General features: G+C 54.7%; 102 protein-coding genes, 8 tRNA genes and 1 other RNA gene (1 of these 111 running past the window's edge). 19 read left to right on the plus strand and 92 right to left on the minus strand.

Annotated features, from left to right (window positions below; all coding sequences use genetic code 11):
• Positions 1–208, plus strand: partial view of a Bro-N domain-containing protein gene (locus tag RRY12_00450; GenBank protein MEG2183139.1) — the 3' portion only. The gene continues 635 nt to the left of window position 1, outside the view; the window shows 208 of its 843 coding nt (coding positions 636–843); its start codon lies beyond the left edge, outside the window; it ends in the stop codon at positions 206–208.
• An 87-nt stretch (positions 209–295) separates the two neighbouring features.
• Here the strand turns inward: RRY12_00450 and RRY12_00455 are convergent.
• The 39 genes from RRY12_00455 to groES all read right to left on the minus strand — a co-directional run bounded on the left by RRY12_00455 (position 296) and on the right by groES (position 39,005).
• Positions 296–392 (minus strand) — tRNA-Sec (locus RRY12_00455).
• Positions 393–466: 74 nt separating this feature from the next.
• Positions 467–1,774, minus strand: a complete 1,308-nt coding sequence (locus tag RRY12_00460) for a thymidine phosphorylase (GenBank protein ID MEG2183140.1) — start codon at positions 1,772–1,774, stop codon at positions 467–469.
• Positions 1,771–2,595: a purine-nucleoside phosphorylase gene (locus tag RRY12_00465; protein ID MEG2183141.1), complete on the minus strand. Its 825-nt coding sequence runs from the start codon at positions 2,593–2,595 to the stop codon at positions 1,771–1,773. The genes RRY12_00460 and RRY12_00465 overlap by 4 nt, the downstream gene beginning before the upstream one ends.
• 12 nt (positions 2,596–2,607) lie before the next feature.
• Entirely contained in the window at positions 2,608–3,513 is a 906-nt protein-coding gene (locus tag RRY12_00470; GenBank protein MEG2183142.1) for a tyrosine-type recombinase/integrase, read from the minus strand.
• A complete protein-coding gene (locus RRY12_00475; GenBank protein ID MEG2183143.1) occupies positions 3,510–4,055 on the minus strand; it encodes an NUDIX hydrolase in 546 nt (181 codons plus the stop codon). Before RRY12_00475 ends, RRY12_00470 begins: the two co-directional genes overlap by 4 nt.
• A 12-nt stretch (positions 4,056–4,067) precedes the next feature.
• Positions 4,068–5,003, minus strand: coding sequence for a methionyl-tRNA formyltransferase (gene fmt / locus RRY12_00480; GenBank protein MEG2183144.1), 936 nt, complete (start codon positions 5,001–5,003; stop codon positions 4,068–4,070).
• Entirely contained in the window at positions 5,003–5,494 is a 492-nt protein-coding gene (def, locus tag RRY12_00485) for a peptide deformylase (GenBank protein ID MEG2183145.1), read from the minus strand. The genes fmt and def overlap by 1 nt, the downstream gene beginning before the upstream one ends.
• Before the next feature lie 120 nt (positions 5,495–5,614).
• Positions 5,615–7,240 carry a S1 RNA-binding domain-containing protein gene (locus RRY12_00490; protein ID MEG2183146.1) on the minus strand — a complete coding sequence of 542 codons (1,626 nt, stop codon included), beginning with the start codon at positions 7,238–7,240 and terminating at the stop codon, positions 5,615–5,617.
• A gap of 17 nt (positions 7,241–7,257) precedes the next feature.
• Positions 7,258–8,091, minus strand: a complete 834-nt coding sequence (gene ispH, locus RRY12_00495; protein MEG2183147.1) for a 4-hydroxy-3-methylbut-2-enyl diphosphate reductase — start codon at positions 8,089–8,091, stop codon at positions 7,258–7,260.
• The gene (gene miaA, locus RRY12_00500) at positions 8,088–9,056 is read right to left on the minus strand and encodes a tRNA (adenosine(37)-N6)-dimethylallyltransferase MiaA (GenBank protein ID MEG2183148.1); all 969 of its coding nucleotides are present in this window, start codon (positions 9,054–9,056) and stop codon (positions 8,088–8,090) included. The genes ispH and miaA overlap by 4 nt, the downstream gene beginning before the upstream one ends.
• Positions 9,057–10,826 carry a DNA mismatch repair endonuclease MutL gene (mutL, locus tag RRY12_00505; protein ID MEG2183149.1) on the minus strand — a complete coding sequence of 590 codons (1,770 nt, stop codon included), beginning with the start codon at positions 10,824–10,826 and terminating at the stop codon, positions 9,057–9,059.
• Positions 10,823–13,378, minus strand: a complete 2,556-nt coding sequence (gene mutS / locus RRY12_00510) for a DNA mismatch repair protein MutS (GenBank protein ID MEG2183150.1) — start codon at positions 13,376–13,378, stop codon at positions 10,823–10,825. The genes mutL and mutS overlap by 4 nt, the downstream gene beginning before the upstream one ends.
• Before the next feature lie 32 nt (positions 13,379–13,410).
• Positions 13,411–13,824: a Holliday junction resolvase RuvX gene (gene ruvX, locus RRY12_00515; protein MEG2183151.1), complete on the minus strand. Its 414-nt coding sequence runs from the start codon at positions 13,822–13,824 to the stop codon at positions 13,411–13,413.
• The gene (gene alaS / locus RRY12_00520; protein MEG2183152.1) at positions 13,824–16,475 is read right to left on the minus strand and encodes an alanine--tRNA ligase; all 2,652 of its coding nucleotides are present in this window, start codon (positions 16,473–16,475) and stop codon (positions 13,824–13,826) included. The genes ruvX and alaS overlap by 1 nt, the downstream gene beginning before the upstream one ends.
• 97 nt (positions 16,476–16,572) lie before the next feature.
• A complete protein-coding gene (locus tag RRY12_00525; protein MEG2183153.1) occupies positions 16,573–17,847 on the minus strand; it encodes an amidohydrolase in 1,275 nt (424 codons plus the stop codon).
• A 2-nt stretch (positions 17,848–17,849) separates the two neighbouring features.
• The gene (locus tag RRY12_00530; GenBank protein ID MEG2183154.1) at positions 17,850–19,097 is read right to left on the minus strand and encodes an adenosylhomocysteinase; all 1,248 of its coding nucleotides are present in this window, start codon (positions 19,095–19,097) and stop codon (positions 17,850–17,852) included.
• A gap of 2 nt (positions 19,098–19,099) precedes the next feature.
• Complete coding sequence (mtnA, locus tag RRY12_00535; protein ID MEG2183155.1) at positions 19,100–20,110, minus strand: S-methyl-5-thioribose-1-phosphate isomerase; 1,011 nt, start codon at positions 20,108–20,110, stop codon at positions 19,100–19,102.
• Positions 20,111–20,131: 21 nt separating this feature from the next.
• Positions 20,132–21,343: an exodeoxyribonuclease VII large subunit gene (xseA, locus tag RRY12_00540; protein MEG2183156.1), complete on the minus strand. Its 1,212-nt coding sequence runs from the start codon at positions 21,341–21,343 to the stop codon at positions 20,132–20,134.
• Positions 21,330–21,863, minus strand: a complete 534-nt coding sequence (gene nusB, locus RRY12_00545) for a transcription antitermination factor NusB (GenBank protein MEG2183157.1) — start codon at positions 21,861–21,863, stop codon at positions 21,330–21,332. Before nusB ends, xseA begins: the two co-directional genes overlap by 14 nt.
• Before the next feature lie 10 nt (positions 21,864–21,873).
• On the minus strand, positions 21,874–22,347 hold the full coding sequence (locus tag RRY12_00550; GenBank protein ID MEG2183158.1) for a hypothetical protein: 474 nt from the start codon (positions 22,345–22,347) through the stop codon (positions 21,874–21,876).
• Positions 22,348–22,423: 76 nt separating this feature from the next.
• Positions 22,424–22,891 carry an Asp23/Gls24 family envelope stress response protein gene (locus RRY12_00555; protein MEG2183159.1) on the minus strand — a complete coding sequence of 156 codons (468 nt, stop codon included), beginning with the start codon at positions 22,889–22,891 and terminating at the stop codon, positions 22,424–22,426.
• Between the two features lie 102 nt (positions 22,892–22,993).
• Positions 22,994–23,329 (minus strand): hypothetical protein, encoded by a 336-nt coding sequence (locus tag RRY12_00560; protein ID MEG2183160.1) that lies wholly within the window; start codon positions 23,327–23,329, stop codon positions 22,994–22,996.
• A 229-nt stretch (positions 23,330–23,558) separates the two neighbouring features.
• Entirely contained in the window at positions 23,559–24,131 is a 573-nt protein-coding gene (efp, locus tag RRY12_00565; GenBank protein MEG2183161.1) for an elongation factor P, read from the minus strand.
• Positions 24,132–24,292: 161 nt separating this feature from the next.
• The gene (locus RRY12_00570; GenBank protein MEG2183162.1) at positions 24,293–25,213 is read right to left on the minus strand and encodes a hypothetical protein; all 921 of its coding nucleotides are present in this window, start codon (positions 25,211–25,213) and stop codon (positions 24,293–24,295) included.
• Positions 25,194–25,403 (minus strand): hypothetical protein, encoded by a 210-nt coding sequence (locus tag RRY12_00575; GenBank protein MEG2183163.1) that lies wholly within the window; start codon positions 25,401–25,403, stop codon positions 25,194–25,196. Before RRY12_00575 ends, RRY12_00570 begins: the two co-directional genes overlap by 20 nt.
• Positions 25,404–25,405: 2 nt before the next feature.
• Positions 25,406–26,479, minus strand: coding sequence for a type IV pilus twitching motility protein PilT (locus tag RRY12_00580; GenBank protein MEG2183164.1), 1,074 nt, complete (start codon positions 26,477–26,479; stop codon positions 25,406–25,408).
• Positions 26,480–26,494: 15 nt separating this feature from the next.
• On the minus strand, positions 26,495–28,213 hold the full coding sequence (locus RRY12_00585; protein MEG2183165.1) for an ATPase, T2SS/T4P/T4SS family: 1,719 nt from the start codon (positions 28,211–28,213) through the stop codon (positions 26,495–26,497).
• 2 nt (positions 28,214–28,215) lie between these two features.
• Entirely contained in the window at positions 28,216–30,078 is a 1,863-nt protein-coding gene (locus RRY12_00590; protein MEG2183166.1) for a hypothetical protein, read from the minus strand.
• Positions 30,045–30,668 (minus strand): hypothetical protein, encoded by a 624-nt coding sequence (locus RRY12_00595; protein MEG2183167.1) that lies wholly within the window; start codon positions 30,666–30,668, stop codon positions 30,045–30,047. The genes RRY12_00590 and RRY12_00595 overlap by 34 nt, the downstream gene beginning before the upstream one ends.
• The gene (locus tag RRY12_00600) at positions 30,665–31,204 is read right to left on the minus strand and encodes a hypothetical protein (protein MEG2183168.1); all 540 of its coding nucleotides are present in this window, start codon (positions 31,202–31,204) and stop codon (positions 30,665–30,667) included. Before RRY12_00600 ends, RRY12_00595 begins: the two co-directional genes overlap by 4 nt.
• The gene (locus tag RRY12_00605; protein MEG2183169.1) at positions 31,201–31,869 is read right to left on the minus strand and encodes a PilN domain-containing protein; all 669 of its coding nucleotides are present in this window, start codon (positions 31,867–31,869) and stop codon (positions 31,201–31,203) included. The genes RRY12_00600 and RRY12_00605 overlap by 4 nt, the downstream gene beginning before the upstream one ends.
• Before the next feature lies 1 nt (position 31,870).
• Positions 31,871–32,821 carry a hypothetical protein gene (locus tag RRY12_00610; GenBank protein MEG2183170.1) on the minus strand — a complete coding sequence of 317 codons (951 nt, stop codon included), beginning with the start codon at positions 32,819–32,821 and terminating at the stop codon, positions 31,871–31,873.
• Positions 32,822–33,040: 219 nt separating this feature from the next.
• Positions 33,041–33,562, minus strand: a complete 522-nt coding sequence (locus tag RRY12_00615) for a hypothetical protein (GenBank protein MEG2183171.1) — start codon at positions 33,560–33,562, stop codon at positions 33,041–33,043.
• A 193-nt stretch (positions 33,563–33,755) separates the two neighbouring features.
• The gene (locus RRY12_00620) at positions 33,756–34,211 is read right to left on the minus strand and encodes a prepilin-type N-terminal cleavage/methylation domain-containing protein (protein MEG2183172.1); all 456 of its coding nucleotides are present in this window, start codon (positions 34,209–34,211) and stop codon (positions 33,756–33,758) included.
• Positions 34,212–34,456: 245 nt separating this feature from the next.
• A complete protein-coding gene (locus tag RRY12_00625) occupies positions 34,457–35,713 on the minus strand; it encodes a type II secretion system F family protein (GenBank protein ID MEG2183173.1) in 1,257 nt (418 codons plus the stop codon).
• Between the two features lie 114 nt (positions 35,714–35,827).
• Entirely contained in the window at positions 35,828–36,310 is a 483-nt protein-coding gene (locus tag RRY12_00630) for a hypothetical protein (GenBank protein ID MEG2183174.1), read from the minus strand.
• Complete coding sequence (locus RRY12_00635) at positions 36,273–36,821, minus strand: Panacea domain-containing protein (protein ID MEG2183175.1); 549 nt, start codon at positions 36,819–36,821, stop codon at positions 36,273–36,275. The genes RRY12_00630 and RRY12_00635 overlap by 38 nt, the downstream gene beginning before the upstream one ends.
• Positions 36,822–37,005: 184 nt before the next feature.
• Positions 37,006–38,649 (minus strand): chaperonin GroEL, encoded by a 1,644-nt coding sequence (groL, locus tag RRY12_00640; GenBank protein MEG2183176.1) that lies wholly within the window; start codon positions 38,647–38,649, stop codon positions 37,006–37,008.
• Between the two features lie 65 nt (positions 38,650–38,714).
• Positions 38,715–39,005, minus strand: coding sequence for a co-chaperone GroES (gene groES / locus RRY12_00645; GenBank protein ID MEG2183177.1), 291 nt, complete (start codon positions 39,003–39,005; stop codon positions 38,715–38,717).
• A gap of 392 nt (positions 39,006–39,397) precedes the next feature.
• Between groES and RRY12_00650 the strand changes: the two genes are divergently transcribed.
• Positions 39,398–39,658, plus strand: coding sequence for a type II toxin-antitoxin system RelB/DinJ family antitoxin (locus RRY12_00650; protein MEG2183178.1), 261 nt, complete (start codon positions 39,398–39,400; stop codon positions 39,656–39,658).
• Positions 39,659–39,763: 105 nt separating this feature from the next.
• On the opposite strand, the gene RRY12_00655 is transcribed toward RRY12_00650, so the two are convergent.
• The 17 genes from RRY12_00655 to pyrR all read right to left on the minus strand — a co-directional run bounded on the left by RRY12_00655 (position 39,764) and on the right by pyrR (position 55,557).
• Positions 39,764–40,003 (minus strand): (2Fe-2S) ferredoxin domain-containing protein, encoded by a 240-nt coding sequence (locus RRY12_00655; GenBank protein ID MEG2183179.1) that lies wholly within the window; start codon positions 40,001–40,003, stop codon positions 39,764–39,766.
• A gap of 3 nt (positions 40,004–40,006) precedes the next feature.
• Complete coding sequence (locus RRY12_00660; protein ID MEG2183180.1) at positions 40,007–41,701, minus strand: [FeFe] hydrogenase, group A; 1,695 nt, start codon at positions 41,699–41,701, stop codon at positions 40,007–40,009.
• Between the two features lie 4 nt (positions 41,702–41,705).
• Positions 41,706–43,580 (minus strand): NADH-quinone oxidoreductase subunit NuoF, encoded by a 1,875-nt coding sequence (locus RRY12_00665; protein MEG2183181.1) that lies wholly within the window; start codon positions 43,578–43,580, stop codon positions 41,706–41,708.
• A 1-nt stretch (position 43,581) separates the two neighbouring features.
• Positions 43,582–44,058, minus strand: a complete 477-nt coding sequence (locus RRY12_00670) for an NAD(P)H-dependent oxidoreductase subunit E (protein MEG2183182.1) — start codon at positions 44,056–44,058, stop codon at positions 43,582–43,584.
• Positions 44,059–44,215: 157 nt separating this feature from the next.
• The gene (locus RRY12_00675; protein MEG2183183.1) at positions 44,216–44,866 is read right to left on the minus strand and encodes a redox-sensing transcriptional repressor Rex; all 651 of its coding nucleotides are present in this window, start codon (positions 44,864–44,866) and stop codon (positions 44,216–44,218) included.
• An 84-nt stretch (positions 44,867–44,950) separates the two neighbouring features.
• Positions 44,951–45,973, minus strand: coding sequence for a tRNA (adenosine(37)-N6)-threonylcarbamoyltransferase complex transferase subunit TsaD (tsaD, locus tag RRY12_00680; protein MEG2183184.1), 1,023 nt, complete (start codon positions 45,971–45,973; stop codon positions 44,951–44,953).
• Complete coding sequence (locus RRY12_00685) at positions 45,973–46,200, minus strand: hypothetical protein (protein ID MEG2183185.1); 228 nt, start codon at positions 46,198–46,200, stop codon at positions 45,973–45,975. The genes tsaD and RRY12_00685 overlap by 1 nt, the downstream gene beginning before the upstream one ends.
• Positions 46,179–46,727, minus strand: a complete 549-nt coding sequence (locus RRY12_00690; GenBank protein ID MEG2183186.1) for a hypothetical protein — start codon at positions 46,725–46,727, stop codon at positions 46,179–46,181. The genes RRY12_00685 and RRY12_00690 overlap by 22 nt, the downstream gene beginning before the upstream one ends.
• Positions 46,728–46,942: 215 nt before the next feature.
• The gene (murJ, locus tag RRY12_00695; protein ID MEG2183187.1) at positions 46,943–48,580 is read right to left on the minus strand and encodes a murein biosynthesis integral membrane protein MurJ; all 1,638 of its coding nucleotides are present in this window, start codon (positions 48,578–48,580) and stop codon (positions 46,943–46,945) included.
• A complete protein-coding gene (gene lptB / locus RRY12_00700) occupies positions 48,574–49,323 on the minus strand; it encodes an LPS export ABC transporter ATP-binding protein (protein MEG2183188.1) in 750 nt (249 codons plus the stop codon). The genes murJ and lptB overlap by 7 nt, the downstream gene beginning before the upstream one ends.
• Positions 49,320–50,399 (minus strand): hypothetical protein, encoded by a 1,080-nt coding sequence (locus RRY12_00705; protein ID MEG2183189.1) that lies wholly within the window; start codon positions 50,397–50,399, stop codon positions 49,320–49,322. Before RRY12_00705 ends, lptB begins: the two co-directional genes overlap by 4 nt.
• A 93-nt stretch (positions 50,400–50,492) precedes the next feature.
• Entirely contained in the window at positions 50,493–51,347 is an 855-nt protein-coding gene (locus RRY12_00710) for a hypothetical protein (protein MEG2183190.1), read from the minus strand.
• Entirely contained in the window at positions 51,344–51,943 is a 600-nt protein-coding gene (gene pyrE, locus RRY12_00715; GenBank protein ID MEG2183191.1) for an orotate phosphoribosyltransferase, read from the minus strand. The genes RRY12_00710 and pyrE overlap by 4 nt, the downstream gene beginning before the upstream one ends.
• Positions 51,944–51,948: 5 nt before the next feature.
• Positions 51,949–52,653 (minus strand): orotidine-5'-phosphate decarboxylase, encoded by a 705-nt coding sequence (gene pyrF, locus RRY12_00720; GenBank protein ID MEG2183192.1) that lies wholly within the window; start codon positions 52,651–52,653, stop codon positions 51,949–51,951.
• Between the two features lie 108 nt (positions 52,654–52,761).
• Positions 52,762–54,066, minus strand: a complete 1,305-nt coding sequence (locus tag RRY12_00725) for a dihydroorotase (protein ID MEG2183193.1) — start codon at positions 54,064–54,066, stop codon at positions 52,762–52,764.
• Entirely contained in the window at positions 54,066–54,992 is a 927-nt protein-coding gene (locus tag RRY12_00730; protein MEG2183194.1) for an aspartate carbamoyltransferase catalytic subunit, read from the minus strand. Before RRY12_00730 ends, RRY12_00725 begins: the two co-directional genes overlap by 1 nt.
• A 13-nt stretch (positions 54,993–55,005) precedes the next feature.
• Positions 55,006–55,557 carry a bifunctional pyr operon transcriptional regulator/uracil phosphoribosyltransferase PyrR gene (pyrR, locus tag RRY12_00735; GenBank protein MEG2183195.1) on the minus strand — a complete coding sequence of 184 codons (552 nt, stop codon included), beginning with the start codon at positions 55,555–55,557 and terminating at the stop codon, positions 55,006–55,008.
• 224 nt (positions 55,558–55,781) lie between these two features.
• On the opposite strand from pyrR, the gene RRY12_00740 reads away from it, so the two are divergent.
• Positions 55,782–57,659, plus strand: coding sequence for a molybdopterin-dependent oxidoreductase (locus tag RRY12_00740; protein ID MEG2183196.1), 1,878 nt, complete (start codon positions 55,782–55,784; stop codon positions 57,657–57,659).
• Here RRY12_00740 and RRY12_00745 read toward each other — a convergent pair.
• The 7 genes from RRY12_00745 to RRY12_00775 form a co-directional block, all read right to left on the minus strand.
• On the minus strand, positions 57,649–58,866 hold the full coding sequence (locus RRY12_00745; protein MEG2183197.1) for a hypothetical protein: 1,218 nt from the start codon (positions 58,864–58,866) through the stop codon (positions 57,649–57,651). The genes RRY12_00740 and RRY12_00745 overlap by 11 nt on opposite strands.
• Positions 58,867–58,954: 88 nt before the next feature.
• Positions 58,955–59,512, minus strand: a complete 558-nt coding sequence (gene frr, locus RRY12_00750) for a ribosome recycling factor (GenBank protein ID MEG2183198.1) — start codon at positions 59,510–59,512, stop codon at positions 58,955–58,957.
• A gap of 42 nt (positions 59,513–59,554) precedes the next feature.
• On the minus strand, positions 59,555–60,262 hold the full coding sequence (gene pyrH, locus RRY12_00755) for a UMP kinase (GenBank protein MEG2183199.1): 708 nt from the start codon (positions 60,260–60,262) through the stop codon (positions 59,555–59,557).
• Positions 60,263–60,338: 76 nt separating this feature from the next.
• Positions 60,339–60,935 (minus strand): translation elongation factor Ts, encoded by a 597-nt coding sequence (gene tsf, locus RRY12_00760; protein ID MEG2183200.1) that lies wholly within the window; start codon positions 60,933–60,935, stop codon positions 60,339–60,341.
• Position 60,936: 1 nt separating this feature from the next.
• Positions 60,937–61,761 (minus strand): 30S ribosomal protein S2, encoded by an 825-nt coding sequence (gene rpsB, locus RRY12_00765; protein MEG2183201.1) that lies wholly within the window; start codon positions 61,759–61,761, stop codon positions 60,937–60,939.
• A 133-nt stretch (positions 61,762–61,894) separates the two neighbouring features.
• Positions 61,895–63,382, minus strand: a complete 1,488-nt coding sequence (gene panF / locus RRY12_00770) for a sodium/pantothenate symporter (GenBank protein ID MEG2183202.1) — start codon at positions 63,380–63,382, stop codon at positions 61,895–61,897.
• Complete coding sequence (locus tag RRY12_00775; GenBank protein MEG2183203.1) at positions 63,379–63,645, minus strand: YhdT family protein; 267 nt, start codon at positions 63,643–63,645, stop codon at positions 63,379–63,381. Before RRY12_00775 ends, panF begins: the two co-directional genes overlap by 4 nt.
• 186 nt (positions 63,646–63,831) lie before the next feature.
• Between RRY12_00775 and RRY12_00780 the strand changes: the two genes are divergently transcribed.
• The 3 genes from RRY12_00780 (at position 63,832) to RRY12_00790 (ending at position 68,327) form a co-directional block, all read left to right on the plus strand.
• Positions 63,832–63,924 (plus strand) — tRNA-Ser (locus RRY12_00780).
• Positions 63,925–64,202: 278 nt separating this feature from the next.
• Complete coding sequence (locus RRY12_00785; protein MEG2183204.1) at positions 64,203–68,066, plus strand: response regulator; 3,864 nt, start codon at positions 64,203–64,205, stop codon at positions 68,064–68,066.
• 84 nt (positions 68,067–68,150) lie between these two features.
• Positions 68,151–68,327: a hypothetical protein gene (locus RRY12_00790; GenBank protein MEG2183205.1), complete on the plus strand. Its 177-nt coding sequence runs from the start codon at positions 68,151–68,153 to the stop codon at positions 68,325–68,327.
• Positions 68,328–68,403: 76 nt separating this feature from the next.
• Here the strand turns inward: RRY12_00790 and RRY12_00795 are convergent.
• From RRY12_00795 to RRY12_00805, 3 genes are all read right to left on the minus strand, one after another.
• Positions 68,404–68,495 (minus strand) — tRNA-Ser (locus tag RRY12_00795).
• An 81-nt stretch (positions 68,496–68,576) separates the two neighbouring features.
• Positions 68,577–69,089, minus strand: coding sequence for a signal peptidase II (locus RRY12_00800; GenBank protein MEG2183206.1), 513 nt, complete (start codon positions 69,087–69,089; stop codon positions 68,577–68,579).
• A gap of 150 nt (positions 69,090–69,239) precedes the next feature.
• A tRNA-Arg gene (locus RRY12_00805) sits at positions 69,240–69,315 on the minus strand.
• 47 nt (positions 69,316–69,362) lie between these two features.
• On the opposite strand from RRY12_00805, the gene tadA reads away from it, so the two are divergent.
• Both tadA and RRY12_00815 read left to right on the plus strand, forming a co-directional pair.
• Positions 69,363–69,836: a tRNA adenosine(34) deaminase TadA gene (gene tadA, locus RRY12_00810; GenBank protein ID MEG2183207.1), complete on the plus strand. Its 474-nt coding sequence runs from the start codon at positions 69,363–69,365 to the stop codon at positions 69,834–69,836.
• Between the two features lie 75 nt (positions 69,837–69,911).
• On the plus strand, positions 69,912–70,826 hold the full coding sequence (locus RRY12_00815; GenBank protein ID MEG2183208.1) for an exopolyphosphatase: 915 nt from the start codon (positions 69,912–69,914) through the stop codon (positions 70,824–70,826).
• Positions 70,827–70,933: 107 nt separating this feature from the next.
• On the opposite strand, the gene RRY12_00820 is transcribed toward RRY12_00815, so the two are convergent.
• From RRY12_00820 to RRY12_00875, 12 genes are all read right to left on the minus strand, one after another.
• The gene (locus RRY12_00820) at positions 70,934–71,506 is read right to left on the minus strand and encodes a 2-oxoacid:acceptor oxidoreductase family protein (GenBank protein ID MEG2183209.1); all 573 of its coding nucleotides are present in this window, start codon (positions 71,504–71,506) and stop codon (positions 70,934–70,936) included.
• A 12-nt stretch (positions 71,507–71,518) separates the two neighbouring features.
• Positions 71,519–72,349: a thiamine pyrophosphate-dependent enzyme gene (locus RRY12_00825; GenBank protein MEG2183210.1), complete on the minus strand. Its 831-nt coding sequence runs from the start codon at positions 72,347–72,349 to the stop codon at positions 71,519–71,521.
• Positions 72,350–72,351: 2 nt separating this feature from the next.
• Complete coding sequence (locus RRY12_00830) at positions 72,352–73,482, minus strand: 2-oxoacid:acceptor oxidoreductase subunit alpha (protein ID MEG2183211.1); 1,131 nt, start codon at positions 73,480–73,482, stop codon at positions 72,352–72,354.
• Positions 73,483–73,484: 2 nt separating this feature from the next.
• Entirely contained in the window at positions 73,485–73,685 is a 201-nt protein-coding gene (locus RRY12_00835; protein MEG2183212.1) for a 4Fe-4S binding protein, read from the minus strand.
• A 145-nt stretch (positions 73,686–73,830) separates the two neighbouring features.
• On the minus strand, positions 73,831–74,496 hold the full coding sequence (tsaB, locus tag RRY12_00840) for a tRNA (adenosine(37)-N6)-threonylcarbamoyltransferase complex dimerization subunit type 1 TsaB (GenBank protein ID MEG2183213.1): 666 nt from the start codon (positions 74,494–74,496) through the stop codon (positions 73,831–73,833).
• The gene (tsaE, locus tag RRY12_00845) at positions 74,490–75,011 is read right to left on the minus strand and encodes a tRNA (adenosine(37)-N6)-threonylcarbamoyltransferase complex ATPase subunit type 1 TsaE (protein ID MEG2183214.1); all 522 of its coding nucleotides are present in this window, start codon (positions 75,009–75,011) and stop codon (positions 74,490–74,492) included. The genes tsaB and tsaE overlap by 7 nt, the downstream gene beginning before the upstream one ends.
• Positions 74,986–76,515 (minus strand): NAD(P)H-hydrate dehydratase, encoded by a 1,530-nt coding sequence (locus tag RRY12_00850; protein ID MEG2183215.1) that lies wholly within the window; start codon positions 76,513–76,515, stop codon positions 74,986–74,988. The genes tsaE and RRY12_00850 overlap by 26 nt, the downstream gene beginning before the upstream one ends.
• 3 nt (positions 76,516–76,518) lie before the next feature.
• Positions 76,519–76,884 (minus strand): holo-ACP synthase, encoded by a 366-nt coding sequence (gene acpS / locus RRY12_00855; GenBank protein ID MEG2183216.1) that lies wholly within the window; start codon positions 76,882–76,884, stop codon positions 76,519–76,521.
• 1 nt (position 76,885) lies between these two features.
• A complete protein-coding gene (locus tag RRY12_00860; protein MEG2183217.1) occupies positions 76,886–77,470 on the minus strand; it encodes a glucosaminidase domain-containing protein in 585 nt (194 codons plus the stop codon).
• 143 nt (positions 77,471–77,613) lie between these two features.
• The gene (locus RRY12_00865) at positions 77,614–78,012 is read right to left on the minus strand and encodes a response regulator (protein MEG2183218.1); all 399 of its coding nucleotides are present in this window, start codon (positions 78,010–78,012) and stop codon (positions 77,614–77,616) included.
• Between the two features lie 178 nt (positions 78,013–78,190).
• Positions 78,191–78,275: transfer RNA gene (locus tag RRY12_00870), tRNA-Leu, on the minus strand.
• A gap of 129 nt (positions 78,276–78,404) precedes the next feature.
• A tRNA-Val gene (locus RRY12_00875) sits at positions 78,405–78,479 on the minus strand.
• Positions 78,480–78,788: 309 nt separating this feature from the next.
• Between RRY12_00875 and RRY12_00880 the strand changes: the two genes are divergently transcribed.
• A complete protein-coding gene (locus tag RRY12_00880; protein ID MEG2183219.1) occupies positions 78,789–82,736 on the plus strand; it encodes a PAS domain-containing protein in 3,948 nt (1,315 codons plus the stop codon).
• 45 nt (positions 82,737–82,781) lie between these two features.
• Here RRY12_00880 and RRY12_00885 read toward each other — a convergent pair whose 3' ends face one another.
• Together RRY12_00885 and RRY12_00890 are read right to left on the minus strand one after the other, a co-directional pair.
• Positions 82,782–83,339: an MgtC/SapB family protein gene (locus RRY12_00885; GenBank protein ID MEG2183220.1), complete on the minus strand. Its 558-nt coding sequence runs from the start codon at positions 83,337–83,339 to the stop codon at positions 82,782–82,784.
• A 74-nt stretch (positions 83,340–83,413) separates the two neighbouring features.
• Entirely contained in the window at positions 83,414–83,674 is a 261-nt protein-coding gene (locus RRY12_00890) for a hypothetical protein (GenBank protein MEG2183221.1), read from the minus strand.
• Between the two features lie 223 nt (positions 83,675–83,897).
• Between RRY12_00890 and RRY12_00895 the strand changes: the two genes are divergently transcribed.
• From RRY12_00895 to RRY12_00905, 3 genes are all read left to right on the plus strand, one after another.
• Positions 83,898–83,971: transfer RNA gene (locus tag RRY12_00895), tRNA-Gln, on the plus strand.
• Positions 83,972–83,986: 15 nt separating this feature from the next.
• Positions 83,987–84,062: transfer RNA gene (locus RRY12_00900), tRNA-Glu, on the plus strand.
• Positions 84,063–84,295: 233 nt separating this feature from the next.
• On the plus strand, positions 84,296–85,189 hold the full coding sequence (locus RRY12_00905; protein ID MEG2183222.1) for a proline iminopeptidase-family hydrolase: 894 nt from the start codon (positions 84,296–84,298) through the stop codon (positions 85,187–85,189).
• Between the two features lie 87 nt (positions 85,190–85,276).
• Here the strand turns inward: RRY12_00905 and xdh are convergent, their stop codons facing one another.
• The 3 genes from xdh to ygfK are packed head-to-tail and all read right to left on the minus strand — an operon-like array spanning position 85,277 to position 90,863.
• The gene (xdh, locus tag RRY12_00910) at positions 85,277–87,859 is read right to left on the minus strand and encodes a selenium-dependent xanthine dehydrogenase (protein ID MEG2183223.1); all 2,583 of its coding nucleotides are present in this window, start codon (positions 87,857–87,859) and stop codon (positions 85,277–85,279) included.
• A 41-nt stretch (positions 87,860–87,900) separates the two neighbouring features.
• The gene (locus tag RRY12_00915; protein ID MEG2183224.1) at positions 87,901–88,851 is read right to left on the minus strand and encodes an FAD-dependent oxidoreductase; all 951 of its coding nucleotides are present in this window, start codon (positions 88,849–88,851) and stop codon (positions 87,901–87,903) included.
• Positions 88,803–90,863, minus strand: coding sequence for a putative selenate reductase subunit YgfK (ygfK, locus tag RRY12_00920; GenBank protein ID MEG2183225.1), 2,061 nt, complete (start codon positions 90,861–90,863; stop codon positions 88,803–88,805). The genes RRY12_00915 and ygfK overlap by 49 nt, the downstream gene beginning before the upstream one ends.
• A 282-nt stretch (positions 90,864–91,145) precedes the next feature.
• Here ygfK and RRY12_00925 point away from each other — a divergent pair, with 282 nt between their 5' ends.
• The 7 genes from RRY12_00925 (at position 91,146) to RRY12_00955 (ending at position 97,825) form a co-directional block, all read left to right on the plus strand.
• A complete protein-coding gene (locus RRY12_00925) occupies positions 91,146–91,790 on the plus strand; it encodes a helix-turn-helix transcriptional regulator (GenBank protein ID MEG2183226.1) in 645 nt (214 codons plus the stop codon).
• A gap of 17 nt (positions 91,791–91,807) precedes the next feature.
• Positions 91,808–93,022: a diaminopropionate ammonia-lyase gene (gene dpaL / locus RRY12_00930; protein MEG2183227.1), complete on the plus strand. Its 1,215-nt coding sequence runs from the start codon at positions 91,808–91,810 to the stop codon at positions 93,020–93,022.
• 42 nt (positions 93,023–93,064) lie between these two features.
• Entirely contained in the window at positions 93,065–94,258 is a 1,194-nt protein-coding gene (locus tag RRY12_00935; protein MEG2183228.1) for a YgeY family selenium metabolism-linked hydrolase, read from the plus strand.
• A gap of 30 nt (positions 94,259–94,288) precedes the next feature.
• A complete protein-coding gene (gene ygeW, locus RRY12_00940) occupies positions 94,289–95,482 on the plus strand; it encodes a knotted carbamoyltransferase YgeW (GenBank protein ID MEG2183229.1) in 1,194 nt (397 codons plus the stop codon).
• Between the two features lie 79 nt (positions 95,483–95,561).
• Positions 95,562–96,896: a solute carrier family 23 protein gene (locus tag RRY12_00945; protein MEG2183230.1), complete on the plus strand. Its 1,335-nt coding sequence runs from the start codon at positions 95,562–95,564 to the stop codon at positions 96,894–96,896.
• A gap of 280 nt (positions 96,897–97,176) precedes the next feature.
• Positions 97,177–97,276: signal recognition particle sRNA small type (ffs, locus tag RRY12_00950), an RNA gene on the plus strand.
• A gap of 42 nt (positions 97,277–97,318) precedes the next feature.
• Positions 97,319–97,825: a hypothetical protein gene (locus tag RRY12_00955; GenBank protein MEG2183231.1), complete on the plus strand. Its 507-nt coding sequence runs from the start codon at positions 97,319–97,321 to the stop codon at positions 97,823–97,825.
• Here the strand turns inward: RRY12_00955 and RRY12_00960 are convergent.
• The 9 genes from RRY12_00960 to RRY12_01000 all read right to left on the minus strand — a co-directional run bounded on the left by RRY12_00960 (position 97,781) and on the right by RRY12_01000 (position 107,653).
• A complete protein-coding gene (locus tag RRY12_00960; protein MEG2183232.1) occupies positions 97,781–99,544 on the minus strand; it encodes a PAS domain-containing sensor histidine kinase in 1,764 nt (587 codons plus the stop codon). The genes RRY12_00955 and RRY12_00960 overlap by 45 nt on opposite strands.
• Complete coding sequence (locus RRY12_00965; protein MEG2183233.1) at positions 99,541–100,239, minus strand: response regulator transcription factor; 699 nt, start codon at positions 100,237–100,239, stop codon at positions 99,541–99,543. Before RRY12_00965 ends, RRY12_00960 begins: the two co-directional genes overlap by 4 nt.
• Before the next feature lie 3 nt (positions 100,240–100,242).
• Positions 100,243–100,932, minus strand: coding sequence for a phosphate signaling complex protein PhoU (gene phoU, locus RRY12_00970; protein ID MEG2183234.1), 690 nt, complete (start codon positions 100,930–100,932; stop codon positions 100,243–100,245).
• Positions 100,933–100,948: 16 nt separating this feature from the next.
• Complete coding sequence (gene pstB, locus RRY12_00975) at positions 100,949–101,788, minus strand: phosphate ABC transporter ATP-binding protein PstB (GenBank protein ID MEG2183235.1); 840 nt, start codon at positions 101,786–101,788, stop codon at positions 100,949–100,951.
• Positions 101,789–102,652 carry a phosphate ABC transporter permease PstA gene (gene pstA, locus RRY12_00980; GenBank protein MEG2183236.1) on the minus strand — a complete coding sequence of 288 codons (864 nt, stop codon included), beginning with the start codon at positions 102,650–102,652 and terminating at the stop codon, positions 101,789–101,791.
• A complete protein-coding gene (gene pstC, locus RRY12_00985; protein MEG2183237.1) occupies positions 102,649–103,563 on the minus strand; it encodes a phosphate ABC transporter permease subunit PstC in 915 nt (304 codons plus the stop codon). The genes pstA and pstC overlap by 4 nt, the downstream gene beginning before the upstream one ends.
• A 21-nt stretch (positions 103,564–103,584) precedes the next feature.
• A complete protein-coding gene (locus RRY12_00990) occupies positions 103,585–104,415 on the minus strand; it encodes a PstS family phosphate ABC transporter substrate-binding protein (protein MEG2183238.1) in 831 nt (276 codons plus the stop codon).
• Between the two features lie 93 nt (positions 104,416–104,508).
• Positions 104,509–105,318, minus strand: a complete 810-nt coding sequence (gene yqeB, locus RRY12_00995) for a selenium-dependent molybdenum cofactor biosynthesis protein YqeB (GenBank protein MEG2183239.1) — start codon at positions 105,316–105,318, stop codon at positions 104,509–104,511.
• A complete protein-coding gene (locus RRY12_01000) occupies positions 105,299–107,653 on the minus strand; it encodes a Smr/MutS family protein (protein MEG2183240.1) in 2,355 nt (784 codons plus the stop codon). The genes yqeB and RRY12_01000 overlap by 20 nt, the downstream gene beginning before the upstream one ends.
• Positions 107,654–107,713 lie beyond the last annotated feature (60 nt).

Raw genomic sequence — 107,713 nt, forward strand, 5'->3', positions numbered from 1 at the left:
CGCCGAAGCAACGACGACTGAGATATCAAAGACCGTGAAGCCGGAAACGTTCGATGAAAATGCCACTGTCGCACGCCAAGGCGGGCAGGTGGCGGGAAACGCGAGAAAAGAGATAGAGGCAAAGTCCGGCCGCCCTGTAATTACCAAGCAAAACGCAATAGATTTTACCAATATTATTGAGCTGATTGCAGAAATAGATCAAGAGTAAAAAGATAACGCGAGCTGAAACAGTCATATCCGAGTGGATCAGCATCAGTGAAATTTGAGAGAATGTAAAAGAACATAAAAGAATAAGTGGCGGAGGCGTGTAGGAATCGAACCTACCGAGACGGGCGTTACCCACCTCCACCGGATTTGAAGTCCGGGCCCAGCACCAGCTGAAACTCACCTCCGAATGCAACGCGGTAAAGTTTAGCAGAAAGACGGCCTTACCGCAATGAGCATTTGAACAATTTTTAGCAAAAAATCAAAGCACGCGGCCCATGATCAATGTGCGTTTGCTCTGTTTTTCACCGGTCTCCCAGCAGTTGCTGAGGTACTCCATGCAGAGCTTTAGTTTTTCGTCGGAATTGTAGTAGATTTCCAGTACAGCCTCGCCCGCGGATACTTTATCGCCGATTTTCTTGTTAACGCGTATCGCCACGGCTGGGTCTATCTTATCATCCATCTTCTGGCGTCCTCCGCCAAGCGCGCGTAGCGCTTCGCCTATGGAGAGCGCGTCCATTTTTGTGATGAAGCCGTCGCTTGCGGCTGTTATTTTGAAGACTTTTTCAGCCTTTGGCAGCAGTTCCAGCGGTCTTTTCGTCACATTTGCGTCGCCGCCCTGCTCGGAAATGAGCTGCGCGAATTTCTCCAGCGCGGAGCCGTCGGCTATGGCGCGTTCGGCGAGTTGTACGCCCTCTTCGGGGGTCGGCGCTATTTTTGAAAGGCAAAGCATCTGTCCGCAGAGCGACAGGCAGAGTTCCCTTGTGTCGGAAGGCCCGCGGCCGTTCAGCACTTCTATTGATTCATAGACTTCCATAGCGTTTCCAACCCATTCGCCGAGCGGCTGTTCCATGTCGGTGATGAGGGCGGAACATCTTTTGCCCAGTTTTTTTGAGGTGGAGACGAGCATCTCCGCAAGCTCGCGCGCGTGATCGTAATCTTTTTCAAAGGCGCCGTTGCCGCATTTTACGTCAAATACGAAGGAAGAGGCGCCTCCGGCTAGTTTCTTGCTGACGATGCTCGTAGTGATGAGCGCGTTTGACGGGACTGTTCCGGTGACGTCCCGCAGCGTGTAGAATATTCCCTCTGCTGGAGCCAGTTTCGGTGAATGGCCTGAGATGGCGCATCCTATTTTCCCCATCTGCGATAAAAATTCTTCGTTTGTAAGGTGCATCCTCATGCCTGGTATCGCTTCAAGCTTGTCAACGGTGCCTCCGGTGAAGCCAAGGCCGGGGCCTGATAATTTTGAGATTGAGGCGCCGCACGCGGCGGCAAGGGGAATGAGCACGAGGGAGGTTTTGTCGCCTACGCCGCCTGTGCTGTGTTTGTCTACGACGCTGTGTTCGGCTGGAAATTTGTAGGTGACGCCGGAGGCCGCAAGTTCCTGCGTCAGCGCCATTATCTCGTTGTCGTCGAGGCCGTTGAAGTATACGGCCATGAGCCAGGCTGCAAGCTGATACGACGGTATTGTTTTATCCATGAGGCCCGTTATCAGCGCATGGAATTCCAGCGGCCCGTGGCCTCCTTTGTCGCGTTTTTTTTCAATAAAATCTATCATCGAAAAACTCACAGCGTTACCTCCTCAAAAAAGCGCTCTATGAGGCGCGAAAGTTCGCCCGCTGATGCGGACATTACCTGAAGCACGTCCTGATGCGTCAATTTTTGGTCTGTGATGCCGGCTGCGTAGTTTGCGGCGCAGGAGAGCCCCAACACTTTGATGCCCATGTGCGCGGCCGTTATCACCTCCGGCACTGTGGACATGCCGACAATATCGGCGCCCAGCGTGCGCGCCATTTTGATTTCCGCCGGAGTCTCAAACGACGGCCCGCTGAAGGCTATGTAGACGCCCTCTTTTAACGCGATATTTTCTTTTACGGCTATATCTTTGACGCGCTTTGTGTAGTCTTTATCGTAGGCAGAGCCCATGTCGGGAAAGCGAACGCCCCAGTGGTCGTTGTTGACGCCTATCAGCGGGTTCGTGCCCATGTAATTGATGTGGTCGGTTATTGCGACTACAGTGCCGGGCGGTATCTCAAGGTTTATGCCTCCCGAGGCGTTTGTGACGACGAGGCACTTGATGCCCAGCTCGCCGAGCACACGGACGGGAAAGGTCACCTCCGGCATCGTGTAGCCTTCGTAGTAATGCACGCGGCCCTGCATGACGGCCACGGGAACTCCGCGGAACCAGCCGAAAATCAGCCTGCCCTCGTGCCCTGGAGCGGTTGAACGCGGCCAATAGGGGATCTCCTCGTATGGTATTACCTCCGGGCGTTCTATCTGCTCCGCGATACGGCCAAGCCCGGAGCCGAGAATGAGCGCGGCCTTGGGCGTTATTTCAGTTCTTTTTCTGATGTATGCGGCGGCTTCGTTTACTTTGTCCCAATAGTACATTGCAGCATCTCCTTAGTGGGCGCGCGGGTGATATTTATCGTAACAGTCGCGCAGTTCCGTGTCTAGATGAGTATATTTTTCCGTCGTCAGTATAGAGTTGTGTCCAAGTATCTCCTGAAGCGTGCGCTGGTCCATGCCGCCTCGCAAAAGATGCGTTGCGAAGGTGTGGCGCAGGACGTGAGGGTGGAGCCGTTTGCGTTCGACCTTCGCCATTGCGCCGCGCTTGTGCATTATTATCCACAGAGATTCACGGTGCAGCTGGCGTCCGTTTCGTGAAAGAAAAAGCCACTCGGCGGAGTGTTTGTCAAGTTTTGGCCTGTACTCGCCGATATATTCTTTTATGATGCGGCAGATGGCTCCAACAAAGGGTATGGTGCGGTCCTTATCGCCTTTGCCGCGCGCATACAGTATCCCGCTTTCCGCGTCGAGGTCCCTTAATTTTATACTGCAAAGCTCGGAGGCGCGCATTCCGGCAGCGTACGCGAGTTCTATAAAGGCGCGGTCACGCTTGCCTAACGCGGTCCCGTCCTCGCAGGCGTTCAATATCCTCTGTATCTCGCCTTCACTTAAAATTTGGGGCAGTTTTTCCTCTTTTGAGGAAAGCGGTGCAAGCCTAGGTAGGTTGTCGGTCACTCCGTCAAACTGCAAAAACTTTGCAAACGAGCGCATTACCGCGCCCATTCGCTGCACTGTGCTCTTTTTTTTGCCGCAGCTTTGCTGAACGAGCAGAAAACGCGACACGGCGTCGGCGTTTATGTCAAGTGGGTCGCGGCACCCGGATTTACAGTATTCAAGCCATATAGCGAGATCCGAGGCGTAGGCTCTTTTTGTGTTCTCGCTGCATCCGCGTTCCAGCCTTATGTAGTCTGAAAAGCGCCCTAATATTTTTTCAAGTTCTATCTGGTCTGAACGGTTCATTTCCCGAACTTTTCGGCCATATACCAGTAATAGGCCATGAGGGTCTTTCCGTCGATTATTTTATTGTCCGCGATGAGCTGCCTTACCTCGCCGGTCGTGAAACGGCAGACCTTTATATATTCGTCGTCGTCCTCCTGGAGCTTGGAGCTTTCAAGCTGCGTCGCGTAGAAGAGCGTTATCATCTCCGTGCAGTAGCCGGGCGAGGTGTAAAATTCCGCGACCCTTTCAATGCGGCCCGGTCTGTAGCCGATCTCCTCCTGAAGTTCACGGACCGCCGTCTCTTCCGCGTCTTCTCCCGGCTCTACGAGGCCCGCCGGTATCTCGTATATATCTTCGTCGATGGCGTGGCGGTATTGTCTTACAAAAATGATCTCCCCGCGCTCGTTTACCGGCAGCATCGCAACGGCGGATTTATGGAGCACCACCTCGCGTATCTTTTCGGAGCCTGACGGGAACTTTACGGTGTCTATCCTGAGGTCCAGGATGCGGCCGTTGTATTTGTTTTCTGAACGGATGATGTTTCTCAGATCATTTTGCTCCACCGCGAAAGCCTCCTATTCTATTGCTTCGCCCTCTGCAAGCCGTGCGCCGCGCGCCCAGTCTGAGGCTGGCTGCGTTTTTTTGCCCTCCGGCTGCACCTCCTTCAAAAGAAGCGCGCCCTCTTTGCATCCGACGACAGGGCCGTTTTCCGTGATTCGCAGCGCGCCGCACGCAAGCGCTGCGGCTGGTACGGCCTCCGCTTTGTGTACGCGAAGCCTTTTGCCGCGCGCCATACAGAAGACGCCGGGCGCTGTCCCTATTCCCCTTATTTTATTGACTATCTCGAAGGCTGTTGCGTTCCAGTCTATCCGGCCCTCGTTTTTATCTATCTTCGGCGCGCAGGTAGCCTTTGTTTCGTCCTGCTCAGTGAAGCGCCAGCTTTCTGGAGGCGTGCCGCACAGCAGCGATAAAAGCGCCTCAGTGCCAGAGGCGGCCGCCTTTTCAAAGAGGCTGTTCACGTCGTCCGACGCCTCTATCACAAGCGGAGGCTGCGCCAATATCGGGCCGGAGTCCATGCCGGCGTCGAGCCTGAATATAGAGACCGCGCTTTCCGTCACTCCGTCCATCAAAGCGCGCTGTATTGGAGCGGAGCCGCGGTATTGCGGCAGCTTTGACGGATGGATGTTTATGCAGCCGTAGCGCGGGAGCGAAAGCAGCGGCTCTTTGACTAGGTGGCCGAAGTCTATGACGAGTATGACGTCGGGGCGCGCCGCCTTTATCCACTCTATGCGCTCGTCGTCGCGCGATAGCCTCTCCGTCGTAAAGGTTGGAAGCCCAAGCGCAAGCGCCGTATCCCATACTGGGGTATTTTGGAGCTTGAGGCCCCGTCCTGACGGTTTTGGCGCGTTTGTGACGACCCATGAAGGGCGCAGCCCGCCCGACAGCAGTTCGAGGCAGCGCGCGGCAAACCGTCCAGAACCCATGAAGCCTACGGAAAGCTCGTTTTGCATTATCTCTCCGCCGCCTTTTTAGCGATCCTTTTTTTGAGGAACTGACGCTTCAGCGGAGATACCCGGTCTATGAGCAAACGCCCGTTTAAGTGGTCTATCTCGTGATGAAAGACGCAGGCGAGAAAACCGTCAAGCTCTTTTAGGAAGAGTTTTCCGTTTTCATCGTAATAGCGGACGTTTAGTTTTTCAGGCGAATCTACCTTTTCAAATATCCCTGGAAAGCTGAGGCATCCTTCTTCTCTGCGCACGGAGCCTTCTTCGTTTGTTATCTCTGGGTTTACGAGCACGAACTTTTCTCCGTTATAGTCGATCACTATAACTTTTTTTGCCTCGCCCACCTGTGGCGCGGCAAGCCCAAGGCCGTCGCTTGCGTACATCGTCTCCCACATGTCGGCGACCAGCGTTTTTAATTCTTCGTCGAAAACCTTTATCTCCCGCGTCTCTTCCCGAAGGACGGGATCGGGGTAAACGCATATTTGTCTAAGGGCCATATTGGACCTCCTGTCATAAAACATATACTATCCTGTGTGGATATTGTAACGTAAAACGCCCCTCCGCTCAACATAAAATGAGCGGAGGGGCGCGTCTGTTTATTTATTTGCGGTCAGAGCCTATTCAGCCTCTTCCTTCTCCTGATGCTTGAGGAGGTCGCCTATCGAGAAATTCATCTCTTCCTGCGGGAGCTGGCTGTTTGAGGTCTCGCGGCCTCTGCGGTCGCCGTCGGGACGGCGGCGGCGCGGACGCTCTTCGCGTCTGTCGCCCTGATTCTGCTGGGGCTGACGCTGCTCGCGGGGCTCACGCTGTTCGCGCGGCGCGCTTGCTGCGGGAGCTCCCTCTTCACGGGGCGCGCGTTTTGCGTGCTCTTCATGCGCGGGGCGCAGTGAGAGACGGATGCGGCGCTCTGTGGGGTTCACTTCGAGTACGCGGGCTGTGACTTCCTGACCCTCCTGAAGCACCTCTTTGGGGTTCTCGACTCTCTGAGTTGAGAGCTGGGAGATATGGATGAGGCCTTCTACGCCCTCTTCAAGCTCTACAAAAGCTCCGAAGTCGGCAAGTCTCACTACCTTTACGGGAACTTCCATATCTTTGAGGTACTTTTCGGCGGCATCCTTCCACGGATCGTTGAGCTGCTTGTATCCGAGGCTGATGCGCTTGCGGTCTGTGTCGACTTCGATAATCGAAACTTCGACCTTCTGGCCCTTTTTAAGAACTTCCTTCGGGTGCTTGATGCGCGTCCAGCTGAGGTCGCCTATGTGGATGAGGCCTTCTACGCCGGGCTCTATTTCAACAAAAGCTCCGAATTCTGTCAGGTTCGTGACTGTACCGTCTGTGAGCTTGCCGGTCGTCCAGCGCTCTGTCACGGTCGTCCACGGATCGTCAAGCGTCTGACGGATCGAGAGAGAGATTCTGTTGTTCTCTTTGTCGATGCCGATGACCCTAACCTTGACGTGGTCGCCCTTGGCTACGATATCCTTGGCCTTCGCGTTGCGCTGCCAGGAAAGTTCGCTGATATGTACAAGGCCTTCCATTGCTCCGAGGTTGACGAACACACCGAATGAAGTGATGCTGCTGACGTCGCCTTCGAGAGTGTCTCCTTCGTGGACTTCATCGTAGAAGGTCTGGCGCACGCCCTGAAGCTCCTCTTCGATGAGGCTGCGGCGTGAAAAGACCAGACGGCGCTTTCTGCGGTCCTTTTCGATAAGTTTGACGGGGAATTCCTGATCGAGGAGTTTTCCGGGGTTTACGCCATGTCCCTCCTGGGTCAGATGCGAAATGGGGATGAATCCTTCGATGCCGCAGCAGCTTACGATGAGGCCGCCCTTTACCTTACGGATACCCTTGACGTTGACCATTTCGTTTTTCTCAGACTCTTCTTCGAGCCTGTTCCAGCGATCGTCAAACTCGCAGCGCCAGCGCGAAAGACTGAGCTGTGCATCCTCGCCCTGATTGATGTTCGTGACCTGCACTCTCACCTTGTCGCCGTTCTGCGGTTCGGGAGTCTCTTCAACGAGGACTCTGTGAGTCCATTCCTTGCGGGGAAGGAAACCTTCGCACTTGTAGCCTACGTCCACAAGCCAGCCGTCCTCGCGCGCGTCAACAACAGTACCGTCTACTACCTTGCCGCGATGGAAATCACCCATCACGTCGTACTGCTGCATCATTTCTTCCATTGTTTCTTCTTTTTCCTGTGTTTCCGGTGTTTCAATGCCGTCTTCTGTATGAAGCTCGTCAACCATACCCAACATCCTCCTGCTTACATCATCTTTAATTTTTGGATCAGTTCTTTTATCAGCCAGTCAGGCGTGCTTCCGCCTGCGGCTATTCCTATTGTGCTCTTTTTTTCCAACCAGCTCCTCTCAAGTTCTCCTGAATGTTCTATCCACAAAGTCGGCACTCCGGAACCGAAGGCTATCTCTGCCAGTTTTCTTGTATTGGCGCTGTTTTTGCCGCCCAGAACTATTATGCCGTCCGCCTCTTCCGCAAGTCTGCATACAGACTGCTGACGGGCGAGCGTAGCCCTACAGATAGTATTATATACCTTTATCTCTGGAGATACAGCGGCAAATCCACCAACTAACGCAGAAAACGTTTCGACTCTCTGCGTAGTCTGGCTCAAAATGCCGCATCTCTTGCCGTAGACGTCGGCTGGTATCTCCGACGGGTCGGCTAGCACATGCACCTCGCCCGAAACGTATCCCATGATTGCCTTGACCTCGGGATGCGTCGCGTCTCCTAATATTATCACGATATAGCCATCTTGGGAAAGTTTTTTTGCTCTTTCCTGCGCTGTTTTTACGAAAGGACATGTCCCGTCGACTATTCTTTTGCTTCTCGCGCGCAAAACCTCAAAAACTTCGGGCGTAACTCCGTGCGCGCGAACAAAACAAGTGGCGCCGTGCGGCGCCTCTTCGGGGCTGTCGACGACGACAAGACCCAGCGCTTCGAGCCTTTTTATCTCCTGCGGATTGTGTATAGGGCTTCCCAGCGCGTATACGTGAGCCTGCGTTTTCAATTCCTCTTCAAGCGTGGTGATGGCGCGCTTCACTCCGAAGCACAGCCCCGTAGGGTCGGCGATGATTATCTTCATAGCGCGCGGCCGCCGTCAAGGAAATTTTTGCAAAGAGGAACGGCGCAGCGCAGCGCCTCCGTCCGTGATATTTGATCGAAGTCAAACCAGCGCGCCGGCGTAAAATGCTGGAACCACGTCATCTGACGGCGCGAGAAGGCCTTTGTCGAGCGTATGTCTCCCTCAATGGCCTGCGCGAAGCTGCACTTGCCTGCGAGATACCAGACCAGCTCACGGTAGCCGAAACCCTGGAGCGCCGGCAGCTCAGGCGAGTAGCCGTTGTCGAGCAGCCATTTTACCTCTTCCGGGTAGCCGCTTGCGAACTGCTCCTTTACGCGTCGTTCTATGTTTGTAAAAAGGTTCGCGCGCAGCCGCGTGAGCCCTATATAGAAAAAGGAAAACGGGGATTCGATCCTGCGCTGATGTTCGTAGTGCCATGTGACGCCGCGCCCCGTTATCCTGTATATCTCAAGCGCGCGCATGGTGCGCACAGGGTCGTTCTGATGTATACGAGCGCCGGCCTCTGGGTCGGCCGCAGCAAGTTCGTTGTGGAGCGCGGAGAGGCCGCGTTCTTTTATCTCTTCTTCAAGCGCCGCCCGCACCGCGTCGTCCTTCGGCAGTTCGTCCGAAAGCATCCCTTCAAGCGCTCTGTAGTAAAACGGAGTGCCGCCGATAAAAAGCGGCGCGCGTCCACGTTTTATTATGCGCGCAGCGGCAGCGGCAGCCTCCTGCGCGAAGTCCGCCGCGGAGAATATTTGATCCGGGTCGGCCACGTCTATCAGATGATGGACGACCTCGCGGCGCACCTCGCGCGAGACTTTGTCCGTGCCTACGTCAAGATAACGGTAGACCTGACGCGAATCGACGGAGATGACCTCGGCGTTCAGCTCCTTCGCAAGCGAGAGGCTGAACTCAGTCTTTCCGACCGCTGTAGGCCCGATTATTGCTATGACCGGAATTTTTTCTTGTTTTTTTTCTTCCTGCATCTATCTCTCAAACCATTCAAATAGTTTTTTGTTTTCAATGATGAAGACCGTAGGCCGTCCGTGCGGGCAGGTGTACGGCGACTCGCAGCGTTCAAGGCGTTCAAGCAGCGCGCGTGCCTCCTCCGGCTCAAAGCGTCTGCCAAGCTTCACGGCGTCGCGGCAGGCAAGGCGCGCCATGCGCCACCACACCTCACGGTCGCGCTTCGCCGGGTCGCTTTCTGTCTCTATCCCGCGCAGGGCGGAGCGCAGCATATCTATAGGTGAAAGATGCCCTTTGCCTTTAAGCGCCGGGACAGCCGTCACCTTTTTGGCCTCCGTGCGAAAGCCGAGCGCCTTCAGTTCGTTTTCGTAGAGCGCGGCGTCGGCGGCTACGCCCTCCGGTATGTCCATCGGCAGAGTGAGCCACTGCACCGCGACGCTGCCCTTGAAGCTTTCACATATCTCTTCAAAGAGTATCCTCTCGTGCGCCGCATGCGGGTCCATTATTGCAAGCGCCTCAGGGAAGTCGAATATAAGAAATCCGTCCGCGCTCTGGCCTATGTAATGTTTTTCCTGGGCAGTTTCGTTGTTTTGTTCCGGTAAAATCATGCCGTTTTCGTCAGTCTGTGCCTCCGCCGGGAAAAATATGTTCTGCACTGGGGAGGAGGCGCGCTGCGGCATCGGCTCGTATTTCGGCTTGCTTGTCAAGCTCCACGCGTTTGGGTTGCAGAGCGCACCATTTTCAAAGTTCCGCGGAGCGGGCGCCGAAAGCGGCGCGTCAAATGCCTGGTGCGTCAAGCCGTCCGGTGAAAGCGAAGGAGGTGCGCCGAATGAATGACGCTGCGAGCAGACGGATTTTGCGTTTTCGTAGATTATCCTGAAAATGTCCTGCCCCCTGCGAAAGCGTATCTCCTCTTTCGTCGGGTGGATGTTTACGTCCACATCCTGCGGCGGCAGCTCGATCGTCACCATCCACTCGCCGTAGGCCGCGGCATCCGCCGCGCATATCGCCGCCTTAACAGCCGCGTCCTGCACACGTCTGCCGTTTACAAAAAGCATTACCAAAACGCGGCGTGAATCTGGAAGAGGGTTCCACCACACCCGCGCGGCAAGCGCGCCGTTTTGCGACGACGACGCGTATATTTTCGTCTGCTTGCCCCATCGGCGAAGAAGAGCCTCAGAGGTAGAGGCAAGCGTGTTATATTCAAGTATTTTTTTTGTGTTTTCGTAGAGCCGGAAGGTTATCTCCGGGTGCATCAGCGCGTAGTCGTTGACAATCTGCACGATGCGGCGCAGCTCCGCCGACGAGGTCTTCAAAAATTTCCGGCGCGCCGGCAGGTTGAAGAAAAGATCGTCTATCTGTATCCGTGTGCCCGGCTTTGCCGGGGTGTCGGTGTGCAGCGTTATTTCTCCCGCGTCGCACCGAATGAGGCCGCCAGTTTCCGACTGATGCGTCTTGCTGCGTATCTCCATGCGCGAGACGGCGGCTACGCTTGCGAGCGCCTCGCCCCTGTACCCGAGCGTGGTGATATTTTCAAGGTCGTCTATGCTGCTTATCTTGCTTGTCGCGTAACGTTCTATGGCAAGCGGCAGCTCGTCAAACGCTATGCCGCAGCCGTCGTCCTCTATTACGAAGGAGCTTTTTCCGCCAGCCTCCGTCATTATGGCGATAGTGGAGGCGCCGGCGTCGATGGAGTTTTCTATAAGCTCCTTAGCGACCGACGAGGGACGTTCTATCACCTCGCCCGCCGCTATCCGTGTGGAGATGTCGGGCGCGAGTCTCTTTATCATTTGAAATCAAGCACCTTTCTGCTGTCGGCCCGCAGGCGCGATACCATTTCAAGCGCCGAAAGGGGCGTCATATTGTTAGGGTCGCAGGCGGCAAGCTCCTCAAGTATGGCCTCCTGACGCACGTCAAAGAACGTCAGTTGGTTCTGCCCCACCTTTTTCATATCCTCTTTTTTTTCGGCGCCTCTTTCTTCAAGCTCGGCAAGAAGCTCCTGAGAGCGTTTCAGCACAGCGGAGGGGACCCCCGCGAGGCGCGCCACCTCAATGCCGTAGGAGCGGTCAGAGGGCGCCTCGACTATTTTGTGCAAAAAGACTATGCCGCCCGAGCTTTCGTCCACCCCCATACTGAGGTTGACGACGCCCGAAAGCAGCTCTGCGAGCTGCGTAAGCTCATGATAGTGCGTAGCGAACAAAACGCGCGGCTTCGCAGATTCCTGCCCCTGCAAAAACTCGACGACGGACCACGCGATGCTGAGGCCGTCATAGGTCGATGTGCCGCGCCCGACCTCGTCAAGTATCACAAGGCTTCTGTCCGTCGCGTGGCGCAGGATGTTCGCCGTCTCCACCATCTCGACCATAAAGGTGCTCTGTCCGCGCGCCAGTTCGTCGCGCGCGCCTATCCTCGTGAATACGCGGTCTATCAGCCCGATGCGCGCCGATTCCGCCGGCACGAAGGAGCCTATATGGGCCATGACCGCAATCAGCGCCGCCATTCTGAGATAGGTGGACTTTCCAGCCATGTTCGGCCCCGTTATTATCGCGATGCGCCGTCCGTTTTCATCACTGAAGTCGAAGTCGTTCGGCGTGAAGGGATTTTTTCCAAGCGTGCGCTCTACCACCGGGTGCCGCGCGTTCTTTATTACAAAGTCTTTGCTCATGTCCATCGAAGGCCGCACGTAGCCGCGTTCACTTGCGGTCTGGGCCAGGGAAAGCAGCGTATCTAGCGTCGCCGTAAAAGTGGCCGCCTCCTGCACCGCGTAAGAGGCTGCGATTATCTCCTGCACGAGGCCGTCATATATTCTTTGCTCAATGGCGAGCATCTCGCTTTCGGCGCTGAACATCTCGCGCTCGAAATTTTTCAGCTCGTCCGTTATAAAACGCTCTGCGTTGACCAGCGTCTGTTTGCGGATGTAATCCAAAGGCGCGCGGTCGGCGCTTCCCTTCGGTATTTCTATATAATAGCCGAAAACTTTGTTTACTCCGGCTTTAAGTGCTTTTATCCCCGTCCGCGCGCGCTCCGACTCTTCAAACGAAGAGAGCCACCGCGACGAATTGCGCGCCTTTGAGCGCCATTCGTCAAGCGCGGCGTCGTATCCGTTGCGGATAACGCCGCCGTCGCGCGCAAAGCGCGGCACAGCCTCGGCTACGGCCGACGAAAGCAGAGCGGAAAGCGCCCTTGTATCGCATTTCGGTTCTATGCCGGCCATCGGCGCACAGCGCGAGGTAAGTTTTTTTATCGCGGGAATCAGCGTCAACGTATCTGCGACAGCCTTCACGTCGCCCGGCGCGCCCATTCCGAGCGTGAGGCGCGAAAGCGCCTTTCCCATGTCACGGCAGCCTGAAAGCAGCTCCGAAAGCTCCGCGCGAAGCATGGTCTCCGCCATGAGGCCCTCAATCATATCTTGACGCGCAAAGATGGCGTCAAGGTCTTGAAGCGGCGAAACTATCCAGTCTTTGAGCATCCTGCGCCCCATGACCGTTTTGCATTTGTTGAGCGCCCAGAAGAGCGACGTTGAGCCGCCGTCCGTAAGTTCGAGGTTGGTCTGCGTGTTCTGGTCCAGTATTAGATTTTCTTTTGGGAGGATGGGCGTGAGCGAGGAAATGTGCGTCGCAGTGGAAAACTGCGTTTCTTCCAGATACTTTAGCGCAACGGCAGCGGCTCCCGCAGCAGGGTCGTAGTCTCCCAGCCCCATTGCGTCAAGAGAGGCTATCTTCCATTTGCGGCAAAGCCAGCTAGCGGCCTGCGGCACGGAGTAATCCGCCGCGTCGCGCTCTACTATGTTACAGTTTTCGTGAATCGGGCAGTTTTTTATAAATAAATCGCGCTGTCCGCGCCGTACAAGCACCTCGCTTGGGTTGAACGCGGAGACGATGGAAAGGCCGCCTTCAAGCGTGAAGGAGCCGGCTCTGAGCAGCCCGGAAGATGCTGCAAGCAGCGCTATGGAGATATTCTTGCCGTCGAAGAGGCAGGAGGCTATCTTTGCGTCTCCGTCGGAATTTTCCGGCAGCCACGTGCCGGGCGTCACTATTCTGTTTACGCCGCGCTCAACGAGTGTCCTGCCGTCCGGTTCCGTCATCTGCTCGCATATCGCTATGCGGTAGCCCGCGGCTACGAGCCTGCCCAGATATGAATCTACAGAGTGGAACGGGACGCCCGCCATCGGTATCGCGTTTTCCGCGTCCTTTGAGCGCGATGTGAGCGTGATGTCCAGCACCGCGGAGGCGGTCTTCGCATCCTCGAAGAACATCTCGTAGAAGTCGCCCATTCTAAAGAAGAGCAGACAGTCGGGATATTTATCCTTCCAATGCACATATTGCTCCAGCATGGGAGTCATTTTAGTTCCGGCCGGCAGTTCCAAAATACTTTTTAATTCCTTCCTCTGTCCAGATAGCTTTGAAGCAGAAGCGTCGCGGCTATTTTATCCACCTTTGTTTTGCGCCCCGCGCGTGAGACGTCGGCCTCAAGAAGCGCCTGTTGAGCTATCGTCGTGGTGAAGCGCTCGTCCCAGAACTCCGTTTCAAGTTCCGGGAAATATTCTTTTATTTTTTCCGCGGTCTCGCGCATACGAACGGCTTCTGGCCCTTCGCTGCCGTCCGTGCGCCTAGGCAGCCCGATAAGTATCTTAGGGTTTTCGTACTGCGCCGTTATCTTCGACAGTTCAAGCAGCCAGTCTTCGCGTGCGTTCAGCACAGCGACTCCCTGGGCGAAAAAGCCCAGAGGGTCGCTGACCGCAACGCCTATTCTTACAGTTCCTATGTCTAGTGCGATTATCCTCTGCATTACTTTCCTTTAGACATAAGCTCTTTGAAAATTTCAGGAGCTTTCGCAAAGGCCGCGTCGAGCTTGTCCATGCCGCGCGCTCCGCCCTGAGCAAGCGTCGGGCTTCCGCCGCCCTTGCCGCCCATCTCGGCCGCCACCGCCTTAAGCATCAGCCCTGCGTGCGCGCCCTTTTTTGCAAGTTCAGGCGAGGCCATCGCCGTAAGTGCGACGTTTTTCTCCTCGCCTATGCCGGCAAGCAGCATAATAGCCTGAGGATACTTCTGGCGTATCCTGTCGCCTATCTGGCGCAGAAGGTCCGGCGTGATGTCGTCGAATTTTTCCAGGATGAGGTCGACGCCGTCTATGTTGGCTATCGGCTTCACGCTGTCTTCGATGTCTGACATAGCCGATTTGACCTGAAGCTCGCGGTTTTTGCGTTCAAGCACCTTTTTCTCGTCAAGCATAGATTCTACGCGCGTCTGCAGCGTTTCGACGTCCTCGCCGAGTACGTTCATCAGCGCCATTATCGTGCCGCCGAAGCCCTGGAAGAGCGGCAGAGCCGGCGTGCCGGCCACGGCCGTGATGCGGCGTATGCCGGAGCCGATGCCCTCTTCTTTGACTATCTTCACCATGCCTATGTCGCCGGTGCGTTTTACGTGCGTGCCGCCGCAAAGCTCCGTTGAGAAGTCCTCCACGTCGAGCACGCGCACCTCGTCGCCGTACTTTTCATCAAAGAGGGCGCGGGCGCCGCTCTTCTTCGCCTCTTCAAGAGACATCACCGTAGTTGTCACCGGCTTGTTTTTCAATATCTCGGCGTAGACTATACGCTCAGCCTCGCGCAGCTCGTCAAGCGTCACGGGCGCGAAGTGGTTGAAGTCAAAGCGTAAAAATGTCGGCGTCACGATAGAGCCGGCCTGACGGACGTGTTTGCCCAGCACGCGCGCAAGCGCTTCGTGCAGAAGGTGCGTCGAGGTGTGGTGACGCTGTATGTCGGCGCGGCGATCCTCGTTGATCATAGCGGTGACTGCATCAGCCGTCTTTATGACGCCCGCCGTCACTTTGCCGCGGTGTACGATGAGGTCGGCCACAGGATATACGGTGTCCGTCACCTCAAAGCTCATGCCGGGCGCCGTTATAAAGCCCGTGTCTCCCACCTGGCCGCCCTTTTCGCCGTAAAACGGCGTCACTGAGAGCACGACGTCGGCGCAGCTTCCGGCGGGCGCGGACTCCACAAGCGCTCCGTCCACTATCACAGCCGATACGACCGCGTCAGATTTTGTCTTGTCATATCCGCAGAAGGGGCTTGGCGCAATTTTGTCGGCAAGCTCCGTATATACGTTCTTTGAAATTACGCTGCTCGTCTGCTTGCTAGCTGCGCGTGCGCGGTCGCGCTGCTCCTCCATCGCGGCTTTGAAGCCCTCCGTGTCGACGGTGATGCCGCGTTCTTCGCACATCTCTTCCGTCAGCTCCAGCGGGAAGCCGAAGGTGTCATAAAGGACGAAGGCGACGTTTCCGGGCAGTTTGTTGTCTTTTGCTGCTTCAAGTTTTGAGATTTCTGAATCCATCAGGTCGCTTCCCTGTGACAGAGTGCGCGAGAAACGCTCCTCTTCCGTGCTCAGCACCTGCTCTATCGCGGAGCTTTGCTCGTTCAGCTCGGAATATTCGTCTCCGATGGAATCGCGGACGACGGGAAGAAGCTGCGTAAGGAACGGCTCGCTGATGCCAAGCAGCCTTCCGTATCGCACGCAACGGCGGATGAGGCGGCGAAGCACGTAGCCTGTGCCATCGTTCGTCGGCAGTATTCCGTCCGCTATCATGAAGGCGGCTGCGCGGATATGGTCGGATATGACCTTGACGGCCATGTCTTTTTTGGGGTCCTCGCCGTATTTGACGTGCACCAGAGCGCAGGCCTTGTCCATTATCGGGCGGAAGAGGTCCGTCTCAAAGTCATTCGGCACGCGCTGGACGACGGAGGCGAGGCGTTCAAGCCCCATGCCCGTGTCTATATTTTTATTTGGAAGCGGCGTGAGGTTGCCCGCCTCGTCGCGGTTGTACTGCATAAAGACGAGGTTCCAGATCTCCAGATAGCGGTCGCAGTCGCAGCCTACCGTGCAGGTGGGTTTCCCGCATGAATACTGCTCGCCCTGGTCGTAGATTATCTCAGAACAGGGGCCGCAGGGGCCGACTGGGCCGGCCGCCCAGAAATTGTCGTCGGCGCCAAGGCGGAAGATGTGATCCTCGGGCAGTCCTACTTTTTCATGCCAGATGTTCCACGCCTCGTCGTCGTCGAGATAGACTGTGGCGTAGAGCCTGTTGGGGTCGAGGCCGACACGCTCCGTCAGAAATTCCCAGGCCCACGGGATTATCTCGGGCTTGAAGTAATCTCCGAAGCTGAAATTTCCGAGCATCTCAAAAAAGGTGTGGTGGCGGGCGGTGCGTCCGACATTTTCTATGTCGTTTGTGCGCACGCACTTCTGCGCCGTGGTAGCGCGAGTCACTTCAGGCGTCTTCAGGCCCAAGAAATACTGCTTGAAGGGCACCATCCCAGCTATCGTAAAAAGAAGAGTGGGGTCGTCGGGCACCAGTGAAAAGCTGTGATACCTTTTGCAGCCCTTCTCTTCAAAAAAATTCAAAAACAGTTCGCGTAACTCTTTGCCGCTGCGGCGTTCCATGCAGAGAACCTCCTAAGATTCGATAAAAATCTATATTTAATAATATTATATATCCAAATTATACATTCAACGCGCGCTATGCGCCGCGAAAGAAAATTTACGCCGTCAGTATCTTTCTTCCGGCGGCTGCGTCGGCGAGCGTTTTTTCTGCGTCTATCGTCGTGAATATCCCGCTGTCGTAGAGCACCTGGCCCGCGACTACAGTCCTCATTATGTCGCGCGAAGAACCGGCGTAGACGATGCAGCCGGCGAGATTTTCTTCGTCCCAGCCGACGTAGTTCGGGCTGTCGAGGTCTATCAGCATGAAGTCCGCGTTCCAGCCCTCTTTGATAAGCCCCGTATTTTCAAAACCAAGCGCGCGCGCTCCGTTTATCGTGGCCATCTCAAGCGATTTTTCCGCTGAAAGCGCCGTCGCGTCAAATCCTGCGCCTTTTTGGAGAAGGTTGGCGAAACGCGTCTCCTCCCACATGTCGAGGCCGTTGTTGCTGGACGCTCCGTCCGTGCCGATAGCCACGTTTACTCCCGCTTTGACCATCGCGTCTACCTTCGCTATGCCGCTTCCGAGCTTTAAGTTGCTTTTTGGATTATTGACCAGCGTCACGTTGGGGCGGGCGTAAAACGGCAGGCACTCTTCGTCAAGCCAGACGCAGTGGGCAAGAAGCAGATGCTTTACGGCAAGCAGTCCGCTCTTTTTTAGATATTCCTCGGGCGTCATGTGGCTGTTTGACATCGGCCAGTCATTTTTTGTTTCAAGCCAGTGAAGCTGCACCGCAAGGTCGTTTTCGACGGCGGCCGCCGCAACTTTTTCCATCAGCTCAAAGGGCACGGTATATGGCGCGTGCGGCCCGAGCTGAACGCTTATGAGGCCATCTTTGCCGTTGTAATCTTTTGCAAGCTGCAAATTTTCGCGCAGACGGGAACCGTCCTTGTCTCCGACGATGCCGCGCGAAAGTCCCGCGCGCATCCCCGCGGCAAGCGCTTCGTCTGCCTCGTCGCTCATAAAGAAATACATGTCGGCATAGCAGGTGGTTCCGCTTGCCAGCATCTCCATCATGGCGATCCGTGTGCCGGCGCGCACGATGTCCGCAGTGAGGCGTTCCTCAGCGGGCCATATCTTTTTTTGCAGCCAGTCCATGAGAGGCAGCCCTTCGCCCATGCCGCGCAGCATCGTCATCGCGGCGTGTCCGTGCGCGTTTACGAAGCCAGGCAGCATCGCGCATTTTCCGTGTCCGTTAAAGCCGGCGTCGTCAGCAAAACTGCCCGCGGCAGCCACCGCAGAAAAAAGGCCGTCTTCTACCCTTACGTCGCATAGCTTTGCTGCGCCTCTTTGCGCGTCCCACACCGCGACATTTTTATAGGTGGCCTGCGTCATTATTATTCCTTCCAGCTCGCCATATATTCTATCTGTTCCGGCGTGAGCTTTTCCGTTTTCAGGCCGAGCGATTCAAGCTTCAGCTCCGCCACCTTTTTATCTAGTTCGTCGGGAACGTTGTAAAGCCCCGCCTCCATCGTGTGGGTCGCGATATACATCGCGGAGAGCAGCTGCATCGCAAAGCTCAGGTCCATTATCTCAACCGGGTGTCCGTCGCCCGCCGCGAGGTTGACAAGGCGTCCCTCGCCAAGAAGGTGCAGCCTGCGGCCGTCATCCATCACAAAGGTCTCTATGTTGTCGCGCGTTGCGCGAACCTCTTTTGCCATCTCGCGAAGGTCGGGAACGTAGACTTCTACGTCGAAATGTCCAGCGTTTGCAAGCAGCACGCCGTCCTTCATCTTTTCAAAATGTTCGCGGCGTATGACCTTCGTGTTGCCAGTCACGGTGATGAAGACGTCGCCGTGGGCGGCCGCCTCGTTCATATCCATCACGTCGAAGCCGTCCATCAGCGCTTCAAGCGCGCGGTGCGGATCCGCCTCCACCACGATGACGCGCGCGCCAAGGCCCGCCGCCCTTTTTGAAGCGCCTTTGCCGCACCAGCCGTAGCCCACTATGACTACGCGCTTGCCCGCGACGATTAGGTTCGTCGTGCGCAGTATCGCGTCCCACACTGACTGCCCCGTGCCGTAGCGGTTGTCAAAAAGGTGCTTGCTCTGCGCGTCGTTTACCGCAAGCATCGGAAATGGCAGCACCTCTTCGTCGGCCATAGCCTGCAAACGTTTGATGCCGGTCGTCGTCTCCTCGCAGCCGCCAAGTATATTGGGGATGAGGTCGCGGCGCTCTTCGATTATCATGCTGACGACGTCGCCGCCGTCGTCTATTATCACCTGCGGGTCCCATTTGAGCATCTCGCGGATATTTTCTGTGTATTCTTCAGAGGACATCCCCCTGCGGCTGAATACATGCACTCCCTCTTCGGCAAGCGCGGCGCATATAGGGTCCTGAGTTGAAAGCGGGTTGCTGCCGGCGGTGGCTACCGTGGCTCCAAGCTGATGCAGCACTTTGAGAAGACAGGCTGTCTTTGCCTCCAGGTGCAGGCAGGCGCCGACAACGACTCCGGTCAGAGGCTGGGCCGCCATCTCCTTCTCGGCTACGAGCTTCAGCACGGGCATGTACTCCCACGCCCACTCCATTCGTCTGTGCCCCTCGGGCGCAAGCGCTATGTCCGCTATCTTAAATTCGTTTCTCATATTTAATAAGTCCTCCCCAGAATAGTTTTTATATTTTGAGAAAAAGGAGCGTCTATGACGCCCTTCTCCGTTATTATTCCTGTTATCAGTTCCGCCGGCGTGACGTCGAACGACGGGTTCCACACCTTCATATCATCCGGAGTGACGCGTTCGCCGCGCACTCTGCGCACCTCGTCCGGCGAGCGTTCCTCTATGGGGATATCCGCGCCGCACGCGCAGGCCGCGTCAATGGTTGATAGAGGAGCCGCTATGTAAAATGGCACGTTGTGATACTTCGCGGCTATGGCCAGGCTGTATGTGCCTATTTTATTTGCCGAATCGCCGTTTGCCGCAACTCTGTCCGCCCCCGTCACCACCGCGTCTATTTTTTTGCGAGACATCAAAAAGGCCGCCATCGAGTCCGTTATGACCGTGACGTCAAGGCCGTCGCGCGCAAGTTCCCATGAGGTGAGCGAGGCGCCCTGAAGACGCGGCCTCGTTTCGTCCGCGTAGATTTTTATATTTTTTCCGCTCTCCGCCGCCGCGCGAAAGACTCCAAGCGCCGTGCCGTAGCCCGCAGTGGCAAGCGCTCCCGCGTTGCAGTGCGTTATGACGGCGCAGTCGCGCGGCAGAAGGCAGGCGCCGTGCCGTCCGATGCTCCTGTTAATCTCTATGTCTTCGTTGTGGATTTTTATCGCAGCTTGCGTAAGTATCTCGCAGAGATGGGGGCTGTGTAAGTGCTCCGCCCGGACGGAGGTCATTTTTTTGATGGCCCAGTAGAGGTTGACCGCCGTGGGCCTTGTATGCGCAAGGCGGGCCGCCGCCGCGTCAAAGCATTTTTCTCTTTCCGCAAGCGCAAGTCCGTAGGCTGCGGCTACGCCTATTGCGGGCGCTCCCCGCACGGTCATATTTTCTATGGCAAGCGCCGTCTCCTCCGCGCTGCCGCATCGAATATATGCGACCTCGTGCGGCAGAAGCCGCTGGTCCAGCAAGAACAGCGCGCCGTCATTCCATTTTAAAGTTTCTGGCAGCATGATATCAGCTCCGGGCGTAAATTATGATTCTGAAACAGATCGTATGACGGCGCGGGCCTCTCCGCCGTTCATGATTATGCGGATATCCTGCCCCGGCGCAAGCGCGGCGGCCGAACGTATAAGCCGCCCGTCCGCGTCCTGGCAGATGCTGTACCCCTTGGAAAGCAGCGCAAGAGGCGACAGGTTGTCAAGCCTTGCGGCAAACGAGGCAAGCCTGCGTTCTTCGTCCGCCGTCTTTTTGCGAACGGAAGCCAGAAGCAGCGCCTCCGCGCGGTTCGCGGTCTGCGCCGCCGGCTGGATGACGCCGCGCGCCACCGCGTTATAAAGACGTTCTTTTATTGATAAAAAATTTTTGTCCATGTTGCAGATGCGGTTTTCAAGGCGCCTGCGCATTATATGTCCCGCGTTTTTTATGCCGGAAGCAAGCGCCGCGCCGTCTGGAAAGAGGCGTTCGGCCGCTCCTGACGGCGTCGGCGCCGCCGCGTCCGCCGCCATGTCGGCAAGAGTGCTGTCTATCTGATGTCCCAGCCCCGTTATTACAGGCACGGGAGAGAGGCGTATGGCGCGCACGACAAATTCATTGTCGAAGGTGTCAAGGTCGTCGCGGCTGCCGCCGCCGCGTACCAGCATCACAGCCGAAAGGTCTGCGAGGCGCCGCGCGCGTTCAAATGCCCTCACTATCTCCTCCGCCGCCTCTAAGCCCTGCATCAGGCTCGGTATTATGACAAGCTCCGCGCACGGATAGCGCAGCGAATGGAGTTTCAGCACATCTTGAAGCGCCGCGCCCGTTTGCGATGTTATCACCGCTATACGCTGCGGATACCGTGGCAGCGGCCTCTTGAGCCGCACGTCGAAGAGGCCTTCGCCTTCGAGCTTCGCGCGAAGCGCCTCTTTCGCGCGCGCCTTCGCGCCAGCGCCAAGAGGCAGAAGCGTCGTGGCGTAGACCTGATAGGAGCCGCGCGCGCCGTAAACGTCTATCTTGCCGCGCACAAGCACCTCGTCGCCGTCCTTCGGCCAGACGAGCACCGAACCGGCGTAAGAGCGAAAGAGCACGCACGAGACGCGCGAGTTCTCGCCGATGAGCGTAAAATAGGCGTGCCCGCTCGTGTGCATTTTAAATCCGAGCAATTCTCCGCGCACGCTAAGATTTTGCAGCGCGGGTTCCCTCATCAGCGCCGCTTTGAGCGTCGCCGTCATCTCGTCGACAGTAAGTATTGCGTTATTCTGGAGCATTATCTTTGCGGACTATCCGTCCAAGCACTCCGTTCACAAAACGCCCCGATTCCTCGGTGCCGAATGATTTAGCAAGCTCCACAGCTTCGGAGATGGAGACGTTCACAGGGACGCTCTTTGCAACAAGCCCCTCGTAGAGCGTGAGCGCTATCACCGACTTGTCGATGGCGACGAGCCTTTCTGGACGCCACTTGCTCTCCATGTTGTCTCTGATTATTTCTTCTATCTTCGTCTCGTTTGAACGCACGCCCCGGAAAAGCTCCACCGCGTAATTCAAAACTTCGTCGCGTTCGGATTCGCTGAGCGAGAGGTCAAAGCCGGAGATAAACGGAAATTTCGCGGGATCCGGCGTCTCTTCGCCGTCAGCCGCAAGCTCTTTGTAAAAAAGTAAAAGTGCCTCGTCCGCTGAAAAAAGCTCTATAGCCTCCGCCTGCGTGCATTCGGGCCTCATATCCAGCATGTAGATGAGCTGGAGCGCTATCTCGCGCGCCCTGTGCCGAAGCCTCGCCTTTCGTGACATTACCAAAAAATCATCTCCTAAAGTGCTCCCTTAAGGCAGCAACCTGCTTTTGTCCGTCCTCTGTTATCACTATCCAGGAGATGGCGTAGCCAATGACGGCGGAAAAAATCGCCCAGAGTATCCCTGTGATCCCCATGTGGAAGAGAGCCGTGACTCCTCCCGCCGCTCCCGCCCAAAAAAGCGGCAGCGTCCAGATGGGCGTCGTTTTTTTATTGTCCTGCGGAGCGATGTTGACCCAGCTAAGCTGGACCATTATGCCCGATTTTGAAAAAAGGCCGTCAAGCCTGCGGCTGATGCCGCTCTTCGTCTCCGCGTCCGTATCGTCCGGCACGGCTATATAGACGTTCAGCAGGTTCTTTTCCCCTATGAAGGAGACCTCCTGAACATAAAAATCCTTGGGAAGCCGCTTTGACACGATCAGTTTCAGAGCGTCTCCGTCGAGCCATATTTTACCAAGCTCAGTTGTCGTCCATAGAAACAGCATTCTCTGCACCGCCTCTCATGAAAAAGAAGGCCGGTTTTGTGCGAACCGGCCTTCTTTGTAGTCAGTAGCTGTGAACTTAGGCCTCGTCGTCCGCAACACCCTCGGGATATTCCGCGGCGTCCGCGTCCTGATCCCGGTTTGCCGCGAAGGTAATGCCCTGGACGTAAATGTTCACGCCCTTGATCGCATATCCTGTGTAACGTTCGACCTGGTCTTTGATAGCCTCCTGAACATCCCAGCAGACGTCGGGTATCCTGAGGCCGTACTTTACAGAGATATAAGCATCCACGACTATTTCGGGAGTATCTCCGTCAGAGATCGAAATACGGACTCCGTTTACCGTCTTCCTGCCGAGGCGGAGATTTGCCATGAGTCCTGGACTTGCCGGGGAGACGCCTTCAACGCTGTTGAGCGCCTTTGTTGCAAGCTGCGCGATGACATCCTCTGAGATCCTTATTTTACCCTCAAGATTTGACTGCGCGACGCCCACGTCATTGGCCTGTTTGTCTTCGGCTTTGAAATCCTCGTTAATTGATTCGACCATTCAGCAATTCCTCCCTTATTAGTGCCGCCGACCGCGGCCCGCACGCCTCTGAAAGGCGCGGCGCGCGACGCAGGTCAGCGGACATAGCTTGCTTTCGACCGCCTAGTTCTCCGGGAACTTGAAGGGCTTTCCGCAATGCGGGCAGACAAGGTCTTCGTCCTCGTCATACATCGCAGGCTCGAAATAGAAATCGTTGTTGCAGTTCGGGCAGGTCACCGATTCGTATTCCTCTTCGTCAAACTCTTCGCATTCGTCGTCATCATCATCGTCGTCACCGTGGTGATGGCAGCACTCGTCGTCATCGTCGTAGAGCTCGTCAAGCTCGTCTTCAAGATCAGATACGTCCTCGTCCAGCTGCTCGAGGTATTCGTTGAGCTCCTGATGTACCTCTTCGTGCTCTTCGATTGCAACAGCCAGGGAATCCAGTGCATCAACCAATGCAGAGTAAAACTTTGCTTTGTCAGGCGAATCAGCCGCTAAATTCTGACCGTCGATAAGCCCCTTAAGATATGCAATTTTCTCATGTGCGCTCATTTTGAATCCCTCCTGTTGGATTATACGGGTGCTCCCAGCCGGCCCAGTGTGGAGCCGGCGCCTTTATTTACCGCCGACGGAGCGCGCGGACCATCTGACGAAGAAAAAGTCCGAACGAAGCCGCCGGTGACGCTTAACCCTTCGCCCGCTCCAGATACTCGCCGGTCCTTGTATCGACGACGACCATCTCGCCGTTTTCAACAAAGAACGGTACGTTTACCTTAAGGCCGGTCTCCGTGGTGGCGGGTTTGCCGCCGCCTGAGGCCGTGTCTCCCTTGAAGCCCGGAGGGGTGTCGGTTATTTTCATAGTTACCTGATTGGGGAGCTCGATGCCCATAACGCGGCCCTCAAACATATCGAAGCTCACCTCTAGGTCGTCGATGAGGTAGTTCACAGTGTCGCCCAGCATCTCTGCGGAGAGCATGACCTGATCGAAAGACTCCATATCCATGAACACGAAGTCGTCCCCATCTTTGTACTGATACTGAGCGGGCTTTTCGTCGAAAACTATCCTTTCAAAGCGTTCGCCTGATTTGAAGGACTGTTCCACACCAGAGCCGGTCTCCAGATTACGGAGCTTGCCGCGGACGATGGCGCCCCCTCTTCCCATTTTGTGATGCGAACATTCGAGGATGACCCACATACCGCCTTCCCATCTGATCTTTAACCCTGGACGAAAATCACTCGTATCAACTACTTGTCCCATACAAAAATGCCTCCCTGTAATCTTGCAATGAGCATATCACATGCCCACATATATCTCTTACGACTATGCTGTAAAATCATAACATAATATGCGTTGATTTATCAAATATTAACTTAAAATTCCATAAAATCGGAAGCGTAAAGCTGCGCAATTTCCGGCGCTCACTTTTCACCGGCGGCCCGCGCTAGATTTAAGAGCGGCCAACTATACTGAAAAGAATAAAGCGGATACGGATACTCGTTGTACGCGACGCGGTATTCCGGCGGCCAATTTTCAACGCGCCTGACGGCCGCCGCGCCGTTTGCAAGCGACGCGTCGTCGCCGCGAATCAGAATATAGACCGTAAGCGCGCGCATATCGTCGCGCACGCGAAAGCGTATGTCGCAGACGCCGTTTTCACGCGGCTGCTCCCCCGCCGTGCGAAAGTCATTCGTATATAATTTGCCGTCGCGCGAAAAAACTTCAAGCGCGCGAAAATGGACTATCCTGTCGCCCTTGGGCAAATAAAAATCCTTCGCCGCGTAATTTTTGACGGTAAGCTTCGCGCCGTTTGCCGCAAGCGCGCAAAATGGCGTCCGCTTGCGGCAGCCGGCGAACAAAAGCCAGTTTTTTACAGACGAGCCTTTATCAAAGAGCGAAAGGTCCAGATAATTTAAAACAGGCGGCGCGTCGAAGGTAAGTTCTGCCTTGCTCTCCACGCCGCGCGCCTCGTTTTTCAGCCGCGCGCTTTCTGGAAAGCCGAAGGCGACGCGCAAAAGCCCTTCGGGGCGTTTGTCGTAAGTGGGCAGTATTGAAAGAGGCCCGTTCCAGCTAAACGGCGTAGCGAGCCTGTTGTTGAAGCCGCGTTTATAGCCTTCGGCGCCCGCCGCCATGCCCATGCCGCAGTAAAACACCGGAGCTACAAGAATGGCGGCGACGCACTCGGCGCGCCGCTGCGCCACCGCCCTGTCGCGGCAGAGCCGCAGCTCGAAAGAGGCCGTGCGCCACAACGACAAGGCCGCGGGCAGTATGAGTGCGAATATAAAAAGAGCGGCAAGACAGTCTGCAAGTATAAAGGCGCGGCTAACGCGGCGTCGACGCAAGCGCCGCATCCGGTGAGACCAGCAAAAGGGCCGCCGTTTCCGCGTCCCTCGTTTCGCGCAGGAGCGCCTCGTTTGAGACGGCTTCAAGCCTGAAATTCATATAGTGGATGGAAAAAGCCGCCGCTGCGAGAACGGCGAAGATGAAGACGGCGGAAAGCGCCTCTGTTATGAAAAAGCCCCGCCGCTTCATGGCTACATCATGTAACGGTTGAAGCTCTCGATGTCATAGGCGCGCGCAAGCGCGTCACGGCGGCTGACGATGCCGCTTTTGCAAAGCCGTGAAAGGTCTTGGTCCATAGTGTGCATACCAAGCGCCGCACCGGTCTGGATGACGTTCTTTATCTGCGAAGTCTTCCCCTCGCGGATGTAATTGTTTACGGCGTTCGTCGCCACCAAAAATTCCGTGGCGATGGTGCGTCCCGTCGTGCCCGAAAGCGGCACTAGCTGCTGAGAGAGCACGCCAAGAAGCATAGAGGCGAGCTGTATGCGTATCTGCTGCTGCTGATAGGGCGGGAATACGTCGACGACGCGGTCAACGCTCTGCGCCGCGTCCCGTGTATGCAGCGTGGCAAGCACAAGATGTCCAGTCTCCGCCGCCGTCACAGCGGCCGATATCGTCTCAAGGTCTCTAAGTTCGCCTATCATCAGCACGTCCGGGTCTTCGCGCATCGCGCGGCGCAGCGCCTCGGAAAAAGATTTCGTATCGCTGCCTATCTCGCGCTGGTGTATCAGCGCCAGCTCCGAATTGTAGAGATATTCAATAGGGTCCTCCACCGTTATCAGGTGCAGCGAGCGCGTCATATTTATCTCCTGTATCATAGCGGCAAGCGTCGTTGACTTACCGGAGCCTGTAGGCCCTGTCACAAGGAAGAGGCCGCTGTTCTTCTGCGCTATTTTTTTAAGCTCTTCCGGCAGGCTAAGCTGCTTTATCGTCCTTATGTTCGTAGTGATGGCGCGAAGCGCAAGCGCAGGGTGTCCCTTTTCAAAGAAAAGATTGGCTCGAAAGCGCTGCTCGCCGCTGCCGATATTCATGCCGAAGCTGAAATCGAACTCGCGCTCCTCGTTGAAGCGCGCGAACTGGTCGTTCGTAAGCAGCTCTTCAATGACGAAGCGCATATCCTCGTCAGTCAAATCGGTGTGCTCCGGCAGACGCACAAGCTGGCCGTCTATGCGCAGCATAGGCGCGGAGCCGACGCTCATGTGGATGTCGCTTGCATTGTTATGGATAGCGTTTACAAGGATGTCCTGGAACAGAAAATTAGGCATAACGGCAGCTCCTTATCAATCAATAAGCGTAGTGTAAAGCATCTCTTCCACGCTGGTGACGCCCTCTTCGACCTTCCTGCGCGCGTCCTCGCGCAGCGTAAGCATTCCGTTCTTTATGGCCTGCGTGCGAAGCTCCTGCTCCGAAGCGCCGTCGTTTACCATCTTTTTCAGCGTATGGTCTATCGGCATTATCTCAGAGATGACCGTGCGTCCTTTATATCCGGTGAAGCGGCATTCCGCGCAGCCCTTCGGCGTATAGACGGGAGTTCCCTCCGGTATGCCCGAATCCTTAGATTCAAGCTCCGTCACAAAGCTCCTCTGACGGCACGACGGACAGAGTTTTTTCACAAGCCTCTGCGCCACCACGGCGCGCAGCGACGATGAGAGCAGAAAGCGCGGAACTCCCATGTCAACGAGCCTGTTTATGGAGGTCGGCGCGTCGTTAGTATGCAGCGTGCTCAGCACGAGATGTCCCGTGAGCGCCGCGCGCACGGCAAGCTCCGCCGTCTCCGTGTCGCGGATCTCTCCCACCATTATTATGTCGGGGTCCTGACGCAGTATCGAGCGCATGGCGCTGCCGAAGGTGAGGCCGATCTTTTCGTTGATCTGTATCTGCGTGATGCCGCCGATAGTGTATTCTACAGGGTCTTCCAGAGTGATGATGTTCTTCGTAGGTTCGTTCAAAAGTTCGAGCAGCGAATAGAGCGTAGTCGACTTACCGGAGCCTGTAGGCCCCGTCACCAGCACGATGCCGTTTGAGGCGCCTATCGCGCTCTTAAGCAGCGTCTGCTGCTCTTTGCCGAAGCCGAGCTTGTCTATGCCGATGCGTCCGCTGTTTTGGTCAAGAAGCCTCAAAACGGCCTTCTCGCCGAAAATCGACGGCAGAGTCGAAACGCGCAGGTCGATGCGCGAGCCTGCGACCTTTATCAAAATGCGTCCGTCCTGCGGGCGGCGCTTCTCCGCTATGTCCATGCCGGAAAGTATTTTGATGCGCGCGACCAGCGGCTGGTGCAGATTGCTGGGTATCTCGAGATTGCTGAAAAGCGAGCCGTCTATGCGGAAACGCACGCGCGTCATGTTTTCCGCGGGCTCAATGTGTATGTCGGAGGCCTTCTCGCGCACCGCCTGTTCGAGTATGCTGTTCACGAGGCGCACGACGGGAGCCGCGTCCGCCGAGATGTTCGTCACGTCCTGCGCGGTGGTCTGCGAGACGGTCACGATGTCTGGCGTCTTCGCGGAATCTCCCTCCTGCTTCATGACGTCCTTCATTGCGTCGTTGACGCTCGTCTGCACCCTGTAATAGCTGACGAGAGCCTTGTGGATGTCCGTAGCCGTCGCCACGCGTATCTCTAACTCCCTGTTCGTCAGAAGATAAAGTTCGTCTACAGCGTATGTGTCCATAGGGTCGGACATCGCGACGACTATTTTGTCGTCGCCTTGCAGCGATATGGGCAGTATGTTGAGCCGCGATGCGACATTTTCTGGAACGGCCGCCAAAGCCTCCTGCTGCGGGCGCACGTTGACGAGCGATACGAAATCCAGGTCAAGCTGCGTGCAGAGCGCCTCCGCCAGGTGGTTCTCCGTCAGATAGCCGTCCTTTATCAATATCTCGCCAAGGCGCAGATGCGAAGCCTTTTGTTCTTTTAGCGCCGATTCCAGATTTCCAGCGGAGATGACGCCAGCGTTTATCAGCAGTTCGCCAAGGCGTACGACCTTGATTGGCTGATGCGGCATAGCTATAGCCCGCCTGACTGGTACAGGCCGACCTTCGGCATGTCGATCACCTCTGCCGCTCCGGTCGGGATGTCAAGTATATATGGGATGGCGATAAAGGCCATCTGAGATTTTGAATGTTTCGTAGTGCTGTTCTTAAAGAGGTTGCCGAGGAGCGGTATATAGCCGAGTATAGGCACGCGCGAGACGTTCTTTGTTTTGTTTTCCTGATAGAGGCCGCCTATGACGAAAAGCTCGCTGTTGCGCACGCGTACCTGCGTCTCCACCTCGCGCTTTGTCGTCTCCGGCGCTTCGGAGGTGCCCGACTGCCGGAAGGCGACTATCTCGCCCGTCGATATCTTCATTTTTATAGTAATGAAGCCGTCGCGCCCCATTATCGGCGTAAATTCGAGGGTAGGCCCCGTCTCCTGATTTGTGAACTCGGGGTTGCCGTTTTCATCGACGCCCGACTGATAGAGGTAGTTGTGCGTCAGCTTCACAGTGGCCTTCTGCCCGTCAAGCGCCACGACGGAGGGAGAGGCAAGGATCTTGCCCTTGTTGTCCGACTCCATGAGGCGCAGGCCGGCGTCCAGCATCTTCATGGCGGGGTCTATAACGTTCGCCGGGAAGGTAGAGTCTGTGCCGCCGCCTATCATCGGCAGCTCGCCCTGCGTCGTCGTGCCCACTGGGTCGACGTTCGGCTTTATCAGTCCGTTGCCGTAGGTATAACGGCTGCCAAGGCCCGTCGCGCCGTAGGTGAATATCCAACCGCGATAGACCGCGGCTATCATTGATTCAATGTCCTGCTGCGCGCCGTCGCTTATCTCAACGAGCCGCGCCTCTATCATTACCTGCTTTCCCGGGTGGTCGATACGGTTCATCAGCGTCTCTATCCGGCTGTGCTGCTCAGGCGAGGCTGTAACGTAAAGGCAGCGGAGCCTGTCGTCTACGACGGGCGGCTTTGCGAGCGGCACAAGCCCCATGATGATTGCAGGCAGCTTCGCCGTGTCGGCGTAGGCCACTTTGTACTGGCGCGTCTGGTTCTGTCCAAGCGTCTTTCCGATGCTGTCCGCTGTGCCGACCACCAGCGTCTTTCCCATGAAGGAATAGGCCAAGTCGTTCATGCGCAGCATATACGAGAAGACCTCGTTGAACGGCGTCTTTTTGAACGAGAAGGTCATCGGCGTCTCAGGAACTGTGGAGTCGATCACGAGATTCAGATTGCGAAGCTGCGCGAGCATCCTAAGCACCTCGCGCACGGAGACGTCGCGTAGTTCAAGCGTCACTGGCGCGGAGATGGCAAGCGGGTCGCCGTATGGCTTCGGCCTTGCGGGCGGCATGAGCGGAGGCGGAGTGATGCCCGTAGCTGGCGCGTCAAGCTGTATGCGCAGCCTGTTTGAGCCTTCCATGCCGGAGATCTCTTTTACAACCAGCGGCTTCGGGCCTATGATGTTCAGCGTGATGCCCTTTTTATCGTTAGAGGTGACGATTATCTGCTCCACAAGCGGCAGGTCGTACTTCTGCATCCACTGTTCGCTTTTTTTAAGGTCGATGCGCAGAACGTCCCATTCAAAATCGCCCCACCAATCCTGTTTGTCGGTGTCCTGCGGAAAGCGGATGTTGCTCCAGGCAAGCGCCGCCGCGTTGTTAGACTCTACCGCCTCCGGGTGTGATATTTTTACGCCGCGCAGTTCAAGTATCACCTGATTTGCGCCGTTTTGTGAAATGTGTAGGCCCTCGATGCGCGGCTCCAAGTTTTTCAGCTTGCGCGCCTGAGTCTCCGTAGCCTGCGCGCAGCCGCAAAACAGCACGGACGAGGCGATAAAGGCCGTAATCAGATAAAAAAAGATATTTATAATTCTGTGCGGTATTTTTTGTTTGCCCACTGCCAGCTCACTCCTTTCGGATCTATAGAAAGAATTTTTCCTTTGCCTCCGCCGAACGACGCGCCCTGCTGCAATATCTGGCCCGCCTCTTCGCCGTCGATGTCAAGCGTGCAGACGGATTTTTCTCCCAGCACGATGAGCGCCTTTATCTTGACAGTCGGGATAAAATCGGGAACGCTCGTCTCCGATGCCGACTTTGGAGGCGGCGTCACCTGCGCTATCGGCGACCGCCCCACTGAGTCCTCTAAAGCCGCAAGCTCCGGCGACTGCTCGCGCAGAGTGACAAACGCGTCGTATTTTGCGTTCAGCGACTCCGCCCGTTTTTTGACCTCGACGTTCATCCGGGGCAACCCCTCGTGCGCGGGCTTTTCAAAGCCAAGATTGATGATGTTCGTAAAATTGTAAAAGGTATAGACCGAGGCCGCACCCATGACGAGAATTGCCGCCGTCGAGATATAGCTCTTTTTTTTGTCCTCCGGCGACATAGCGGCGGCGCGGCTGTTTAGGCTCCGCATAAATCCGCTCGCGCTTATAGATTTCATATTTTTTAAAGACGGCAGATGCAGCCCTTTGAGATCAAACTTCTTCATTTCGCCGCCCCCACAGCCGCCGCAGCGGGCGGGCTCACCATCGCGGAGACGGTGAATCCATATTTTACTTCGTTGTTCGTCATGCCTTCGATGGACAGCTCCGTGACGCGCATCATATAGGAGCCCTGCCGCAGCGAGGCGAGCAGATGCAGCAGCTGATTGTAGTTCGCGACGCCTGCTACCTTAAAAGAGGTGTTCTGTTCCGTCTCCTCCGCCTTTGTCACGTCCGCGTCGTCAAAGCTCTGCGAAGAAAGCAGCCCAAGCAGAACGGAATAAAATTTATTCGGCGACTCAACCGGGCCAGGCAGCCCCTTGTCGTCTATCTTAACAAGCGACTTGTACTGGAGGACGGCGTCTGCGCGCGACTCCATAGCCGCCCGCTGCACCTGCGCCTCCTGATATGAAAGGTCAAGCTGCTGATAGGCGGAGGCCAGCTTCTGCATCAGGATAAACTGCAAAGCCACCGCGAAAACAACCGCGGCTCCAGCCGCCATCAGATGGGCGCGCTTCATCTCTGTGATGTCAAAACTTCTCATTGTGCGCCGCCGCCTTCCGTTTCGCCAGTCTTTTCGTTTTGTTCGGGCGCGGGCGCGCCATCTGTTTTCGGCGCGGCTTCCGCGGCCTTTTCAATACCGCCGTCTTTCAGCGCTTCGGCAAGAGGCTTAAGCTTCAGCTCAATGGAAAATGCGCGCAGCTTCACGCCGTTTCGCTGAGCCGCCGCGATGGTCGGCAAAGAGACGGAGGCGACCGTGGCCGCGGACAGCAGATCGTCGCCGAACTGCAATACCTCTTCGTCGGCGAAGGCGACGCCCTTGATGGTGGCCGCAGCCGCCGTCATAGTGAGCGATTCCACCACTACACCGTCAATAAGTTTGTTATTCAGCTCATAAAGAAATTCAACAGAGGGCACGTCGCCCAGCGAATAATCAAGCTTCGCCTCAATGGCCGCGCTCTGCTGCGAAAGACGTTCGTATTCCTTGTCCATCGCAGCCATCCGCTCGCCGTTTATCCGCATCGACTGCGCGATGTCGGCGCGCTCGCCAAGAATTGAATAAAATTTCCAGCAGGTCATAGAAAAAAGCAGCATAAAAGTAAGTGTAAAGACGGCGGCGAGAGAGAAAAGCAGATAATGCCTGCCGTTCTTTTCCTGTTCGGCGGCCGATTCCTGTTTGTTTATCCGAAGATCCAGCTTTACGACCATATCATCTCATCGCCAATCCCAGCGCAATATCCCATTCACCGCTGTTTCTGAAATCAATGCCGTGTATCTTCATTGGGTCCACCTGCATCACAGTGCCCATAGTGATGGAGTCCTTCATGAGGTCTCTTAAATAGGGCGTTGCGCCGGGGCCGAAAAGATAAAGCGACTTTGTGGAAAAGCCCCTGTTCTGCGAAAGCGCGAATTGCAGCGACGAACGAATGTCGCGCACGAACGAAAAGGCGTTGTCCCTGTATTCGTCAGAATCGGCGCCCTTTGCCATCGTCTCCGCCGGGAAGCCGAACGAAATGTTGCGGTAGAAGATGCCGTTGCCGTGCCACGAAAGGATGAGCACCGAACGCAGCTGCCCCGCGTAGACGAAGACGCAGGCGTCCTCTATCGGCACAGCCGGGCTTGCGGCCCGTTCAAGCGCAATCTGCGCCGGTTCAAGCGACAAGAGCCGAATGTTGTGCGCCGCCGCCCCTTTTGCTATGTTGTCCAAAAGAGTGCGGCGCGCGGCGGCAGCGAGAAAGCGCTGTTCCGTCGTATCCTCCGTCAGCGGGTAATCTATCTCCGCGATGTCATAGACGCCGTCCCTCTCCGCGAAGGGAAAATAATTCTCAAAATCATAGCGAAAGGCCTGCTTTGCCTCCGGCAGCGTCATGCCCGGCATAGCGACTATGCGCAGCAGCGATTCAGTGATGGGGAGGGCGAAATTGACGGCGGTGTGGAATGATGAAATGGAGGAGGAGATATAACTGAAAATAAGGTCGAGATAGGCGCCGTTGTCCTCAAACGGGTCGTCGGAGTGCATATATCCCTCCGGTATCTTTTCCGTGACGGAATCGACGACGGTGTAGACGTCGTCCGCGCATTCAAGAGACAGATAACGGAAAACGCCGCTGTCCAGCATGAGGCCGGCGGATATTTTTTTCTTCTTCAAAAAAAAGCCCATGAGACTCCCCCATCGACAAATATAAAGACTAGCAACGGCACGACGTAAAGCAAAGAATACTTGCCGCCAGCGTAACCATTATATATTAAATCGCTGAAAAATATATAGCGAAAGTTTGTGAACGAGGGGGGTTATCATTGTGGGAAGAGGTGTGGCCGCACCTCTTCCCGCAGCGGCCCTGTGCGGGGCCAGCAGCTTTTGTTTTCTTATTTTTATTTTCTAAAACTGTGCGTTTGGGTTGTAGTTTGCCGTCTTTATCAGCATGTAGACATCTTTGCCGCCGGCGTAGTCGGGTTTTTTATTGGGGTCGGCCGTGGGCGCCGCGTAAAGCTTGTCTTTTTCCGCGAGGGCTTTCAGCGCCGCCGCTACCTTGTTGTCCGCCTTTGGGATGATCTCCGTCGCCGCTCCGTCGTACTTGACAAAGAGCGCGCCGCCGTCGTCCACCACGGAGAGGCCCGTCACGTCGATGTTTATCTTTGAGGCCGTCTGGCGCTGTATATCCTCAAGCGACCGCGGCCACGAGGCTGTGTCCGCAAAGTAGGCGTAGGTGCAGGCGCGCACGTTGCTCATATCCGCCGCTATCCTGTGCGCCTGCGCTACGGCGGTGGCGTTGTGCTCCGTGTTCATCAGAAAACCTGTCGTCAGCGCAATGACTACGATGAGTATCATAAAATGCTTCTGCGTCAATGCCTTTGAAATATCCTTTTCTTTTTTTGTTTCCTGTCTCTCGCTTTCGCTCATCCTTCGCATCCTCTTTTCATTTATTTTCGCGGTACATAGATACGCGCCGAAGAGACGAAAAAATCCGCCTCCCTTTATGACTAAGGCAAAGCCTCTTGTCATTAAAAAGGATAGCGGATTATTAATTTGAAAGCGTTTGTAAGACTACGCTAATGGAGATAGGTGGAAAGACGGAAAACTGTTTTTTATCTCGTTACTTAATATTCATGGAAGCTGTTGTGTCAGACACTGTTACACCACTACTCTCAAGCCCAGTAAGTTTTTCTGCAATATTCTTATCAATTTTCTCAGCCTTAATCGTAGCTTTTATTCCAGTTGTATCCGCTTTAGGGAAAGTTACAGAATAAGTAGCGCCTGTCGGCTTGCTGTCCAGATATTTTTCAATCGAATTAGGAGTAGTATCAATAGTATCACCAATCGCCTTGATATCATCCGATGGCCATTTATTATCATTATCAGAATACATCATGATTGTCGCGGCCTTGATATTTCTCATATTTGAGAGAATCTTCGTAGCCTCAGCCTTGTCAGTCGCCGCGCCAGTTGACAGCATCATCATACCTGCGAGTATACCGATGATGATGATTACGATGAGAAGTTCAACGAGTGTAAAGCCCTTTTTGCGGTTCTTTTTGATTATTTTCTGCATTTCTAAATTTCCTCCTTGTATGTTTTTTAATAAAAGCCGATTCCGCCGCGCGTGCCCGCCCTGCATCGCACAAAGACGCCTCTTCGTGCCCCCTGGTATTGAAAAGGTCACAATATGCTTCCGGCATATTCCTCCTTCAATAATTATGTATTAAACTTTCCTATGACGCAAAACGCCTTACGTGCTGCTCAAACGTCTCTATTATAATATTAATTTAAATAAAATGGAATATCTATTTACGCAGGCTACATCAATGTTGTGATGGCGGTGATTATCGGCAGGAAGATGGCGAGCACCATGAAGCCGACTATGACGCCGACGAAGACGACCATGACCGGTTCAAGTATCGAGCTTAAGCGCTTCACCTTTTCCGACAGCTCCGCGTCGTACCAGTCGGCCACCTTCTGCAGCATTTCGTCTGTGCGGCCCGTCTCTTCGCCTACCGCTATCATGTGCGCTATCATCGGCGGGAAAAGTTTTTTCTCCTGCACTATCTGGTGCAGAGGCTTGCCCATCGCGGCGCCGTCGCGCATCTCGATGAAGGCGCGCCGCATTTTTTCGTTGCCGGCGACGTCGGCCGTCATTTCAAGCGCGGTGAGCACCGGCACGCCGGACTGCAAGAGCGAACCCATCGTGCGGAAGGCGCGCGTGCTTGAAGATTTAAATACTATGTCGCCAAATATCGGAAGTTTCAGCAAAAAGACGTCTATAGGCATCTTCATCGACGGCATTCGGCGCAGCTTCGCAAGCAGCAGAGCAAGCAAAACTATCGTTATCGGTATCGTGTACCAGTTGGCCTGCATCCAGCGGCCGAGGCTGAAGGTCATTTGCGTGAGCATGGGCATCTCTATGTTCATGTTGCTGAAGGCCTTTTCAAACTGCGGAATGACGACGACGACCATTGCGCCGAGCACGAGCAGCGCGATTGCTATGACGACCGACGGGTAGGTCATCGCGGAGATTATTTTTTTGCGCAGGTTGTCTTGATCTTCCATGAAGCCGGCAAGTTTTGTGAGGCTTGCATCAAGCGTTCCCGATTCTTCGCCGGACCTGATGAGCGGTATGGTGATGGCGTCAAAGACCTTTGGATTTTCCGCAAGCGCGTTTCCGAGCGTCGTTCCCGCGCTGACACGGTTGTAGACGCGCGTCAGCACGCGTTTGAAGCGTTTGTTCTGCGTCTGCTCTATCAATATCGCAAGCGACGACGTGACGGGGATGCCCGCCGTTATCATTGTGGCGAGCTGCCGAAAAAATATAAGTTTGTCGCGCATTTTGATGCGCGCGGAAAGCTCCCAGAACGGATCTTTCAGGCCGGCCTCTTTCGGCGCGGCGGAGGCGCGCTCCGAGGCGCCTGTGAGGGAGATGGAATGGTCGACCGAGATGTTTATGGGTATCCACCCTTTGCCGCGAAGCCACGAAATAACGTCGGCCTCCGCCTGTCCCGAACGCGAGCCGCGCATCGTCTTTCCGTCCGGCGCTTTAGCTTCATACTGGAATTCCACAAAGATCCCCCCTCGCTCTGTACCGAGATTCAGAATATATTCATTGCCTTAAAAAGTCAACGGAAGAGAAATGCTGTCACACATAAAAAGAGGGCTTTTGAAGCCCCATGATTTTTATTTTATGTATTCCGAAAGCGCTTCACGGATCCTGTGTTTTACAGGAGGTTCAAGGTCGTTGCGATTTGAATCTATCCCTTGAAGTATCTGTATAGCCTCTTCTCGTCTCAGGCGCCCTTTGAATCTATTTTTGTCATTTGCCAAAGCCACCGTGATTTCAGCCATAGATGGAAAACAATCGTCAACGTAGTCAAGAGAAGACGCCTCTGTATGATAATCAAGATAAGAATCGTGATGAAGAAAACTATAGACATCAGAGGGCAATGTGATTTCGCATTCGTTCCACTTCTTGCGTTCTTTTTTTGAATTGATAAAAAAGAAAATCGGAGGATCCTTGCCATCCATGAGAGCAAGATACTTGTTTTTGATTACGCCATTGGAAAAATGAGTTTCTAAATATAAAATTGAGCCGGTAGAACACGCACACTCCGCCGGCAGTAACTCAAATAGCTTCGGCAGTAACCGATTGTTCTGTGACATTTTTAATATGCCTCATTATGCTGCCGTCTGTGTCCACACTCTTAACCAGTGACTCAAAAGAGATGCGGTCGTCGGCTTCAGCCTCTTTGTAGTCGGACTCCTCGTGACTGGCTGTAATAAGCTGTCCCATGGGCATCGTCCCATATTTTTTGAGAGAATCATTTAAGCAGATATAGTCAATATCACTTAGGAAATCCGCGTTATATTCTTTATCCGCGACAATCTCATACTCAGATGAAAAATGGAACGGAGCGTCGCGCAGGCAATCAAAATCGCATATTCCATCGCCGCGAATATATTTTAGCATATCATACGCGGTGCTTGGCACGGGCCCTTTTTGCAGAGCATAATAATTTTCTCTGTACATTGTATTTCCCGACAGTCTGATATGTTCTTTATCCGCAAAGTAAATCACTTTCAGAAGATTGTACATATTTGTACATCCATGCGAAAGGATATACAAAATAATCGACAGCGCCTTGTCGCAACGCACTCTTTTATTCAGTGACATGTTCAATACCTCCTTGCTGCAAACCACTTAAATGCCCTTTGACACCACTTACTATATATATCATTGATTTGGCTTTGTCAATCTGTAAAAGTGCGTTCAACAAAACGTTCAATAAAGAAAGAGCCGTGGAGACGGCATTGTCTCCACGGCAGGTTTGATAGTTTTATATTTTGCGAAGCGGTTTTTAGTAGTCCATTCCGCCCATTCCACCCATGCCGCCCATACCTGCCATGTCGCCCAGTGTATCTTTCTTTTCGGGCTTGTCTGCTATTATCGCGTCGGTGGTCAGTATCATGGCTGCAATTGACGCCGCGTTCTGCAAAGCGGAGCGGGTCACCTTAACGGGGTCGATGATGCCGGCTTCTATCATGTCGACATATTCGCCTGTTGTGGCATCGAGGCCCTGGCCTTCTTTGAGCGTCTTCACCTTTTCGATGATGACGTCGCCCTGCATGCCGCTGTTGTTGGCGATGAGGTAGAGAGGCTCTGTGAGCGCCTTGCGGACTATCTGAGCGCCGGTCTTTACGTCGCCTTCGAGCTTTTCGATCTCTTTGTCGAGCTCTTTGATGCAGCCTACGAGCGCGACGCCGCCGCCGGGGACGATGCCCTCTTCTACAGCCGCGCGGGTCGAGTTGAGAGCGTCTTCTATGCGGAGCTTGAGTTCCTTCTGTTCCGTCTCTGTCGCCGCTCCGACCTGAATGACCGCCACGCCGCCTACGAGCTTGGCAAGGCGTTCCTGGAGCTTCTCTTTGTCGTATTCTGACGTTGAGTCGGCAAGTTCTTTCTTTATCTGCGAGGCGCGGTCTTTGATGGCTGAGCTGTCGCCGGCGCCTTCAACGATCGTGGTGTCTTCTTTTGTAACTTTGATTTTTTTAGCGTGTCCGAGGTCGGCTACGTCCGCGCTGTCGAGCTTGCGGCCTATCTCTTCGCTGATTACGGTGGCGCCTGTGACGGTCGCTATGTCGCCGAGCATTGCCTTGCGGCGGTCGCCAAAGCCGGGGGCCTTGACCGCGACTACCTGAAGGATGCCGCGCAGCTTGTTGACTACGAGCGTGGCGAGCGCTTCGCCTTCGACGTCTTCAGCGATGATGAGAAGGGGCTTCGCGAGCTGTACGCTCTTTTCAAGGACGGGGAGCATGTCCTTCACGTTTGAAATTTTGCCGTCTACGATGAGGATGTTCGCGTCTTCGATGATGGCTTCCATGCGGTCGGGGTTGGTGATCATGTAGGGGCTGAGGTAGCCCTTGTCGAACTGGAGGCCTTCGACAGTTTCAAGCGTTGTGCCGAGGCTCTTGCTGTCTTCAACGGTGATTACGCCCTCTTCGCCGACCTTTTCCATTGCTTCGGCGATAAGCTCGCCGACCTTTTTGTCGTTGGCGGAGATAGCTGCTACCTGTGCGATCTTTTTGTGCTCTTTTACAGGCACGGCGTGCTTTTTGAGTTCGGCGACGACTGTGTCGGTGGCGCCTTCGATGCCGGTGCGGAGCTGCATTCCGTTTGCGCCGGCCGCTACGTTCTTCGTGCCTTCGCGAACCATGGCGCGCGCCAGCACTGTGGCCGTCGTTGTGCCGTCTCCGGCTACGTCGTTGGTCTTTGAGGCGACTTCTTTGATGAGCTGTGCGCCCATGTTCTCGAACGGATCTTCGAGCTCTATCTCTTTTGCGATGGTGACGCCGTCGTTGGTGATGGTGGGCGAACCGAATTTCTTCTCAAGGACTACGTTGCGTCCCTTGGGGCCGAGCGTGATGCCTACTGTGTCGGCAACTTTATTGATCCCGCGCTCCATCGCGCGGCGTGCGTCTTCTTTGAAAAGCAGTGTCTTTGCCATGATTTATTCCCTCCGTGATCTCTTTGTTTATGAAAGTTTATAAGCTGTCTGAGCTGTGCGCGCAGCTACTTCTCAACGACGGCGAGTACGTCTCTTTCGCCGATTATGAGGTATGTCTCGTCGTCAACTTTGACTTCTGTGCCGGAATATTTGCTGTAGATGACTTTGTCGTCCACTTTGACTTCCATGGGCTGACGCGTGCCGTTGTCAAGAACTTTGCCTTCGCCTACCGCGACGACGATTCCCTCGACGGGCTTTTCTTTCACCGTATCAGGCAGTACGAGTCCGCCCTTTGTCTTTTCTTCGTTCGGCGCCGCCTTTACTACGAGTCTGTCTCCAAGTGGCTTTAGTTTCATAAAAGATCCCTCCAGTGATTATTATGTTCTGCTTTTGTGTTAGCACTCTATACGTGTGAGTGCTAATTCTCTTTACATGAGAAATTCTAATAAGTATAGCCTCTTTGTACAAATCTGATTATAGGCAAATATTACGTATTTTCATCTGTAATATGGCCTTTCTTACACCATGCTGATTTATACATAATTTCTTTGACTTAATTAAATCTTACAGGCAATTACACGATTTACAGCGAATTTACGTATAAAAGGCGTAGAAAGAGAGGAAGGGCATGAGAGTGAAGGGGATTGGGTGATTTTACCTGTTTGGCATCTTCGTGCAATTAAGGGATATTGCATTGTATCTTTCGTGCAATTGTCATATACTGATTATGAAGACGGGAGATGATCAAATGGCGGGTACAACAACAAATATCAGCATCCGTATGGATGCCGGGCTGAAATCGCAGGCGGACGCGCTTTTTAATGAGCTTGGGATGAACCTCTCGACGGCGTTCAATATATTCGTTCGGCAATCGCTCCGTGAGGGCAGGATCCCCTTTGATATTTCGCTAAATCAGTTAAACGCGGAGACGTTAGCGGCAATGGAAGAGGCGGAAAGAATCGCAGCCGACCCTGGTGTTAAGGGTACTGATTTATCGCCTGAAGGATGACGTGTTGGTGCTCTCCTTGTCACGCATTGGAACGCACAGCGACCTGTTTGGCAAATAACGCAAAGAGCCGCGCTGGGTTGCGCGGCTCTTTGCGTCTCTGTACTATCAGATTGCCGGCATTATTGTTTCTTCGAAGAATTTGGCCGCCTCTTCTGGGGCTACTCCGTATGTTTTGCCGTCTATGCTGACGGAGACGCCGTTTTCGCAGTTGCCCATGCAGAAGGCTCCGCTTATTTCTATTTTTTCGTGAAGACCGCGGCGTTCTATTTCGTGCTGGAAGAGCTGGAGCACGTTGTATGCGCCTTTTAAGTAGCAGGAGGTGCCTATACATATCCTCAGTTTCATGAGCTACTCTCCTTTTTTTCCGTAATGTACGTGGAGCAGGTCGTGAACGCGGCCTTTCAGCAGGCCGGCGTAGAGCGACATCATGAGCGGGTTTTCCTCGGAACGTTTTATGCTCGACATTCTGTCCGCCGAGTAGAGGCCTTTGCCGCGCGTGGCGCGCCCGTCGGAGAGCGCGAAGGGCTGTCCTCCTCCGCTGACGCAGCCGCCGGGGCACGCCATTATCTCTACGAAGTCGAAGTGTTCTCCGCCTTTTATTCGCTTTATGATCTCTCGCGCGCTTCCCAGGCCGCTCACTACTGCGATGTGCAGTTCTTTGCCGCCGCTTTTTACCGTCGTCTCTTTTATGCCGTCGTTTCCGCGCATTCCGTTGAAGGCAAGCGCAGATAGGGCCGCCGGTGATTTGTCGGCGCTTATCCTGCGCAGCACCGCTTCGGTGACGCCTCCCGTCACTCCGAAGATGACGCCCGCGCCGCTCATTGTGCCAAAGGGCATGTCTATGGCCTCCGGTTCAAGTTCCGCGAAGGCGAGCCCCGACTCTTTTATCATCTGGATAAGTTCCTGCGTGGTGATGACGTAATCGACGTTTGCGCCGGCTTCGGTGCGGAATTCTTCGCGCGCGGCCTCGGCCTTTTTCGCAGTGCAGGGCATTACGGCTACGTGTACCTGTTTTCTCGGCGAATGTTTGTGGTGTTCTTTTATTACGGAGGCGAACATCTGCATCGGAGAGCGGCAGGTCGAGAGGTTTTCAAGCAGCTCCGGGTATTCTTTTTCGCAGAAGCTGACCCACGCGGGGCAGCAGGAGGTAAAAAGCGGCATCTTGCGTTCGCCGCCGGCAAGCCTGTCCAGAAGTTCCGAGGCCTCTTCAAGTACGGTGAGGTCTGCGCCGGTAGAGGTGTCGTAAACTTCGTTGAAGCCCATTCTGCGCAGCGCGGCCGTTATTTTGCCCATCGCGTTTTCGCCGCAGCCTATGCCAAGCTCCTGTCCGAGCGCCACGCGCACGGCGGGGGCTATCTGCACTGAGACGCGCGTTTCTTTTTCGTCAAGCGCCTTCCAGACTTTTTCGCTGTCTTTTTTTATCACTATTGCGCCGGTCGGGCAGACGGCGGCGCACTGGCCGCAGCCTACGCAGTCGCTTTCTGAGATCGGTATGTCAAATACGGTGCTGATGGTCATTTTTGAGCCGCGGTGCGCGAAATCTATCGCGCCCACCTGCTGAACTTCGCCGCACATGCGCACGCAGTCGCCGCAGAGGATGCACTTGTTCTGGTCGCGCGATATGCAGAGCGAGGAGTCGTCGCGGCGGCTGGTTTCCGCGCCGTTTGGAAAGCGCACGCCCTCTATGTTGAACCTCATTGCAAGTTCCTGCAGACGGCATTTGCCGTTGTTGCTGCATGTTGTGCAGTCGCGGCAGTGCTCGGCGAGCAGCAGCTCCAGTATCATGCGGCGGTATTTGCGCAGGCGTTCGGTGTTCGTCCATATCTCAAGGCCCTCTTTTGGCGGCGTTGAGCAGGCGGCCTCCATGCCGCCCCATTTGTTTTCGACCATGCACATGCGGCAGGCGCCGTAAATCGAAAGTTCGGAGTAGTAGCAGAAGGTTGGCAGCATTATGCCGGCCTTTCTTATTACCTCGAGGATGTTCTTTTCTTCGCCGATCTCCACTGGGAGGCCGTCTATCATCATATATTTTTTGTTTTCCATCTCGTTAGCCCTCCTTTACGGCGTGGAAGGGGCATGCTGTGACGCACGCGCCGCATTTGACGCACTTTTCCCTGTCTATTGTGAACGGCTCTTTTATCTTGCCCGTTATTGCCTCGACGGGACAGCCGCGCGCGCATTTGGAACAGCCTTTGCAGAGCGACGGGTCTATTACGAAGCTCTTTAATTTTGTACAGGCGTTTACTGGGCAGTATTTTTGATTGATATGAGCCTCGTATTCGTCTCTGAAGTTTTTAATTGTGCTTATGACAGGCAGAGCCGCCGTCTTTCCGAGGCCGCATAGCGCGGTGTTTGAGATCATCTCAGCAAGTTCGAGCAGCAGCTCTATGTCGCCTTCGCGCCCCTCTCCTGCCACTATGCGTTCGAGGACGGCGAGCATCTGTTTTGTGCCGCCGCGGCAGGGCACACATTTGCCGCAGGACTCGTTCTGTGTAAAGTTCATGAAGAAGCGGGCTACCTCTACCATGCAGGTCTTACCGTCCATGACGACAAGGCCGCCAGAGCCTATCATTGCGCCAGCTGCTGAGAGCGAGTCGAAGTCAAGAGGCAGGTCGAGATCTTTCGCTGTGAGGCAGCCGCCGGAGGGGCCGCCTATCTGCACGGCTTTGAAATCCGCGCCGTCGCGCATCCCGCCGCCCACTTCAAAGACTATCTCGCGCAGCGTTGTGCCCATCGGCACCTCTATGAGGCCTGTGTTCTCTATGTTGCCTGTGAGCGCGAAGGCCTTCGTGCCGGGACTTTTTTCCGGGCCGAGGCTTTTGTACCACGCGGCGCCCTTATTTATGATTATCGGGACGTTTGCGAAGGTCTCGACGTTGTTGAGCACCGTGGGGCTGTCAAAGAGGCCGTGTTCCACTGTGCGCGGCGGCTTGACGCGCGGCATCCCGCGTTTTCCCTCTATTGAGGCGGTGAGCGCGCTTCCCTCTCCGCAGACGAAGGCGCCGGCTCCGCGGTTGATGTGCATTTTGAATGAGAAGCCCGTGCCCAGTATGTTTTCGCCAAGCAGCCCGAGCTTTTCCGCCTGCGCGATGGCTGTGCGAAGGCGCGAGACGGCCATCGGATATTCCGCGCGGACGTATATGTAGCCGTCTGCTGCGCCGCAGGCGAGCCCCGCTATCATCATGCCTTCGAGCATCCTGTGGGGGTCGCCCTCCATGACGCTCCTGTCCATGAATGCGCCTGGGTCGCCCTCGTCTCCGTTGCAGACGATGTATTTATTTTGAGCCTTCTGACGTTTCACCTGGCTCCATTTGCGTCCGGTCGGGAAACCGCCGCCGCCGCGCCCGCGAAGGTTGGATTCTTCGATGAGGCCTACGACTTCGTCGGCGGTCATGTCAAAGAGCGCGCGCTCAAACGCGGCGTATCCGCCTATGGCGAGGTATTCTTTTATTGAGGTGGCGTCTATGTGGCCGCAGTGTTCGAGGACGTGGCGCGTCTGCTTTTTGTAAAATGGTATCTCAGACTGTTTTTTGAAGCTTTCGCCGTTTTTATGATAGGCGAGGCGTGCGATGTGTTCCCCTCCTACTATCGTTTTTTCGACTATCTCGGCGCAGTCCTCTTCTTTTACCTTTACGTAGAGCCAGCCCTGCGGCTCTATGCGAACGAGCGGGCCCATTTCGCAGAAGCCGTGGCAGCCGGATTTTTTCAGCCCTACGGAGTCGTCGTGCGGCTCTTCTGCAAGCTCTACCGCGACGTTCACGCCTTTTTCTTCCATTATTGTTTTGAGTTTCTGAAATATTTCGAGCGAGCCGCTTGAAATACATCCAGTGCCCGCACATATCAATATTTTTTTCTTCTCTTCGGCGAGGCTTGCCGCGTATTTTACGCGGAGCTGGCGCAGCTCGTTGCGGTCGGTTATCATCTTACAGCTCCTCCTTTAGGGTGGCCAGCAGCGCGGCGGCCTTTTCGGGGGTCATGGCGGGATAGACTTTGTCGTTTACAGTGAGCACCGGAGCCAGGCCGCAGGCGCCGAGGCATGAGACAGTTTCCACTGTGAAGCCGAGGTCGTCGGTGGTAGCCTTTTTGTCTGACAGACCAAGTTCGGCACGGAGGCGTTCAAGAATGGGGATTGATTTTCGCACGTGGCAGGCTGTGCCGTCGCAGACCTTTATGACATATTTCCCCTTTGGATTAAGTGAGAAATTTTCATAGAAGGTGGCGACGCTGTATATCCGCGCCTGCGGAACGCCGAGCTTCTTTGAAAGATAGGGAAATATTTCGCGGGGCAGGTAGCGGAAATGCTCCTGAATGTCCTGCAAAATAGCTATGACTGCCGTACCTTGTGCGGCGTGTCCGTCAATGATGCTGTCGATGAGCGCATAGTCGAATTTCTCCGTCACTGTTATCCTTCTTTCTTTTTTTCTCCGCCGCCGGCGAAAGGCATAGCGCCAACAGCGGCCTCGTAGTTCATGGTCTCCGTTTATTTGAGAGCTATAAGTTTATGTAAATTGATTTGTGCTTTTTATTGAATAAAGCGGCCCAAAGGCGCGCCGTAGTTTACTGTTTTTCCTGCTGCTGCCTCAATCGGCTTGAAAGCGCCGCAAAGGAGGCCGCAAGATTTTCGTTTGTTATCAGTATGTCGGGAGGGACGTTCAAATGCACAGGGGCGAAGTTCCATATAGCCTTTATGCCGCCCAGTATCATCGCGTCGCATATTGCTTGCGCATGTTCCGCGGGCGCGGCTATTATCCCGATGTGGACGCCTATACGCGCGCTGTATTCCGTGAGCCGAGAGGCCTCGAATATCTCTTTTCCGGCCACGGTCGTGCCGATTACCTCCTGTGCGCTGTCAAAGCCGGCTATTATTGAAAGGCCGTACTGGTCGAAATTTTTATACGAAAGAAGCGCGCGTCCAAGGTTGCCGACGCCGGCCACTATCGCCTCGTGCGCGTTTTTGCAGCCGAGAAAATCTTCCATGTCGTCTATGAGGCCTTCAAGCAGAAATCCTACGCGCGGATTTCCGTCGACCTTTGAGACGGCGGCCAAGTCTTTTCTGACCTGAACAGGATGCAGCCCCAGCTTTGCTGCTAGGTTTGAGGATGATACGTAGATATTTCCTGCGTTTTTGAGCGCCTTCAGCTCTTCCAAATAGACCGGCATACGCTGTAGGGATTGTCTTGATATGCTTAGCGGCTTTGTGCTGTTCATGTTTGTCCCTCCCTGTTAATCAATCATCCAATATCGATAGTATAATAGCTTTATTGATTTTTGGCAAGCAGTTTCTTTTACGATTTACCATATACTCCACGACGGACTGGGCGAAAGAGAAAGGTCCGAGCGGTTGCCGCGCAAATATGAGTTGTAGCCTGCGGAGGCTATCATTACGGCGTTGTCTGTGCACATAGCGCGCGGCGGAAGAAAGAGCGCGACGCCGCTTTTTTGCGCGTAGGCGTGCAGCGCGTCCCGCAGTCCTGAGTTTGCGGCGACGCCTCCTGAGAGCGTCAGCCGTTTTACTCCGGTCTGTTTCACAGCGAGTTTTATTTTTTTGAGCAGGCTTTCTATAACGGCGCGCTGGAAGGAGGCGCAGATGTCTTCCACTGGAAGCTCGCCGCCCTTTGCGCGTTCTTTTTCGATGAGGTTTATTGCGGCGGTCTTGAGGCCGCTGAAGCTGAATTCTATCTCATGCGACGCAGCAAGCGGCATCGGCAAGGTAAAGGCCTGCGCGTCGCCCGCCTGAGCGAGCCGATCTATCACTGGGCCTCCGGGGTAGCCAAGGCCCAGCGTTTTTGAAACTTTGTCGTACGCTTCGCCGGCTGCGTCGTCGCGCGTGGCGCCAAGCAGAGTGTAGTCGCCGAAGGCGCGCACAAGCACGACTTCCGTGTGTCCGCCGGAGACTATGAGCGAGACAAACGGAGGCGAAAGCGTTGGGTTTGCCGCGACGTTTGCGAAGATGTGCCCTTCAAGATGATTTACCCCAAGCAGCGGGAGGTTCCATCCCTGAGCGAGCGCCTTTGCGGTCATGACGCCGACGAGCAGCGATCCCATAAGCCCGGGGCCGGAGGTGACTGCGATAAGGGATATTTCTTTTTCTGGGTTTTGTATGCCGGCCTTATCAAGCAGGTTTTCAATGAGCGGCAGTATCGCCTCCTGATGCATCCTGGAGGCAAGTTCCGGCACGACGCCTCCGTAGAGGCTGTGGGAATCTATCTGGCTTGAGATAAGGTCGCAGAGGACGACGCCGTTTTCGTCAATGAGCGCGGCTGCGGTGTCGTCGCAGCTTGATTCTATGCCGAGCGTGAGAAAGCGGGCGCTCATCAGTGGGAGCAGCCCCCGCATCCTGCGCAGCCGCCTGTGCAGCAGCAGCCCTTCGCGCGCCGCTGTTCTCCTTTTTTGTGTATGAGGACGCGGCAGCCGCACTTTGGGCACCGTTCAGCAAAGCCGGCGCTTTCAAAGAGCTCTCCGCAGCCGGCGCATTTATAGATATGTATATCTTTTATTTCCTCTTTTGTCTGCGACTGGTTTATTTTTTGGGAACAGTCCATTTCTCAGAATCCTCTCCGTAGCCGATCGTCACCTCGCTGCCCGGCTGTATGATGGAGGCGGGCACGGTGAAGGAGAAAAAGCCGCTGTATTTGGAGTCAAGTTCTCCGAACGGGTTTGTCATGCTGGGCGTAAGTATGTCGTTCTTGTCGGGGTGATAGTCGCCGACGGCGATTTTTTCATAATCGAAGTTCCATGGTTTGTACGCGTCAAGATGGACGATGAAGAGCGCTTTGCCCTGCGTCGCCTCCGTGCCGAAATACTGCGCCGCGTCATAGACCCAGCTTTCAAGTTTCGGGTTCGCGGTTATCGCTTTGGAAAGTTTCTCATCGACGTAGACGAATTGCAGCGCTCCGCGCGCTCCAAGCACCATGTCTCCCATGCGCTGCCCCTCTACCCACACGCTCGTTTGGCGCGCGTCAAGCAGCGGCGCCATCGGAGGAGCGTCCTGCGCCTCTTTTGCTGCGGCACTCCCGCAGAGGCAAGCGGCGGCGAGCAACCCTATAAGCAACACTAAATATTTTTTCATCTCAAACCTCTTTTCACTTTATTAAGACAACAAACAAAAGAGCCATACGAAAAAAATCTATCCATACGACTCTTAATAATATCATAAATATCGACAGTGCGGCTATCTGATGAAGGTAAAAGCGCCTTGGTAGAAGATGCGCCCAAACAGATACCCGAACAAATGAAGGTATCTGTGCCCGCTGTGCTAATTTTACGCAAGAGGACACGAGAGTTTTATTTTTTTCTGCGCGCGGCGTCCTTTATCCACTGCCATTCGGGACAGCGCAGCATGAAGGTAGAGAGGCCGTAGACCGCGCCCGCGCCGATTATCGCTGTGGCGAGCCACGCTATGCGAAGGAGTAGCTTTGAAGCGGCGGGGTATGGCAGCAGAGTTTTGAACGCAAGCAGCACCGCGACCATGAGCGCTATGGAGACGAATATTTTGAAGCTCCAGAGCGGCTCAAAGATCATGAGCTTCTGTTTTATATTGCGGGACAGACGCCAGGCGGCAAAGACGCTCGCCGCGGTGAAAGCAAGAGCGGAGGCGGCGGCAAGGCCGGCATAGGCGAAGAAGTGCATCAGCGTGACGCTTGCGAAAAGGTTGACGCCCACTGTGACGCCGGTTATGAGGATGGCCGCGCGCGGCATCCTGCGCGCGTAGATGGCGCGCATTATCACGGTGCTGGTGGCCATCCCGGGAAGGCCCAGCGCGTAAAGCGCAAGCGCGGTAGCCGTGGCGTGCCACGCCCATTCCGAAAAGGCGCCTCTAAAAAAGAGCAGGTGTATCACTTCGCTTGATATGATGGAGAGTCCCGCCGCCACAGGCAGCACCACAAAAAGGTCAAATCGCAGCGCGTCGCGGATGAAGTCGCGAAATTCAAGCGTTTTTGCCGGGTCCTGACGCGAGAGCATCGGAAGCACCGCCTGCGATATGGCTATGACGAAGAGCCCGAGCGGAAGCTGAAGCACCCTGTCCGCGTAGGTGAGGACGGAGATGGAGCCGGCGGCGAGAAACGAGCCGAGCATACGGCTTATGAGCGGGTTTAATTGGTTCAGTGAAAGCCCCGCGGCGTACGGTAAAAAAAGCACCATCATGCTGCGCAGGCGCTGGTCGTTTTTATTCGGCATCGCGGGCCGCAATGTCATTTTAAGACGCCCGCACCAGTAGACCTGTAAAAGCATGTGGAAGGCGCCGCCTATGAGCACCGCCGCAACGAGATTCCATATTGAAAGATGGCTGCGAGAAATAAGCAGGAAGGTGATGTAGGCGAGGTTGCTGACGGCGGGCGCTACAGCGGGGACGAAGAAGCTGCCGACGCTGTTTAGAACGCCCATTGCAAGCGCCCCAACTGAGACGAGCATGAGGAACGGGAACATGAAGCGCGTCATGCTGATGGCAAGCGCGCGCTCGTGCTGCGCAAAGCCGGGCGCCATTATGTCGACCAAAAAGGGCGCAAATAGGATGCCGGCCACCACTACGCAGGAACAGCCGAAGATGAGCACGGTGAGCGCCTGATTGGCAAGCCTTTGGGCGCTGTCGCGGCCGTCCGCCGTGAGCGTTCTGGAAAATACTGGCACGAACGAGGCCGAAAGCGCACCCTCCGCGAGAAGCTGACGCGAAAGGTTAGCCAGCGTGTAGGCGACGAAGAAGGCGTCAAGCTGGCGCGTGGCTCCGAAGAGCGCGGCGGTGAGCATCTCGCGCACAAGGCCGAGCACGCGGCTCACGAGCGTTCCCGCCATCATCCTCATGGCGTGGAAGACCATGCCGGACAGGTTTTTATTTTCTTCCATCATTGGCACAGGATCTCCATTAGGGTTCTGGCCGTCCGCCACAGGATCTCCGTTGGGGTTCTGGCCGTCAGCGCCTACCATGTAAAGTCTTTGCCAAGGTAGTACTTTCGCGCCTCTTTATTTTTGGCTATGTAGTCGGGCTTGCCCTCGAGGAAGACTTTGCCTTCGTAGATGAGGTAGGCCCTGTCTGTTATCGTCAGAGTTTCGCGAACGTTGTGGTCTGTCAGCAGTATGCCGTAGCCCCTCTCTTTCAGGTCGCGGATTATACCCTGAAGGTCGGCTACCGCTATCGGGTCGATGCCGCTGAACGGCTCGTCCAGCAGCAAAAAGAGCGGTTCAAGCGCAAGACAGCGCGCTATCTCGACGCGCCTGCGCTCGCCGCCGGAGAGCGAGACGCCCTTTGTATCTTCAAGGTGGCTCAGCCCGTATTCTTTGAGCAGGTAGGTTATCTTCTCCCCGCGCACGTCCTTTTCGACGCCGGACTCCTCCAGCACGAGGTCAAGATTCTGACGCACGGTGAGGCTGCGAAAGACGGAGGCCTCCTGCGGCAGATAGCCGATGCCGGCGCGGGCGCGCTCGTACATCGGAAGCTGCGTAAGGGGGATGTCGCCAAGCCATACGCTGCCTGATTCTGGATAGATGCGCCCCACTATCATGTAGAAGGTGGTGCTCTTTCCGGCGCCGTTCGGGCCTAGCAGCCCTATTATCTCGCCTTTTTTTATCTCGATGCTGACGTCGTTTACAACTTTTCTGTCGTTATATATCTTGACCAGTTCTTTAGCGCGCAGCACCTTCGCCTCGCGGTCTTCGCCCATCGGGATCATTTCTGTTCCACCCAGCTTTTTTCGCTGTCGCTCATCGCGGAATCTTTTGCGGGCTTTTCAGGCTTTTTGTCGGACGAGGCCGGCTCTGAAATTTTCTCCGCGTCGTTTTGCTTTGTCTTCACGTCGCTCTTTGACTGTTTTTTATTGGCTGTTTTGCCGTCTTTTTTGTCTTCTTTTTTATCTTCGTTTTTCTTTTTATCGTCTACGATGAAGGTTATTTTTGAGTTGCCTTTGGCCTCTATGTTGCGCGTATCCTCGTGCATCACCATCGTGTCCGCGGTGACGACCTTGCCGTCGCTGCGCACCGCCTTTGAGTTGCCGGAGACGACTATCGTGCCGCGCGCCTTTGAGTAGAGCGCCTTGTCTCCCGTCACTCTGGTTTTGAGGCCCTCTTTGTCTACATAGTCGAAGACGACGTTTTTATCGGCCGTCATCTCCTGCAGCGTTTCCTGGCCCGTCTTTTCGTCTTTTACGAGCACGCCGTCCAGCGTCTTCGCGGAGAGCACGAATTTCTGTATCATGTCTTCGTAGCGCTTTACGTCGCGCGCCCAGAACTTGTTTCCGGTCCTTGTGGCTTCCGCGGCTTTGAGCGCCCTGTTCTCAAAAACTCCGTCGACTGAGCCGCGCGCCTTGTAATCTTCCGTGCCCAGCTGCCACAGAACGTAGTCCGCGTTGAGCCGGTCCTTTGGAGCGCGCGTCAGCAGCACTTTGCCGAAGGCTTCTACCGTGCCGTCCGTCTTTTTTGTCTTGTCGCCCGTCCACGTCGCGCTGTCGGCTACTAGCTTTACTCCTTTTTCGGGGAAGTCGCCGCTTACGCCGCCGCTTATCGTCATTATCTCTTTTTCTGTATTGCCGTGCGCTTCCGCGCCAGTCAGCGTCGAGCCTTCGCGTTTGACTATTACGTTGCCCTTTGCGTGGGCCTCGTTTGTATTTACGTTATACTGAATATCGTCCGCGGAGAGCGTGCTCTGCGTTTTGCCCGGAACGGGCTGTACGGCTGCAAAAACGGCGCTTGCGGTCAACGCGCAGATTGCGGCGAGCAACAGCGCCGCGGCATGTTTTTTTCTGATAGTCATTAGGGACTCCTCTTTATTATATTCAAAAATAAAATGGCCCAGCGAAAAACGCTGAACGCTCTTATTTTACATTATTTTGATAAATATGTATCGTTATTTTTTCTCCGCCGGCTTAGCATTTACCCTATTCGCTATCATAGTGAATATCTCATGCAGAAAGACGAAAAATTCAGTATCTTCCGGCGGTACCGGAAGCGTCAGTCTGTTGGGGTACGCCGCCGCAGCGTTGCGTATGACCTCTGGCGTCCACGGGTCAAGAAGCACAAGCCAGCCGCGCTTTGAGGCTTCGTCAAGCGCCGCTTTGAGCGCCGCGCCGTCGCCGGAAAGCCAGCTTTTCCAGACGGAGTCGGGCGGGCGGACTATGCCGGATATCGAAGAACGTACCCATGTGCCCTCCGCGCCGGTCAAATCGAGCATACGCTTGTCGCGCAGCATGTGGCGGCCTATGCCCATAGTGCTGTCGATACGCGACTGAAACTCCGCAAGACGCCGCTGATAGTAGGCGTAGTTCGGCGTGTCGGCCGCGGCGATTATTTTCATTATTTCCTGCGCAATGAATGGAAGCATTGCCGGGTCGAAGAAGGCGCGGCGAAGCTGGTCCTCCGACATGGCGACCTTTTTATAGAGCAGGCGCAGATTTTTGTTGTTTTTTGATATTTTGAAGCGCGCCGCGTCGTCCGGGTCGAAGGCTATTACAAGCTCGGCGGCCCTGGGACGGCCCGTGGGTACGGTGGCCCCACCGCTGCCCCAGGTAGAAAGCGCCCTGACCGTGGCCTGTCTGCCGCCTATGAATGAGGCGACTTCGTAGAGCCACGGCGAGGTGACGGCTATTTTTACGTTCTCGGCTTGTGCGGCTTCTGTCGCTCCGCTGTAAAAGAGACAGAGCACGGCTGTGAGCAGAAGCCCGGGCAGCAGCCGCAGAGCGCGCCCGGGCGATGGCCGCCTCATTTTGTCTCCGGACGGCTTCCCGGCTTCACAAGCGGCAGCCCCTCTTTGCACATGGGGCATTCTTCCTCTTTGTATGAGGCGAAATGTACTTTCACCAGTGATTTCAGATCCCAGTCTGGAAGACAGGCCGCAGCCCGGCGGTCTACGATGCAGCCGGAGGCAGCCCAGTCCGCGCCGGCCGCGACAAGTATCTCTGCCGCCTCGCGTGAGGATTTTCCTGTGGTGCAGACGTCTTCCACGAGCGCAAAACGCAGCGCGCCGGGGTGCGGGAAGCGCTTAAGGCGCATTTCCCCGTCTACGCGCTCGGTGAATATGAAGGGCACTCCAAGCGCGCGCGCAACTTCGTGGCCGATGATGAGGCCGCCGAGCGCGGGCGACAGGATAAAGTCGGGCTTTGCCGGAGCAAGCAGTTTGGCAAGCTCGGCGCCGGCGTAGGCCGCGTATTCGGGATAGCGCAGCATCAGCGCGCACTGCATGTAATTGTCGCTGTGCAGGCCCGATGTAAGTTTAAAGTGGCCCTGTAGGTGCGCGTCGCTTTTTTTCATCATTTCAAGTATTTTATTTGAAACTTCGTTGCCTGCGCAAATATTTTCCATGGTCTCTACTCCACTCCCTCAAGCGTCTTTATTATCTCTTTTGCCGCGGCTATCGGGTCGTGCGCCTCCAGTATGGGGCGTCCGACTACGATGTACGAGGCTCCAGCCTCCGCCGCCTCTTTCGCTGTGGCGACGCGGCTCTGGTCCTCGGTGCTTACTTTATGCGCGCGAATGCCGGGCACGACGCGCAGTAATTTTTCGGCTTTTCCAGCAAGCAGCGAAAGGTCGAGCGGAGAACAGACTATTCCATCCATGCCGGCGCGCTGTGCGGTCGTTGCGCGTCCTGTGAGGGCCTCTTCCATTTTGGAACCGGGGTGTACGTCGCTCCAAAGTTCGCCGCCTAAGCTTGTCAGCACCGTGATGCCGAGCAGCTTCATTTTGCTTTTAGTTTTATCGCGCATCGCTACGCTTCGCGCCATCATTTCGTATCCGCCGGAGGTGTGCAGCGTCAGCGCCCAGAGGCCAATTTCCGAAAGCGGCTCTACCGCGGAGGCTACTGTGTTTGGGATGTCGTGCAGTTTCAGGTCCAGAAAAAGCTCGTAGCCCATGTCGATTATCTCGCGGGCGAATGCCGTGCCGCCCAGCGCGTAAAGGCGCGGGCCTATTTTGACATATTTAGTGGCCCTGTCAAGGCGTTCCAGGAAGGAACGCGCGTCGTCCAGAGTCGGAACGTCTACGGCGGCGATAAGGCCGCAGCGGTTGTCTTTCATTTATTTTTCCCTCCTCAGAGTGATAGCACAACCGAAAAACAGTTGTGCTATCTTGTTTGCTCTATATATTATAACCGATTCTATCTATATTCGTGCTCTGTATACTTCTTAAAGCTCTTCTTCGTCCTGCCAGATTTTGTTTCCTTCGACGTAGGTCATTACGGGCCAGCCGGTGAGCGCTATGCCCTCCCACGGGCAGCAGCGCGCCTTGCTTTTCCATGTGCGGCAGTCGACGATGCGCGTTCTTTCTTCGTCTATGACGGTGAGGTCGGCGCAGGCTCCCTCTTCGATGCGTCCCAGTCCCTGCCATTTTTCCGTAAGCAGTGCGGCGGGTGAAGAGGTCATCTTTGTAAAGAGCAGTTCAAGCGGCACTTTCGGATAATTTCTCGCGCGGTAGTCAAGCAGCACGGCGGCGGCGCATTCAAGCGACGCAATGCCGAAGGGAGCTTCCTGGAACGGCTCGTCTTTTTCGTCCATGTGCCACGGCGCGTGGTCGGTCACTATCGCGTCTATCGTGCCGTCCTGAAGGCCTTCCCAGAGCGCCTTTTGGTCGGCTTCCGCGCGTAGCGGCGGGTTGACCTTGAAGCGCGCATTGTAGCCGCTGTTTATTACGGCGTTTTCGTTGAGCGTCAGGTGGTGGAAGGTCGTGTCGCAGGTGATCTCCAGTCCGGCGCGTTTCGCGTTGCGGATGAGCTCCACCGCGCCCGCGCTTGACAGGTGCGTGAAGTGGATGCGGCCGCCAGTCTCGCGTACCAGCGCTATGCCACGCGCTACGTCTATTTCCTCGGAGGCGCCGGGGATACCCTTAAGGCCGGAAAGGGCGCTTACGCGGCCTTCGTGAACCTGTCCGCCTTTAAAGAGGCTGATTTCCTCGGGGTGCTCCATTATCCTGGGCAGTACGTGTCCCGTGTAAAGCAGCGCGAGTCGGAGAAGCTGGCTTGTGGCTACCGGCGCGCCGTCGTCTGTGAAGAATACCGCGCCCGCCTCCGCCATTTTTTCCATTTCGCAAATCTCTTTGCCTTCGCGGTGCTTGCTGACGCAGCCGGCGGGAAGGATGCGCGCTGCGTGCGCGGCCGCTCCGTGGCTCATCACATATTCGACGAGCGCTGGTTCCGATACGGCGGGCTTTGTGTTTGGCATGGCGACCAGTGTCGTGAAACCGCCGGCGGCTCCGGCGCGCGCGCCGCTTTTCAGGTCTTCGTTCCATTCCTGACCCGGGTCGCGGAAGTGGGCGTGGAGGTCTATGAAGCCCGGGGTGAGCAGTCTGCCGTTGCCGTCGACTACATCCGCGCCTTCGCATTCAAGTCCGCAGCCTATCTTCGCTATTTTGCCCTCTTCAACGAGAAGGCTGTCTTCTTTTATAAAATCTGTTCCGTTGAATATCTTGAAATCTTTAAAGAGCGTCTTTCCCATTATCTTGCACCTCCGCCGCAGAGATATAGCAGCGCCATTCTCGTCGCCACTCCCGAACGCACCTGCTCAAGTATCACGCTCTGATGGCCGTCGGCCACCTCCGAGGCGATTTCCACACCCCTGTTGATGGGGCCTGGGTGCATCGCAAGAGCGCCCGGCTTCGCGTACTTCATCAGTTCCTCGTCCGCGCCCCACCAGCGGTGGTATTCGTCTACCGACGGGAAGAGTCCGTCCTGCTGGCGTTCGCGCTGTATCCTAAGAAGATAGACCATGTCGGCGTTTGCGACGGCCTTGCGCGGGTCGCGTTCGTAGCTTACGCCAAGAGCGTGCGCTTCGCGTGGCATCATTGTCGGCGGGCCTGAAAGCACCACGTCGCAGCCCATCGTTTTGAAGGCTATGACGTCGCTGCGGGCTACGCGGCTGTGAAGCACGTCGCCTACGAGGGCTATTTTGCGTCCCTCAAGGTCGCCCAGATGCTTCCATGCCGTGTAAAGGTCAAGAAGAGCCTGCGTCGGATGCGCGTGCGTGCCGTCGCCCGCGTTGAGCACTATGCCGCGCTTCAGTTTTGAGGCGAGGTATTGGGCGGCGCCCACCGCGCCGTGGCGCATAACGACTATATCGGCTCCCATCGCCTCAAGCGTCCATGCGGTGTCGCGCATGGTCTCGCCCTTTGAGGCGCTGGAGCCAGAGACCGACCAGTTCACGACGTCGGCCGAGAGCATTTTTTCTGCAAGTTCAAACGATACCCTTGTGCGCGTCGAGTTTTCAAAGAAGAGATTGACGCACATCTTGCCGCGAAGCGCGGGCACCTTTTTGACGGGCCTGTCCATAACATTTTCCATGTGCCTTGCCTGATCGAGCAGGAAATAAAGTTCCTCGCGCGTCCAGCAGTCAAGGTCTATAACGCTGCGATGACGCCAGGTCATCTGCCCTATTTCATTAAGCATCTCGCTCACAGATTACCACCTCGTCCTTTCCGTCCAGTTCTTCGACTTTTACCTCTATTACTTCACTCTTTGATGTAGGAACGTTTTTGCCGCATATATCGGCGTGTATCGGAAGTTCGCGGTGTCCGCGGTCTATTATCACCGCAAGCTGGACTATCTCCGGGCGTCCGAGGTCTACGAGCGCCTCTAGCGCCGCGCGCACCGTGCGTCCCGTGTAGAGGACGTCGTCGACGAGGAAGAGGTGTTTGCCGCTGATGTCGCACGGCATTCTCGTGCTGTGGACGATGGGCTGCTCGGAGAGCGTTGTGAGGTCGTCGCGGTAGAGAGTGATGTCAAGCTCGCCGCACGGCACCTTTGAGCCTTCGGCCTCTTCGATGAGCTTCTGGAGCCTGCGCGCAAGATATACTCCGCGCCTGTGTATGCCTACCAGCACCATGTTTTCAGTGCCCTTGTTGTGCTCCACCATTTCGTGGGCTATGCGGCGAATTACGCGGTTCAAGTCCTGAGCGCTCATAAGCTGCGCTTTTTCTTTCAGTTCCGCCATAAGTATCCCTCCGTTTTTTTATTTTATATTTTAAACTTAATAAACTTCGCAGTGCTCGCGCTTCATATTTCCCTGTCGAAGAAATTATACCCCAATATTTTTTATTGTGCAAGCGGTTGCAAAATATTATTTTGTAAAATTTGCGCGCTGCGTCCGATGTTGGGCTATGTCATTGCGCCTGCGGCCATGTGACCGTATAATTTTTAAAAAAGGAGTGACGCCGAATGTCAGCCGAATGGAAATATACAGCCTGCCCTTACGACTGTCCGTGTACCTGTTCCATAAAGGCGCGCCATATCAACGGCGTAGTTGAGATGCAGCCGAACACGGACAATAAATGGAGCAGGTTCGTCTGCGCGAAGGGGCGCAGATCTATAGACCGTCTGCACGATCCGCACAGGCTCACCTCTCCGCTTTTGAAGGGGCCTTCCGGCTTTTCCCGCATCAGTTGGGACGACGCGCTTGGCCTCTGGGCCGAAAAGATTTCGCAAAGCCGCGCGCAGTACGGGCCACATTCCGTAATGTCCCTCACGGGCGCAGGTTCGATGACATTTTCAAAGCAGCTTATCCCGGCCTTTTATTCGGCGCTTGGAGGATGTTCCGCCACAAAGGGCAGCCTCTGCTCGACCATCGGCTCTACCGGCCTTAAAGAATCTACCTGCGGCTTCGGCGTGCCGTATCTTTCATTTGAAGAGATGGGCAAGGCGCGCGGCATACTTTTTTGGGGACGCAACAGCTTCGCCACTCAGCCAAATCAGACGCCGTTTTTATTTTCGTTTGTAAACAACGGGGGCGAGACCGCCTCTATTGAGATACGGCGCTCAGAAACCGCGGACTCGTGCAAACAATTCTGGCGCGTGGCTCCCGGCGGCGACTGGGCGCTTGCCGCGTGGCTCTGCCGTGAACTTTTAGAACGCGGCGCGGACTGTAAAAAATGGCGCGGCCGCTGCGACAACGCTGATAAATTTGTCTCCTTCATCAATTCAATAAATAAAAACGGACTTCTTGCCGCCGCCGGCATCCCCGAGGAGACGGCGCATGAAATATACGAATGGCTCGCGTCGCACGCGCCGGTCACGCACATCCTGGGCTACGGAGCGCAGAGGTACTGCCACGGCGACCTCCAGTTCAGATGGATATTCGCGCTTTCCGTGCTCCTTGGCGGTTTTGAGAACGCGGCGGCGGGGCTTTCGTTCAGCAAGGACGAGGGCGCGCTCTTTCCGGCCGGGCTCTTTGAAAGATGCGAAAATGTGCGGCGCTTCGGCGTCTCGTCATGGCCTTCGGAAATAATCGCAGCCGACCCTCCCGTGCGCGTGCTGAACATCATGTGCTGCAATCCGGCGCAGCAGACGCCTGACGCGGCCGCTGTCGAAAAGGCTTTTTCCGCAGTTGATTTCAAGGCGTGCAGCGAAATGTTCATGACAAAGACGGCGCAGCTCTGCGACTTAGTTCTGCCTTCATCAATATATCTTGAAGAGGAGGACTGGATCGGCGCCTACGGCCACAGCTACCTCTCGCACAACGAAAAAATAACGGAACCGCGCGCCGGATGCAAAAGCGATCTGCAAATTTACGACGAATTGGCGCGAAAGCTTGGGCTTGACCTCGACCTCTCACAGCTCTACGCGAAGATGAACGACGCGCTGCTTGCCGATTCAAGGCTAAAGAGCGCTGGGAAAAATCTTTATAAATGGAGTGAACCGTGTTACTGGAAACTGCCCGAGTCGCGCGCGCTGCTGCCCGACCGCGCGCCTCAGCAGATGATGCCGCCGAAGGGATATATAAGGCTCGTCACAGTGCATTCCGACAGGTATATAAACGGGCAGAGCGCGGACGCGCCGTCCTGCGCGAAGGAACTCGTCATCCGGCTCTCGGAGCATCTATGTGAGAAAAGAGGGATAGCCACAGGAGACGAGGTCTGCGTGCTCTCTGAAAACGGCGCCGGAATAAACATGAGGGCGGAGGCCGACGCGTCGCTTTCACCGGGGACGGCCTGGACTTATCAGGGACTGCCCGAAATAAATATGCTGACGTCAGCTCGCCCCGCACCCGGAAAGGGCGCGGCATACGCCGAATGTTTTGTGAAGGTATTTAAATTGTAGCTGCGTGATCTTCTGCCGCTTCAAGATATTTTGCTAGCGCGGCCGTCTCTTTTGCACGGATGTGCGCGCCTATCTGCGGCCCTTTGAGATTTTCAAACAAGCCCTCTTTCGCGGCTTCGTCCATGACGCGGATGCAGGCGCCGTTTTCGCGCAGGTACGCCGGAAGCGTTTCGTTGTACGCCGCAACGACGGCGCAGAGGCCGTCAATTCCAAGCGGGCTCGCCTGCGCCGCGCGAAGCAGGTCGCGTATGGTGGCAGCGTTTGTAAGATGCGGCGCGCGCGTCTCTTCTTTTATGACAAAGGCGGCGCACTGGCGCCATTTTTTTGGCAGACCGAGAGCTTTATCTATCTTTGGCAGCACCTCAAGCCGCACCGATTCTTGGCAGAAGTGATGTGGGAGCTCGTGCACAAGCGCCGCAAAGCGCACTTCAAGCCGCGTCGTATCTGCCGCCGCGCGGTCGAGGCCCTCCATTGAGCGTTCAAAGGCGTCGCTCTCTGGACGGCATAAGTTAGGTTTGCTATTTCCAATAAGCCCAAAAAGCCACGGAAATTCACTCGAAAGCAGCCCCGCCGCGCGAAGGGCGCGGAAATAGACGGAGGGCCGCTCGCAGGCAAGCGCCTTTTTTAGTTCCGCAAATTTTCGTTCTTTAGGTTCCAGCGCAAGTTCCGCCGCACATTTGTTCATCATGGCAAGAGTGCGCGGCTCTATCTCAAAACCAAGCTGCGCCGCCTGACGCGCGGCGCGCAGCGCGCGCACCGGGTCTTCGAAAAAATGAGAGGAGACGGCGCGGATGGTTTTTTCTGCTATGTCCCTTTCGCCGCCAAACGGGTCTATCAGCGTTCCACGGTCGTCCAGCGCAATGCTGTTTATCGTAGTGTCGCGGCGGCGGAGGTCTTCTTCTATCGTTATAGCCGCGTCGCAGACAAAATTAAAGCCCTTGTAGCCCGTGCCGTTCTTTTTTTCTTTACGCGCGAAGGCAACTTCGCACAAGGCGCCGTCTATGGACAGAAGAAATACTGGAAACGAATGACTCACCGGACGCGCATCCGGAAAAATTTTCAAAAATCTATCAAGCGAAAGCCCGCAGATGACGTAATCGCGGTCGTGGACGAAACGCCCCATCAGTCCGTCGCGCACGGCTCCGCCCACTAGGTAGGCTCGGCCCCGGGCCGCTTTCACAGCCTGAAAAAATTCTTTCTGCGTCATTGTCATTCCTCCGCTTTGTGCGTTCGTATCTGCCTTATGATAACAAAAAAGCCGCCGAAGACGGCGGCTCATTCTCGTTCAATATCGCTTAGTTGTCCATTATCTCTTTTTCTTTTTCCACAAGCGAGCTGTCTATTTTTTTGATGAAGGCGTCGGTCTTGTCCTGAGCCTCTTTCTGGAACTTCTTAAGCTCGTCCTCGGTGATTTTGCTATCTTTTTCCAGCTTTTTGAAGGACTCGATGGCGTCGCGGCGTACGTTGCGGACCGCGATGCGAGCCTCTTCCGCCAGTTTGTTGACCATTTTTTTAAGTTCAAGACGCCGCGCCTGCGTCAGCTCCGGCAGGTTGAGACGAATAGACTCGCCGTCGTTCTGCGGAGTGATGCCGAGGCTTGAGGTCTGGATGGCCTTTTCGATTGATTTTATCGCGGTCTTGTCCCACGGCGTGATCACTATCTGACGCGCCTCCGGGACGTTGACGCTGCCCATATTTTTTACGGGCGTCAGTGTGCCGAAATAGTCCACCTTTATATCTTCGACAAGTGCGGGATGCGCTCTACCGGTGCGGATGCCAAGCATGGCTCCCTTAAGGTGTTCTATGCTCTTTTCGCAGCGCGTGTTTAGTTCCTTGATTACGTTCTGAGGCATACGGGTCACTCCTTATAAGATTTTTTATAATTATAATACTCTTTATGAAACTATAGAGCCAATATTTTCTCCGTCAATGAGAAGCCTGCGTAAATTTCCCTTTTTCAATACGTCAAAGACTACTATAGGTATGTTGTTTTCCTGGCAGAGCGAGAAGGCCGCGGCGTCCATCACTTTGAGCTGTTTCTGGAGCGCGTCCATATAGCTGACGTGCGGTAGCTTTACCGCGTCTTGATATTTCGCCGGGTCTTTATCATAGATGCCGTCGACTTTCGTAGCTTTGAGAAGGCAGTCGACGCCTATTTCGGAGGCGCGAAGCGCCGCAGTCGTATCCGTTGAGAAATAGGGAGAGCCTGTGCCCGCGGCAAAGATGACTATGCGGCCCTTTTCGAGGTGGCGCATCGCGCGGCGCCTGATGACCGGCTCCGCTATCTCACGCATCTCTATTGCCGACTGAACGCGCGTAGGCTGGCCAAGGCGCTCTAGCGCGTCTTGAAGCGCGAGCGCGTTTATGACCGTGCCAAGCATTCCCATATAGTCGGCCTGAGCGCGCTCAATGCTTTTGGTCTGAGCGCCGCGGATAATGTTGCCGCCTCCGACTACCATTGCGATGCTTATTCCTTCGGAGGCCACGTCGGTTATCTCTTCGCAGATGTTGCGCACTGCGTCGGGATTCACTCCGAAATGGCTGTCTCCGGCAAGTATTTCTCCGGAAAGTTTCAGCAGTATTCTCTTATATGTCTTCTCCACGATTTCACCTTCCGATACGATTTTTTGCTAAAAAAAAACGAGGGATATAATCCCCCGTTTTTTAGTTTTTTAGGAGTTAGCCTTCGATCATGAAGCGCGCGTAGCGGCGGACGATGATGTTTTCGCCGATTTTTGCGATGTTTTCAATGACGAGATCCTTGATCTTCACTTCGGGGTCACGCACGTATTTCTGCTCCATGAGGCAGTTTTCCTCATAGAATTTGTTGATGCGGCCTTCGGCGATCTTTTCGAGCATCTTTTCAGGCTTGCCCTCTTCGCGGGCCTGAGCAATGATGACCTGCTTTTCATGCTCGATGATGTCCGCGGGGACCTCTTCAGGGGTGATGTAAGTGGGGTTTGAAGCGGCGATGTGCATCGCTATTTCATGGCCCAGCTTGTTGAACTCGTCTGTGCGCGCGACAAAGTCTGTCTCGCAGTCAAGTTCAAGAAGAACGGCAAGTTTCGCGTTGCTGTGGACGTAGGTGAACATTTTGCCCTGAGACGCTGTGCGCTCGGCCTTTTTGGCCGCTTTGGCGAGGCCCTTTTCGCGAAGATAATCGCAGGCCTTGTCCATGTCGCCGTCGCATTCGACAAGCGCCTTTTTGCAGTCCATCATTCCGACGGATGTGCGAGCGCGAAGTTCGGACACCAATGCTGCTGTGATATTTGCCATATTAGTTAGTCTCCTTCCAGCCCTTCTGCTCCGCCAGCTCTTTTTCACGAACCTTTACCTCTTCAGCCGCTGAATCGTCCACTGCGGGCGCTTCTTCGGCGGGAGCGGCTTCGGGAAGAGCCTCTTCCTCAACGCGTGCGTCCTGACCCTGGCGGCCTTCGATGAAGGCGTTTGCCATAAGTCCGACTACGAGTTCGATGGCGCGGATGGCGTCGTCGTTTCCGGGGATGGGGTAATCTACGACGTCGGGGTCGCAGTTTGTGTCAACGATTGCGATGACGGGGATATCAAGCTTGTGCGCCTCAAGTACGGCGATCGTCTCACGGCGCGGGTCGATGATGAAGAGGGCGTCGGGGATGTCCTTCATCTCCTTGATGCCGGAGAGGTATTTTTCAAGCTTTTCACGCTCTTTGCGGAGCTGGATGATTTCTTTCTTGGGGTATCTGTTGATGCTGCCGTCCTCTTCCATCTGCTGAAGCTCGACCATGCGCTGCACGCGGCGGCGAATGGTGGCGAAGTTCGTAAGAAGGCCGCCCAGCCAGCGCTGGTTGATATAGAACTGGCCAGCTTTGAGAGCTTCGTCGCGGATGGGATCCTGCGCCTGACGCTTTGTTCCTACAAAGAGGATGCTGCCGCCCGACTTTGAAACTTCACGAACGAAGTCATAGGCCTTTTCAAGCCCTTTGACCGTCTTCTGAAGGTCGATTATGTAGATGCCATTGCGCTCTGTGAAGATGAACGGCTTCATCTTCGGGTTCCAGCGTCTTGTCTGATGTCCGAAATGGACGCCGCATTCAAGAAGCTGTTTCATACTTACTACTCCCATGTGAATCCCTCCTGTTTTTTCCTCCAGACGCTTCATCCGAAACGAGCCCGCATTGGGGAACCTCATTTACGTCAGCGACTGTGCGTGGTTTACACCGTTCCCAAGTATATCATGCGAACTGTATAAAAACAACCTACGATTCTATCTCAAATTCCTTGAGGCGCTCTGCGCTCTCCTCTTTACCAAACAGGCTGCCGACGATGAAGACGACTATCGCTATTGCGAGCGTAGGCACTATGGCCGTCGTGCCGCCCACGCTCACCTTTGAAATGGTGAAGTAAAAGAACGAAGCGGTCCCGCATATCATGGACAATATCACTCCTGTAGAGTTTGCGCGGCGCCAATAGAGGCCGAATAACGTCGGGCAGAAAAATACCGCCTCCAGCCCTCCGAAAGCAAAAAGATTTATCCATACAAGCAGCGACGGCGGCCTCATCGCGGCGAAAAAGACGAGCACGCCGACCACTCCCGTGACGATGAGGCTCATTCCGCGGATTTTTGAAGGAGAAAGGCGCGCCGCATCGTTTTTAGCGACGTAATGAAAATAAATGTCCTTTACGATGGCGGCGGAGCACATGATGAGCATCGAATCGACCGTGGACATGATGGCAGCAAGCGGACCTGCGATGAATATGCCGGCCCAGAACGGCGACATCAGGCGAACTGTAAGAGTAGGAACGGCAAGGTCGCCCACCGCGATATCGGGAATGACCGCGCGCCCCATCGCGCCTACGAGATGCATCGCGAGCATCGTGAAGCCCACGACGAACGTCCCGATGATCATTGCGTTGTGCATCGAGCGCGAGTCCTTATAGCCGAGGCATTTCTGCGTAGTCTGCGGAAGGCCCAGGATGCCGACGCCGACAAGCACCCAGAAGGAAAGGATGAACGGCTTCGGGATGGCGTTGCCGCCTCCGGTCGGGGTAAGAAGCTGCGGGTCTATCGAGTAGAGCGTCCTCATGATGTTCTCCACTCCACCGCCCGCCGAAATCACTGCGTAAAGGATGGCGACGGAGGCAAAGAGCATCATGATGCCCTGAATGGTGTCCGTCAAAACTACGGCGCGAAAGCCGCCGATGGTCGTATAGATTATGACCGTCAGGCCGAATATCAAAAGCCCCGTCTGATAGGAATAACCGGTTATGGATTCAAAGAGCCGCGCGCCTCCTATGAACTGCGCCAGCATAGAGGCCATGAAAAAGACAAGCAGCGCGACGGATGCCAAGATGACGACGGCGTCGCTGCTGTACCTCGCGCGCAGAAAATCCGTGATGGTGACCGCGTGAGTACGGCGCGCGATAAGCGCAAAACGTTTGCCCAGCACTCCAAGCGTCAGAAAGGCGGTAGGCACCTGTATCATGGACAGAAGTATCCACCCAAGCCCCACGTTATAGGCGACGCCCGGGCCGCCCACAAAGCTGCTTGCGCTCGTATAGGTCGTGATTATCGCCATAGCGAGCACGAAGCCGCCCATTGAACGGCTGCCGATGAAATATTCTTCCATGAAGCCGGCTGTGTCGGTCCTCTTTCCGGCCGAACGGCTGGCCCACGCGGCAACGCCCATAATGAGCGCAAAATAAAGAACGAGCGGGATTATCATCCCAAGTCTGTTAATAATCATTTCTTCTCCTCATGGTCGTCCTGGATAGAAAGATCCTTGAACATCATCCTGATTGCGGCCCACAGCAGAAAAGAAATGCCGATATAGCCGACGATGCAGCTATAAAAGAACCATTCAGGGAAGCCAAAGATATAGTTGTACTCCGCCGGGTCGTCGCCAAAACCATAAGCGGTGACGTACCACCAGGCAAAGAATAAAAGATAGAGCCCGACAATGATGAACGTTTCTTTTTTCGTAGTCTTCAAAAATCCTTTAGAAGCCAATGTGCAGCCCTCCAGCAATGTGCCGTAATGTTCCTATGGCGCAACAGTATAGTACATTTAGATAAAATCAACAATATTAGTAAAGTTTTTTCTTCCTCCCGCCTCAAAATCAAAAGAGTTTTAATTAGAACTGCCGCTTGAAAAGTTTAGGAAATCGGGTATAATGCATTACGTCCTTCAGTGCGGGGAGGGGTGGCCGAGTGGTCGAAGGCGGGCGACTCGAAATCGTCTTAGCGGTGCTGAGCCGCTACGTGGGTTCAAATCCCACCTTCTCCGCCAACGCATACACAAGCCTTGCGGGCGCAATGTCCGCGAGGCTTTTTTGTAAACTTAACTTGCAGCTTTTTCTTTGGTGGAATTATTTTCGGCCCTTTTAAAATTTCTTAAAATTTCCAGCGCCAGCATCGCGGACAAATTGACTGAATTGAAACTTGACTCTATTATTGAGCGAGGCCTTCTCATATTATTTGATGCGACAGGCGCAGGCCGGCGGTTTTCACAAATCGTCTGCCGTGATGCGTAAAGGCCGATAATATCTTTGTCGGGAGGCAGAGCGGATGCAGGATAAAAATATTATTCTCATTACGGATGATAGCTCTGACAACAAATCTCTGCTGTCAAGCGCTTTTTCGGACAGCTTTACGACCGTGGAGGCCACGGGCCGCGAAAAGGCGGCGGCGTTCATAGAGGCCAATGCAAAGCGCATTGCGGTCGTCCTGCTCCGCTACTTGCCGCAAACTACAGATGCTCCCGCCCTTTTAAAATGGCTCTCGACCGGCAAATACGCTGGCCTTCCCGTCATCGCGCTCTCAGATGACGCGGCAGACGAACTTTCGGCGCTCCGCGGCGGCGCGTGGGATTTTATAGCGATGCCGGCGTCGTCCGAAGTGATACGGGCGCGCGTCGACAACCTCCTTGCCAGATACGGCTATATAAAGGAACAGGCCTCCGTAAAAGAACTTGAAATGGCCAACCTGAAGATGGACAGCCTTATAAACAGCATACCTGGAGGCATAGCCATCTACAGGCTGGACGACGGCTTTAAGACGATATATTTCTCCGACGGAGTGGCGCAGCTGAGCGGCTACACGCGCGAGGAATACGCGCAGTGGATAAAGAACGACGCGGCCGACGCGGTCTACAAGGGCGACAGAGACCGCCTTTACACCGGTGCTATAGAGGCGCTGCGCGTCGGAGAGACTATAGACGAGACGTACCGCATCTATCATAAAGACGGGAGCCTCGTCTGGGTGCATCTTACCGGAATGCCTATAGGAGAGGAAGAGGGACATATAATCGTCTACGCCGTCTTTCAGAGCGCGTCGCGGCAGTCGCAGCTTTACAGCGAGCTGCTGGACCAGTCAAACGAAGGCATCTACGCCTGCGACATCGCAACCCACGAACTGCTCTATCTGAATAAAAAAGCATCCGAGCTGCTGCACACCCCTGCAACTCCGCTTGTAGACAAAAAATGCTACTCCTATCTCTTCAACAGAACAAAGCCGTGCAGTTTCTGCAAGATAGATAAAATGAGACACGACAGTTTCCTTGAACGCGAATTTACCTACCCAAGGGACGCGCGCACGTACAGGCTGATGGGAAAGCTGATGCAGTGGAACAAGATAACGGCGCACGTCGAGTATGTGACGGACATCACCGAAAGAAAAACCGCGGAACAGCAGAACGCCGCGCTTTTAAAACAGCTTGCCTCGGTCATCGAACACGTCCCGGGCGGCATGTGCCTCTACCGTCACGACGGCAAAAAAATTATCCCTGTGGTCCACAATCAGGCCTTTTACGACATCTTCGGCTATTCGGAAGACAACCTGCAAATGGTCAATCAAGAAGCCAGCTTTCTTAACGTCCATCCTGATGATATGCGAAAACTCAAACATCTTATCGCTGGGGCGTTAAAAAATGGCGGCAGCCTGCGCCACACCTACCGCGTCTACAACGACGCGCTTAAAAAATATATATGGGTCTACCTAAACGCCGTCTCCATACCTCAGCCGAACGGAACGCAGCTCATATACGCAAGCTACACCGACGTCACCGACGAACGCACGGCGCAGAACCGTCTGCACGACACGCAGCTGCTTCTGTCGGCCGCACTGCGCAACGCGCGGATCACGGTGTGGGAATACGACCTCGAAAAAAAACAGATAACACAATCCGTAGAGGCGCAGGACAGACAGGGTTTCGGCGTCACGATAGAAAATGTTCCCGAGTCTTTGATAGAGTGCGGCTACGTACATCCTGATTCCGCCTCCGACTATCGCGCCTTCTACCGCGAGGCGGCGAAGGGCGCGCCGCGCGCCGTGATGGATGTGCGGGTGCGCGCAAAGGGCGACAAGGATTACTGGTGGAAGAGGATAATCTACATACCAGTCTTTGACGGCGCCGGCAAGCATTTACGGTCAATAGGGACGGCGCTCGACGTCACAGAGCTGAAGCTTCAGGAAAGCCAGTACGCGGCTCTTGAGACGCTGAAAAACGTGACAAAGCACGGAGTAATGCTCAATGTTACAAAAAATACGGCGGACGTAAGAGGAGCGGCCACGGACAGCGACATGGACGGTGGCATCACCTCCATTGACAAATTTTTCGCCCGCGCGCGGCTGCGGATCGTGGACGAAAAGATGCGCGCCGGCTTTGACGCGATTTTTACGCGGGAAAACATACTTCAGGCTTACGCCTCCGGCAAGACAGAGGCCTCGTGCGAGGGGTTGTGCAACTTTGGAGACGGACGCGCCAGGTATACTGAATTCAAGCTGCGTCTCACGAGGGATCCGCAGACTGGAGACATCATAGGCTTCACCTACCTGAACGACATACACGCCAGCAAAACGGTGCAGGAGATGATAAGCGGCGTCATCGACCTTGCCTACGACTATATCGTGGCTATACGGCTAGAAGACGACAGCTTTACGGCCTACGCCAGCAGAAGCTACTATTACGAAGGCTTTGAACGAAGCGGATATTACACTCCCGAACAGGAGCGCTGGCTGCATTCGTGCACCGCTCCAGAAAATTGGGCAAGCCTTACCGCAAGCCTCGCGCTCGACAACGTCATGCGCATGCTGGACGCGGAACAAACTTACTCAATATATATGGAAATCAGCGACAGAAAAGGTTTCCTCCGGCGCAAAAAACTGACCTTCTCATATATGGACGACAGAAAAGAATTCATCCTCATGACGAGGGCTGACGTGACAGAGCAGTACAACAGACAGCTGAAGGCGAACCGGGAACTTTCAATGGCGCTTGAAATAGCGGAAGGCGCCAATACGGCGAAAACGGAATTTCTCTCCAAAATGAGCCATGACATGCGCACGCCGATGAACGCCGTAATAGGACTCGCGGAACTGGCTCGCGACGCCTCTTCGCTTGCCGAATGCCGCGACTACCTGCACCAGATCTCCACCTCCGGCAAATATCTGCTTTCGATAATCAACGACGTGCTGGAAATGAGCAGGATAGAAAGCAGAAGCATAGAACTGCACCCCACCGTCGTCTACATGCCTGACTTCATAAGAGACACGGCCTCTATCGTGCTCCCCGACATCATTAAAAAAGGCATATCCTTCGAGATACGACAGAACGACCTCACCGCGCTTTACATGCGCGTCGACACCACCTACATACAGCAGGTGCTCGTCAACCTCCTTTCAAACGCTATAAAATTCACACCGCAGGGAGGCCGTATAGAGCTTATAATAGAAAACCTGTCGGAAAAGGAACACCGCGTCATAAACCGCATCACAGTAAAAGACACTGGGATAGGCATCAGCGAAGAATTTCTTCCGAAGGTCTTCCTGCCCTTCGAGCAGGAAGATTCTACAAACGACGACGGGCGTATGGGTACAGGGCTGGGGCTTTCAATAGTAAAGAATATTGTTGAGAGAATGGACGGCGAGGTTTACGTGCGCAGCAAAAAAGGCGAAGGCACCACTTTCGTCGTAGAGTGGACGCTTGACTCCGTACCGCAGGAGGAATATGCTCCAAAAGAAGACCCGAAAGCCGGCGTACAGGGCGACATCAACGGCAGGCGCGTGCTGCTTTGCGAAGACCATCCGCTGAACAGGGCGATCGCGGCAAAGCTGCTGGAAAAAAAGGGCGTCGTCGTCGAATTTGCCGAAAACGGCAAAATAGCCGTAGAAAAATTCACCAGCCGCCCAGCCGGATATTACGACGCCATCCTGATGGATATACGGATGCCGGTCATGGACGGCCTTGAAGCGGCGCAGGCCATCCGCGCGCAGGAAAGGCACGATTCTCAGACCGTGCCGATAATCGCAATCACGGCCAACGCCTTCGAGGAAGACAGGCGCAAGAGCATAGCCTGCGGTATGAACGCACACCTGGCAAAACCCATAGAGCCTCAAAAGCTCTACGAGACGCTGGCCCGGCTGCTCGGATGACCGTTGCCGCCTAATTTATACAAAGCGCCGCGCTAAACCAAACGCTTCATACTAAGCCTATTTATAAAAAAGGATTGATAGGACATGGAAATAAAAATGCATATCTTGATTGTCGCCACTTTTATCGTTTCGTTTCTCGCAGCCGCGTTATGCCAATGGCAGATCAGCGTCATCCACTGGCTGGTCGTCTGCGTTTCCGGGCTTGCCTCAATTTTGTCGCTTGCGATACTTGTGATAGAAAGAAAGAACAAGAGCAACTAAAGAGGCGCCGCCTCGAATATAGGAAGAGAAAAGGAGCCGGAGAAAAATTTTCTCTGGCTCCTGTATTTTCGTAAAATGGCGGAGAGGATGGGATTTGAACCCATGGAAGAGTTTGACCCCTTCACTCACTTTCCAGGCGAGCTCCTTCGACCGCTCAGACACCTCTCCGCGTAACCGACGTGGAGCATTATAACCTATCGCGCCGACTATGTCAAAAAATGATTCATTTTGGGAGGCATTATTACGGCATTATTTTAGTTCAGAAAAAACGCCTTTAACAAGCGCTACAAAAACAACAAGCGCTCCGGTTATAAGGTAGAGGTCGGCAAGATTGACGGCAAGTCCGCTCGGGAAAAATCCACTAAAGAACTGGCCGTTCAAAAAAGGCAGCGGCATCCAGTCTACAACGTGGCAATAAATAATCCTGTCCGCCAAGTTGCCAACGGCGCCCGCAAGCATCGCAGCCACTCCGGCAAGAAGCGGCATCGGACGCCGGCGCATTGTAAAGATCATAAATAAAAGAAATATCGCGGCGGCTAAATTCAAAAATATGAGCAAGCGCGGCTCAGAACCGGTCAGCATACCAAAAGAGACACCGCTGTTGCGGCTCACCCGCGCAAAGAAAGAGATGGCGGCAAGCTTTGTAATGCGGTCAGCCGCAACAAGCGCACAAAAAAAACAAAAGAGCGAAAGTAGTTTTTTATTTTTTATCCACTCTGCCACGTGCGCGACCATGAACGCCTCTTCCCTTCCAGCAGCCACAAATGCGCCGCACAATGCGCGCTCGGCGCCCAAGTCGAAAAGGCCAGCAAAAGTTGACTTTCGCATAGCCTTTGCGTATTCTTTAAAGGAGGATGAGCCAGCCTCTAAAGACAAGAAAACACCTCAACGAGGTGTCCGTGTGCAATAATATGGCGTGCCTGTGGGGATTTGAACCCCAGACTTCTACCTCCGGAGGGTAGCGCTCTATCCGCTGAGCTACAGGCACATTTAACAACGTTAAGTAGTATAACATATCCAGAGAGGAGCCGCCACATGGATGATATTTTTTATATGCGGGAGGCGCTGGCAGAGGCGCGCGCCGCCGCCGCGTGCGGCGAGATCCCTATAGGCGCCGTCGTTGTGAAGGACGGCGAAATAATCGGCCGCGGCCATAACACAAGAAAGCTAGACAACGCCCCATTGGGGCACGCGGAGCTTGCCGCGCTGTCACAGGCCGCAGAGCGACTGAACAACTGGCGCTTTGACGGATGTTCCATATATGTAACGCTGGAGCCGTGCATCATGTGTTCCGGCGCGCTTATGCAGTGCCGCGTATCGCGCGTCGTATTCGGCGCGAAAGACCCAAAGGGCGGCGGCTGCGGCTCGCTCTACTGCATACCAAAAGACAGCAGGATCTATCACAGGCCGGAGTTGTCGGCTGGGATATTAAAAGAAGAATGCGCGGCGCTGCTGAGCGATTTTTTTATCAAAAAGCGCACGGAGAGAGCATCGCGAAATTCCGAGTGATATCTATTTTTAAATCATTGAAAGAGACGCGCAATGAGAGTAAACTTAAAATGGATTCACTAGAGGGGGATTTTTATGAGACTTGTAACGCGTTCTGATTTTGACGGACTTGCCTGCGGGGCGCTGCTTAAAGAGAGTGGAATAATAGATAACTGGATGTTTTCACATCCAAAAGATCTTCAGGACGGACTTGTCGACGTGACCTGCGACGACTGCCTTGCCAACGTTCCGTATGTGCCGGGCTGCGGGCTTTGGTTCGACCATCATTCAAGCGAGAGCGAACGTCTTGAATTAAACGGCAGATACAAGGGCGAGAGCAGAACTGCGCCATCCTGCGCCAGAATAATTTACGACTATTACGGCGGCGCAGAACGTTTCGCCCATTACGACGCAATGATGGCGGCCGTCGACAAAGTGGACTCAGGCGCTCTTTCCGTGGACGAGGTGCTGCACCCGTCTGGATGGATACTCCTTGGTTTCATAATGGATCCGCGTACGGGATTGGGACGCTGGAGAAATTTTACTATCTCAAACTATCAGCTCATGGAAAAGCTGCTGGACTGCTGCAGCTCAATGGATATAGACGAAATAATGGAGCTGCCGGACGTCAGGGAGCGCATAGAGGTATATTTTGAACAGAGCGGCAAATTTGACGCGATGATAAAAAAATATACGAGGACTGACGGGGAGCTTATCATAAGCGACCTGCGCGGGGTGGACCCCATCTATTCGGGCAACAGATTTTACATATACAGCCTCTACCCGAAGCAGAATATATCCATGTGGATAGTGAGCGGAAAGGGCGGCAAAGGATGCAGCTGCGCGGTCGGCTATTCCGTGCTTAACAGAAGCTCTTCCGTGGACGTTGGAAAGCTTATGCTGAAATACGGCGGAGGCGGCCATAAAGCGGTAGGGACGTGCCAGTTCACAGACGAATGTATGGACGAAAATATAAAACTGCTCATCGGCGAGATCACAGGCAAAAAATAAATCAGGCGCGTTGCCGCGTATCGTCACATTTTGCGCATGGCAAGCTATATCAAACGGGACGGCCAAAAGGCCGTCCCGTTTGATATATTTCGTATGTGAGGCGCCAGTTAGTTCTTTCTGGCCGCCACCGCGTCTGCCATCAGCTTGTAGCCTTCGTCAAACGCTCTTTCGTTGAGTTCTTCAGTTCCCTTCGGGACGCGGGCGAGGATGGCGTCTTTTACAGCCTGGGGCTGTGTGAGACCCTTGTCCTCAAGAACCTTTGCCGCTGTTCCGAGCGCCACCATGTTGACAACGATCTCGCGGCCAAGCTTCTCGCGCGCCGTCTTTACGATGGGCAGAAGATATATCTCAGCGTCGAGCTTCGGGGGCTCTGTCACGAAGAAGTCGTCAAGAATGACTGTCGCGCCCTTGGCTGTGTCATGGCTGTATGTGTCGCAGGCCTTCTGTGTCAGGATGACCTGGAGGTTCGGGTGCGCGGCCTTCGGGTAGTCTATTTCGTCGCGGTCATAGACAACTTCCGACTTCGATGCGCCGCCGCGCGCTTCCGGCCCGTAAGCCTGGCTCTGTACTGAATTGAGGCCCTCTGTGCGGAGTGCTGCGGCCTCACCCAGGATCACTGCGGCGAGGATGACTCCCTGTCCGCCGGATCCAGCAACGCGAATTTCAAAACGATCGCTCATGATCCGTTCCTCCTATGCCTGCGCCTGTGCGCGTTCAATGACGTCGTTGTAGCGGTCAGTGTATTCGCGGGCGTTTTCTATGTTGACAAATTCGCCAACAACGATCTTGCCTTCAAGCTCCTCGGGGGTCATCTTGTCGGCCTGAGCCTTAAGGACTGTGTGCTCCTTAAGGAACTTGATGTTGTCTGTCGGGCGGCTGCGCTTGTTTTTGCGTCCAAACTGCGTGTGGCAGAAGGAGATGATCTCAACGAGCGCAAATCCCTTTTTCTGATGTTCGATGGCCTTTTTGAGTATCTGCTCGCACATGATGGGGTTGGCTACCGTTGCGCGCGCTACGAATGTTGCGCCTGCGCCTGCTGCCAGCTTGCAGATGTCAAATGTCGGGTCGATCGAACCATAGGGCGCTGTGGCTGCGAAGGCGCCTTCCGGCGTCGTCGGCGAAGCCTGTCCGCCGGTCATTCCGTAGATGTTGTTGTTCATGAGGACCGCTGTGATGCCTATGTTGCGGCGGCAGGCGTGGATGAAGTGGTTTCCGCCGATAGCGGTACCGTCGCCGTCGCCCATGACGTTGACGATCGTCAGTTCGGGGTTGGCCAGCTTAACGCCGGTCGCAAAGGCGAGTGAGCGTCCGTGCGCCGTGTGGAGCGTGCAGGCGTCGATATAGCCGGGCATACGGCTTGAGCAGCCGATACCTGATGAGATGCAGACCTTATCCTGTGGGATGTTGAGGTCTGAAATGGCGCGGAGGATGGAGTGCATGATGATTCCGTGTCCGCAGCCGGGGCACCAGATATGAGGCATAAACTTAGTGCGCAGGAGTTTCTTTACATCTTCGCGTGGCATAATTACGCCACCTCCTTGATGAAGGACATTATCTCAGCCGGCTTGTAGAGTTCGCCGTTGATGAGGTTCTTGCGATGTACTTCGCAGTTGCCCTTGACGGCTCTTTCTACTTCAAGCACCATCTGGCCCGCGTTGAGCTCGGGGACGATGATGTGCTTGACTCTCTTGGAGATCTCGGCGATTTCTTTATCCGGGAAGGGCCACAGTGTGATGGGACGGAAATGTCCGACCTTCACGCCCTGCTCGCGCAGTTCGCGGATTGCGCGAAGCGATGAGCGGGAGACTGAGCCGTAGGAAATGACGACTATTTCAGCGTCTTCCATGAAATCTTCTCTATATTCGACTATCTCGTCGCGGAAACGCTCAACCTTGCGGATGATGCGGTTTGCCTTGAGGTCGATGTCGGGCGCGTCGTTTGTCGGGAAGCCCCACTCTGTTGTGGTAAGGCCCGTGACATGCCAGCGATAGCCGTCGCCGAAGGCAGGCATCGGCGGTACATCGTCGGCGTCCGCGCGGTAAGGCACGAACTCTTCAGGCGATACTGTCGGCTTCTTGCGGTCGATTACTTCAAATGAACCGGCTTCGGGAATAGTGATTTTTTCACGCATATGTCCGATGACTTCGTCGGCCATTACGAGAACGGGCTGACGGAAGCGTTCCGCCATGTTGAAGGCTTTGATCGTGAGCGAATAGCACTCGGGGATCGAGCAGGGAGCGTAGGCGATCGTTGCGTGGTCGCCGTGGGTTCCCCATTTGGCCTGCATGACGTCGGCCTGGGAGACCTTTGTCGGGAGTCCCGTTGAAGGGCCGCCGCGCTGGATGTCGGCAAGCACCATCGGGATCTCGGCGATGTAGCCGTAGCCCAGAAGTTCCTGTTTCAGGGAGATACCAGGGCCTGAGCTTGCCGTCATAGCCTTTTTGCCGGCTATCGACGCGCCGAGCGTCGCCGCTATTCCGCCGATCTCGTCTTCCATCTGGACGAATTTTCCGCCCAGCTTGGGGAGCTCTTCGGACATAACTTCCATTACTTCAGTCGAGGGAGTTATAGGATAACCGCCGAAGAACCTGCAGCCCGCGGCGATAGCACCCATAGCTATGGCCTTATTACCCTGCCAAAACTCGTTCTGGGCCATAATTATTCACACTCCTTAACAGTTACTGCAAGATCCGGGCAGATATTCTCGCACTGGCGGCAGCCAATGCAGTCCTCCGGACGAACAGCTTCGCACTTAACGTGTTCGTTAAGCTCAAGAACCTTCTTGGGGCACATAGCGATACAGAGGCCACATCCTTTGCACCATTTCTCAACTATTTCGATGTTGAACTTCTTCGCCAAAAGACCCACCATCCTTCCACACATCTCATCAATTTTTGTTTGTCAACCACAAATACAAAAGTGGCGATTGGCATAACTATTGGTATTATGTCAAAGGTTGCCTATTTATTCAAGGAAAAGATTAAATTCTATATATTCCGACTATTTAAGAATTAGTAGAAGGCCCGATGTCTGGCGCCCGTAAGTATGTGCCGCGCAGTTCTTTGGGCGCAATAGCGCGGCCGCCGAATTTTTCCCCCATCAGCGCACAGTCTCCGCCCGAGGCACTCTCTTTAGTTATCCTTTCGTTCGGCAAAGCCATATAAAAGTCATAGGCCGCCATGTCGGGAGAGACGAGAGAGGCGTCAGGGTATTCTTTTAAAACGCAGGCGAAATCGGCAGCGCTGACGAAACGCTGCGCCATGATCGGATAAAGCCCCTCGTCTGCGCGTCTGTAGACCGCGGCGTAAAGGCGTCCCACGCTTGCCTTAAAAAATGGCGCGATTATCTGATGCGTATCTCTAAGTCCCCACGCGTATATCTCAAGCGAGGAAAGTGGAACGGCCAATATGCCAAGCGCCTCCGCCAATGCCGCGCCGTACGCTACGCCGGCCCTGATGCCGGTGTAGTATCCCGGGCCAGTCCCAGCGGCTATCAGCCGCAGGTCTTTGAGTTTCAGGCCGTTTGCCGAAAGAAGCTCCTGCACTATTTGCGGCAGCTTTTCCGTCTGCCGTCTGCCCAGTTCCAAGTTTTCTTCCGCAATCACGGCGCCGCCGTCAGCCACGCCGACGTTCGTCCATCTGCCCGCGCAGTTTATGCCAAGCGTCAGCATCCGCACTCCCCCATTTCCGCGCCGGCTTTGCTTTCTGAAAGCAGCCGCAGCGCGGCTTTAGATTTTTTTCCTTCGGCTTTTAAAATTATTTCTCTTTTTTCATCAAACCCGGGCATTTTTTGGATATCTATTATTATCATCTCTTCCGCCTCCGGCTCGCGCCAACGTTCCGCCCACTCCACGAGCGCCGTGAAGCCGTCTTCGAGGTACTCCTCTATTCCAAGCGTATCAGCTTCGGAGGACCGTTCCAGCCTGTAGAGGTCGGCGTGCAGCATTGGGAGCGGGCCGTCATACTCGCTCATTATAATGAAACTGGGGCTCTTGACGCGCGAATACCCAAGGGCCGCTCCGAAGCCCTGTGTAAACTTCGTTTTACCGACGCCAAGCGTACCGTTCAAAAGTACGAGCAGCCCAGGAAAGGCAAGAGCGCCTAGTCTGCGCCCAAGTTCGTAGGTTTCTTCTGGGCAGTTTGTGGCAACGCTTAGCGTTTTATCTGAGTGAATATGGAATTTCATCAGCTATCTCCGCCGCAAGCGCGCCGCGCGCGCCGTATTTTTGAAAAAGTCTTTCGCCGGCTGTGCCGTGCGCAAGAGCCGCGGCACATGCCGCCTCCGCCGGGGCCATCCCCGCCGCCATAAAGGCGCCTGCGACGCCGGTCAGTACGTCGCCAGAACCGGGCACGGCAAGCGCGGGAGAGCCGGCGCATACGGCACGCACTAGCCCTTCCGAGGCTATTAGCGTGCGGCGGCCCTTTAAAAGCGCGGCTCCTGCCATAACGGCCAGACGACGTGCGGAGTCAAGGCGCGACGCCTCCACTTCGTCCGGCGTCGTTTGAAGGATGCGCGCGGCCTCTCCGCCGTGGGGCGTAATGAGCGCGTCGCGGTGCGGCGCGAGGTTTTTGCCGCCTTCCGCAAAGAAAAAGAGCATGTCCGCGTCCAACAAAAGCGGCTTTTTCCACTCGTTCCAGAGCCATGAAAATATTTCACCGCACTCCGCGCCGCGTCCACAGCCGGGGCCGGCGGCCGCAGCAGTGCATATTAAGGAGAGTTCTTCAAAGATTTTTATCGCCTCTTGCGCGTTGATTTTTCCATCTGTAGTAGGAAGCGCCACTACTATCGCTTCGGGCAGTTCTGATACTGCAAACGGAGCTATGAAGTCTGGTACGGCTAAGTAAACTATCCCGGCTCCCGCGCGAAGCGCACCGCGTGCGGTAAGCAGCGGCGCTCCTTTATATTTTTCGCTTCCCGAAAAAATCAAAAGCGAACCGCGGCGTGTTTTATGGACGTCCTGCGGCACCTCCGGCAGCATCACGCGCAGGTCCGACGGGAAGTATGCGCGCAGCTCCGGCGACGCAGGCAGCACCTTGTCTTGGGGAACGCCGATATGCGCGGTGATTATCCGTCCGCACATCTGCGCTGCCGGAAAAAGCGCCATGCCGGTCTTTGCCGCAAGAAATGTCACAGTCGCCTCGGCGCGTACGCAGGGCTGATAGAGCTCTCCCGTCGCGGGATCTATGCCCGACGGAATGTCGAGCGCAAGAACGCCCGCGCGCCCTTTCAGCAGCCCGATGAGGCGGGCCGCCTCTTTCCTTGGCGCGCCCCGTGTGCCTGTCCCCAAAAGTCCGTCCACGACGCAGCCGGCGCCGGCGTAAAGTTCGGCTATTTTTGCGTCCTCAAGCCGTTCAGAGTCAAATATTTTTACGGAGGGCATTGCAAACCGGCGCAACAGCCCTAAATTTACCGCCGCGTCGTTTTTATATTTTTCATCGCCGTCAGTCTTGATAACAACGGCCTCTTTGCCGCAAATAGCAAGCAGCCTGGCCGCCGCGAAGGCGTCTCCGCCGTTATTGCCGCAGCCGGCTAGCAGCACGAATTTATCAGAGTCTTTTGCAATTTTCACCGCCTCGCAAACTGCGCCCCTTGCCGCATTCTCCATCAGCAGTATAGACGGGACTCCATATTCTAAAGAGGCTGTGACGTCCGCTTGGCGTATATCTTCAGGTCTGTAAAAATTTTCCATCGCCTATCCCTCCAGAACGACCATAGCAACGGCCATGCCGGCCTCATGCGAGATGCTCAGGTGGACACAGGAGGCGCCAAACTCGGCAAGCCTATTGCTGAAAGATTCGCTGAATTCAAATTTCGGGCCGCGTTCCGTTCTGACGACGGAACAGGAATCAAGCCCCATATTGCCTATGCCCCAGCCGCCGGCCTTGGCAAGCGCCTCTTTTGCCGCAAACGCCGCGGCGTAATGGGAGGCGGAGTCCGCGAATTTTTCCGCATACTCTATTTCAGCGGCAGAAAAGACCTTCTCTTTAAAGCCTTTCTGCGCCGCGGCCTTCTTCATCCTCGTAATATCGCACAGATCGACGCCTATGCCCAAAACCATATCAATCACCAAGCCTCTCGCTGATAGCTTTTATCTGCCACGGTTCAAGGATCCCAAAGCCCTTCGCCACCTCAAACTGCCGCGTTAGCTTCGTTCGCCACTGCGCGCCGTAAATATCCGGCGCTAATTGTACAGTCTTTGAGGCCAGTTTTTCAAAATATCTGTGGTCCGTCGCCCATTTTCCATATTTGCCTTGGTGCAGCCCGCAGATATAGCCCCATACGTTGTTATTATACTTACAGGCGACCGGATAGTCCTCACGTATCTTTCGCGCGTAATCTTTCAAAAATGATTTTATCGTGGGGTACTTACGAAAAGAAGAGACCTTTTTAACGTCACGGCCGTTTACATCCTCTGCGCTCAAATAACGCACGGAGGGCATCCCCAGCATCCGCCACGCGGCGTTGGTCTTGATGCCAGCGCCGTTATAACATTCCGTCCAGAGCCGGCTTCTCCAGTCTCCAGTCTCATGAGCGCAGTGGATGGCGGCGGCAAAGGCGTTGACGCTTTTATATGCTGAGGCTTCTTTATAAAAATCAACAGAAGAAAAGGCACAGGAAGGTGACGTTCGAAAGATAAGGAGCATCGTAATAAAAAATAAATATCTGTGCGCGGGCCAAAAAGTATTTTTAATCATGCAGTTATGATACATGTTTTTTCGTGGAAAATCAAAGCGTCACACGGCGCGCCCATCTGTTAACGAGTCGCATGACGCCGCAGTCCGTTGTCTTATTTTTTTTCGATGAGCCGCTCCATGACGTTATAAAGTTCCTTAGGGTCCACCGGCTTTGTAAGGTGGGTGTCCATTCCGGAGGCGAGCGATTCTTCCCTGTCGTCTTCGTTGTACTTCGCGGTCATAGCAATGATGGGGATCTTCACGGCGTCCTCGCGCGGCAGCGCGCGAATGGCCTCCGCGGTCTCAAGACCGTTCATCACAGGCATACTGATATCCATTAAAATTGCGTCAAAACCGCCTACTCCGCTCTCCGAAAAGAGCTTAAGGCCTTCGCGGCCGTTGCTGGCCCGCACCACAGAGGCTCCAGCGTGTTCCAAGACCTTTATTGTGATTGAGGCGTTGAGCGTGTGATCTTCACACAACAAAACACGTTTACCCTCCAGTGAAATCATTTTTTAACCTCCTGGAATAAATCAAATATCGTAATATCTATGATATTGTTATTTATTATACACTCTTTTCACAAAATGTACGCCTATTGTTCTTAAATATGATATTAATATTCTTTGCAGCAAAGAGTTATCGTGAAAACAAAAAAGAAAGCGACATTTGAGGCTGATCAAAAAGAAATGGTGGGCAGGAAGGGACTCGAACCCTCACGGCGTGAACCAATAGATCCTAAGTCTATCGTGTATACCAATTTCACCACCCGCCCACATTGAATTGAATTTTACACTACACCATTTTTGATGTCAACAACGAGGGCGTCGCAGCGCTTGTGCGAACGGCCAATAAAAAAGACAAGGTCCGCATTTCTGCAAGCCTTGCCTTCACTGGTTTTAAATGGTGGACGATAGAGGAATTGAACCTCTGACCTCTTCCGTGTCAAGGAAGCGTTCTACCTCTGAACTAACCGTCCATTGCCTGACAGGAAGAAATTTTACAGTAGAAGGGCGTTTATGTCAATACCCATGAGCGCCACGAATTTAGGATAATTTTCTTGTATTTTTCTTGATGGAAATTTTTATTATAGATGCCCGCTGTTTTCGGTGACGATATATTTCGGAGGAAATTTTAATAAAATGGATCAAAATTCGCGTTAAGCTCAGTAAAGCGACCTTGTTTTATGAGAAATTTAGTGATACGTTATCTGAGAAATGAGTAATTTTTTATCTTTTTTACCACCTAAAATCATAACCAATATAATATTAAAAACGGAGTGAAGGCCGTGGAAAGTAGTTTAGAAAATATTATGACGTCACAGGATAATGCTGCGTGCGAAGCTGGCCTGCTAAAGACGAGCGAAGAAAAGGCGGTTTATCCAAAAGAAAGGCAAAAGACTTCCGTCCAGGAGCGTCAGCCGCCGAATATGGAGTTTTCCGGAGCCGCGCTTTTTGAATGGGATCTGCCCTCACGTTCTTTTGAATGTTCTTCTTCTTTTTATAAGTATGTAATGAGCATGATAGCGCCGGACGCGCTGCTGCAAGGCGTATGTCCGGTGGAAATGATACATCCTGAGGATATCCAAAAACTTCAAAGATTTTTTGATAAAGCAACTCACGGCGAACCAAAGGCGGAGGCGGCGCTGCGTCTTAGGATGCGGGACGGAAGCTGCAGATGCAGCCGCCTTGTTGGACTTTTTACAAGGGACGAAGCGGGCAGGCTGACCCGCGTAACGGGCGCTATAACTGACGTGGACGACGAAACGGAAAAGGCGATAATGCTCGAGAGCCTGCTTGACGCGCTGCCCGGCGGAATAGCCATAATCAACTCCGGGCCCGACCCTCACATATCCTTTTTTAGTGAAGGCTTTGTAAAACTGGCCGACTGGCCCAGAGACGAACTGGAAGAGTTAAACAAAAACGGAGTGCTGTTTAAAACATTCATGCTTGAAGAGGACTATGAAAGCTTTTTCTTAGAGCTGCAAGAGGCCTCCGCGACCGGGCGGGCTATCAACTGCACCTACCGGTACAGGTATAAGAGCGGCGAAATCGGCTGGATGCATGTAGCCGCTACTAAAATTCGCGAGATAGGCGCAGCTCCAGTCTATTACGCCATTTTTACTAAGCCGACCGAGGAGACGCTGCTTTATAAGACTATGGTCGACGATTCTGTCACAGCAATCATGGTTGCCGAGAAAATAAGCGGCGTAATACTGTTTGTGAACAAAGCGTGGCTTGCCCTTGAAAAACTTCCTGCGGACGAACGGCCCGTGGGTCGAACGCTTGCAAGTCTTGTGCCGAGGGAAGACATTTTTTTATCGCAGGAGGAGCTCGCTTCTCTTTCAGAAGATTCTTTTACAACGTTTCACGCGGCACGCGCCGACGGCACTTTTTTAAATATACATGCGAAGTCGATAATTTGGAACGGCACGCCCTCATACATACTTTACATCTCCGACGAGACGGCCGAACGGACCCATCGTGAACGGCTGCAAAACTTGCTGGACAAAGTTCCAGGCGGAGTCGGCATTTTCGAATTATACAAAGAGACCATTTCATTGAAATACCTCAACGACGGATATTACAGGATACTGAACGCAGAGCGGGGTGCGCGGCGCGGATATGCCGGAACCAATGTGCTTGGCGCAGTCCACCCTGAAGACAGGGGCCTGGTGATAAGACAGGTCATAAACCTAAACGCCGGAGCCGCCACATTTGACACATCGGTGCGCCTAGTAAGCGGCGACGGAGAGTATATATGGATGAGGATCGTAGGAGTTGCAGTCGAGAAAATAGAGGAACGCCTCATTATCTACTGCACCTTCTCCAACATCGACAACCTTATGAGGCTTCAAAACGACCTGCAGTACCACAGGACGCTCTTCAGCGCCGCAATGGAGGCGGCAAATGTTGGCGTATGGGAGCTGGACGGCGACAGGCTGTGCATCGTGCGCAGTGAACTTGCAAAAAGCGGGCGCAGCGTAAATACGATTGTCCGCAACGTTCCGGAATCCCTCATCACGACCGGCTATATACATCCCGACAGCGCGGAATCGGCCAGAAAACTTTACACGGACGTTCAAGCCGGCAAATGCTGCGAAGCCGAACTTCAAATCAGAGAGAGCTTCAGCGAACCGTACAGGTGGAAACAAATGATATGCACTCCGCTCTTTGACGCCGGCGGAAAAATCTTCAAAACCATCGGCACAACGATAGACATCACCGCACAGAAAGAACGTGAGAAAAAATATCAAGACCAGCTCAACCTGAGAAAAGCGCTGGCGCGAAACTCAATAGCGATGGCCGCAATAAATCTTTCACGCGACACGGTTGAAGAGTGTATCTGGCGCAGTTCTGATATAAATTCTTTTAACGGCACGGCCGCCGAACTGATGGAACAAATCTACACCTACATCCCAAAAGGATGCGGGCTTGAGGAATATCGGGCGGCATTTAACAGCCGCTCGATGCGGTGCGCCTACCACCGTGGCGATTTCCACGGGGCGGTGCGCCACCAACTAAAAAATTACAGCGGGTGGATAGAAAGCAGCTACGACCTCGTAAGCAACCCATACACAGGAGAGATCGAAGCCTTCTGCATAGCGCGCGACGTCACAGAAGCCATTCGCGCGGAACAGGTTGTCAACACGCTTGTAAACACCGACTATGACGTCATCTATACGCTGGACGCGGAAACTGGACGTTCCGTCACCTTCATGCGCAATGAACGCAGCGAGGTCCTTGGATGCTGTGCGGAGTGCACGGACAACGTCGTCGACTACCTTGAAAAATACTGCGTAGAGCAAGATAAACAGAGGATCATCAACGAAAACCGGATGGAATACATAAAAGAACGCCTCGCAGAACTTGATATACACATCAGCGTCTTTTCAATCATAGAAAAGGGCATGGTCTGCCATAAGCGCGCCATGTACTGCTACCTGGACGGCGACAGCGACACTATACTGTGCGCGGTGCAGGACTACACGGAATCACACCAACAGGAAGAACGCCAAAAACGCCGACTTGAGGCGGCTCTTTCCGAGGCAAAGCGCGCTGACGCGGCAAAGACGGAATTTCTGTCAAACATGAGCCATGAGATACGCACTCCGATAAACGCGATAATCGGGCTCACGACGCTTGCGGACAGCGATCTTTTCAGCGACGCAAACACAGTCCGCTCATATCTGAAACAGATAGGGCAATCAAGCGCATACCTGCTTGGAATAATAAACGACATACTCGACATGAGCAGGATTGAACGCGATAAATTTGAACTGAAATACGAATGGGCTGCGCCGCAGGAGATATATGATTCGTGCGTTGAGATGATAGCGCCGCAGATGAAAGAAAAAGGGATAATATTCACCTATCCATCCACGCTTGAACTGCCCAAAGAAGTTGAGGTCTACGCAGACGTGCTCCGTTCCAAACAAATGCTGATGAACCTGCTCAACAACGCGCTGAAATTTACCAAGCCGGGCGGCACAATAACACTGGACGTTCGGCACACGAACGTCGGCGAGAGTAACGGCATCGACTATATAACCGTCACAGATACGGGCTGCGGCATGTCCGAAGATTTTTTAAAACGAATCTTTGAACCGTTCGCGCAGGAGAGAAACAACCTCACCGGATACGTGCAGGGTACAGGACTCGGCCTTGCGCTTTCACAGAAAATAGCGGCCGCCATGGGCGGCGCCATATCGGTGGACAGCAAACTTGGAAAGGGCTCCTCGTTTACAATAACCTACCCGTACAGATACCGGACGGGCAAGAGTTGCTCCGCGCGCACAGCAGCCGAGGTATATGACGAAGAGGCGCTCAAGGGCGCATACGTGCTGCTTGTGGAGGATCACCCGCTCAATGCGGCGATTGCCTCAAAACTGCTTGAAAGAAAGGGCGTCCGCATAGACCGCGCTGAAAACGGGCGCGACGCTCTGGAAAAATTCGCCTCCTCCGTGCCAGGAAGCTACGACGCGGTGCTGATGGACATACGGATGCCCGTAATGGGCGGCATCGACGCTGCGCGCGCACTGCGGAAACAGAGCAGGTCCGACGCGGCCCAGATACCGGTCATTGCAATGACGGCGAACGCCTTTGAAGAGGACGTGCGGTGTACAAGGGCGGCCGGAATGAACGCACACCTCTCCAAACCCATAGAGCCGGATAAACTTTATTCCACGCTTTCTAAATACATCATAGAATACAGGGGCCGGCAAAAAAGCAAGTAACCTACGCGTCACACGTTTTCCTGACAGCGAAGAGGATGAAAATTTTTATGATCTTTCATCCTCTTTGCTGTCCTCTGGCGTGTCATTCGTCCTGTGCGTCCTGCGGTGAAATATTTTTTTAAACTGGCCAAAGGTGTAACGGTTTATTTTTTCACGGAACATTATTATGCGCGCTTCGGAACAAATCAGCGTCACATAGGCGATAACGGCGGCGATGCCGGTAAGCTCATACAGGCCCAGCCCAGCGCCAATTCCGAGCACAGCCATAAGATAGATCTCAGCCGCTGTCGTGATGCCCTTGATGTCTCCGTGCGGGCTCTTGTAGATGATGCCAGCGCCGATAAAGCCGATGCCTGTCAGCATTCCAACCATAAGGCGCGCCGGGTCCGTCCTCACGCTCATATTCGGCGGATAGGCGGACGATACCTCCACAAAACCGTACGCTGAAATGAGCGCTATGCTGCAAGCCGCTACCGAGACCAAAATATGAGTGCGCGCGCCGATAGGTTTATTGCGGTGCATTCTTTCCGTTCCAAAGACGGCGCCGATCAGCGCTGAAAAAAGCATCCTGCACAGCAGTTCGCTCGCGTTTATATACAGCATGATCCCTCCATAATGAAAAAAACAGAAGCGAGCCCGAAGGGCCGCGCCTCTGCCTTTTTATCTGAATACGGGTATTAGTCTGAAAGGTCTACAAGGCGTGCTTTTACGCCTTCAAGAGCATTCAGCTTTTCCTCCAGCTCCTTTGACTCCGCGGAGCAGCCGCAAAGCTGCAGCACAAGAAGTCCCGCCGGTGAGCAGGTGCCTGGCACAGACTGGTCATGAAGACCGAGCCTCGTGAGAATAGAACATCCATACTGCGTGAGCACCTTCTGCACCTCAACCGCGCACTTATCCCTGTCAAAAATCCTAACTGCCATGATCTGATAACAGTTCATATAAAACACACCTCGCTTAATAATATAATATTAATAGACAAGTCGTTACACTAATAGTCTATCATACTTAGTTTAAACATACAATTTTCACGCGTTCTCGCCGTCTGCGGCGCTTGTATTCTACTCATTATTTTTAATTACTTATAGTACGTATTAAAGTTTTTTCATTTAATTGTTGACAGGAGGCGAAAATCAGGTATAATTATTCCCGTTCGGCCCACGATGGGGTATGGTGCAACGGCAGCACGCCTGACTCTGGATCAGGTAATCGAGGTTCAAATCCTTGTACCCCAGCCAAAATCACAGCAATGTGGTCCCTTCGTCTAGGGGCCTAGGACGTCGGGTTCTCAGCCCGTTAACAGGAGTTCGAATCTCCTAGGGACTGCCAAATATACTCCGCACCCTCGCAAGAGGCAATACGGACGATAGCAAGGCGAAAGAGGAGTGCGCATAGCACTCCTCTTGTCTGTAGGATGGCAAAAAATTTTTTGAGAACACCCTCCGCGTTTCACCTCTGGTTGTCACCTGTCGCGTAAATGGAATATTCTGAATTATGTGATATAATTTATTTAAGGATACATATTTTATTTAAATGGCACTATCGTTAAGGGGGTGTCCCAGATGGTGATGCATGTCACAACAGAATATGTGAACGTACCGGGAGGTTTTGTCTCTCTTACAAAGCTCGGTGAAGATAACACGCAAAGAATACCGGCGCTCTATATCCACGGTGGCCCGGGCGGAAATTTTTATTCGTTTAAGCCAATGGCTGAGATGCTGGCGGAGCATCATACGATGTACATGTACAATCAGCTTGGAAGCGACGAGGCAAACCACACAGGCGAAGAATCTCTCTGGACGCCTGATCGGTATATCGAGACGCTTGAAGCTGTCGTAGGGGGCATAGGCGCGCAAAAACTTCACCTCATAGGGCATTCATGGGGAGCCTACCTCGCGGCGGAATATCTTTTGCGCACGCAAAATACGGCCATAGCCTCTATCACAATGGTGAGTCCTCTGTTGAGCACGGAATTATGGATACGCGACGCAAAGCTGCGTCTTTCCGAGTTAGGAAACAACTACTTGGCCTCTGTAGAGCTTTGCGAGAGCCAGGTGCATTTCGACAATCTGCTCTATCAAAAAATAATCGGCGAATACAACAGGAATTTCCACTTCCGCAGGGAACACCTTTCAAGCTACAGTCAGCCGGGCGCATTTGAACCTAAGACGGACTCCGGCATGAAGGTATTCAGATATATGTGGGGGCCGAGTGAATTTACCTGCACCGGCATATTAAAAGATATAGACCTCACAGCGCGCCTGCATGAGATAAAGATACCGGTGATGTTCGTCTGCGGCGAGTTCGACCAGGTGAGGCAGACGACATGCGAGTATTTCCGCTCGCTGATACCTGGCTCAAGGATGGCGATAATCCCAGACGCCTCTCAGACCTCGTATCTTGAACAGCCGAAAATTTTTTACTGGACGCTGCGCAACTTCTACGAGCGTTTCTGAGTAAATGATGATAATAACGCATGATGAGGCCGACTTGAAGTTATCGTGCGGCCTCACCATGCGTTTGCAACGGCTGTATTTAAATCGCTATTTGTCCTTGGAATAAAAGGTCTTTTCCATCGGCAGCTTTCTTCTAAAGAGGCCGTCTTTTGCGTAGTAGGCGCCGGCCGCCGCCGGGGCGCTTGGGATGGCGCTTATTTCACCTATTCCCTTTGCTCCGTAGGCCGCGTCAAGCAGCTCCTTTTTTTCGACGTATATGGCGTGTATCTCCGGTATCTGGTCGGCCCTAAGCAGGCCCAGCGTGCCAAACTTATTCTGCGGCACGCAGTCCTTCAAATCAAACCTTTCAGTAAGCGCGTAGCCAAGCCCCATTAGGACGCCTCCCTCTATCTGCCCCTGTATCGCGGTGGGGTTGACGACTTTGCCGGAGTCGTGCGCGGCGTAGACCTCTTTGACGCGGCCTTCGTCGTCGAGTATGACGACGTGCGTTGCAAATCCGTAGGCTATGTGGCTCTTTGGGTTTGGCTTCTGCGAACCGAGCGGGTCGGTCGGCTCAAAGTATTCGGCGTAAAATTCTCTGCCTTCAAGTGCGGTAACGTCACCGTCCGCTTCGCGCATTGCCGAAGCAAGCTGTGCTGCTGCCATGCGCACCGCCTCACCAGTTATCAGCGTCTGGCGTGAGCCGGAGGTGGTGCCGGAATCCGGCGCAAGCTCTGAGCTGCTGCCCATATTTTTTATCTTCGTACGGCACAGCCCTGCGGCTTCAGAGACCATCTGTACAAAGACCGTGGCGCAGCCCTGCCCTATCTCGGAGGCTGCGGCATATATTTCGACCACGCCGTCCCGCACGACGAGCTTGGCGCGCCCTTTGTCCGGCAGCCCTACGCCAACGCCGGCGTTTTTCATTGCACAGGCGATGCCGGCGCGCCCCGCGTTTTTCTCGTAGACTTCACGCACGGCTTCAAGCGTCTCTTTCATCGCGGTGGAACGGTCGGCTATCTGTCCATTGGGCAGTATGCGCCCAGGCTCTATCGCGTTGCGCCACCGTATTTCCCACGGAGACAGGCCGGCCTTTTCAGCAAGTAGATTGATGGTCGATTCCAGCGCAAATTCGCTCTGGCAGACGCCGAAGCCTCGAAAGGCGCCGGCGGGCGGGTTGTTTGTGTAGTACCCATAGCCGCGTATGTCTGTGTTCTGGTAGCAGTAGGGCCCAACGGAGTGAGTGCAGGCTCGTTCTAGCACCGGTCCGCAGAGCGAGGCGTAGGCCCCTGTGTCAAAATATATCTCACAGTCTAGCCCGGTAAAGAGGCCGTTTTCGTCACAGCCGAGCGTGAACGTCCCTTCCATCGCGTGCCGCTTCGGGTGAAAGGCTATTGACTCGTTTCTTGACAGCTTCACCTTGACGGGCCGTCCGGTCTTCAGCGCGGCGAGTACTGCTATGTGCTGCACGGATACATCCTCCTTGCCTCCGAAGCCGCCGCCGACAAGCTTGTTTTCCACAACGATGCGCTCAGGCTCCCAGCCAAGCATTATGGCTATCTCTTTGCGCGTGTCGTATACCCCCTGGTCGGAGGTGTAGACCTTGACTCCGTCTTTATACGGAAAGGCTATCGCGCATTCCGGCTCCAAAAAGGCATGTTCCGTGAACGGCGTGCTGTAGCTCTCCGTCACAACATATTTTGACCCGGCGAGTGCGTTCTTTGCGTCGCCGCGCATGACGTGGCGAGACTGGCAGAGGTTGCCCTTTTCGTGAACGAGCGGCGCGCCTTCGGCCATCGCCTCACTCACGCACCGCACCGGCTCAAGCGGTTCATAGTCTATCTTTATGAGTTTTTTTGCCTCGGCGAGCACCGCTTCGTTTTCCGCGACAACAAGGCAGAGGGCGTCGCCGACGCACCTCGTCACGGAACCTTCGGCTATCATCACATCCCAGTCCTGCTGGATGTGTCCTACCTTATTGTGCGGGACATCCTCCGCCGTAAGCACGGCAAGCACTCCGGGCAGCGCACGCGCGGAGGCCGCGTCGATCTTGATGACGCGGGCGCGCGGGTACTGTGAACGGACCGCTGAGGCATGAGCCATGCCCTCCATCTCCACGTCGTCCACATATTCTCCATAGCCCAGGACTTTTTCGCGCACGTCTATGCGAAAGGCGCGCGCTCCTACGCCGAAAGCGCCGCCTTCTTCAAGCGCGCTTTCTATCCGTCTTTCGCCGCGCAGTATCGCCGCGGCAAGCTGTATGCCTTCTATTATTTTTTTATATCCGGTGCAGCGGCAGACGTTTCCGCGTATCGCCTTTTTTATCTCTTCTTCTGGCGGGTCTGGATTGACGTCTATCAGCGCCTTTCCGGCCATCACCATTCCCGGGGTGCAGAAGCCGCACTGCACGGAGCCCATCGCGCCGAAGGCGTAGACGAAGGCCTCTTTTTCGCCGCCGGTCAGTCCTTCTGTCGTCACGATAGTTTTACCGGCGGCCCTTTTTGTAGAGAGTACGCAGGAGCGCACCGCCTTTCCGTCTATTATTACCGTGCAGGTGCCGCACGCGCCCTCGCTGCATCCGTCCTTTACGGAATGCAGTTTAAGGTCTTCGCGCAGATAACGCAGAAGCGGCTTGTCTTGGGCAGTTTCTTGGGCCTCTCCATTTACGGTGAATTGATATAACTCTCCCATTTATATCCTCTCCCTCAATCGACCGCGGCGGCAGTCATTATTTAAAGCGTCTTGTTCTGGTGTTTGTTTATCATTCCGGTGATTATGAGCTGCATTTGCGCCGCCGTTATCAGCCCTGTTATATCAGATGGAATTTCTTTCGCAAGCTCCGCAAGCGCGCCTTTATAGATCTTTCCGTTCAGGCGCACGGCGTAGCAGCCAAAGCCAAGCGGCAGCCAGCCAGAATTTGAGCTGTCGCAAAAACTCTTTTCGTCCGCAAAGAAGGTAAATTTATCTTTATAAGGCGCGCTGCTCCACGGGCAGAAGCTCTCACAGTTGCCGCATTCATTGCACAGCGGGTCCAGATGGATCACCTGCGGCGCGCCCTTTGCGTCGGTCACTACGGCGTTTGCGCGGTTCGGGCAGACGTCTGCGCAGTTCTCGCATACTGTGGAACATTCAAGACAGCGCTGAGGTTCAAACCGCGCGTCGCCCGCTTGGGCAAGCATACCTTTGCGGACGCGGGCCTCTGACTCACAGCAGCCCTCAGTCAGAGGCGCGCCGTATGGCGTAAGGCCCTCCGCGCGCGCTATTGCGTCAGCTGCGGTCCTTGCGTCGGCTATCGCCTCTACGACGCTTGCCGGGCCGCGCCTTGCGTCACCGGCCACGTAGACGTTTTCTATGTTTACGTCAAGATCTTTGCCGCATATCGCGCGGCCTTTGCCGTCAACCTCTATGCCGTTGTCGGTGAAAAGCTCGCTTTCAACATCTTCTCCGACGGCGGCTATTACCATGTCGGCTGGTATCTCAACAAGCTCATCCGTCTCTATCGGGGAACGGCGTCCGCTTTCGTCCGGCTCGCCAAGTTTGACCTTCGCACATAATAGCACGCCGTCGCGGAAGCTGCGCGGGGACAAAAGCTCGCGGAATATGACTCCGTCCTTTACCGCCAGTTCAAGTTCTTCTAGCTCCGCCGGCATGTAGGCCTTCGTCCTGCGATAGATGAGCGCCACCTTCTGGACTCCGGGGATGCGCTTTCCCCGACCTCGCCGCATTCGCCGTTTTTATATTTTTCAAGGAAATCAAAAACGTCCGTCGTTTCGCCCTCTTTTAGTTTGAGCTTTCCGTGCTTCCATGCCCCGTTTGCCATTATCACGTATTTGAAGCCGGCCTTTTTCAGCTCGTCGACGCTGTAGCGTGGAGCGTTTGCCACAAACTCCGCGCCAAACGCGGAGGCTATTTTTACGTCGTTTTCGATGGCGTCGCCCGCTATCCTGAAATCGGGTATTATCCTCTTCACCACGCCGCCAAAATCGGAGCTTTTTTCAAAGACAGTTGCCTTTATGCCGTTGCGCCCCAGGAAATAGGCCGCCGCCATTCCAGCGGGGCCGCCGCCGATTATCGCGGCTTTAGCATCACTGTGGACTGCGGGACGCGGGAGCGCAAGCAGAGCGCCTTCAAGGCCGTTTTCCGCGCAAAGCAGCTTTACCGCGCGTATCTCGACCGGCTCTTCGTAGAAATTTCTCGTGCATTTGCTCATGCAGCGGTGATTGCAGATAGTCCCGGTTATGAAGGGCAGAGGGTTTTTGTCGAGGATTACGGAGAGCGCGTCGGTGAATCTGCCGTCGCCGGCAAGACGCAGATACTCTGGCACGTCCTGATTTATCGGACACCCCTCCTCGCACGGCGCTATAAAGCAGTCTGTGAGCGGCACGCTTTTTTCTATTTTTCTTGACGGGGCAGGCTTTGCCGGTTTTCTATATTTTTTGTCAAGCGACGCCTCCGCCGCCAGTTTTTTTAATTTTTCATTATCCACCCCGGTAAAGGAAAGACCACTGCTCAAAAGATGGCTTTCAGCAAGCTGCGTCAGCCTTTGATAGCCTCCCGGCTTAAGCAGCGTCGTAGCGAGCGTCACGGGCCAAATCCCGGCGAAGCAGAGCGCGGCTATGTTCTCCGCGTCGGCGCCGCCAGACCATGAGATGCGCAGTCTGCCGTCAAAGGCGGTTGAAAGTCTTCGCGCCGCCTCAAGCGTCAGGGGGAAGAGCGCGCGGCCCGACATGTACATTTCATCTCCGGCGAGGAGGTCATTAGGATTATCCACCGGGAAGGTGTTCGTCAGCTTCACTCCAAAGGCGACTCCCGCCTCTTCCGCAAGCGGCATGAGCCGTTCTATCATCGCCACGGCGTCTTTGAACTGCATATCCTCGCGGAAATGCCTGTCGTCGAACTGAATGTAGGAGAAGCCTAGCTCGTCCAGCTTCATCCGCGCAAATTCATAGCCAAGCAGAGTCGGGTTGCATTTTATGAAGGTGTTCAGTTTCTTTTCTGTGATGAGGTAGGAGGCTATGCGCTCTATCTCGTGAGGCGGACAGCCGTGCAGCGTGGAGAGCGTTATTGAATCGCATACGCGGCGCGAAATAGCCTTTATATATTCGGCGTCTACATTTGCGAAGCCGTCTACGTTTGCAAGCGCCCACGACTCGCATTCTCTCCAGACGGCAGTTTTTCCAGCGTCTTTCAGCCCTTCAATGAAGCCGTCTATTTTAGGCGACGTTATGCCCTCAAAATCATAGCCTACGCTCATGTTGAAGGCAAAACCGCCGGCGCCGCCAAGGCCGTATTCCTTCGCCAGCAGCTTTATCGCATACCATGCCTTGATGTATTCCTCCATCGCCTGAGGGACGGTAAGCTCTGTGGACCACTCCACGTTGTAACATTCGTCGCGTGCGTCTATGCAGGGCTTCGCGACGGGAAGGTCTTCCCCGTCCAGCGTCTGCACAGTCTTTAATTCAAAAAAGCGCGCCCCGGCGAAATAGGCGCAGACGATGTTCTGCGCAAGCTGCGTATGCGGCCCGGCGGCGGGGCCAAAGGGCGTTTCAAGCTCGCCTCCCATAAACGGCAGAGCCGAGCCCTCCCGCGCGCAAAAGGCTCTGTGCACGCCGAAAACACCGCGGCCGCCCTTCATATCATCCAGTATTTGGCGCATCATCAGATCAAACGGTATTGGAGTCATTCTGTCACTCATCTTGACATCTTCCTTTCGAAAATATTTTTTCGAATTATTTTTTTCATGATATTATTGTGCGCATTCGCTTTTTTGTTTAATTATATTTTGACAGTTGGTTTATACAACCTTGATTCTACCATATTGATTTTGAAAATCAACTGTTTCGCAAAAATTTTTTTAATGTATTCTAAAAAGTTTTTATAAAATCTATTGACTAACAAGATTTATGTGTTATATTCAATAAAAATCAAGCACTAAACTAATGGATAACGGCAGAATATGCGAGAGGATAATGATTACATGCAGAACACACTAACGCTGGATTTTCTTCAACGGCTTGCAAAGGGGCTGGCGGCGCAGTTCGGAGAGGACTGCGAGGTGGTCATCCATGATCTTGACTCTGAAAATAAATGCAGCACGATAGCCGCAATAGAAAACGGCCACGTCACGCACCGCGAAATAGGAGGAGGCCCTTCCCGCGTGGTGCTGGACGCCTTAAACAGCGCGCCTGAGGCGCTGCGCGACAATTACGACTACCTGACGAAAAGCTCCGACGGACGGCTTATAAAATCCTCCACTATCTATATAAGAGACGACGATGGACGCCCGACTGGAATATTCAGCATCAACTACGACGTGACGAAGCTTGCGATGGCGGAAGCCACTATCAAAGGACTTCTGAACATCACGCCGCCGCAGCAGGAGCCGGAGCGCATCCCGCAGAACGTCGGCGAGCTGCTTGATGAACTTATCGACGGCGCCGTGGCAAGCGTCGGAAAACCCGTTCCAATGATGAAAAAAGAGGACAAGATAAAGGCCGTCCAGTACCTCAAAAAAAACGGCGCCTTTCAGATATTGAAATCGGGCGACCGGATCTGCAAAATTTTTAAAATTTCAAAGTTTACGCTATACAACTACATCGACATATCAGATTCAAACAACTAATATTCGGAGGTGCAGGTATGGAATCCATCAAATACGCGGCAAACAATATGCGAAAATCTGAGGACAACGGGCTTGAGATAATGGCGCCAGGCAACGTGAAGGCGGCGCGCGCCTTTCACGAGAGCTTCCCGCAGTATTCAGTGACGCCGCTTGCCAAGCTTGAGAAACTCGCGGCCTTTTACGGCGTCAAAAATTTATTCGTCAAAGACGAATCTTATCGTTTCGGGCTGAACGCCTTCAAGGTGCTTGGCGGCTCCTTCGCCATAGCGCGTTACATCTCACAGCTTACAGGACGCCCCATTGAGGAGCTCTCCTATCAAAAACTTACCTCGCCCGAGCTAAAAAAAGAGGCGGGAGAGCTTACCTTTTTCTCAGCGACAGACGGCAACCACGGGCGCGGCGTAGCGTGGGCGGCAAACAAGCTGGGACAGAAGTCCGTCATCATGATGCCGAAAGGCTCGCAGAAGGCGCGTTTTGACAACATCCAAAAAGAGGGTGCGCTCACCACGATAGAAGAGCTCAACTACGACGACTGCGTGAGAAAGGCGGCAGAGGCCGCGTCAAAGACGCCCGGCGGAGTTGTCGTCCAGGACACTGCGTGGGACGGCTACGAAGAGATACCGGCGTGGATAATGCAGGGCTACGGCACGATGGCGATGGAGGCGGACGAACAGTTCACAAAAGCGACGGGCGCCGCGCCCACGCATGTGTTCATCCAGGCGGGCGTAGGGTCGCTCGCAGGCGCGGTCGCGGGATATTTTGCCAACATCTATCCGAAGAATACGCCGACTTTTGTCGTCGTAGAATCAAACAAGGCGGACTGCCTTTACAGATCGGCCGCCGCTGGCGACGGCTCAATACGCATCGTAGACGGCGACATGCAGACGATAATGGCGGGACTTGCCTGCGGCGAGCCGAACACCATATCGTGGAAAATCTTAAAAGACCAGGCGGCCGCCTTTGTTTCGCTGCCGGACTGGGCTGCGGCAGACGGTATGCGAGTGCTGGGCGCGCCGTTGGCAAATGACACCCGCGTCATATCTGGCGAATCTGGCGCGGCTCCGGCAGGCTTACTTCACGCGCTGATGACGGACGACGCGATGGAGGCGCTTCGCAGGGAACTTGCGATAGGCAGTGATTCAAGCATACTGCTCTTCTCCACAGAGGGCGACACCGACCCTGAGAATTACAGGCGCGTCGTATGGGACGGCGCCTACTCCAAAAATCAATAAGCACAACAACTACCTATATCATTATAGAAGGAGATTTTAACGATGGATTTCAACGCAATAAAAAAGGCGGCTGAGAGTTACAGGGGCGACATGACAAAGTTTCTGCGCGATCTTGTGGCGATACCGGGCGAAAGCTGCGGCGAAGAGTTTGTAATAAAGCGCATCGCGCAGGAGATGGAAAAGGTCGGCTTTGACAAAGTTGAGATAGACCCTATGGGCAACGTGCTCGGCTATATGGGAAACGGAGAAAAGTTGATAGGCTTTGACGCCCACATCGACACGGTCGGCCTTGGCGAGCTTTCAAACTGGAAGTTCGACCCGTACGAGGGCTATGAGAACGAGACTGAAATCGGCGGACGCGGCACGAGCGACCAGCTCGGCGGCATAGTGTCAAGCGTCTATGGCGCGAAAATAATGAAGGAGCTGGGGCTGCTCTCCGATAAATACAAGGTGCTGGTGACGGGCACCGTCCAGGAAGAGGACTGCGACGGCCTCTGCTGGCAGTACATCATAAACGAGGACAAAGTGAGGCCGGAGTTCGTAGTCATAACGGAACCTACGGACGGCAACATCTACCGCGGTCAGCGCGGACGCATGGAGATACGCGTCGAGGTAAAGGGCGTCTCCTGCCACGGCTCCGCCCCTGAACGCGGGGACAACGCCATATACAAGATGGCTGAGATAATAAACGAGGTGAAGGCGCTCAACTGCCGCCTGCACACAGACCCGTTCCTCGGCAAAGGCACGCTTGCGGTGTCAGAAATTTTCTACAATTCGCCGTCACGCTGCGCTGTGGCGGACATGTGCGCCATTTCTATAGACAGACGACTGACGGACGGTGAGACATGGGAGCTGGCGCTGGATGAGATCCGCGCGCTCGCCTCGGTACAGAAATACAACGCAGAGGTAACTATGTACAAATATTCGCGCCCAAGCTGGCGCGGCCTCTCCTACCCCACGGAATGCTTCTTCCCCACATGGGTATTGCCGGAGGAACATGAAGCGACGCAGGCTGTGGCCGAATCTTTCCGCGGCATGTACGGCGACCCGTTTGTAGACAAGTGGACCTTTTCCACAAACGGCGTCTCAATAATGGGACGCTTCGGCATACCGTGCATCGGCTTTGGCCCCGGCAAAGAGGCTCAGGCCCACGCGCCGAACGAAATAACATGGAAAGACGACCTCGTAAAATGCGCCGCAGTCTACGCCGCGGTGCCGGCGCTCTACTGCAAATAACCTAATACCACTTCGGGAGGATAAAATATCATGTCACTTATGAAAAACTATATAAGCAAACTTAACGGCCTTGACTTTGCGGATATGTACAATAACGACTTCTTTCTCACATGGGAGAAGTGCCGTTCCGAGATCGACGCGGTCTTCACCGTAGCCGACGCGCTGAGGACGCTGCGCTCAAACAACATCTCGCCGCGCATATTCGACAGCGGCCTTGCGATTTCTCTCTTCCGCGACAACTCGACGCGCACGCGTTTTTCCTTCGCCTCCGCCGCAAACCTGCTCGGCCTCGAAGTGCAGGACCTGGACGAGGGCAAGTCGCAGGTGGCCCACGGAGAGACCGTCCGTGAGACGGCGAACATGATATCGTTCATGGCGGACGTCATAGGCATCCGCGACGACATGTACATCGGCAAAGGCAACAGCTACATGCACAAGATTGTCGACTCCGTAAAAGAGGGCTACAAGGACGGCATACTCGAGCAGCGCCCGACGCTCGTAAACCTCCAGTGCGACATAGACCACCCCACTCAGACGATGGCCGACACTCTGCACGTCATCCACGAACTTGGCGGCATTGAAAATCTAAAGGGCAAAAAAGTGGCCATGACATGGGCCTACTCCCCCTCCTACGGCAAACCGCTCTCCGTCCCGCAGGGCGTCATCGGGCTTATGACACGTTTTGGCATGGACGTCGTGCTGGCCCATCCCGAGGGCTACGAGGTAATGGACGAGGTCGAAGAGGTGGCGAAGATAAACGCGGCGGCCTCCGGCGGCTCCTTCCGCAAGACAAACTGCATGGAAGAGGCCTTCCAGGGCGCGGACATCGTTTACCCGAAGAGCTGGGCGCCCTTTACGGCGATGGAAAAACGCACCGACCTTTACGGCGCGGGCGATTTCGCAGGCATCGACAAGCTGGAAAAAGAGCTGCTCGCCCACAACGCGCAGTTCAAAAACTGGGAATGCACGGAAGAGATGATGAAGAGCACCAAAGATGGGCGCGCGCTCTATCTGCACTGCCTGCCGGCCGACATCACAGGCGTCAGCTGCGCGCAGGGCGAAGTCGCCGCAAGCGTCTTTGACCGCTATCGCGTGCCTCTTTACAAACAGGCCAGCTTCAAGCCTTACATCATAGCGGCGATGATCTTCCTTGGCAAAATGAAAGACCCGCAGGCCGCTCTTGCGTCGCTTGAAAAGAAAAATAACGCGCGCCTTATGCAGTAGCTTCCCCAAAAAAAACGGCGCCCTTCGGCAAATATAAGAATATACCGGCGCGGCGGCCCAATCAAGGAGATGTATAAAAATGCCAGAAACAGGCAATTCGAGCATTTTATTTGAACTTGACGGCGGTATGCCGCCGCTGCCGGAGGCGCTGCCACTTGCGATGCAGCACGTAGTCGCGATGGTCGTAGGCTGCATCACGCCGGCCATACTGATCAGCGCGGTCACCAAGCAATCGCCGGAAAATTCCGTAATTCTCATCCAGGCGTCGCTGGTGCTGGCGGCCGCGGCCTCCGCGGTGCAGGCCTATCCGCTCTTTGGACGTCTTGGCGCACGGCTGCCGCTCATCATGGGTGCAAGCTTCGCCTACGTGCCCGTGCTCATGGCGATAGGCGGACAGTTCGGCCTTGCCGCCATCTTCGGGGCACAGATAGCGGGAGGCCTCACTGCGGTCTTGGTAGGACTTTTCATAAAGCGTCTGCGCCCGCTCTTTCCTCCGATAGTCACCGGTACCGTCGTATTTACCATAGGGCTTTCGCTATACCCGGTGGCAATTCGTTACATGGGAGGAGGCGCAGGCTGCGCCGACTTCGGCTCCGCGCGGAACTGGGGAGTTGCTCTTTTTACGCTCGGCGCTACGCTATTTTTCAGCCATTTTGTGAAGGGCTTCATGAAGCTCGCCTCCGTGCTGCTTGGGCTGCTCGCGGGCTACCTGCTCTCCTGCGCGCTAGGCATGGTCGGTTTTGCGCAGGTGACGGCGGCCGGCTGGGTGCAGCTTCCAAAGCCCTTTTATTTCCCGATTGAGTTCCAACTGACCGCCGTACTTTCGATGGTCATAATGTTCATAGTGAACTCCATCCAGGCAATCGGCGACATCTCGGCTACCACAGTAGGCGCGATGGACAGAGAACCGACAGACCGCGAACTTTCCGGCGGAATCATAAGCAGCGGGCTTTCAAGCGCGCTCGGCGCCTTCATCGGAGGCCTGCCGCTTGCCACCTACAGCCAGAACGTCGGCATCTTCGCCACAACAAAAGTCGTCAACAGACACATCGTGGCCGTTACCGCGCTCATCCTGCTGGTGGCGGGGCTTCTTCCGAAGTTCGCGGCGCTGCTCACCACGATACCGCCCGCCGTCATAGGCGGAGCCACACTTTCAGTCTTCGCCGCGATAACTATGACCGGAATGAAGCTCATCCTCTCCGCCGGGCTCTCCGCCAGAAACAGCGCGGTGGCTGGTATAGCCGTGGCACTTGGGGTAGGCGTCTCGCAGGTGGCTAACGTCCTGGCCGGCCCCGGCATCCCACCATACGTGCATCAGATATTCGGCACCTCGTCAGTTATCATCGCAACGCTCGTAGCCGTAATATTGAACATAGCGATCCCGCGTGACAAAGCTGCACGCGGCGGCCTGTAAAGCAGCGCAAGCGTCGTGCAAAAGTGCGCAATCCTCGCGAAGCCGGTTACGCCGTTTGCCAGATAGGAATAGGCACTAAATGAATAAAATATAAAAATACAAATGGCCGGAAGAGATGCCTTTCAGCCCTTTCATAAACGACCGGCCACGACTGAAGCCGGTCGTTATATTTATCGCGCGCCGCTCTTCGCTCTGTTTTTTGACATACTCTGGCATATACGATATAATGACCAGCGTCACTTGGAACCACAGAGTTTCCGGTGATGTGCCTTTTACGGGCACTCCAGTCCCATGCGGCGTAAGCCCGTGAACCTCGTCAGGTCCGGAAGGAAGCAGCGATAAGCGGAATCTTGCGGGTGCCATGGGAGCGCTGGGGTTCCCGTAAAGGGCATTTTTTATTTCACTTTTTGGAGGGCGACAAAATGTCAGACAAGAGGCCAAATGGTTTTCTGCCGTTCAAAGTGACGCCGATAAGCGGCGACAGGCTGCTCTTGTCGCCCGCCTACATTTTCCCCGTAAATATAATGGAACGCGGCCTTTTCATGGGCGTGAAGCTTGAACAAAAAAGCGTCATTGCGGACGCCTCAAACGGCAGGATCACGCTCTGCCGCGGAGACATCCACCCTATTGTCTACACGCCCGACGAGAGCCTCTCCGTCACAGAGCTTCCAGTAAAGATAACGGAACGGTGCGCCTTCGCAATGGCGGAAATGATGGCCGTACCTGACGAAGCAAGAGGCTGGAAACGCAGTTTTCACGCCTCCAGCCTCTTGTTCAAACATGACGAGTTCAAGTTTCTCTGGCATTTGTATATAGCGCGCAAAAGCGAGCTGATAGACTCCTTCACTGGCGAAAGCAGCGGCGCCGCCGGCGTTATAGATATACTACTTGGGAAGTCTGATGACGAAGGCGGCTCCTCCCAGCTCTGAAACACCCAGCGTGAGCGTTCCATGGCTGCGCTCTATTATCCTGCGCGATATCGACAGCCCCAGCCCGTAACCTCCGCTCTTTTTACCGCCACGCGCCCTGTGCGCGTCGCCGCGGTGGAACCGCTCAAAAATCATCCGTCTGTCGGCCTCAGGCACTCCCGGGCCGTTGTCATCGACGGTTATTTTGATGTGGGCGCCGTCCTCCTCTATTGTTATCTTAACTTCGCCTCTTTGACTTTCTGTAAACTGGGTATATTTCCTGGCGTTGTCTATAATATTGAGGAAGGCTCTGCGCAGCTCGCTTAAACTGCCCGATATTTCAGCGTCCGGCGACTTTTGCACGATTGTCATCACAACTTCTTTGTCTGACGGAAGCACGGAAAGGTCGTCGATTATCTCCTCCGCCATCTCCGCCGCTTTGATTCGTTCGGGGCTTTTAGCCTCCGGCTCCGAGTCAAGCCGCACCAGAAGCAGCAGGTCGTCTACAAGGCCGCTTATCCTTTCCTGCTGTTGGATGAGGCTGTTTATCGTATCTAGGTCCTCCGCTCGCTCCGGCGCAGACATTTGCGGCTCGCTCTTCATCAGTTCAAGCCCCGCGCGAATTATCGCAAGCGGCGTCTGGAACTCGTGTCCGGCGTCTATGAAGAAATCTTTTTTCAGCTCTTCAAGGCGCGCCTTTTCCGTCAGGTCAAGCAGCACTATCATCCTGCCTCTAGGCAGGCTCCGCGTCGTGGCCTCTATGCAGAATATCCCGGCCCCAGGGATGTTTATCCGTCTGCGCTGATCTTTTTCGTCAAGCATTCCGCACAGCTCGTGCGACGGAAGCGCAAGCTCCACCGAGGAGCCGCGCGCGGGCACTGCGGAAAGTCCGCATATACGCGCCGCCTCTTCGTTGATGTAACGTATTTTCTTTTCGTCGTCGAAGAGAACGACGCCTATCGGGAGCGCGCCTACAAGCTGCGAAAGCTCCTCTTTGCGCTCCTTTGCCTCCGCTATCGTGGAAAAGAGCGCGTCCTGCATTTCGTTCAGCGTGTTTGAAAGCGTCTGCGTCTCGCAGTCTCCTGTGAGCGGAAAGCGTGCTCTTTTGCCCTTCGTTATGCAAAGCGCCGCTTCGCTTAGCGCGTGCATCGGCTTTAGGATTATTTTAAGCAGCAGATAGGCGACGAGCCAAACTAAGATAAGAATGAGCGAGAAATATTTTATAAATGGAACGCTGACATTTTTAACAAGGCCGGAAAGCTTCGCTATAGGGTAAGAGGCTCTGATGACATAGGCGTCGCCCGGCGTACCGGGAACTATCACCCTGCGCGCCATATATATCTGCCATTCTCTCTGCGTTTTGCTGTAGCGCATTTCCGAGGCCGCGCCGCTTGCGAAGGCCTCTATAACTTCGCGGCGCGTGTAGTGGTTCTCCATCTGGCCCGGGTTGACCTTGCTGTCGGAGATGACGTCGCCGTTCAAGCTGATGACGGTTATACGTCCGTCTGGAAAAAGCCTGCTCCAGACCTGCGCTATTTGGTTGACGCCGGAGATGCCGTCCTTTTCTCCAGCCTCCGCCATGATGTCGAGATTGCGCGTGAGCAAGCTCTCCGTGTACTTTATAGCGTCGCGTTTTTCCGCGTGGAAGAGCAGCATCCAGGTTGTGAGGCCAATGGCCAGCACGGCGGAGGTCATGAGCAGCGCTATTTTCTTTTTAAGCGTAAGGTTTCTAAGGCTCATTTTGATTCCTCCCACGCCAGGCGATAGCCGCGGCCGCGAAGCGTTTGAGCTGCAAGCGTGGGCGTGCCTCCGTCGTCAAGCTTCTTGCGCAGCCTCGAAAGATGCACGTCTACGGTGCGCGTATCTCCCCCCGACATTCCCCATATCTTTCTGAGCAGTTCGTCGCGGGAGACGGTGTGTCCCATGCGGCGCGCAAGCGCTTCAAGGATGGAATATTCCGTTGGGCTCAAATCAAGCAGCGCGCCGCGTAAACGCGCCTCCTTCTCCGACGTGTCGAGAATGAAGTCGCCCTCCTCTATCACCTTGCGGCTGTCAGATGTGCTCTGCGCTCTGCGCAGCAGGACGCGGACGCGCGCGAGAAGTTCGTCGAGCGGAAAGGGCTTTCTCATGTAGTCGTCGGCGCCCAAGTCAAGACCCTGCACGACGTCTTCGGCCGAGCTGCGAGCCGTGAGCATCAAGATGGCGATGTGGCTCAAATCTGCATCGGACTTGACTCTGCGGCATATCTCCCAGCCGTCCATGCGCGGCAGCATGAGGTCGAGTATGACAAGGTCTGGGGCCTCCTCATAAATGAGAGAAAGCGCCGTGTCGCCGTCGTAGGCGCAGACCGTCTTGTATCCGTTGTTGCGAAGAGCGCGGCAGATGAACCCGGCCAGGCTCTCCTCGTCGTCAACTACAAGTATTTTCTGGGCCATGCCTCATTCCATCCTCTTGCGTCTGTATTCGCTGGCTTTTACGGGACGCCCCGTGTACATGTAGGCTATCCTCTCGGCCACGTTCGTCGCGTGGTCGCCGGCGCGTTCGAGCGTCTTCGCCACATTTATCAGCTTGAAGGAGGCTTCGATGCGGTCAGTTTTTTCCATCATCATCATAAGAAGCTCGCGCATTATCTGCTTTTCAAGGTCGTCTACCTCGTCGTCGAGCGGGAAGACCTTCAGCGCCTCGGCGCCGTCGTGCATATCTATGGCCCTCATTGAGATGCGCAGCATCTCTTTTATTATCTCCACCATGCGCGGTATGTCGATGAGCGGCTTTATCGGCGGCTTGCCGGCGAGCGAGAGCGTCACTTTAGCTATGTTTTCCGCGTAGTCTCCTATGCGCTCTATGTCCACCGCGATGTGCATGAGGCTGACGACTACGCGCAGATCTTCGCCAAGAGGCTGGTACCTTGCGGCAAATTCCATGCAGGATTCGTCTATGCGTTCTTCGAGCGCGTCTATGATGTCGCCCTCTTCGAGCACCGTCTTTGAAAGTTCTTCGTCTCTCGTCTTCAAAGCCCAGACGGATTTCTCAAGAGATTCAGAGGCAAGCCCGCTCATGCGGTAGACCATGCTCTTCAAAGAGGCCAGGTCCTCTTCTATTCTTTTGCGCGGATTGATCGTGTTCATCGCTGCACTCCCTCCATTAACCAAATCTGCCCGAAATGTAATCCTCTGTGCGCTTGTCGTGCGGAGAGGTGAACATTTTCGCGGTCTTGTCGTATTCAATCAGGTCGCCCAAAAGGAAAAAGGCCGTGTAGTCGGAGATTCGCGCCGCCTGCTGCATGTTGTGCGTCACTATGACCACAGTATAGTTTTTCTTGAGCTCGCTTATCAGTTCTTCTACGCGCAGCGTCGACATCGGGTCGAGCGCGCTGGTCGGCTCGTCCATCAAAAGCACGTCCGGCTGAGTGGCAATGGCTCGCGCTATGCAAAGACGCTGCTGCTGCCCGCCGGAGAGCCCCGTACCCGAGGTTTTCAGCTTGTCTTTCACCTCGTCCCAGAGCGCCGCGCCCTGAAGGCTTTTTTCGACCGTCTCGTCGAGGCGCGCCTTGTCTTTTATTCCATTGAGGCGCGGCCCGTAGGCGATGTTGTCGTATATTGACATCGGAAACGGGTTCGGCTTCTGAAAGACCATGCCGACTTTGCGCCTTAACGCTATTACGTCCGTGGCCGGCGAGAGGATGTTCTCTCCGTCTATCTCAATTATACCGTCGACGCGCGCGGTGGCAATAAAGTCGTTCATTCTGTTGAGGCAGCGCAGATAGCTGCTCTTGCCGCACCCCGACGGGCCTATGAAGGCCGTCACCATGTTTCGTCCCATGTCGAAGGTTATATCCTTCAGCACCTGATGAGCGCCGTAGAAGAGGTTGACGCCGCGCGTCTTTATCTGCGCCTCAAACGCGGCTTCGTCGCGCGCGTTCTCGCTCCATAATTTTTTGTCCTCTTTCAGTACCTTTTCAAGTTTCTTTTCAATAAAATCCATCTATCTGCCGCTCCTTTTTTCAAGCCTTGCGCGCGCTATAACTCCGACCGCGCTTGTGCTCATGACGAGCACGATGAGCACAAGAATAGCTCCGTATTCTATCGGCATTGCAGCCTCCGGGTCAGTAGCGGAGGTAGCCAGCACGTATATGTGATACGGAAGCGCCATCACCTGACTGAATACGCTGGTCGCTACATCCGGCGCGAAATAGGCCGCGCCCGTGAACATTATCGGCGCCGTCTCTCCCGCCACGCGGCCCACCGCGAGGATGGCGCCCGTTATTATCGTAGAGGCCGCCGAAGGCAGCACCACTTTTATTATCGTCTGATATTTCGTAGCGCCGAGCGCGTAGGAGGCGTCGCGGTAATCCTGCGGCACAGCGAGGAAGGCCTGTTCCGAAACTGTGACTACGAGCGGCAGAGAGAGGCACGCAAGCGTAAGTCCGGCAGAGAGCAGACAGGAGCCGAAGTTCAGAAAGATGACGAAGAGCGAGAGGCCGAAGAGTCCGAAGATGACGGACGGAACGCCCGCCAAAGAACGTATGGATATCCTCATCAGCCGGACGAACCATGTGTCTTTCGCGTATTCGGCGAAGTAAAGCCCCGTCATTATGCCTATCGGAAGGGCCGCGCCCATTGAGACGAGCACAAGCTGCACCGTGCCTATTATCGGAGTAAGTATGCCGCCGGACATCATGCCGTCTTTAGGCGGTTCCGTTAAAAACTCCCACGAGATCACTCCGGCTCCGTTTTTTACGATGAAGAAAGCAAGCGCGCCTATCACTGCGACAAGCATCAGTGCGCAGATGTAAAAGAGCAATGTGGCGAATTTGTCGCACGCCATACGAAAAAATGTACGGTTCATCTTTTTACGCCTCTTTTTTCGATATATAGGGAGAGGAGGTTTATTACAAGAGTCATGAGAAGAAGGATAAGCCCCGCGAAAAAGAGCGCGTGATAATGGATGCTGCCTACGGGCGTCTCTCCCATCTCAGCCGCTATCGTCGAGGTGAGCGGGCGTATCGGGTCTGTTAAGAGGTGCGGCACGATAGCGGCTCCCCCAGCCGCCATCAAAACGACCATCGTCTCCCCCAGCGCCCTCATTATCCCAAGCAGCACCGCCGCGGTTATTCCAGGAAGCGCGCTGGGCACGCAGACTTTCATGATGGTCTCGATGCGCGTAGCGCCCAGCGCGTAGGAGGCGTCGCGCATCTCTATCGGCACAGCGGCCAGCGCTTCGTCTGAGAGCGACGCGACTACCGGTATTATGAGGAAGCCCAGCAGTATCGAGGCGTTCAAAAGATTGAGGGAGCTTGCTATGTTCCAGTGCTCCTGCATCCACGGCGCTATCAGCATCATCCCTATGAAGCCCAGCACTATCGAAGGAAGAAAGCCGAGCATCTCAAGCATCACCTTAAAGACGTTCCTCATGCGGCGCGGCGCTATCTCCGCGGTGAATACCGCAAGAGCGAGCGCCGCAGGGATAGCGAGCAGACTTGAAAGGAGGGTGGCGGCAAGCGTGCCCGCTATTAGCGCCGCCATCCCCAGCACTGGAGGTTCTTCTGTTGGATACCACTCAGCAGAGAAAAGTATCTGAGAGAGGGGATTTGTCGCGAGCACCGGCAGACCGTTCGCCACAAGGAATCCAAGGATAAAGATGAGGATGATTATCCCGGAGACCGCCACTCCAAAGACTGCCCTGGACATTACCCTGTCCCCTCTGCCTCCGAAGGCCGGTTCTTTTATGGCAGCCGCGCCCCGCTCTTTGCTGTTCATAGAACCTCCGCCTTCCCGCCGCTACTTCTTAAGCTCGCGGAGTGATACGAAACCTGTGCCGTTTACTATCTTCTGTCCCGCGTCGCTCTGCATGAACATCATGAAGTCAAGCACTTCACCTTCCGGCCAGCCTTTTGTGAACATGTAGAGGAAGCGTGAGAGGGAATATTTTCCGTTGCGCGCCGTTACTGCCGAGGCCGTCACTCCGTCGACCTGAAGGCCTTTGACGGTCTTGTTGACGTAGCCCATGCCCTCATATCCGATGGCGTTCTTGTTTTTGCTGACGGAGGAGAGCATAGCGCCGCTTGAGGCGGCAACCTGCGCTCTAGGCGTGACGCGCGCCTTGCCGCCCTTGTCGAGGATCATTTCCTGCCATGTGCCGTAGGTGCCGGAGCTGGTGTCGCGTCCCACTACGACGATGGGCAGGTCGGGGCCGCCGACAGCTTTCCAGTTGGTCGTCTTGCCTGTGTATATATCTTTGAGCTGGGCCTGTGTGAGGCTTTTTACCGGGTTTGACTTGTGTACGATGGGGACGATGCAGTCAAGCGCGACCGCGAAGGGTACGGGGTAGACTTTCTTCGCCATGCAGCTCTGTATTTCAGAGTCTTTGATGAAGCGCGAGGCGTTTGCAATTTGGGCGCTGCCGTCGGCCAGTGATTTAAATCCGTTGCCCGTTCCTGTGCCGGATACTGAAAACTTCACTCCGGGATTTTCTTTCATGAACTGTTCCACCGCGGCCTGTCCAAACGGAAGCACCGTCGTTGAACCGTCCATAACGATTGTGGCCGCTTCGCCCATTGTCGCGGCTGCAAGGAATAGAACCGCCGTCAGAAGACCAAATAACTTTTTCATAATCAATTCCTCCTATTTATATTGTACTTAGGAGTATAGCCTTCACTGGTTAACGATGTGTTCAGTAAATGTAACAGAAATGTAACGGCGGGACTATGAGCTGTAAAAACGGCTCACAGCCTCCATAACGCCGCCCGCGATGGAAAGTGATTTATCCGAGATGGTGAAGCAGTATTCACGAAGCCCGCGCGGGTCGATGTCGCCTATCTTCATGTCTGGCGTACATTCCACGGCGGGATTTATCAGACCGCGTATCACGCCAGAGATGACGGCCTTCACAGGTTCGCCGCAGATGAAGCCGACGGTCTCTCCGGCCTCCGCGACGTCTCCGATTTTTTTAAGCGGCGTAAGCCTGCCCGCCGCAGGCGCGCGAAGAAGACGCTCTATGCCGTAACCCATGATGACGCCGGGACGCCTCGTATCGGGAATAGGCATACCGTCCGTGATGACGCGACCCAAGCTGTGCCCGCGCATCGTTTCGACGGCGAACAAAACGTCGTCCGGCGCGCGAAAGCCGGGGCCGAGGCCGATAGTAAGAGGCGCCATGTGGACAAAGGTGCCGGTGTTGCGTTTTGCCATTATCGCGTCTATCACTATCTTTGGGCGAAGGCTGGAGATAGCGCGCCCTTCGGGATCAACCAGCACGCAGACCGTGCCCGCGTCGAAATCATTTATATCTGAGATGAGGCGGCACGGCATATCCTCCACCATGCAGGAGCCGGCAAAGACCGCCTCCGAGGCGGAAACGGCGCGTCGCACCGTGGTAGGGCAGGCGGTTTCCAGCACGAGGACTGGAAGGCCCGCCTTGCGCAGCCGGTAAACTGTGCCGGTTGCCAAGTCGCCGCCGCCGCGCACGATGATGGGGACGTCGTTATCGCTCAAATTATTTTTTAAAGTTGACAATGGTGACTCCGTAACCGCCCTCGCCGGGGCCTCCTAAATTATGGTCGAGCACGTAGGGCAGACGCTTGCACAGCTCCTGCACCTCGCGGCGCAGTATGCCCTGTCCGCGTCCGTGTATGACGGTGACTGAGCCGTAGCCCGCGCAGTAGGCCTGGTCAAGGTACTGCTCAACCATCGGCATAGCCTCGTCGATGGTCATGCCGCGCACCATTATCGAGCTTGGCACTCCCGTGGGGCGCGTAACCTTTATCTGCACCGAGGGAGCCTGCATTTTTATTTTTTTGGCATTCAGCTTGAGTTTTGAGATGGGCACCTCTATCTCGGCTATGCCCGCCTGCACTCTTGCCTTTTTGCCGCGCACCTCGATGACGACGGCCTCTTTATTTGTGCCGAGTATCTGGACCGTGTCTCCCTCTTTTAGAAGATGGCCGGTCGCCGCGACGGATTCTACCGCCTCTTTTTTCTCTTCACGTTTGATGGCGGTATCCTCTATCTTGTGGAAGTGGCTGCGCTTTTTTTCAAGCTCACGCCGCGCCTCTGATTCAGCCTCCGCGCTTGCCATGTTTTTTATGAGGGCGCGCGCTGAATCTTCCGCGTTGCGCACGATGGAGACGGCTTTTTTATCAGCAAGAGCTATCAGCGTGTCGCGTTTTTCTTCCAGCGTTTTTATCTTCGTTTCGTAATCCTTTTCTAGGGCAGCCAGTTTTTTTCTTGACTTCTCCACTTCGCGCGATTCGCGTTCAAGCGCCGTGTGTTTTTCGTGCAGTTCCGTTATTAGGTCTTCCATTGATATTTCGTTGCCGCTTATGGCGCTTTCCGCGCGTTTTATGATGGAATCAGGCATTCCCAGCTTGCCCGCTATGAGCAGCGCGTTGCTGCGCCCCGGTATGCCTATCAGTATTCTGTAGGTCGGCGAGAGCGTCGCGCTGTTGAATTCCACGCTTGCCGTCTCTATCTGTTCCGTCGTCAGCGCGAATCTTTTTATCGGGTTATGGTGGGTGGTGGCGAGCACGAGCGCCTCTTTTTCGCGCAGCCAGTCAAGCAGCGCGATCCCAAGGGCCGCGCCCTCCTCCGGGTCTGTGCCGGCTCCAAGTTCGTCGAGCATGACGACGGAGCGCGAGGTCACTTTTTTTAAGATGTTCGTCACGGTGTGGATGTGCGCGCTGAAGGTCGAGAGGCTCTGTTCTATGCTCTGCTCGTCGCCTATGTCAGTGAATAGCCCTTCGATGTCGCCAAGCAGCGAGCCTTCGCCGGCCGGCACGGGCCAGCCGAGCCAGCCCAGGTAGATGCAGACTCCCGCAGTTTTCAACGCCACGGTCTTGCCGCCTGTGTTCGGCCCGGTTATTACAAGTATGCGGAATTTGCCGCCGCATTTTATCTCAATGGGGACCGATTTTTCACCAAGAAGCGGATGGCGGGCGCGCACGAACGAAAATTCCGTCTTCATCGAAAGGTCTGGCACGCGCCATTTGGAAAGCCGTGTCATCTCTGAGAGCGCGTAGAAGAGGTCTATCGTGCCAAGCACGTTTTCGGTCTCTATGATGCCCTTCTTGCGGCTGACTAATTTTATGGTAAATTCGCGGAAGATGCGTGTTTCTTCGAGCATCTCTTCGCCGTAGAGTTTGCTGTATTCGTTGTTGAGCGCCATAAGCGAGTGCGGCTCCATATAGACGCTGCTGCCGGAGCCGGAACGTTCTATGACGGAACCGGGGAACTGCGAAAGTGCGTCCTGCCGCACTAAAAAGGCGTGACGTCCGTTGCGCAGCGCAAGCACGCGTTCCTGGAGCATCGCCGAAATCGACGGGTCGTTGAGCAGCGCGTGTCCTTTGCGGCGCACCGATTCTTTCAGCCCGCGCATCTGCTGGCGAACGAGCGAAAGTTTCTCGGAGGCGTAGTCGTACAGGTGGCCGTCGTCGTCTATTACGGAAAGCATCTCCGTTTCAGCAACAAAGTCACGCATGTTGCGCAGCAGCACGGAAAATGAGGGATATTCTTCGTTTGCAGATGCAAGCGCCGCGCGCATTTTGCCGGAGAGTCCAAGCAGCGTGCGGATGGCGACAAGCTCGTCGCCCGTGAGCAGTCCGTTTTCCTCCGCGGTCTCAAGCATGAAGGCTACGGAGACGATGTTGTTGCCCCACGGAAGCTCGCCTTTGTAGCCGCGGTATTTTTCTACCTCATTGTAAAGCTGCTGGCGCATCTTAAGCTCTGAGATAGAGGCCGCGGGCTTCATGTTTTCGGCGACAAGAGCGCCTATCTCACTCCTGCACCTGCGTGAGATCATCTTTATTATCTTATTTATTTCAAGGCTTTTATAGGCCGATTCTTCTATATACATTTACTTTGGTTACCTCTGGTTTTCTATACCTCGCTACGTTCTGCCCTCGGATGGATTATA

This window comes from Cloacibacillus sp. (assembly GCA_036655895.1).
Lineage (GTDB): Bacteria > Synergistota > Synergistia > Synergistales > Synergistaceae > JAVVPF01.

Bases quoted from the DNA above. Each gene is read 5' to 3' on its own strand.
- RRY12_00465 (MEG2183141.1), bottom strand. From the start codon at position 2,595: ATGTACTATTGGGACAAAGTAAACGAAGCCGCCGCATACATCAGAAAA.
- RRY12_00470 (MEG2183142.1), bottom strand. From the start codon at position 3,513: ATGAACCGTTCAGACCAGATAGAACTTGAAAAAATATTAGGGCGCTTT.
- fmt (MEG2183144.1), bottom strand. From the start codon at position 5,003: ATGCAAAACGAGCTTTCCGTAGGCTTCATGGGTTCTGGACGGTTTGCC.
- def (MEG2183145.1), bottom strand. From the start codon at position 5,494: ATGGCCCTTAGACAAATATGCGTTTACCCCGATCCCGTCCTTCGGGAA.
- RRY12_00490 (MEG2183146.1), bottom strand. From the start codon at position 7,240: ATGGTTGACGAGCTTCATACAGAAGACGGCATTGAAACACCGGAAACA.
- ispH (MEG2183147.1), bottom strand. From the start codon at position 8,091: ATGAAGATAATCATCGCCGACCCTACGGGGCTGTGCTTCGGAGTGAAG.
- miaA (MEG2183148.1), bottom strand. From the start codon at position 9,056: ATGCAGGAAGAAAAAAAACAAGAAAAAATTCCGGTCATAGCAATAATC.
- mutL (MEG2183149.1), bottom strand. From the start codon at position 10,826: ATGATAAAGAGACTCGCGCCCGACATCTCCACACGGATAGCGGCGGGC.
- mutS (MEG2183150.1), bottom strand. From the start codon at position 13,378: ATGACTCCCATGCTGGAGCAATATGTGCATTGGAAGGATAAATATCCC.
- ruvX (MEG2183151.1), bottom strand. From the start codon at position 13,824: ATGCAGAGGATAATCGCACTAGACATAGGAACTGTAAGAATAGGCGTT.
- alaS (MEG2183152.1), bottom strand. From the start codon at position 16,475: ATGGAACGCCGCAGCGGCAAAGAGTTACGCGAACTGTTTTTGAATTTT.
- RRY12_00525 (MEG2183153.1), bottom strand. From the start codon at position 17,847: ATGACGCAGGCCACCTATAAAAATGTCGCGGTGTGGGACGCGCAAAGA.
- RRY12_00530 (MEG2183154.1), bottom strand. From the start codon at position 19,097: ATGAGAAACGAATTTAAGATAGCGGACATAGCGCTTGCGCCCGAGGGG.
- mtnA (MEG2183155.1), bottom strand. From the start codon at position 20,110: ATGCTGCCAGAAACTTTAAAATGGAATGACGGCGCGCTGTTCTTGCTG.
- xseA (MEG2183156.1), bottom strand. From the start codon at position 21,343: ATGCTCCAGAATAACGCAATACTTACTGTCGACGAGATGACGGCGACG.
- nusB (MEG2183157.1), bottom strand. From the start codon at position 21,863: ATGTCACGAAAGGCGAGGCTTCGGCACAGGGCGCGCGAGATAGCGCTC.
- RRY12_00550 (MEG2183158.1), bottom strand. From the start codon at position 22,347: ATGCTGTTTCTATGGACGACAACTGAGCTTGGTAAAATATGGCTCGAC.
- RRY12_00555 (MEG2183159.1), bottom strand. From the start codon at position 22,891: ATGGTCGAATCAATTAACGAGGATTTCAAAGCCGAAGACAAACAGGCC.
- efp (MEG2183161.1), bottom strand. From the start codon at position 24,131: ATGGGACAAGTAGTTGATACGAGTGATTTTCGTCCAGGGTTAAAGATC.
- RRY12_00575 (MEG2183163.1), bottom strand. From the start codon at position 25,403: ATGAAGCGGCGGGGCTTTTTCATAACAGAGGCGCTTTCCGCCGTCTTC.
- RRY12_00580 (MEG2183164.1), bottom strand. From the start codon at position 26,479: ATGCCTAATTTTCTGTTCCAGGACATCCTTGTAAACGCTATCCATAAC.
- RRY12_00585 (MEG2183165.1), bottom strand. From the start codon at position 28,213: ATGCCGCATCAGCCAATCAAGGTCGTACGCCTTGGCGAACTGCTGATA.
- RRY12_00595 (MEG2183167.1), bottom strand. From the start codon at position 30,668: ATGAAGAAGTTTGATCTCAAAGGGCTGCATCTGCCGTCTTTAAAAAAT.
- RRY12_00600 (MEG2183168.1), bottom strand. From the start codon at position 31,204: ATGAGAAGTTTTGACATCACAGAGATGAAGCGCGCCCATCTGATGGCG.
- RRY12_00605 (MEG2183169.1), bottom strand. From the start codon at position 31,869: ATGGTCGTAAAGCTGGATCTTCGGATAAACAAACAGGAATCGGCCGCC.
- RRY12_00610 (MEG2183170.1), bottom strand. From the start codon at position 32,821: ATGGGCTTTTTTTTGAAGAAGAAAAAAATATCCGCCGGCCTCATGCTG.
- RRY12_00615 (MEG2183171.1), bottom strand. From the start codon at position 33,562: ATGAGCGAAAGCGAGAGACAGGAAACAAAAAAAGAAAAGGATATTTCA.
- RRY12_00620 (MEG2183172.1), bottom strand. From the start codon at position 34,211: ATGCAGAAAATAATCAAAAAGAACCGCAAAAAGGGCTTTACACTCGTT.
- RRY12_00630 (MEG2183174.1), bottom strand. From the start codon at position 36,310: ATGTCACAGAACAATCGGTTACTGCCGAAGCTATTTGAGTTACTGCCG.
- RRY12_00635 (MEG2183175.1), bottom strand. From the start codon at position 36,821: ATGTCACTGAATAAAAGAGTGCGTTGCGACAAGGCGCTGTCGATTATT.
- groL (MEG2183176.1), bottom strand. From the start codon at position 38,649: ATGGCAAAGACACTGCTTTTCAAAGAAGACGCACGCCGCGCGATGGAG.
- groES (MEG2183177.1), bottom strand. From the start codon at position 39,005: ATGAAACTAAAGCCACTTGGAGACAGACTCGTAGTAAAGGCGGCGCCG.
- RRY12_00650 (MEG2183178.1), top strand. From the start codon at position 39,398: ATGGCGGGTACAACAACAAATATCAGCATCCGTATGGATGCCGGGCTG.
- RRY12_00655 (MEG2183179.1), bottom strand. From the start codon at position 40,003: ATGAAACTGAGGATATGTATAGGCACCTCCTGCTACTTAAAAGGCGCA.
- RRY12_00660 (MEG2183180.1), bottom strand. From the start codon at position 41,701: ATGGAAAACAAAAAATATATGATGATAGACGGCCTCCCAGTGGAGATC.
- RRY12_00665 (MEG2183181.1), bottom strand. From the start codon at position 43,580: ATGATAACCGACCGCAACGAGCTGCGCCAGCTCCGCGTAAAATACGCG.
- RRY12_00675 (MEG2183183.1), bottom strand. From the start codon at position 44,866: ATGAACAGCACAAAGCCGCTAAGCATATCAAGACAATCCCTACAGCGT.
- tsaD (MEG2183184.1), bottom strand. From the start codon at position 45,973: ATGAGCGCCCGCTTTCTCACGCTCGGCATAGAATCAAGCTGCGACGAC.
- RRY12_00685 (MEG2183185.1), bottom strand. From the start codon at position 46,200: ATGGACTGTTCCCAAAAAATAAACCAGTCGCAGACAAAAGAGGAAATA.
- RRY12_00690 (MEG2183186.1), bottom strand. From the start codon at position 46,727: ATGAAAAAATATTTAGTGTTGCTTATAGGGTTGCTCGCCGCCGCTTGC.
- murJ (MEG2183187.1), bottom strand. From the start codon at position 48,580: ATGGTAGGCGCTGACGGCCAGAACCCCAACGGAGATCCTGTGGCGGAC.
- lptB (MEG2183188.1), bottom strand. From the start codon at position 49,323: ATGATCCCGATGGGCGAAGACCGCGAGGCGAAGGTGCTGCGCGCTAAA.
- RRY12_00705 (MEG2183189.1), bottom strand. From the start codon at position 50,399: ATGACTATCAGAAAAAAACATGCCGCGGCGCTGTTGCTCGCCGCAATC.
- RRY12_00710 (MEG2183190.1), bottom strand. From the start codon at position 51,347: ATGAGGCGGCCATCGCCCGGGCGCGCTCTGCGGCTGCTGCCCGGGCTT.
- pyrE (MEG2183191.1), bottom strand. From the start codon at position 51,943: ATGGAAAATATTTGCGCAGGCAACGAAGTTTCAAATAAAATACTTGAA.
- pyrF (MEG2183192.1), bottom strand. From the start codon at position 52,653: ATGAAAGACAACCGCTGCGGCCTTATCGCCGCCGTAGACGTTCCGACT.
- RRY12_00725 (MEG2183193.1), bottom strand. From the start codon at position 54,066: ATGGGAAAGACGCTCTTTAAAGATTTCAAGATATTCAACGGAACAGAT.
- RRY12_00730 (MEG2183194.1), bottom strand. From the start codon at position 54,992: ATGACCTGGCGTCATCGCAGCGTTATAGACCTTGACTGCTGGACGCGC.
- pyrR (MEG2183195.1), bottom strand. From the start codon at position 55,557: ATGGCGGAACTGAAAGAAAAAGCGCAGCTTATGAGCGCTCAGGACTTG.
- RRY12_00740 (MEG2183196.1), top strand. From the start codon at position 55,782: ATGTCAGCCGAATGGAAATATACAGCCTGCCCTTACGACTGTCCGTGT.
- RRY12_00745 (MEG2183197.1), bottom strand. From the start codon at position 58,866: ATGACGCAGAAAGAATTTTTTCAGGCTGTGAAAGCGGCCCGGGGCCGA.
- frr (MEG2183198.1), bottom strand. From the start codon at position 59,512: ATGCCTCAGAACGTAATCAAGGAACTAAACACGCGCTGCGAAAAGAGC.
- tsf (MEG2183200.1), bottom strand. From the start codon at position 60,935: ATGGCAAATATCACAGCAGCATTGGTGTCCGAACTTCGCGCTCGCACA.
- rpsB (MEG2183201.1), bottom strand. From the start codon at position 61,761: ATGGGAGTAGTAAGTATGAAACAGCTTCTTGAATGCGGCGTCCATTTC.
- panF (MEG2183202.1), bottom strand. From the start codon at position 63,382: ATGATTATTAACAGACTTGGGATGATAATCCCGCTCGTTCTTTATTTT.
- RRY12_00785 (MEG2183204.1), top strand. From the start codon at position 64,203: ATGCAGGATAAAAATATTATTCTCATTACGGATGATAGCTCTGACAAC.
- RRY12_00790 (MEG2183205.1), top strand. From the start codon at position 68,151: ATGGAAATAAAAATGCATATCTTGATTGTCGCCACTTTTATCGTTTCG.
- tadA (MEG2183207.1), top strand. From the start codon at position 69,363: ATGGATGATATTTTTTATATGCGGGAGGCGCTGGCAGAGGCGCGCGCC.
- RRY12_00815 (MEG2183208.1), top strand. From the start codon at position 69,912: ATGAGACTTGTAACGCGTTCTGATTTTGACGGACTTGCCTGCGGGGCG.
- RRY12_00820 (MEG2183209.1), bottom strand. From the start codon at position 71,506: ATGAGCGATCGTTTTGAAATTCGCGTTGCTGGATCCGGCGGACAGGGA.
- RRY12_00825 (MEG2183210.1), bottom strand. From the start codon at position 72,349: ATGCCACGCGAAGATGTAAAGAAACTCCTGCGCACTAAGTTTATGCCT.
- RRY12_00830 (MEG2183211.1), bottom strand. From the start codon at position 73,482: ATGGCCCAGAACGAGTTTTGGCAGGGTAATAAGGCCATAGCTATGGGT.
- tsaB (MEG2183213.1), bottom strand. From the start codon at position 74,496: ATGCTGACGCTTGGCATAAACTGCGCGGGCAGATGGACGAACGTCGGC.
- tsaE (MEG2183214.1), bottom strand. From the start codon at position 75,011: ATGAAATTCCATATTCACTCAGATAAAACGCTAAGCGTTGCCACAAAC.
- RRY12_00850 (MEG2183215.1), bottom strand. From the start codon at position 76,515: ATGGAAAATTTTTACAGACCTGAAGATATACGCCAAGCGGACGTCACA.
- acpS (MEG2183216.1), bottom strand. From the start codon at position 76,884: ATGGTTTTGGGCATAGGCGTCGATCTGTGCGATATTACGAGGATGAAG.
- RRY12_00860 (MEG2183217.1), bottom strand. From the start codon at position 77,470: ATGCTCCTTATCTTTCGAACGTCACCTTCCTGTGCCTTTTCTTCTGTT.
- RRY12_00865 (MEG2183218.1), bottom strand. From the start codon at position 78,012: ATGATTTCACTGGAGGGTAAACGTGTTTTGTTGTGTGAAGATCACACG.
- RRY12_00885 (MEG2183220.1), bottom strand. From the start codon at position 83,339: ATGCTGTATATAAACGCGAGCGAACTGCTGTGCAGGATGCTTTTTTCA.
- RRY12_00890 (MEG2183221.1), bottom strand. From the start codon at position 83,674: ATGAACTGTTATCAGATCATGGCAGTTAGGATTTTTGACAGGGATAAG.
- RRY12_00905 (MEG2183222.1), top strand. From the start codon at position 84,296: ATGGTGATGCATGTCACAACAGAATATGTGAACGTACCGGGAGGTTTT.
- xdh (MEG2183223.1), bottom strand. From the start codon at position 87,859: ATGGGAGAGTTATATCAATTCACCGTAAATGGAGAGGCCCAAGAAACT.
- ygfK (MEG2183225.1), bottom strand. From the start codon at position 90,863: ATGAGTGACAGAATGACTCCAATACCGTTTGATCTGATGATGCGCCAA.
- RRY12_00925 (MEG2183226.1), top strand. From the start codon at position 91,146: ATGCAGAACACACTAACGCTGGATTTTCTTCAACGGCTTGCAAAGGGG.
- dpaL (MEG2183227.1), top strand. From the start codon at position 91,808: ATGGAATCCATCAAATACGCGGCAAACAATATGCGAAAATCTGAGGAC.
- RRY12_00935 (MEG2183228.1), top strand. From the start codon at position 93,065: ATGGATTTCAACGCAATAAAAAAGGCGGCTGAGAGTTACAGGGGCGAC.
- ygeW (MEG2183229.1), top strand. From the start codon at position 94,289: ATGTCACTTATGAAAAACTATATAAGCAAACTTAACGGCCTTGACTTT.
- RRY12_00945 (MEG2183230.1), top strand. From the start codon at position 95,562: ATGCCAGAAACAGGCAATTCGAGCATTTTATTTGAACTTGACGGCGGT.
- RRY12_00955 (MEG2183231.1), top strand. From the start codon at position 97,319: ATGTCAGACAAGAGGCCAAATGGTTTTCTGCCGTTCAAAGTGACGCCG.
- RRY12_00960 (MEG2183232.1), bottom strand. From the start codon at position 99,544: ATGAGCCTTAGAAACCTTACGCTTAAAAAGAAAATAGCGCTGCTCATG.
- RRY12_00965 (MEG2183233.1), bottom strand. From the start codon at position 100,239: ATGGCCCAGAAAATACTTGTAGTTGACGACGAGGAGAGCCTGGCCGGG.
- phoU (MEG2183234.1), bottom strand. From the start codon at position 100,932: ATGAACACGATCAATCCGCGCAAAAGAATAGAAGAGGACCTGGCCTCT.
- pstB (MEG2183235.1), bottom strand. From the start codon at position 101,788: ATGGATTTTATTGAAAAGAAACTTGAAAAGGTACTGAAAGAGGACAAA.
- pstA (MEG2183236.1), bottom strand. From the start codon at position 102,652: ATGAACCGTACATTTTTTCGTATGGCGTGCGACAAATTCGCCACATTG.
- pstC (MEG2183237.1), bottom strand. From the start codon at position 103,563: ATGAACAGCAAAGAGCGGGGCGCGGCTGCCATAAAAGAACCGGCCTTC.
- RRY12_00990 (MEG2183238.1), bottom strand. From the start codon at position 104,415: ATGAAAAAGTTATTTGGTCTTCTGACGGCGGTTCTATTCCTTGCAGCC.
- RRY12_01000 (MEG2183240.1), bottom strand. From the start codon at position 107,653: ATGTATATAGAAGAATCGGCCTATAAAAGCCTTGAAATAAATAAGATA.